Annotated in this window: 106 protein-coding genes and 7 pseudogenes (2 of these 113 only partly in view); 32 read left to right on the forward strand and 81 right to left on the reverse strand. The window is 55.3% G+C overall.

Translation table 11 applies throughout. The annotated features are described in order from the left end of the window. From pdxK to HV355_RS24440, 9 genes and pseudogenes are all read right to left on the reverse strand, one after another. Positions 1-328: the 5' end (the start) of a pyridoxine/pyridoxal/pyridoxamine kinase gene (gene pdxK, locus HV355_RS04800; RefSeq protein WP_182401063.1), read on the reverse strand. Its footprint begins 509 nt before the window's first position; 328 of the gene's 837 nt are visible here — the first part of the coding sequence; it begins with the start codon at positions 326-328; the stop codon falls past the left edge of the window. A gap of 5 nt (positions 329-333) precedes the next feature. Then, positions 334-1,245, reverse strand: a complete 912-nt coding sequence (gene cysM, locus HV355_RS04805) for a cysteine synthase CysM (RefSeq protein WP_182401065.1) — start codon at positions 1,243-1,245, stop codon at positions 334-336. Positions 1,246-1,363: 118 nt separating this feature from the next. Next, positions 1,364-2,458 carry a sulfate/thiosulfate ABC transporter ATP-binding protein CysA gene (gene cysA / locus HV355_RS04810; protein ID WP_042716105.1) on the reverse strand — a complete coding sequence of 365 codons (1,095 nt, stop codon included), beginning with the start codon at positions 2,456-2,458 and terminating at the stop codon, positions 1,364-1,366. Beyond that, positions 2,448-3,323 carry a sulfate/thiosulfate ABC transporter permease CysW gene (gene cysW, locus HV355_RS04815; protein WP_010433766.1) on the reverse strand — a complete coding sequence of 292 codons (876 nt, stop codon included), beginning with the start codon at positions 3,321-3,323 and terminating at the stop codon, positions 2,448-2,450. Before cysW ends, cysA begins: the two co-directional genes overlap by 11 nt. Next, positions 3,323-4,156, reverse strand: a complete 834-nt coding sequence (gene cysT / locus HV355_RS04820) for a sulfate/thiosulfate ABC transporter permease CysT (protein WP_126544309.1) — start codon at positions 4,154-4,156, stop codon at positions 3,323-3,325. Before cysT ends, cysW begins: the two co-directional genes overlap by 1 nt. Then, positions 4,156-5,169, reverse strand: coding sequence for a thiosulfate/sulfate ABC transporter substrate-binding protein CysP (gene cysP, locus HV355_RS04825; RefSeq protein WP_010433770.1), 1,014 nt, complete (start codon positions 5,167-5,169; stop codon positions 4,156-4,158). The genes cysT and cysP overlap by 1 nt, the downstream gene beginning before the upstream one ends. A 167-nt stretch (positions 5,170-5,336) precedes the next feature. Next, positions 5,337-6,125, reverse strand: a pseudogene (ucpA, locus tag HV355_RS04830) (SDR family oxidoreductase UcpA). A 201-nt stretch (positions 6,126-6,326) separates the two neighbouring features. After that, a complete protein-coding gene (locus HV355_RS24110; RefSeq protein ID WP_346010225.1) occupies positions 6,327-6,542 on the reverse strand; it encodes an FCD domain-containing protein in 216 nt (71 codons plus the stop codon). A gap of 105 nt (positions 6,543-6,647) precedes the next feature. Continuing rightward, positions 6,648-6,926, reverse strand: coding sequence for a GntR family transcriptional regulator (locus HV355_RS24440; RefSeq protein ID WP_346010232.1), 279 nt, complete (start codon positions 6,924-6,926; stop codon positions 6,648-6,650). Positions 6,927-7,198: 272 nt separating this feature from the next. Between HV355_RS24440 and HV355_RS24115 the strand changes: the two genes are divergently transcribed. Next, positions 7,199-7,831, forward strand: coding sequence for an anaerobic C4-dicarboxylate transporter family protein (locus HV355_RS24115; RefSeq protein WP_249420818.1), 633 nt, complete (start codon positions 7,199-7,201; stop codon positions 7,829-7,831). A 158-nt stretch (positions 7,832-7,989) separates the two neighbouring features. Further along, complete coding sequence (locus HV355_RS24120; protein WP_346010226.1) at positions 7,990-8,181, forward strand: anaerobic C4-dicarboxylate transporter family protein; 192 nt, start codon at positions 7,990-7,992, stop codon at positions 8,179-8,181. Between the two features lie 384 nt (positions 8,182-8,565). Here HV355_RS24120 and HV355_RS24125 read toward each other — a convergent pair whose 3' ends face one another. The 13 genes from HV355_RS24125 to HV355_RS04870 form a co-directional block, all read right to left on the reverse strand. After that, a complete protein-coding gene (locus HV355_RS24125; protein WP_249420819.1) occupies positions 8,566-8,898 on the reverse strand; it encodes an anaerobic C4-dicarboxylate transporter family protein in 333 nt (110 codons plus the stop codon). Beyond that, positions 8,856-8,987, reverse strand: a complete 132-nt coding sequence (locus tag HV355_RS24130; protein ID WP_346010227.1) for an anaerobic C4-dicarboxylate transporter family protein — start codon at positions 8,985-8,987, stop codon at positions 8,856-8,858. The genes HV355_RS24125 and HV355_RS24130 overlap by 43 nt, the downstream gene beginning before the upstream one ends. Then, positions 8,977-9,231 carry an anaerobic C4-dicarboxylate transporter family protein gene (locus tag HV355_RS24135; RefSeq protein ID WP_249420821.1) on the reverse strand — a complete coding sequence of 85 codons (255 nt, stop codon included), beginning with the start codon at positions 9,229-9,231 and terminating at the stop codon, positions 8,977-8,979. Before HV355_RS24135 ends, HV355_RS24130 begins: the two co-directional genes overlap by 11 nt. A gap of 20 nt (positions 9,232-9,251) precedes the next feature. Beyond that, positions 9,252-9,383, reverse strand: coding sequence for a hypothetical protein (locus HV355_RS24370; RefSeq protein ID WP_275943566.1), 132 nt, complete (start codon positions 9,381-9,383; stop codon positions 9,252-9,254). Then, complete coding sequence (locus tag HV355_RS24140; protein ID WP_249420822.1) at positions 9,343-9,831, reverse strand: anaerobic C4-dicarboxylate transporter family protein; 489 nt, start codon at positions 9,829-9,831, stop codon at positions 9,343-9,345. Before HV355_RS24140 ends, HV355_RS24370 begins: the two co-directional genes overlap by 41 nt. Positions 9,832-9,894: 63 nt before the next feature. After that, positions 9,895-10,227 carry a hypothetical protein gene (locus HV355_RS24145; RefSeq protein ID WP_249420823.1) on the reverse strand — a complete coding sequence of 111 codons (333 nt, stop codon included), beginning with the start codon at positions 10,225-10,227 and terminating at the stop codon, positions 9,895-9,897. A 110-nt stretch (positions 10,228-10,337) separates the two neighbouring features. After that, positions 10,338-10,523, reverse strand: a complete 186-nt coding sequence (locus tag HV355_RS24445) for a lyase family protein (RefSeq protein ID WP_346010228.1) — start codon at positions 10,521-10,523, stop codon at positions 10,338-10,340. 146 nt (positions 10,524-10,669) lie between these two features. Further along, positions 10,670-10,927 (reverse strand): lyase family protein, encoded by a 258-nt coding sequence (locus tag HV355_RS24450; protein WP_346010229.1) that lies wholly within the window; start codon positions 10,925-10,927, stop codon positions 10,670-10,672. After that, positions 10,875-11,126: a lyase family protein gene (locus HV355_RS24150; protein WP_249420824.1), complete on the reverse strand. Its 252-nt coding sequence runs from the start codon at positions 11,124-11,126 to the stop codon at positions 10,875-10,877. The genes HV355_RS24450 and HV355_RS24150 overlap by 53 nt, the downstream gene beginning before the upstream one ends. 572 nt (positions 11,127-11,698) lie before the next feature. Beyond that, positions 11,699-12,598 (reverse strand): Dyp-type peroxidase, encoded by a 900-nt coding sequence (locus HV355_RS04855; RefSeq protein ID WP_120157752.1) that lies wholly within the window; start codon positions 12,596-12,598, stop codon positions 11,699-11,701. A gap of 92 nt (positions 12,599-12,690) precedes the next feature. Next, entirely contained in the window at positions 12,691-13,266 is a 576-nt protein-coding gene (locus HV355_RS04860) for an RpoE-regulated lipoprotein (RefSeq protein ID WP_010433775.1), read from the reverse strand. A gap of 63 nt (positions 13,267-13,329) precedes the next feature. After that, the gene (locus tag HV355_RS04865; protein ID WP_010433777.1) at positions 13,330-13,779 is read right to left on the reverse strand and encodes a DUF2919 domain-containing protein; all 450 of its coding nucleotides are present in this window, start codon (positions 13,777-13,779) and stop codon (positions 13,330-13,332) included. Next, the gene (locus HV355_RS04870; protein WP_003861292.1) at positions 13,766-14,191 is read right to left on the reverse strand and encodes a GNAT family acetyltransferase; all 426 of its coding nucleotides are present in this window, start codon (positions 14,189-14,191) and stop codon (positions 13,766-13,768) included. The genes HV355_RS04865 and HV355_RS04870 overlap by 14 nt, the downstream gene beginning before the upstream one ends. A gap of 212 nt (positions 14,192-14,403) precedes the next feature. Here HV355_RS04870 and amiA point away from each other — a divergent pair, with 212 nt between their 5' ends. Beyond that, a complete protein-coding gene (gene amiA, locus HV355_RS04875) occupies positions 14,404-15,279 on the forward strand; it encodes an N-acetylmuramoyl-L-alanine amidase AmiA (RefSeq protein ID WP_182401066.1) in 876 nt (291 codons plus the stop codon). Then, entirely contained in the window at positions 15,279-16,178 is a 900-nt protein-coding gene (gene hemF / locus HV355_RS04880) for an oxygen-dependent coproporphyrinogen oxidase (protein WP_182401068.1), read from the forward strand. The genes amiA and hemF overlap by 1 nt, the downstream gene beginning before the upstream one ends. 78 nt (positions 16,179-16,256) lie before the next feature. Here the strand turns inward: hemF and maeB are convergent, their stop codons facing one another. After that, a complete protein-coding gene (gene maeB / locus HV355_RS04885) occupies positions 16,257-18,536 on the reverse strand; it encodes an NADP-dependent oxaloacetate-decarboxylating malate dehydrogenase (protein WP_010433785.1) in 2,280 nt (759 codons plus the stop codon). 246 nt (positions 18,537-18,782) lie between these two features. Here maeB and tal point away from each other — a divergent pair, with 246 nt between their 5' ends. Then, on the forward strand, positions 18,783-19,733 hold the full coding sequence (gene tal / locus HV355_RS04890; protein WP_010433786.1) for a transaldolase: 951 nt from the start codon (positions 18,783-18,785) through the stop codon (positions 19,731-19,733). A 19-nt stretch (positions 19,734-19,752) separates the two neighbouring features. Continuing rightward, positions 19,753-21,741 (forward strand): transketolase, encoded by a 1,989-nt coding sequence (gene tkt / locus HV355_RS04895; RefSeq protein WP_182401070.1) that lies wholly within the window; start codon positions 19,753-19,755, stop codon positions 21,739-21,741. A gap of 130 nt (positions 21,742-21,871) precedes the next feature. Here the strand turns inward: tkt and HV355_RS04900 are convergent, their stop codons facing one another. From HV355_RS04900 to aegA, 3 genes are all read right to left on the reverse strand, one after another. Further along, the gene (locus HV355_RS04900; RefSeq protein WP_108416681.1) at positions 21,872-22,915 is read right to left on the reverse strand and encodes a DUF1176 domain-containing protein; all 1,044 of its coding nucleotides are present in this window, start codon (positions 22,913-22,915) and stop codon (positions 21,872-21,874) included. Between the two features lie 109 nt (positions 22,916-23,024). Then, the gene (gene nudK / locus HV355_RS04905; protein WP_174340880.1) at positions 23,025-23,615 is read right to left on the reverse strand and encodes a GDP-mannose pyrophosphatase NudK; all 591 of its coding nucleotides are present in this window, start codon (positions 23,613-23,615) and stop codon (positions 23,025-23,027) included. A gap of 67 nt (positions 23,616-23,682) precedes the next feature. Then, positions 23,683-25,659, reverse strand: coding sequence for a formate-dependent uric acid utilization protein AegA (gene aegA, locus HV355_RS04910; RefSeq protein ID WP_182401072.1), 1,977 nt, complete (start codon positions 25,657-25,659; stop codon positions 23,683-23,685). A 151-nt stretch (positions 25,660-25,810) separates the two neighbouring features. Between aegA and narQ the strand changes: the two genes are divergently transcribed. Beyond that, positions 25,811-27,505: a nitrate/nitrite two-component system sensor histidine kinase NarQ gene (narQ, locus tag HV355_RS04915; protein ID WP_108416685.1), complete on the forward strand. Its 1,695-nt coding sequence runs from the start codon at positions 25,811-25,813 to the stop codon at positions 27,503-27,505. Positions 27,506-27,647: 142 nt separating this feature from the next. Then, a complete protein-coding gene (gene acrD, locus HV355_RS04920) occupies positions 27,648-30,761 on the forward strand; it encodes a multidrug efflux RND transporter permease AcrD (protein ID WP_089597861.1) in 3,114 nt (1,037 codons plus the stop codon). Positions 30,762-30,868: 107 nt separating this feature from the next. Here acrD and ypfM read toward each other — a convergent pair whose 3' ends face one another. After that, positions 30,869-30,928 (reverse strand): protein YpfM, encoded by a 60-nt coding sequence (gene ypfM, locus HV355_RS04925; protein WP_015572204.1) that lies wholly within the window; start codon positions 30,926-30,928, stop codon positions 30,869-30,871. Between the two features lie 388 nt (positions 30,929-31,316). Here ypfM and HV355_RS04930 point away from each other — a divergent pair, with 388 nt between their 5' ends. The 3 genes from HV355_RS04930 to HV355_RS04940 are packed head-to-tail and all read left to right on the forward strand — an operon-like array spanning position 31,317 to position 33,025. Continuing rightward, positions 31,317-31,667, forward strand: a complete 351-nt coding sequence (locus HV355_RS04930; RefSeq protein WP_108416686.1) for an ArsC family reductase — start codon at positions 31,317-31,319, stop codon at positions 31,665-31,667. A gap of 10 nt (positions 31,668-31,677) precedes the next feature. Next, positions 31,678-32,805: a succinyl-diaminopimelate desuccinylase gene (gene dapE / locus HV355_RS04935; RefSeq protein WP_010433812.1), complete on the forward strand. Its 1,128-nt coding sequence runs from the start codon at positions 31,678-31,680 to the stop codon at positions 32,803-32,805. Between the two features lie 22 nt (positions 32,806-32,827). After that, complete coding sequence (locus HV355_RS04940) at positions 32,828-33,025, forward strand: YpfN family protein (RefSeq protein ID WP_000383991.1); 198 nt, start codon at positions 32,828-32,830, stop codon at positions 33,023-33,025. Positions 33,026-33,063: 38 nt separating this feature from the next. On the opposite strand, the gene ypfH is transcribed toward HV355_RS04940, so the two are convergent. The 6 genes from ypfH to dapA all read right to left on the reverse strand — a co-directional run bounded on the left by ypfH (position 33,064) and on the right by dapA (position 39,521). Next, complete coding sequence (gene ypfH, locus HV355_RS04945; RefSeq protein WP_108416687.1) at positions 33,064-33,759, reverse strand: esterase; 696 nt, start codon at positions 33,757-33,759, stop codon at positions 33,064-33,066. Between the two features lie 73 nt (positions 33,760-33,832). Then, the gene (locus HV355_RS04950; RefSeq protein ID WP_182401073.1) at positions 33,833-35,779 is read right to left on the reverse strand and encodes a GNAT family N-acetyltransferase; all 1,947 of its coding nucleotides are present in this window, start codon (positions 35,777-35,779) and stop codon (positions 33,833-33,835) included. After that, complete coding sequence (locus tag HV355_RS04955) at positions 35,779-36,648, reverse strand: neutral zinc metallopeptidase (RefSeq protein WP_029485160.1); 870 nt, start codon at positions 36,646-36,648, stop codon at positions 35,779-35,781. Before HV355_RS04955 ends, HV355_RS04950 begins: the two co-directional genes overlap by 1 nt. A gap of 120 nt (positions 36,649-36,768) precedes the next feature. Continuing rightward, positions 36,769-37,482, reverse strand: coding sequence for a phosphoribosylaminoimidazolesuccinocarboxamide synthase (purC, locus tag HV355_RS04960; RefSeq protein ID WP_182401075.1), 714 nt, complete (start codon positions 37,480-37,482; stop codon positions 36,769-36,771). A gap of 109 nt (positions 37,483-37,591) precedes the next feature. Beyond that, positions 37,592-38,626 carry an outer membrane protein assembly factor BamC gene (bamC, locus tag HV355_RS04965; protein WP_108416690.1) on the reverse strand — a complete coding sequence of 345 codons (1,035 nt, stop codon included), beginning with the start codon at positions 38,624-38,626 and terminating at the stop codon, positions 37,592-37,594. Positions 38,627-38,642: 16 nt separating this feature from the next. Then, entirely contained in the window at positions 38,643-39,521 is an 879-nt protein-coding gene (gene dapA / locus HV355_RS04970; RefSeq protein ID WP_010433831.1) for a 4-hydroxy-tetrahydrodipicolinate synthase, read from the reverse strand. A 145-nt stretch (positions 39,522-39,666) separates the two neighbouring features. Between dapA and HV355_RS04975 the strand changes: the two genes are divergently transcribed. After that, positions 39,667-40,236, forward strand: a complete 570-nt coding sequence (locus tag HV355_RS04975; protein WP_042715787.1) for a glycine cleavage system transcriptional repressor — start codon at positions 39,667-39,669, stop codon at positions 40,234-40,236. Next, complete coding sequence (gene bcp, locus HV355_RS04980; protein ID WP_120157742.1) at positions 40,236-40,706, forward strand: thioredoxin-dependent thiol peroxidase; 471 nt, start codon at positions 40,236-40,238, stop codon at positions 40,704-40,706. The genes HV355_RS04975 and bcp overlap by 1 nt, the downstream gene beginning before the upstream one ends. A 123-nt stretch (positions 40,707-40,829) precedes the next feature. Here the strand turns inward: bcp and iadA are convergent. From iadA to HV355_RS05000, 4 genes and pseudogenes are all read right to left on the reverse strand, one after another. Continuing rightward, positions 40,830-41,980, reverse strand: a pseudogene (gene iadA / locus HV355_RS04985) (beta-aspartyl-peptidase). Between the two features lie 11 nt (positions 41,981-41,991). Then, positions 41,992-42,452, reverse strand: a pseudogene (locus HV355_RS04990) (YjiG family protein). A 1-nt stretch (position 42,453) separates the two neighbouring features. Then, a pseudogene (locus tag HV355_RS04995) lies at positions 42,454-43,026 on the reverse strand (nucleoside recognition domain-containing protein). Between the two features lie 238 nt (positions 43,027-43,264). After that, complete coding sequence (locus HV355_RS05000; RefSeq protein ID WP_182401077.1) at positions 43,265-44,329, reverse strand: AI-2E family transporter; 1,065 nt, start codon at positions 44,327-44,329, stop codon at positions 43,265-43,267. Between the two features lie 220 nt (positions 44,330-44,549). On the opposite strand from HV355_RS05000, the gene bepA reads away from it, so the two are divergent. Together bepA and arsC are read left to right on the forward strand one after the other, a co-directional pair. Then, the gene (gene bepA / locus HV355_RS05005) at positions 44,550-46,013 is read left to right on the forward strand and encodes a beta-barrel assembly-enhancing protease (protein ID WP_010433840.1); all 1,464 of its coding nucleotides are present in this window, start codon (positions 44,550-44,552) and stop codon (positions 46,011-46,013) included. A gap of 16 nt (positions 46,014-46,029) precedes the next feature. After that, positions 46,030-46,386 (forward strand): arsenate reductase (glutaredoxin), encoded by a 357-nt coding sequence (arsC, locus tag HV355_RS05010; RefSeq protein ID WP_108416695.1) that lies wholly within the window; start codon positions 46,030-46,032, stop codon positions 46,384-46,386. Here arsC and HV355_RS05015 read toward each other — a convergent pair. Next, on the reverse strand, positions 46,383-47,207 hold the full coding sequence (locus tag HV355_RS05015; RefSeq protein ID WP_182401079.1) for an XRE family transcriptional regulator: 825 nt from the start codon (positions 47,205-47,207) through the stop codon (positions 46,383-46,385). The two genes, arsC and HV355_RS05015, sit on opposite strands and share 4 nt — an antisense overlap. Before the next feature lie 147 nt (positions 47,208-47,354). Here HV355_RS05015 and celB point away from each other — a divergent pair, with 147 nt between their 5' ends. Genes celB through HV355_RS05030 form a run of 3 tightly spaced genes read left to right on the forward strand, consistent with a single transcriptional unit; the run spans position 47,355 to position 51,088 of the window. Beyond that, positions 47,355-48,674: a PTS cellobiose transporter subunit IIC gene (celB, locus tag HV355_RS05020; RefSeq protein ID WP_126816148.1), complete on the forward strand. Its 1,320-nt coding sequence runs from the start codon at positions 47,355-47,357 to the stop codon at positions 48,672-48,674. A gap of 3 nt (positions 48,675-48,677) precedes the next feature. Continuing rightward, positions 48,678-49,634: a N(4)-(beta-N-acetylglucosaminyl)-L-asparaginase gene (locus HV355_RS05025; protein WP_182401081.1), complete on the forward strand. Its 957-nt coding sequence runs from the start codon at positions 48,678-48,680 to the stop codon at positions 49,632-49,634. Next, positions 49,634-51,088 (forward strand): leucyl aminopeptidase family protein, encoded by a 1,455-nt coding sequence (locus tag HV355_RS05030; RefSeq protein ID WP_182401243.1) that lies wholly within the window; start codon positions 49,634-49,636, stop codon positions 51,086-51,088. The genes HV355_RS05025 and HV355_RS05030 overlap by 1 nt, the downstream gene beginning before the upstream one ends. A 47-nt stretch (positions 51,089-51,135) precedes the next feature. Here HV355_RS05030 and HV355_RS05035 read toward each other — a convergent pair whose 3' ends face one another. The 4 genes from HV355_RS05035 to HV355_RS05050 all read right to left on the reverse strand — a co-directional run bounded on the left by HV355_RS05035 (position 51,136) and on the right by HV355_RS05050 (position 55,537). Further along, positions 51,136-51,837: a DnaA inactivator Hda gene (locus HV355_RS05035; protein WP_211438414.1), complete on the reverse strand. Its 702-nt coding sequence runs from the start codon at positions 51,835-51,837 to the stop codon at positions 51,136-51,138. A gap of 94 nt (positions 51,838-51,931) precedes the next feature. Then, positions 51,932-53,221 (reverse strand): uracil permease, encoded by a 1,290-nt coding sequence (gene uraA, locus HV355_RS05040; RefSeq protein ID WP_089597849.1) that lies wholly within the window; start codon positions 53,219-53,221, stop codon positions 51,932-51,934. Between the two features lie 83 nt (positions 53,222-53,304). Then, the gene (gene upp, locus HV355_RS05045) at positions 53,305-53,931 is read right to left on the reverse strand and encodes a uracil phosphoribosyltransferase (protein ID WP_010433852.1); all 627 of its coding nucleotides are present in this window, start codon (positions 53,929-53,931) and stop codon (positions 53,305-53,307) included. Positions 53,932-54,106: 175 nt separating this feature from the next. Next, positions 54,107-55,537, reverse strand: coding sequence for a 6-phospho-beta-glucosidase (locus tag HV355_RS05050; RefSeq protein WP_108416700.1), 1,431 nt, complete (start codon positions 55,535-55,537; stop codon positions 54,107-54,109). Between the two features lie 266 nt (positions 55,538-55,803). On the opposite strand from HV355_RS05050, the gene purM reads away from it, so the two are divergent. The 4 genes from purM to ppx all read left to right on the forward strand — a co-directional run bounded on the left by purM (position 55,804) and on the right by ppx (position 61,289). Further along, entirely contained in the window at positions 55,804-56,841 is a 1,038-nt protein-coding gene (purM, locus tag HV355_RS05055) for a phosphoribosylformylglycinamidine cyclo-ligase (protein WP_108416701.1), read from the forward strand. Then, positions 56,838-57,479, forward strand: a complete 642-nt coding sequence (purN, locus tag HV355_RS05060) for a phosphoribosylglycinamide formyltransferase (RefSeq protein WP_182401083.1) — start codon at positions 56,838-56,840, stop codon at positions 57,477-57,479. Before purM ends, purN begins: the two co-directional genes overlap by 4 nt. A 207-nt stretch (positions 57,480-57,686) precedes the next feature. Further along, a complete protein-coding gene (gene ppk1 / locus HV355_RS05065; RefSeq protein WP_010433862.1) occupies positions 57,687-59,747 on the forward strand; it encodes a polyphosphate kinase 1 in 2,061 nt (686 codons plus the stop codon). A 3-nt stretch (positions 59,748-59,750) separates the two neighbouring features. Beyond that, positions 59,751-61,289: an exopolyphosphatase gene (gene ppx / locus HV355_RS05070; protein ID WP_089597845.1), complete on the forward strand. Its 1,539-nt coding sequence runs from the start codon at positions 59,751-59,753 to the stop codon at positions 61,287-61,289. A 4-nt stretch (positions 61,290-61,293) separates the two neighbouring features. On the opposite strand, the gene HV355_RS05075 is transcribed toward ppx, so the two are convergent. Continuing rightward, a complete protein-coding gene (locus HV355_RS05075) occupies positions 61,294-63,534 on the reverse strand; it encodes an EAL domain-containing protein (protein WP_126816153.1) in 2,241 nt (746 codons plus the stop codon). Between the two features lie 356 nt (positions 63,535-63,890). On the opposite strand from HV355_RS05075, the gene HV355_RS05080 reads away from it, so the two are divergent. Continuing rightward, the gene (locus HV355_RS05080; RefSeq protein WP_042717858.1) at positions 63,891-64,079 is read left to right on the forward strand and encodes a YfgG family protein; all 189 of its coding nucleotides are present in this window, start codon (positions 63,891-63,893) and stop codon (positions 64,077-64,079) included. On the opposite strand, the gene HV355_RS05085 is transcribed toward HV355_RS05080, so the two are convergent. Continuing rightward, a complete protein-coding gene (locus HV355_RS05085) occupies positions 64,076-64,966 on the reverse strand; it encodes a LysR family transcriptional regulator (RefSeq protein ID WP_100165766.1) in 891 nt (296 codons plus the stop codon). The two genes, HV355_RS05080 and HV355_RS05085, sit on opposite strands and share 4 nt — an antisense overlap. A gap of 97 nt (positions 64,967-65,063) precedes the next feature. Here HV355_RS05085 and HV355_RS05090 point away from each other — a divergent pair, with 97 nt between their 5' ends. Both HV355_RS05090 and HV355_RS05095 read left to right on the forward strand, forming a co-directional pair. Beyond that, positions 65,064-66,293, forward strand: a complete 1,230-nt coding sequence (locus HV355_RS05090; protein WP_182401085.1) for an MFS transporter — start codon at positions 65,064-65,066, stop codon at positions 66,291-66,293. 51 nt (positions 66,294-66,344) lie between these two features. Next, positions 66,345-66,812, forward strand: a complete 468-nt coding sequence (locus HV355_RS05095) for a DUF6130 family protein (protein WP_182401087.1) — start codon at positions 66,345-66,347, stop codon at positions 66,810-66,812. Between the two features lie 127 nt (positions 66,813-66,939). On the opposite strand, the gene iolB is transcribed toward HV355_RS05095, so the two are convergent. The 10 genes from iolB to HV355_RS05145 form a co-directional block, all read right to left on the reverse strand. Beyond that, complete coding sequence (gene iolB / locus HV355_RS05100) at positions 66,940-67,764, reverse strand: 5-deoxy-glucuronate isomerase (protein ID WP_182401089.1); 825 nt, start codon at positions 67,762-67,764, stop codon at positions 66,940-66,942. Positions 67,765-67,773: 9 nt separating this feature from the next. After that, a complete protein-coding gene (gene iolE / locus HV355_RS05105) occupies positions 67,774-68,664 on the reverse strand; it encodes a myo-inosose-2 dehydratase (protein ID WP_182401091.1) in 891 nt (296 codons plus the stop codon). 11 nt (positions 68,665-68,675) lie between these two features. Beyond that, positions 68,676-70,580 (reverse strand): 5-dehydro-2-deoxygluconokinase, encoded by a 1,905-nt coding sequence (gene iolC / locus HV355_RS05110; protein ID WP_182401093.1) that lies wholly within the window; start codon positions 70,578-70,580, stop codon positions 68,676-68,678. A 12-nt stretch (positions 70,581-70,592) separates the two neighbouring features. Beyond that, on the reverse strand, positions 70,593-71,726 hold the full coding sequence (locus HV355_RS05115) for a Gfo/Idh/MocA family oxidoreductase (protein WP_182401245.1): 1,134 nt from the start codon (positions 71,724-71,726) through the stop codon (positions 70,593-70,595). Between the two features lie 8 nt (positions 71,727-71,734). Continuing rightward, the gene (locus HV355_RS05120; RefSeq protein ID WP_028014045.1) at positions 71,735-72,763 is read right to left on the reverse strand and encodes an ABC transporter permease; all 1,029 of its coding nucleotides are present in this window, start codon (positions 72,761-72,763) and stop codon (positions 71,735-71,737) included. A gap of 11 nt (positions 72,764-72,774) precedes the next feature. Then, on the reverse strand, positions 72,775-74,322 hold the full coding sequence (locus HV355_RS05125) for a sugar ABC transporter ATP-binding protein (protein WP_182401095.1): 1,548 nt from the start codon (positions 74,320-74,322) through the stop codon (positions 72,775-72,777). A 48-nt stretch (positions 74,323-74,370) separates the two neighbouring features. Further along, positions 74,371-75,300: a sugar ABC transporter substrate-binding protein gene (locus HV355_RS05130; protein WP_023333011.1), complete on the reverse strand. Its 930-nt coding sequence runs from the start codon at positions 75,298-75,300 to the stop codon at positions 74,371-74,373. A 31-nt stretch (positions 75,301-75,331) separates the two neighbouring features. Then, the gene (gene iolG, locus HV355_RS05135) at positions 75,332-76,318 is read right to left on the reverse strand and encodes an inositol 2-dehydrogenase (RefSeq protein ID WP_148400497.1); all 987 of its coding nucleotides are present in this window, start codon (positions 76,316-76,318) and stop codon (positions 75,332-75,334) included. Positions 76,319-76,618: 300 nt separating this feature from the next. After that, on the reverse strand, positions 76,619-78,544 hold the full coding sequence (gene iolD / locus HV355_RS05140) for a 3D-(3,5/4)-trihydroxycyclohexane-1,2-dione acylhydrolase (decyclizing) (RefSeq protein ID WP_182401097.1): 1,926 nt from the start codon (positions 78,542-78,544) through the stop codon (positions 76,619-76,621). 11 nt (positions 78,545-78,555) lie between these two features. Then, on the reverse strand, positions 78,556-80,061 hold the full coding sequence (locus tag HV355_RS05145; RefSeq protein WP_182401099.1) for a CoA-acylating methylmalonate-semialdehyde dehydrogenase: 1,506 nt from the start codon (positions 80,059-80,061) through the stop codon (positions 78,556-78,558). A gap of 292 nt (positions 80,062-80,353) precedes the next feature. Between HV355_RS05145 and HV355_RS05150 the strand changes: the two genes are divergently transcribed. After that, on the forward strand, positions 80,354-81,187 hold the full coding sequence (locus tag HV355_RS05150; RefSeq protein ID WP_023338648.1) for a MurR/RpiR family transcriptional regulator: 834 nt from the start codon (positions 80,354-80,356) through the stop codon (positions 81,185-81,187). A 72-nt stretch (positions 81,188-81,259) separates the two neighbouring features. Here HV355_RS05150 and HV355_RS05155 read toward each other — a convergent pair whose 3' ends face one another. The 7 genes and pseudogenes from HV355_RS05155 to HV355_RS05185 all read right to left on the reverse strand — a co-directional run bounded on the left by HV355_RS05155 (position 81,260) and on the right by HV355_RS05185 (position 86,062). After that, positions 81,260-81,640 carry a DUF1641 domain-containing protein gene (locus HV355_RS05155; RefSeq protein ID WP_182401101.1) on the reverse strand — a complete coding sequence of 127 codons (381 nt, stop codon included), beginning with the start codon at positions 81,638-81,640 and terminating at the stop codon, positions 81,260-81,262. After that, a pseudogene (locus HV355_RS05160) lies at positions 81,640-82,831 on the reverse strand (FAD/NAD(P)-binding oxidoreductase). The gene HV355_RS05155 and the pseudogene HV355_RS05160 overlap by 1 nt, the downstream one beginning before the upstream one ends. 205 nt (positions 82,832-83,036) lie before the next feature. Beyond that, a complete protein-coding gene (locus HV355_RS05165) occupies positions 83,037-83,399 on the reverse strand; it encodes a YcgJ family protein (protein ID WP_182401103.1) in 363 nt (120 codons plus the stop codon). Positions 83,400-83,764: 365 nt separating this feature from the next. After that, positions 83,765-84,271 (reverse strand): HNH endonuclease, encoded by a 507-nt coding sequence (locus HV355_RS05170; RefSeq protein ID WP_182401105.1) that lies wholly within the window; start codon positions 84,269-84,271, stop codon positions 83,765-83,767. Positions 84,272-84,423: 152 nt separating this feature from the next. Beyond that, entirely contained in the window at positions 84,424-84,864 is a 441-nt protein-coding gene (locus tag HV355_RS05175; RefSeq protein WP_182401107.1) for a DUF6389 family protein, read from the reverse strand. 601 nt (positions 84,865-85,465) lie between these two features. Next, positions 85,466-85,798, reverse strand: a complete 333-nt coding sequence (locus tag HV355_RS05180) for a type II toxin-antitoxin system RelE/ParE family toxin (protein WP_182401109.1) — start codon at positions 85,796-85,798, stop codon at positions 85,466-85,468. 30 nt (positions 85,799-85,828) lie between these two features. Continuing rightward, positions 85,829-86,062: a type II toxin-antitoxin system Phd/YefM family antitoxin gene (locus tag HV355_RS05185; protein WP_182401111.1), complete on the reverse strand. Its 234-nt coding sequence runs from the start codon at positions 86,060-86,062 to the stop codon at positions 85,829-85,831. A 302-nt stretch (positions 86,063-86,364) separates the two neighbouring features. On the opposite strand from HV355_RS05185, the pseudogene HV355_RS05190 reads away from it, so the two are divergent. Together HV355_RS05190 and HV355_RS05195 are read left to right on the forward strand one after the other, a co-directional pair. Continuing rightward, positions 86,365-87,012 (forward strand): annotated as a pseudogene (locus tag HV355_RS05190) (hypothetical protein). A gap of 280 nt (positions 87,013-87,292) precedes the next feature. Further along, entirely contained in the window at positions 87,293-88,303 is a 1,011-nt protein-coding gene (locus tag HV355_RS05195; protein WP_182401113.1) for a hypothetical protein, read from the forward strand. Between the two features lie 317 nt (positions 88,304-88,620). Here HV355_RS05195 and HV355_RS05200 read toward each other — a convergent pair whose 3' ends face one another. Together HV355_RS05200 and HV355_RS05205 are read right to left on the reverse strand one after the other, a co-directional pair. Beyond that, complete coding sequence (locus HV355_RS05200) at positions 88,621-89,319, reverse strand: hypothetical protein (RefSeq protein ID WP_156595579.1); 699 nt, start codon at positions 89,317-89,319, stop codon at positions 88,621-88,623. After that, complete coding sequence (locus tag HV355_RS05205; protein WP_182401115.1) at positions 89,316-90,437, reverse strand: AAA family ATPase; 1,122 nt, start codon at positions 90,435-90,437, stop codon at positions 89,316-89,318. The genes HV355_RS05200 and HV355_RS05205 overlap by 4 nt, the downstream gene beginning before the upstream one ends. A gap of 493 nt (positions 90,438-90,930) precedes the next feature. Here HV355_RS05205 and HV355_RS05210 point away from each other — a divergent pair. After that, positions 90,931-91,074 (forward strand): annotated as a pseudogene (locus tag HV355_RS05210) (AlpA family phage regulatory protein); the annotation flags it as partial. Positions 91,075-91,337: 263 nt separating this feature from the next. Here the strand turns inward: HV355_RS05210 and guaA are convergent. Beyond that, positions 91,338-92,915 (reverse strand): glutamine-hydrolyzing GMP synthase, encoded by a 1,578-nt coding sequence (gene guaA, locus HV355_RS05215; RefSeq protein ID WP_063427885.1) that lies wholly within the window; start codon positions 92,913-92,915, stop codon positions 91,338-91,340. Positions 92,916-92,982: 67 nt separating this feature from the next. Continuing rightward, positions 92,983-94,449 (reverse strand): IMP dehydrogenase, encoded by a 1,467-nt coding sequence (gene guaB / locus HV355_RS05220; protein WP_010433923.1) that lies wholly within the window; start codon positions 94,447-94,449, stop codon positions 92,983-92,985. 159 nt (positions 94,450-94,608) lie between these two features. On the opposite strand from guaB, the gene xseA reads away from it, so the two are divergent. From xseA to HV355_RS05235, 3 genes are read left to right on the forward strand one after another with little or no spacing between them, the layout of a single operon-like run. Next, complete coding sequence (gene xseA, locus HV355_RS05225; RefSeq protein ID WP_182401116.1) at positions 94,609-95,982, forward strand: exodeoxyribonuclease VII large subunit; 1,374 nt, start codon at positions 94,609-94,611, stop codon at positions 95,980-95,982. A 58-nt stretch (positions 95,983-96,040) separates the two neighbouring features. After that, on the forward strand, positions 96,041-97,060 hold the full coding sequence (locus tag HV355_RS05230; protein ID WP_174340903.1) for a M4 family metallopeptidase: 1,020 nt from the start codon (positions 96,041-96,043) through the stop codon (positions 97,058-97,060). Further along, the gene (locus tag HV355_RS05235) at positions 97,061-97,411 is read left to right on the forward strand and encodes a protealysin inhibitor emfourin (protein WP_006811517.1); all 351 of its coding nucleotides are present in this window, start codon (positions 97,061-97,063) and stop codon (positions 97,409-97,411) included. Here the strand turns inward: HV355_RS05235 and HV355_RS05240 are convergent. The 16 genes from HV355_RS05240 to pbpC all read right to left on the reverse strand — a co-directional run. Beyond that, complete coding sequence (locus HV355_RS05240; protein ID WP_174340905.1) at positions 97,408-97,629, reverse strand: zinc ribbon domain-containing protein; 222 nt, start codon at positions 97,627-97,629, stop codon at positions 97,408-97,410. The genes HV355_RS05235 and HV355_RS05240 overlap by 4 nt on opposite strands. A 50-nt stretch (positions 97,630-97,679) precedes the next feature. After that, positions 97,680-98,714, reverse strand: a complete 1,035-nt coding sequence (locus HV355_RS05245) for a Gfo/Idh/MocA family oxidoreductase (protein WP_182401118.1) — start codon at positions 98,712-98,714, stop codon at positions 97,680-97,682. Positions 98,715-98,772: 58 nt separating this feature from the next. Further along, positions 98,773-100,317, reverse strand: coding sequence for a peptide MFS transporter (locus tag HV355_RS05250; protein ID WP_100165750.1), 1,545 nt, complete (start codon positions 100,315-100,317; stop codon positions 98,773-98,775). Positions 100,318-100,616: 299 nt separating this feature from the next. Beyond that, positions 100,617-102,089 (reverse strand): ribosome biogenesis GTPase Der, encoded by a 1,473-nt coding sequence (gene der, locus HV355_RS05255; protein ID WP_108416722.1) that lies wholly within the window; start codon positions 102,087-102,089, stop codon positions 100,617-100,619. Positions 102,090-102,201: 112 nt separating this feature from the next. Then, entirely contained in the window at positions 102,202-103,380 is a 1,179-nt protein-coding gene (gene bamB, locus HV355_RS05260; protein WP_010433943.1) for an outer membrane protein assembly factor BamB, read from the reverse strand. 10 nt (positions 103,381-103,390) lie between these two features. After that, positions 103,391-104,011 (reverse strand): YfgM family protein, encoded by a 621-nt coding sequence (locus HV355_RS05265; protein WP_042718337.1) that lies wholly within the window; start codon positions 104,009-104,011, stop codon positions 103,391-103,393. Positions 104,012-104,024: 13 nt separating this feature from the next. Then, positions 104,025-105,299 (reverse strand): histidine--tRNA ligase, encoded by a 1,275-nt coding sequence (gene hisS / locus HV355_RS05270; RefSeq protein ID WP_182401120.1) that lies wholly within the window; start codon positions 105,297-105,299, stop codon positions 104,025-104,027. An 80-nt stretch (positions 105,300-105,379) separates the two neighbouring features. After that, positions 105,380-106,498 (reverse strand): flavodoxin-dependent (E)-4-hydroxy-3-methylbut-2-enyl-diphosphate synthase, encoded by a 1,119-nt coding sequence (gene ispG / locus HV355_RS05275; protein ID WP_008502138.1) that lies wholly within the window; start codon positions 106,496-106,498, stop codon positions 105,380-105,382. A gap of 26 nt (positions 106,499-106,524) precedes the next feature. Next, the gene (rodZ, locus tag HV355_RS05280; protein ID WP_126816172.1) at positions 106,525-107,523 is read right to left on the reverse strand and encodes a cytoskeleton protein RodZ; all 999 of its coding nucleotides are present in this window, start codon (positions 107,521-107,523) and stop codon (positions 106,525-106,527) included. 293 nt (positions 107,524-107,816) lie between these two features. Continuing rightward, positions 107,817-108,983: a bifunctional tRNA (adenosine(37)-C2)-methyltransferase TrmG/ribosomal RNA large subunit methyltransferase RlmN gene (locus HV355_RS05285; RefSeq protein ID WP_089597809.1), complete on the reverse strand. Its 1,167-nt coding sequence runs from the start codon at positions 108,981-108,983 to the stop codon at positions 107,817-107,819. 147 nt (positions 108,984-109,130) lie between these two features. After that, entirely contained in the window at positions 109,131-109,562 is a 432-nt protein-coding gene (gene ndk, locus HV355_RS05290; RefSeq protein ID WP_010433958.1) for a nucleoside-diphosphate kinase, read from the reverse strand. A gap of 121 nt (positions 109,563-109,683) precedes the next feature. Further along, positions 109,684-110,559 carry a 4Fe-4S binding protein gene (locus HV355_RS05295; protein ID WP_182401122.1) on the reverse strand — a complete coding sequence of 292 codons (876 nt, stop codon included), beginning with the start codon at positions 110,557-110,559 and terminating at the stop codon, positions 109,684-109,686. Next, on the reverse strand, positions 110,559-111,338 hold the full coding sequence (locus HV355_RS05300; RefSeq protein WP_182401124.1) for a DmsC/YnfH family molybdoenzyme membrane anchor subunit: 780 nt from the start codon (positions 111,336-111,338) through the stop codon (positions 110,559-110,561). The genes HV355_RS05295 and HV355_RS05300 overlap by 1 nt, the downstream gene beginning before the upstream one ends. Next, positions 111,331-111,960: a DMSO/selenate family reductase complex B subunit gene (locus tag HV355_RS05305; protein ID WP_182401126.1), complete on the reverse strand. Its 630-nt coding sequence runs from the start codon at positions 111,958-111,960 to the stop codon at positions 111,331-111,333. Before HV355_RS05305 ends, HV355_RS05300 begins: the two co-directional genes overlap by 8 nt. Further along, on the reverse strand, positions 111,957-114,335 hold the full coding sequence (locus HV355_RS05310) for a DMSO/selenate family reductase complex A subunit (protein WP_346010231.1): 2,379 nt from the start codon (positions 114,333-114,335) through the stop codon (positions 111,957-111,959). The genes HV355_RS05305 and HV355_RS05310 overlap by 4 nt, the downstream gene beginning before the upstream one ends. Before the next feature lie 88 nt (positions 114,336-114,423). Then, positions 114,424-115,343, reverse strand: the 3' portion of a protein-coding gene (gene pbpC / locus HV355_RS05315; protein ID WP_182401129.1) for a peptidoglycan glycosyltransferase PbpC. Its footprint extends 1,408 nt past the window's final position; the window shows 920 of its 2,328 coding nt (coding positions 1,409-2,328); its start codon lies beyond the right edge, outside the window — the gene reads right to left on this strand; it ends in the stop codon at positions 114,424-114,426.

A 115,343-nucleotide genomic window follows, 5' to 3' on the forward strand; every position in this document is an offset into this window, starting at 1 on the left:
TGAGCCACCGGGCCAACAGTTTTATCTGGCTGGCACTGCCCATATAGCCGGTGGTGACCGCCTTAAGCTCGCGCAGGATCTCGCGCTCGTTCAGGGCCTTAAGGTAGCCGCTAAACCACTCGTCGGGGATCACCCCACCGTAGAAGGTGTCGTAGTGCGGCGTGTTGCTAAACAGCACCGTCGGCACGGCAGTCACGTTCAGCCGATGGGTACGAATATTTGGCACAGCGATACTGTTGCCCACGCTGCCGTAAACCACCTGCGACTGCACCGCAACAATATCGGTTTGCTGCGCCCGGGTTTTATCCCGGAATAGAATCATCTCCATGACGCTTAAATCCCCGCCCCCTGCGAATAACTCTCTTCACCAAAGACGCCGGTAGAGAGATAACGATCGCCGCGATCGCAAATAATTGCCACCACTACGGCACCCGGGTTTGCCTTTGCCACCCGAATCGCCCCCGCTACCGCGCCGCCCGAACTGACGCCGCAGAAGATGCCTTCGCGCACGGCCAGCTCACGCATGGTATTTTCCGCCTCGCGCTGGTGAAGATCCAGCACCTCATCCACAAGCTGCGCATTAAAGATGCCCGGCATGTATTCCGCCGGCCAGCGGCGAATCCCCGGGATGCTGCTCCCCTCTTCCGGCTGCAGGCCAACAATGGTGACGGCTTTCTCCTGCTCGCGCAGGAAACGCGACACTCCGGTAATAGTGCCGGTTGTCCCCATGCTGGAGACAAAGTGGGTGATGCGCCCGTCCGTTTGTTGCCAGATTTCCGGGCCGGTGGTGGTGTAGTGCGCGTACGGGTTGTCCGGATTGTTGAACTGATCGAGCAGTTTACCTTCACCGCGCTCGGCCATTTCTAACGCTAAGTCGCGTGCGCCTTCCATACCCTGCTCTTTGGTCACCAGAATCAGCTCGGCCCCGTAGGCACGCATCGCGGCGCGGCGCTCCTGGCTCATGTTGTCCGGCATCAGCAGCTTCATGCGGTAGCCTTTCAGCGCGGCGATCATCGCCAGCGCGATACCGGTGTTGCCGCTGGTGGCCTCAATCAGCACGTCGCCCGGCTTGATTTCACCGCGTTTTTCGGCCTGAACAATCATCGACAGAGCGGCACGGTCTTTCACCGACCCCGCCGGGTTATTGCCTTCGAGTTTGACCCAAATTTCGCTGCCGTTGTCTGGCCCCATGCGCTGAAGCTTGACCAGAGGCGTGTTGCCGATGGTGTTTTCGAGTGTATTCACGTTTTTTACTCAATAAAAAAGCCGGGTGGCGCTTCGCTTACCCGGCCTACAAGACGCAGTGATAACTGTAGGCCCGGTAAGCGCAGCGCCACCGGGCGATAAACATCCTAATAACCTATCAGGCTGTCTCTGCCAGAGCAATATCCTCGCGCGTCTCGATGCGCTCCTTCCCATGATAAATACGCGCATGCTGCAGCCCGACAAACAGCCGCTCACCCCGGTGCGGCGGCTCTTCGTCGCGCATCACCACGGTCAGCGGCTCCGTATACCAGCCCAGCGGCTGTACCACCAATTGGGTGTAGTGACCTTTAGGGCTAGCTTCCAGCACCTGTACCGGCAGCGGTGAATCCAGGCTGGTGCGACGGCTGACGTCCACTTCCCACGGGCGCAGGAACAGATCGACCGGCCCCTGATGCGCGGAGGTATAGCCCAGCGGCCAGCGGTGCGCGCCGACGTGGAACTGACCGCCGCGAATGGTCCCCTGTAGACGGTTCACTTCGCCCATAAACTCCAGGACAAAACGGGTCGCCGGTTCACGCCAAAGCTGTTCAGGCTCGTCAACCTGCTCGATGTTCCCCTGGCTCATCACCACCACGCGGTCCGCGACTTCCATCGCTTCTTCCTGATCGTGGGTGACGAAGACGCTGGTGAACTTCAGCTCTTCATGAAGCTGACGCAGCCAGCGACGCAGCTCTTTACGCACCTGCGCGTCCAGCGCGCCGAAGGGTTCATCCAGCAGCAGAATTTGCGGCTCAACGGCTAACGCGCGCGCCAGCGCCACGCGCTGTTTCTGCCCGCCGGACAGCTGGGCAGGGAAACGGTCTGCCAGATGCGCAAGCTGCACCATCTCCAGCAGTTTGGTCACTTTCGCTTTGATAGTTGCCGCATTTGGACGCTCGCGACGCGGCAGCACCGTCAGACCAAACGCGATGTTGTCGAACACCGTCATATGACGGAACAGCGCGTAATGCTGGAACACAAAGCCTACTTTACGATCGCGGGCATGCAGGCGGCTCACGTCGGTGCCGTGAAAGCGGATATGTCCGCTGGTCTGATGCTCAAGCCCGGCGATAATACGCAGCAGCGTGGTTTTACCGGAACCTGACGGCCCCAGCAGCGCGACCATTTGTCCGGAAGGGATATCCAGCGAGATATCATTCAGCACCTGGGTGCGACCAAAAGACTTCTTAATATTGGCAATCTCAATGCTCATGATTTCCCTCCTGATGCAGACGTTTTTCCTGATTCTCTAAACGCCACTGCACCACACTCTTCAAAAACAGGGTCAAAATCGCCATCAGCGTTAGCAACGCTGCGGCAGTAAAGGAGCCGATGGTGTTGTAGTCCTGCTGCAGCAGTTCAATCTGTAACGGCAACGACAGCGTTTCACCGCGGATGGAACCGGATACAACAGAAACGGCCCCGAACTCCCCAATCGCGCGGGCGTTGGTCAGCACCACGCCGTAGAGCAGCGCCCAGCGGATATTCGGCAGCGTCACGCGACGGAACATCTGCCAGCCTGACGCACCCAGCAGCACCGCCGCTTCGTCTTCATTGCTCCCCTGGCTTAACATCACCGGCACCAGTTCACGCACCACAAACGGACAGGTCACAAAGATAGTCACCAGCACCATGCCCGGCCAGGCGAACATAATCTGCAGGTTATGCTCATCCAGCCAGCCGCCCAGCGGGCCGTTAGAGCCGTAAAAGAGCAGGTAAACCAGACCGGCAACAACTGGCGACACGGCAAACGGAATATCCAACAGGGTCAACAGCATCTGACGACCCGGGAAGTTGAAGCGCGTCACCAGCCAGGCCAGCAGCGTACCGAATACCAGGTTGACCGGTACCGTGATCAGCGCAATCAACACGGTCAGCCAGATGGCGTGCAGCATATCCGGGTCCGCCAGATTTTCCAGCGCGGGCATAATCCCTTTACTGAATGCCTGGACAAAGATATAGACCGTTGGCACAACGAGAATAAGTGCGGATACCAGCACGCCCGTCCCAATCAGAAACCATTTTGCCCAGTTGATGCGGGGCGCATCGTAACGCTTCAATTGAGTAACTTCCGCCATCAGTGACCTACCACACGTCGACCAAAGCGACTTTGCAGAGTGTTAATCGAGTACAGCAGCAGCAGCGACGCGGCGAGGATCACCGAAGCAATCGCGCTCGCAGCCGGATAATCAAACTCCTGCAAACGCACAAAAATCATCAGCGAGGTCACTTCCGTTTTCCACGCGATGTTCCCGGCGATGAAGATCACCGCACCAAACTCGCCGAGGCTACGGGTGAAGGAGAGCGCCACGCCCGCCAGCAGCGCCGGAGAAAGCTCTGGCAGCACAACCTTGCGGAAACTCTGCCAGCGCGTCGCCCCCAGCGTTTCCGCCGCTTCTTCATATTCCGGGCCTAAATCTTCCAGTACCGGCTGTACGGTTCGCACCACAAACGGAATGCTGGTGAAGGCCATCGCTACCGCGATACCGAGCCAGGTATAGGTCACTTTGATATCAAACTTCGCCAGCCACTCGCCGTAAAAACCGTTCACCGAGAACAGCGACGCCAGCGTTAAGCCCGCCACCGCCGTCGGCAGTGCAAACGGCAGATCCATCAACGCATCAAGCAGCGTGCGGCCCGGGAAGCGGTAGCGGGTTAAGATCCACGCCATCAGCAGGCCGAACACGCCGTTAAAAATCGACGCCACAAACGCCGACAGCAGCGTTACCTTATAGGCCGCCACCACCTGCGGGTTGGTGATCACCTCCCAGTACTGGGCCCAGCTCATATCAGAGAGCTGCACCACCAGCGCGCTGAGCGGTAACAACAAAATCAGGCAGACGTACAGCAGGCTGGTTCCGAGGCTTAAGGTAAAGCCCGGCAGCACGCGTTTTGTCGATACTGCAAACATTACTTACGCCCCGCCGCCAGCAATTTATCTAACTCACCGCCGCTGACAAAATGCGTTTTCATCACTTCAGGCCATGAGCCGAAATGGTCTTCCACGCGGAACAAATCGGTCTGCGGGAATTTATCTTTCAGCTTGTTCATCACGTCCGGGTTATTCACGCGGTAGTAGTAATCGGTAATGATGGTCTGCGCCTGCGGGCTGTACAGGTAGTTGAGATAGGCTTTTGCCGCTTTCTCGGTACCGTTTGCCTGCACGTTTTTATCCACCCAGGCCACCGGGAACTCGGCCAGAATGTTCGTTTTCGGGATAACCACTTCGAAGCCCTGCGCTTCGTACTGTTTACGGATATTGTTTACTTCGGACTCGAAGCTGATCAGGACATCGCCCAGACCACGCTCCGCGAAGGTTGTGGTCGCGCCGCGGCCGCCGGTATCAAACACTTCGACGTTTTTCAGGAACTGGGTCATGAACTGCTCGGTCTTCGCTTTATCGTTACCGTCAGCTTTATCCGCCGCGCCCCATGCCGCCAGATAGGTATAACGCGCGTTGCCAGAGGTTTTTGGGTTCGGGAAAATCAGTTTTACGTCGGAACGCACCAGGTCGTTCCAGTCGTGGATGTTCTTCGGGTTGCCCTTGCGCACCAGGAAGCCCATGGTGGAATAGAACGGCGAGCTGTTGTTCGGCAGACGGCTCTGCCAGTCCGCCGGGAGCAGCTTGCCTTTATCGTGCAGGATCTGCACGTCAGTCACCTGGTTATAGGTCACCACATCGGCCTTCAGTCCCTGCAGGATGGCCAGCGCCTGTTTGGATGAACCGGCGTGGGACTGCTTGATGGTCAGCTTGTCGCCGTTATTGTCTTTTGCCCACTGCTGTTCAAACGGTGGGTTAAGGGCGGCAAACAGCTCGCGGGAGACATCATACGAACTGTTAAGCAGCTCGGTTGCCTGCGCCTGCGCCACCAGCAGTAAACCTGCCAGTGCCAGCGATCCTTTTTTTAGTACAGTAACGGCCATTGCGCACCCTTATAAATGTGATGACTATCTTATAGTCATAATATTTATAACGAGGTCGAAAGGAGTAACGGTTTTATATACCGTTTGGTGATTTAGAAGCAGAAAAGGGAATAAGGGGTGCGGCCTGATGGCCCTCACCCCAGCGCACGGGAGGAGACCGGCATCAATCAGACGCCGACGCTAACGCTTTCAGGCAGGGTGCTGCCGCCATCAATCACGTTTTTGCGTGCCAGTTAAGTAACTGGACTCATCCGACGCCAGGAATGCCGCCAGTTCACCGACCTCAAGTGGGCAGGCCAAGCGGCGCATCGATCGCTTTTGCCATTTCGACTAATACGGATTCAGGATCCTCCGGATTAGACTGACGAGCGATATTTTCCGCCATCGGCGTACGAACGTAGCCTGGGCAAATAGCATTAACGCGAATGCCGGACTGCGCGTATTCCACCGCCAGAGATTTGGTCAAACCAATGATTGCGGCTTTCGACAGCGCGTAGGCCGTTTCGCCCGGATCGGCAACCATATCGCCGGTCACAGAGGACATCATCACGATGCGCCCGTCTTTGCGCGCAATCATCTCCGGCAGAACGGCTTTCGTCACGTTCCAGACGCCTTTAATGTTGATATCAATGTGGAAACCGCGATCTCATCGCTCATATCAAGGAAGTTGCCGAGGCGACATACGCCCGCATTGTTGACCAGAATATCGATTTTGCCTCAATCTTCTTCGCGCGTTTTACCGCTTCCGTGACCGACGCAAAATCTCTGACGTCAGCGTGAACGGCGGTGCAACGGTGCCCGCGCCCAGCCAACTCATCCGCCAGTTTTTCAATCTCATCGGAGATATCCAGCAGGATTAGGTTCGCGCCATGGCGGGCAAATGTTCTGGCGATCCCTTCGCCAATACCCTGAGATGCGCCCGTAATCAATGCCGTTTTGCCCGTGAGTTTTCCCATTTCAATATTCTCCTTTGAATATGAAGCATTCGCTTCATTCACGCAGAAGACAGCAATAACAAATGGTGCTGAGGAATAGCTCACTAAATCAGGTTAATCTCAGGTAAAAAGTCCCCGGCATTGCGGGGACCCAATAGTAAACATGCTCTGACCAAAGTTAACAGAAGACTTACAGCCGTTTTTCCAGCAAATGTGCTCTCATCAACCTGATGCCATCTGCGCATCCTTTTTAATATGAAGCAGTATTTCCCTCTGTTTTGCCGCCGTATCAAGAAAATACTGACGATCGTTCGCAGGTAACGACTCCCTTGTTTTCTCAAAATAAGTAATGAGGACATCAGAGAAAACCTGCAGCACCCGGTTGCCACTCGCCTGTAGCAAGAGCAAATGAAAATCTCTATCGTGACGATCGGCCACACGGGTTATCCGCATTCTTTTCAATAAGCCTTAGCTCATTTTCAAGTTTGGAGAGCATCGCCGGAAAAATTCTACGCGTTGCCAGAGGGATAATCGCGCACTCAATCAGATCCTTGCCTCTGTAAATTCTGTGATATCAAACCCAGACAAATCAAACTGCATTAACAACTGGTGATTGATGTTGTGCTGTTCCAAATTCTTCAAGACGCTGCCACGACGAGGAGATCGTTCCAACATTCCCATCTGTACCAGTGTGCTAAGCGCCTGACGAACTTTATATCTTGATGTATTAAAACGAACGGCAAGCTCAGTTTCAGTTTCAATGCGACCATCAGCATTACGGTTAGCATCATCAAGCAGATAATTTTTAATACTTTCAAACAGTTCGTTTTGTTATCCATAAACACTCTCGGATTAAAGTGCTGCAAAACTGATGAGTATAAATAATCTAATAAGTTAGATTGCTTAATATACTGTTATGGTAAGATTATAGCCCTATTATTCAAATTATACCAAGCCATTTGTTAATAAAAGGAATTAATTATGGTGTTATTCGTAACTCAGTTTGCGATAGTACTTATATGTATCGGTATAGGTGGGCGTTTGGTGGGATTGGCCTGGGGGCTGCTGGCGGTTAGGACTCGCTATCCTGACTTTTGGTTTTTGGACTCCCTCCCGACTCACCTCCTTTCACTGTTATTTCTATTATCCTTGCGGTTATCACTTGCATCACAATCCTCCAGGCGGCTGGCGGGCTTGATTTATTCGTTACGATGGCAGAACGGATCCTCAGAAAGTGGCCGGGCGCGATCACTTTCCTCGGCCCCGCAGTCGCTTACCTTTTTACTGCTATCTGCGGAACAGGATATGTTGCCTTTTCGGTTTATCCAGTCATTGCTGAAATTGCAGCAGATGCCGTAGTACGGCCAGAGAGGGCCATGTCGATGTCAGTAATCGCTGCCAATTTTGGGCTTATTGCCAGCCCGGTCAGTGCGGTCGTTACAGGGACAATTGCTGTCCTTGCTGGATTACATGTCTCTGCTTTAGATATCTTGTTAGTCACCGTTCCCGGAACGTTCCTTGGCTGCGTTGTCGGCTGCCTGTTCGTCTTTAAAAGAGGTCATGAGCTTAAAAATGATCCGGAATTCCAACGCAGGGTTGCTGAAGGTGAGTTTGAATCAGTAAAAGCTGAAGAGCGAACAGCCAATATAGTGACAAAAGAGGCGAAGAGGATTGCTGATTTTCCTTACCGGTATCATTCTGGTCGTACTTATGGGTTCAATTCCTGAATTACGTCCTGAGTGGAATAACGGTACCGGAATGGAGCGATGAGTATCCCTACCACGCTGCAAATAGTTATGCTTGACAACAGCATGTATTATTATGATGGTATGTCGAATTTCTCCGTCAAAATCTCGATTCAGGTTCTGTTTTTAAAGCTGGTCTTGTGGGTGTTGTCGCCATATTTGGTCTGTCATGGATGATGAACTCCTTTTTTGAGGCATGGCACGAGTTATTTAACACGGCTTTCCACGGTTTTCAGAATCCAGTCTTGTTCGGCATTATTGTTTTTGGTCTTTCAGCCGTAATTTATAGCCCCGCAGCGACTGCTGTAGCGCTACCCCCGCTGGCGTGTTAATGGGATATCCGGCAGAAAACCGGGTCGCCTCTGCTCCCGCTGACTTGTGGATCATTCATTATTCGGGGGGCACAGATTGGCTGTGTGGCGTTTGATCGTACCGGGACAACTCGAATTGGCAAGTATGTGGTTAATCACAGTTACATGCTACCTGGTCTTGTTACCGTTGTAGCATCAACCCTTTTGCTTCCTTTTTCCAAAATGCTGATGTAGTGAGAGAGCAATTTAATTGTGGTAAACCTTTCTTCATGGCATCCCCTGAATGAATTCAGAGAGGATGCCTGTTACTCACTTCTGAATAGCGCCACTGCAATTTTCCCATAGAATGTACTTTACAGAACAACCTGAGCAATGAGATAAGCAAAATTACCTGAGAGATAACCATCACAAAGCCCGGACGAATATAGCTATGGTTGACAACAAAGCGTCCATCTTTGTGGTACCTGTTCGATCAAATGCAACAAAGCCGATTTGATTTGCTCCGAGTATAATAAAGTCACCACAGGTACATGCAAAAATAGCGATAAGAAACGGGGCTGGAATACCTAAGGTAACACCGAGTGGCATGATGGCGGCTACCGTCGCCGCCGGGCTCATAATGACCAGCGAGAACAAGAATACAACCACACCAAATAGCATTGGTGCATCATTGACAATGCCACCAAAAACCTTAATCAGTTCTGGCTGATAGGCATCAAAAACGTCGCCGTCATCCATGAAACACCGAGTATTGCTACCACTCCCATCAAACCTGCACGGAAGACTGAGCCGCTATTCAAGGTACTACTTGGTACTTTACTCGACAATCATAATAAACAACGCGGCTGTCAACATGACCATCTGAATAACCATTGGGGTTGATAGTCTTTTTTCCATCCCGGAAGGGAGTAACTCAGTAAAAGAACCTAAAATAAGTACCAGTACCACACCAATCGCAAAGATAACGACACCTTTTTTAGCGCCAGCTGAAGCAACAAATTCTTTTTTTCTGCTCAGTATGCATGAACTCATATTCACCAGCAGCAACTCTCCTCTGGAATTCCGGATCATCCTCCAGCTCTTTTCCGCGTTTATAAACAGAAAAGCTGGTAACAATAGCTGCCATAAAAGAATGATGGGAGAGCAATCGTCAGTATTTGCCCAAGGCTAATCCCGGCATATTCATGCAGAATAGCCAGCATCCCCGCGGTTGCCGCACTCATCGGACTGGCAGCAACCGCGACACTGGCCGCAATAACCGTTGCGGACAACGCTCGCCCGGACGGACCTTTGCTTCAGCAGCAACTTCAGCGACAACCGGATACAAAGAGAAAGCAACGTAAGTAGTCCCACACAGAATAGCGTAAATATGGAAGTTAATATGGGGGCAACAAAAGTAATTGCCTGTGGTTTTTTACGGAGTAATTTTTCAGCCACGCGCACCAGATAATCAAGCCCACCAGCGGCCTGTAATACGTTGACAGCGCCAATCACACAAATAATAATTAGCATTGCAGTAATAGATGGTGCGGAGGGTTTTAGTCCAAAACCCAGAACTAATATTGCAACACCAAGTCCTCCACCAGCACCCAGCCCCATTCCGCCATAACGTCCGCCTATACCAATACAGGCGAGTACAATAAATAATTGTATAAAAAATAAAGCATCCATTTTTCACCTCAAAGCGTCTCCCGGATATTGCATCCGGGAGATATTACTATGCTCGGGATTAGTTTAAATATGATTTAGCAATTTCGATCTGTTTTTTAACAGCATCAGTCCCTGTGCCACCATAAGACATTCTTGATTTAATACATGCTTCGAGAGATATACTCTCATAAATATCATTTTCGATTTTATCATCAAATGGTGGAATTCATCCAGAGTAAGCTCTTCCAACATTTTTCTATGTTTTATACAGTAATTAACAGCACTGCCAACAATATGGTGAGCTTCTCTAAAAGGAATGCCTTTACGAACCGTAGTCAGCCATATCGGTTGCGTTTGAAAATCCTCTGCCGCTGCGCTGCGAGTATTATCTGAAAGAATAACCATTTTTTCGAGCATCGGCGCGCATAATTTTCAGACTTGGTCTGTAAGGTATCCATGAGTCATAGACCTGCTCTTTATCCTCACTCATATCAGTATTATAAGCCAGAGGATACCTTTCATAATGGTCAACACGCCATTAGATTTCCGTACATACGCCCCCCTTTACCGCGCATTTTCAGCCACGTCGGGTTTTTCTTCTGTGGCATGATGCTGGAACCGGTACAGAAATCATCTGAAAGCTCAATAAATTTAAAATCCTGACTTGAGAATAAACCAGTTCTTCTGACAAACGGGTAAGATGCATAAAGCACATAGCAGCGGCGGCAGTGAATTCAACCATATGGTCACGATCGCTGACAGAATCAATACTGCTTTTCAGTCGGCTTGTCAAAGCCAAGCTCTTTAGCCGTGAAATCACGATCAATGGGGAAAGTAGTACCGGCAAGGGCTGCTGAACCTAAAGGGCATTCCCCATGCGTTGATAAAGGTCTGCAAAACGAGTCCAGTCACGGCGTAACATCCAATAATATGCCATTATCCAGTGCGACAGAAGAATAGGCTGACCGGTCTGTAAATGAGTATAGCCAGGCATGATCGCATTAATGTTATTTTCAGCCTTGCTGACAATAACTTTTTGTAGATGAACGATATCCTGCTGAATTTCACGAATAGTCGATCTCATGTGCATTTTTCGAATCGACAGTCGTCTGGTCATTACGACTGCGGCCAGTATGTAGCTTCCCGCCAACAGGACCAATTATTTCTGTCATACGTCTTTCTATCGCCATATGAATATCTTCATCAACGGTATCAAAAACGAATTGCCCTTCCTCAATCTCTTTATTGACCTGCCTTAACCCGCCAATAATCGCATTCGCTTCATCCTGCGTGATAATCCCCTGACGGCCCAGCATAGTGGCGTGAGCAATACTCCCTGAATATCAAAGGGCAGAGACGTTGTTCCAGCATAATTGTCGCATTATAAGATTCGACCAGTTTATTTGTAGGCATATCAAAACGCCCACCCCATAATTTTGTAGACATAAACCTCCAATGACCCTTTGTTGCAAAATGGTTAAATATAAATTCCGTTATTTTCGGTCATTTTCAGATTACAAGACAGCCATTTTAATTCGTCAACAAATGAAGACATTAAATCAATTTATAGTGAAATTAATTACACTTATTATTTATTTTATTTTCATAAATTGTATTAAAAATCTGATCTTCCTCACATTTAAATTGTGATTTAATTGAGATATATTCAGAATTTTTAAAGTAATAAATTGGCATTAATAGTTTATTAATTTAAATAATTCCATTTAATACCGTTCTCATAACCATAAACTGGCAGGTAAATAATAATGAACGTGGGAGGTGATTTTCAGGATGAGCGTCAACGCGAGTGCATCATCAGCATGGCGGACGTTGGGTGGTTCAAGGGAGCTATATTGTGCCAGATGGCGGCATCAGCGCCATCTGGTCATTACAGCGCCAGCAGGCGCTCAACGGACGGGGCGAAGTAGTAGCCGCCGGTCACCGGTTTCGTGAAGCGCAGCATGGCGTCGCGCTTGCCGTCGGTATCACCAAACATGCTCAGCAGTTGCTGTTCAATGTTATACAGGCGCGCGCAGTAGGCGCAGAAGTAAAGGCCGTGCGTGCCGCTGGCCGTACCGTACGGCAGGCTCTGGCGGACAATCTTCAGCCCTTTTCCGTCTTCTTTGAGGTCAACGCGGGTCAGGTGAGAGGTAACGGGACGGTCATCGCCGTCGATCTCTTCGTTGGCTTCTTTGGTTCGGCCAATCATCATCTCCTGGTCGTGCACGCTCATGCGGTTAAGCTGCTTGAGGTTGTGCTCCCAGCGCTGCACGAACACGTAGCTGCCGCCCGCGTCCACACCGTCTTTGATCACCGCCACGTCGCGACGCGTCTCTTCGCCTGCCGGGTTTTCGGTGCCGTCAACGAAGCCGCTCAGATCGCGCTCCTCCACCCAGCGGAAGCCGTGAACCTCTTCCTGCACCTCGATGCTGTCGCCAAAGGCCTCAACAGCAGACTGGGCTACGGAGAAGTTCACGTCGTGACGCAGGGAAAGAATGTGGATCAGCACGTCGTACTGCGTGGCGGGTGCAAGGCCTTTGCCGTAAGGAATAAAGTCTTTTAACTCTTCCGCCCCTTCGCCACCGCTCAGCTGACGCCAGACGTTATTGCCAAAGGCGACAACGGCACCGAGGTGGGCTTCCGGGAATTTAGCCTGGAAGGTCGCCAGTTTATCAACGAACACTTTACTGGCCGCACGCAGGGCATCCACGTCCCCTTTAACATTGGCTTCAATCCAAATCGCCGCGCGGCAATGTTCTGGCAAAATGCCACTCTGAACCTGAGACATCGCTCCTCCTGAAATAAAGATGCCACGTCAGCGTGGCATTGATGGCGGCTATTATACCCGGATTTCAGCAAGACGGTTTGTTCAGGCGCAAATTACTGCTTCCAGAGTATTTTGCTCACTTTCCAGTTTTTCAGCGTGTCGTCAGATGGCATTAACCCCTCCGGGCCGCTCCACTCTCCGGTGAACAGGTAGCTGATGTGCTGGCTGCCTTCAGCCTTACATTCCACCGCAACCTTGTCGTCAGACGGCACGCTGGTGCAGTTGCCGAACGCCTGTTTATAGAGATCGCTAAACGGGGTCCCCACTTTCACACCGGTTGCGGTTGGAATGTCTTCATCCATCACCGCGATACGGTTTACCGTGCCTTTATCACCATTAATCACCAGCGCCAGCGTGTCACCCTTCAGCGCTTCGAAGTAACGCACGATATTGCCATTTTCGGTTTTCATGCCGCTGCGCAGGCGATAATCACTGCTCAGGGCATCCTGAATGGCATCCTGATCCAGCGCCGTTGACGCGGTAATTTTTCCTACACCCTGCTCGGTCACTTCGGTGGAAGAACCAAACCAGTTCCACGGATACGCAGAAGACCAGTTAATAGAGGAGAGCGTCGAACAGCCGGTCAACGCCAGCGGAAGAGCGCATAAAAGTAAACGCAGCGATTTCATTGAAACGTCCTTTCTAATTAAATCAACGCTTGTTGGAGTGCGACTTCGGCAAAAAGTGCCGAATTAATCATCCTGATGCCTAAAACAGGCGTGAAGGCGTGGATTGGTCAGCAGCCACAGCAGCGCCACGATATCGGCAACGACCAGCGCAATACCGATGCCCGTGAGCGGCTCACCGTACCACCAGAGTACCGGCTGCCAGAAGAGCAGCGCAATTTGGGCAAGGATCAGCAACCAGCGAAGCGCGCCCCAAAAGCGGGGGATCAGATGCCGCCGTCCGCTGACCAAAAACGCCAGTACGGCCGGAATGCCCGGCAGCAATCCGATCCAGAATGCATCGTGATCGGGATAGAAGAGATTCAGCAGCGTGTCGCCCTGCCCGCGCGACGCTCCGGCCATTACAAACAGCACCCAGGTGCGGGCCTGTAGCAGCAGAACGCACCAGAACAGAAAAGGCAGCCTGACACGGCCCTGCGCGTCATAGTCAGCCGGATGGATCTCAGTACTCTTCATCTTCGATCAAACGCTTGCCCAGAGTCAGCACGTCAGCGTGCTCGTAGCCCAGACGCTCATACATGCCCAGCACCACGTCGTTATCTTCTCGCACCATAATCTGAATTTTCGGACAGCCGCGAGCGATGAGTTTCTTTTCCAGGCGATTGAGCAGCGCATTGGCAATGCCGCGCGCCCGGTATTCCGGATGCACGCCCAGATAATAGGCCGAACCGCGGTGGCCGTCGTAACCGCCCATCACCGTACCGACAACCTCACCGTTCACTTCCGCGACCAGAAACAAACTGACGTCGTGATTCACCTTACGTTCGATGTCCATTTCCGGGTCGTTCCACGGACGCAGCAGATCGCAGCGCTCCCAAAGGGTAATCACCTCTTCGAAATCTTCCTGGCGAAAAACGCGTATCTCCATGGTATTAACCGCCTTTTTGGGTTTAAAAACAGTGATTATGGCGTGAACCCTGCGTTTAGCCAATAACCGGGGAAAATCTCGCCAAAATTTGGCATAATGTCACTTTGTCACGTATTGAAATGAAAAGTAAAACAATTATCAATAAGGACTGTCGTAACGGTAATCACGATACGATATAACACCAGGATCGCAATTTTTACTATTCAGGCCGCATGAGCACATTCAAACCATTAAAAGCACTCACATCGCGTCGTCAGGTTCTCAAAGCGGGGCTGGCGGCCTTAACGTTAACGGGCATCGCTAAGCAGGCTCAGGCAAAAGACGAGAGCACGCTTAAAACCAGCAACGGGCACAGTAAACCGAAAGCCAAAAAGCCGGGCGCGAAGCGTCTGGTGATGCTCGATCCGGGCCACGGCGGCATCGATACTGGCGCCATCGGCAAAAACGGGTCGAAAGAAAAACACGTCGTGCTGGCGATTGCAAAAAATGTGCGATCGATTTTACGCAGCAACGGCATTGACGCCCGCCTGACGCGCTCCGGGGACACCTTCATTCCGCTGTACGACCGCGTGGAGATCGCCCACCAGCACGGCGCAGATCTGTTTATGTCGATCCACGCAGACGGCTTTACCAACCCTTCGGCAGCAGGCGCATCGGTGTTTGCGCTTTCCAACCGTGGTGCCAGTAGCGCCATGGCAAAATACCTCTCCGACCGCGAAAACCGGGCGGATGAGGTCGCCGGAAAGAAAGCCACCGATAGAGACCATCTGTTGCAGCAGGTGCTGTTCGACCTCGTGCAGACGGACACCATCAAAAACAGCCTGACGCTCGGCTCGCATATCCTGAAGAAGATTAAGCCGGTGCATCGTCTGCACAGTAAAGGCACCGAGCAGGCGGCGTTTGTGGTGCTGAAATCGCCGTCGATTCCGTCGGTGCTGGTGGAAACCTCCTTTATTACCAACCCGGAAGAAGAGCGGCTGCTCGGCACCACGGCGTTCCGCCAGAAGATCGCCAACGCCATCGCCTCCGGCATTATCAGCTACTTCAACTGGTTCGATAACCAAAAAGCGCACTCCAGGAAACGTTGATGAAACCCAATGTACAGCTGGTCAAAAAATTCCTGCTGCAGCTGCAGGATGATATTTGCCGGAAACTGGCCGCCGTAGACGGCGGTGAATTTCAGGAGGATAACTGGCAGCGCGAAGCGGGCGGCGGCGGGCGCAGCCGGGTGCTGCGTAACGGCGGCATCTTCGAACAGGCGGGCGTCAATTTTTCCCATGTTCACGGCGACGCGATGCCCGCGTCTGCGACGGCGCATCGCCCTGAGCTGGCTGGCCGCAGCTTCGAAGCGATGGGCGTCTCGCTGGTGGTGCACCCGCACAACCCGTTTGTGCCGACCAGCCACGCTAACGTGCGCTTTTTCATTGCGGAAAAACCGGGGGCCGATCCGGTCTGGTGGTTTGGCGGCGGTTTCGATTTAACGCCCTATTACGGCTTCGAAGAGGATGCCGTGCACTGGCACACTACCGCGCGCGATCTCTGTCTACCGTTTGGCGAAGACGTCTACCCGAAATTTAAAAAATGGTGCGATGACTACTTTTACCTGAAGCATCGCGACGAGCAGCGCGGCATCGGCGGGCTGTTCTTTGACGATCTCAACACGCCGGATTTTGATACCGCGTTCAGCTTTATGCGCGCGGTGGGCGAAGGCTATACCGACGCTTATCTGCCCATCGTCGAACGCCGTAAAAACACCGACTACGGCGTGCGCGAGCGTGAGTTCCAGCTTTACCGCCGCGGCCGCTACGTGGAGTTCAACCTGGTGTGGGATCGCGGGACGCTGTTCGGCCTGCAGACCGGCGGGCGCACGGAGTCGATTCTGATGTCGATGCCGCCGCTGGTGCGGTGGGAGTACAGCTACGAACCAAAAGAAGGCAGCCCGGAGGCTGCCTTGCGTGAGTTTATTCAGGTTCGGGACTGGGTGTAACCCCCTCACCCCTGCCCTCTCCCAAAGGGAGAGGGAGTATAAATTCCCTCTCCCTTTGGGAGAGGGTGAGGGTAAAAATTACAGAGGCTGCGTTTGCGCCTCAACCACCGCCAGCGCCACCATATTCACGATACGACGCACAGAGGCAATCGGCGTTAACACATGCACCGGTTTCGCCACGCCCATCAGTACCGGTCCTACGGTCACCCCTTCAGAGCTGGAGACGCGCAGCAGGTTATAGCTGATACGCGCCGCTTCCACGTTTGGCATAATCAGTATGTTGGCCGATCCCTTCAGCGGGCTGTCCGGCATGCGTTCGTTACGGATGCTCTCCACCAGGGCGGCATCGCCGTGCATTTCCCCGTCAATCATCAGCTCCGGCGCACGCTCGCGCACCAGCTCCAGCGTCTGACGCATTTTGCAGGCCGCCGCGGATTTAGACGAACCAAAGTTCGAGTGCGACAGCAGCGCCACCTTCGGCTCGATACCAAAGCGGCGCACGGTCTCCGCAGCCATCACGGTGATCTCCGCCAGCTCGTCTGGGGTCGGATCGTCGTTAACGTAGGTGTCAGCAATAAAGGTGTTGCCGCTTGGCAGCAGCAGCGCGTTCATCGCCCCGGCGGTATGGACGCCGTCGCGATAGCCGAAGATCTCCTGCACCACGCTAAAGTGCTCGTGGTAATCGCCAATGGTGCCGCAGATCAGCGCATCCGCTTCGCCGCGATGCACCATGATCGCGCCGATCACCGTGGTGTTGCTGATGACCGCTTTCTGCGCCTGCTCCTGGGTGATCCCACGGCGCTTCATGATCGCGTAGTATTCGCTCCAGTACTCTTTGAAGCGCGGATCGGATTCGTTATTAACGATCTCGAAGTCGACGCCCGGCTTAATCTGCAGGCCGAGCTTTTGAATGCGCATCTCGATGACGCTCGGACGACCAATCAGGATCGGCTTCGCCAGCCCTAAGGTGATCAGCTCCTGAGTGGCGTGCAGCACGCGCGCCTCTTCCCCTTCCGCCAGCACCACGCGCTTCGCGTCGGCACGCGCCTGAGAGAAGATCGGCTTCATGAACAGGTTAGTTTTGTAGACAAACTCGGTGAGCTTATCGACGTAAGCGTCGAAATCCTGAATCGGTCGCGTCGCCACGCCGGAGTCCATCGCCGCTTTGGCAACGGCTGGCGCAATTTTCACAATCAGACGCGGATCGAACGGTTTTGGAATGATGTAGTCCGGGCCAAAGCTCAGATCCTGATCGCCGTACGCAGACGCGACCACTTCGCTCTGCTCGGCGTGCGCCAGCTCCGCGATGGCATGAACGGCGGCAAGCTTCATCTCTTCGTTGATCGCCGTTGCGCCGACGTCCAGCGCGCCGCGGAAGATGAACGGGAAGCAGAGCACGTTATTCACCTGGTTCGGGTAGTCCGAACGGCCGGTACAAATAATGGCATCTTCACGCACCGCTTTCGCCAGCGGCGGCAGGATTTCCGGCTCCGGGTTCGCCAGGGCCAGGATCATTGGCGCACGCGCCATCTTCTTCACCATCTCCTGGGTCAGCACTTTCGGGCCGGAACAGCCGAGGAAGATATCCGCGCCGTCAATGACGTCCTCAAGCGTGCGTTTGCCGTCGTCTTCCACCGCGTACGCCGCCTTGGTTTCCGCCATGTTCGGCTCGCGGTCTTTATAAATAACGCCCTTGGAGTCGCAGACCACAATATTGTGTTTCTGCATACCCAGCGCCACCAGCAGGTTCATACAGGCAATCGCCGCCGCGCCCGCGCCGGAGACCACCATGCGCACGTCGGAGAGATTTTTCTCGACCACGCGCAGGCCGTTCAGAATGGCGGCGGTGCTGATAATCGCGGTCCCGTGCTGGTCATCATGGAACACGGGAATGTTCATACGCTCGCGCAGCTTCTGCTCGATATAGAAACATTCCGGCGCTTTGATGTCTTCCAGGTTGATCCCGCCGAAGGTCGGCTCCAGCGCGGCCACCACGTTGATGAATTTATCGGGATCGAGTTCGTCCACCTCGATATCGAACACGTCGATACCGGCGAATTTCTTGAACAGAACGCCCTTCCCTTCCATCACCGGCTTACCGGCCAGCGCGCCAATGTTGCCCAGCCCCAGCACCGCTGTACCGTTAGAAATAACGGCGACAAGGTTGCCGCGCGCGGTGTATTTGTAGGCTGCCAGCGGGTCTTTTTCGATTTCCAGGCACGGCGCAGCGACGCCTGGCGAATAGGCCAGCGCCAGATCGCGCTGGGTCGCCAGCGGCTTGGTAGGGGAAACCTGGATTTTGCCCGGGACGGGGAACTCGTGAAAATCGAGGGCACTCTGTTTTAACTGATCGTCCATCTTGTTATTCCTTTTACGTATCGGTCAGATAGTATCGCCGCAGGACAGCGCATAAACTTTGAAGGCTGCCAAACTCTCACCATCACACATTAAAAATTGTTATCAATTTATAACAGCCATGTTACCCGTCTCAAAAGCAATGCTTCCCCCGTCTGCTATGCTTTTTTGTTAAGTCCATCATGATTTTCTCAGAAGTGTGAACTAACGCACTCATCTAACTCTTTTATTTCCAAGGAGTAATGATTTATGAACCAGCTAGACGGCATCAAACAATTCACCACCGTGGTTGCAGACAGCGGCGATATCGAGTCGATTCGCCACTATCAGCCGGAAGATGCGACCACCAACCCTTCGCTGCTGCTCAAAGCGGCCGGGCTTGCCCATTTTAGTCATCTGATTGATGACGCCATTGCCTACGGTAAGCAGCGCGGGAAAACGCAGGAGCAGCAGGTCGCCGAAGCCAGCGACAAGCTGGCGGTTAATTTTGGTGCGGAAATTCTGAAAAGCATTCCGGGGCGCGTGTCGACCGAAGTGGACGCCCGCCTCTCGTTTGATAAAGAAAAAAGCATTAACAAAGCCCGCCGCCTGGTGGAACTCTACCAGGAGCAGGGGATCGATAAATCACGCATCCTGATTAAGCTCGCCTCCACCTGGGAAGGCATCCGCGCGGCAGAGGTGCTGGAAAAAGAGGGCATTCACTGCAACCTGACGCTGCTGTTCTCCTTTGCCCAGGCGCGCGCCTGTGCCGAAGCGGGCGTGTTCCTCGTCTCGCCGTTTGTCGGGCGCATCTACGACTGGTATCAGGCAAAACAGCCGATGGATCCCTACGTGGTGGATGAGGATCCGGGCGTTAAATCGGTCCGTAATATCTACGACTACTACAAACAGCACCGCTACGAAACCATCGTGATGGGGGCCAGCTTCCGCCGTACCGAGCAGATCCTCGCCCTGGCTGGCTGCGACCGTCTGACCATCTCCCCTAACCTGCTCCAGGAGCTTCAGGACAAAGAAGAGACGGTGATCCGCAAGCTGGTGCCGACCTCCACCGTTTTGCCAAAACCGAAAGCCATGACCGAAGCGGAGTTCCGCTGGGAGCACAATCAGGACGCAATGGCCGTCGACAAGCTCGCGGATGGCATCCGCCAGTTCGCCGTCGACCAGCGCAAACTCGAAGATCTTCTTGCCGCCAAACTTTAACCTTGCCACGGAGTGAACTATGTCCCGTAAAGAGCTCGCCAATGCCATTCGCGCCCTCAGCATGGATGCCGTGCAGAAAGCCAATTCCGGCCATCCCGGCGCACCGATGGGCATGGCCGATATTGCCGAAGTGTTGTGGAACGACTTCCTGAAGCACAACCCGAATGACCCCACCTGGTACGATCGCGACCGATTTATTCTTTCCAACGGTCACGCATCGATGCTGCTCTACAGCCTGCTGCATCTTTCCGGCTACGACCTGCCGCTTGAGGAGCTAAAAAACTTCCGCCAGCTGCACTCCAAAACGCCGGGCCACCCGGAGATCGGCTATACGCCGGGCGTGGAAACGACGACCGGGCCGCTCGGTCAGGGGTTAGCCAATGCAGTCGGGCTGGCGATTGCCGAACGCACGCTGGCGGCGCAGTTTAACCAGCCGGACCACGAGATTGTCGACCACTATACCTACGTGTTTATGGGTGACGGCTGCCTGATGGAGGGGATTTCGCACGAGGTCTGCTCGCTGGCGGGCACGCTGGGACTCGGCAAGCTGATCGGGTTTTACGATCACAACGGCATCTCTATTGACGGGGAAACCGACGGCTGGTTTACCGACGACACGGCAAAACGCTTCGAAGCCTACCACTGGCACGTGGTGCATGAGATTGACGGGCACGATCCTGAAGCCGTGAAAAAAGCGATTCAGGAAGCGCAGAGCGTGAAGGACAAACCGTCCCTGATTATCTGCCGTACGGTCATCGGCTTCGGCTCGCCGAACAAGGCGGGCAAAGAGGAGGCGCACGGCGCGGCGCTGGGTGACGAAGAAGTGGCGCTGACCCGGCAGAAGCTGGGCTGGAAATACCCACCATTTGAGATCCCGAAAGAGATCTACAGAGCCTGGGATGCCCGCGAAGACGGTGAGAAAGCCCAGCACGCCTGGAACGAAAAATTTGCCGCCTACAAAAAAGCGCATCCGGAGCTGGCGGCCGAGTTTTCACGCCGCATGAGCGGCGGCCTGCCGGAAGACTGGGACGATAAAACCCAGGCGCTGATTGAAAACCTGCAGTCCAATCCGGCGAAAATTGCCACCCGTAAGGCGTCGCAAAATACGCTGAACGCAATAGGTCCTATTCTGCCCGAACTGCTGGGCGGCTCGGCGGATCTGGCGCCGAGTAACCTGACCATCTGGTCCGGCTCGAAATCGCTCAAAGAGGACATCGCCGGGAACTACATCCACTACGGCGTGCGCGAGTTCGGGATGACGGCCATTGCCAACGGCATCGCCCATCACGGCGGCTTTGTGCCCTACACGGCCACCTTCCTGATGTTTGTCGAGTACGCCCGTAACGCGGCGCGCATGGCGGCGCTGATGAAGGCGCGGCAAATCATGGTTTATACCCACGACTCCATCGGGCTGGGGGAAGATGGGCCCACGCACCAGGCGGTTGAACAGCTGGCGAGCCTGCGCCTGACGCCGAACTTCAGCACCTGGCGCCCGTGCGACCAGGTCGAAGCGGCGGTAGGCTGGAAGCTGGCGGTAGAACGCCACAACGGCCCAACGGCATTAATTCTGTCGCGCCAGAACCTGGCGCAGATTGAGCGTACCCCGGAGCAGGTGAAAAACATCGCTCGCGGCGGCTACATCCTGAAAGACAGCGGCGGCAAGCCGGACGTGATCCTGATTGCCACAGGTTCCGAGGTGGAAATCACGGTGAAAGCCGCGGAGAAACTGACCGCCGAAGGACACGCGGTGCGCGTGGTATCTCTGCCTTCAACGGATATTTTTGATGCACAGGATGAGGCGTACCGGGAATCGGTCCTGCCGTCCAGCGTCGCGGCGCGCGTGGCGGTGGAGGCCGGTATTGCCGACTACTGGTACAAGTATGTTGGGCTCAAAGGGGCGATTGTCGGCATGCGGGGCTACGGTGAGTCCGCCCCTGCCGATAAGCTGTTCCCGTACTTCGGCTTTACCGTTGAGAACGTGGTGGAGAAGGCGCTGAGCGTGCTGTAGTGCGGTCTGCGTTGCCGGGTGGCGCTGTCGCTTACCCGGCCTACGGTTCGAAGTGTTCTAGATCCGGCACATTGTCACATACCGCAGGATTCGTAGGCCGGGTAAGGCGAAGCCGCCACCCGGCAAAAAGCTACCGCGTAATCCACAGCGTGGGCCAGGCGTCTGGCCCGTTCCAGTTATCACAGCTGGGCTCTTCCGCATAGCGGACCAGGCGGAAGCGCTGGCCGTCAAAACGCCAGCGCGTCTGGATCCCGCAGTCCCCAATGCCCCGCCCTAACGCCAGCGTGGTCAGCTCACGCGTTTTCTCATCAAAGCTGGCATTCATCAGCTCCATCTCGCTGCTGTTGCTTGAAGGGGTAAATGGCAGACGCAACCTGATGCTACGGGCAGAAAATGGCTTTTTGCGCGAAACCTGCCATGCCAAATCGACGGTGTTATACGCCCCGGCTTCGCAGCTGACGATCAGCAGCGCTTTGTCATCGGTTAACGCGGTAACGCGGACTTCACGGCGGTTCGGATCAAGTGAGCATTGACTGTTATTCATCCGCCAGGTGCCATAATCCAGCAGGTCGTTCAACTCTTCATGGGTCAGCGGCGTCGGTGTCGGGTTGACGACCGCCACCTCTTTTAATGCGGGTGCGGGCGGCACGCTCAGCGGCGGACTGTTCCCTTTTTTTATCCAGGCGGTTTTGCTGCCGACGCGTTTTTGCTGGGCATCGATAAACAGCAGCGCCGCTTTCAGGCCATCCAGTGAGATAACCTGCTTACCACCCTTCAACGTCAGAGCGTGCCCTTCCTGAATGTTTTTCAAAAAAGCGGTGATGGTGGCGGCATCGTCAGTCTTCAGATGCCAGGGCGTTAATTGCCAGTGCTGAGGCGAAAGCTTAAGCGGTACGTCATCCAGCAGCAGTCGCGGCGCGATATCAGGCTCTTTCACGGCGGGGTCAGAAAGCCCACCGAGATCGATCCGCAGCGTGGCGTCCGTTTTCGCGCCCGCGCTGCGGCTGAGCGTCATGACCAGACCGCGATGTTCACCGGTATTTCGCGCAACGCAAAAATTCTGGTTATTGCAGGTGACCTGCCAGTCAGAGAAGGACTGCTGGGCGGGGGCTGCCCACACCAATGGCGCGGGTAGCACGCAAAACAGGAAGAGAATAAAAACGCAGTAGCGCATGGATGGCACAATCCCAGAAACGAAAACGTCAAACTGGGCAGTATCTTCGTGTCCGAACCGGGCTTGCTCAATCGGATTTATCGGATAGATTTATCTGAAATGTAATCTATCACCGTTCGAAAGAGGGGCTCATGATCCCGGTCGTTTGCAGGTACTGCAATAATATTACGGCTTTACCGTCCCTGATCTCTCCGCTTCTCACCATTGCCAGTGCCTGAGAAAACGGCATTTCCAGCACCTCAATATCTTCATCCTCGACGCCACCGCCCCGGTGAGTGCGCTGCGCATCGTGGTATTCCGCAATGAAGAAGTGGACAATTTCCGTCACGCCGCCTGGCGACATGAACAGTTCGAACACCTTTTTCACCTCACCCACTTCAAAGCCCGTTTCTTCAACGGCCTCTTTGCGGATACAAACCTCAGGCTCATCATCGTCAAGCAGGCCAGCGCAGGTTTCAATTAATCGTCCGTCAGGATTGCCATTCACCCATGTCGCCACCCGGAACTGGCGAATCAATACCACGCTCTGTTTTTCACGGTTGTAGAGCAAAATGGTTGCGCCATTGCCACGGTCGTAGACCTCGCGCTTGTGGCGGATCACTTCACCATTCTTACGCGTTAAATCATAGGTGATGTTACGCAGGACAAAGTAATTTTCGGACAGGATTTTGTCTTTAATAACGTCAATTTTGAGGGTCATACGGGCTCCACGACATAATGAGTGCAGTTATACTACGCCGTGGAGCGCGCTTTGTCGCCGGTCGGATTTAGTGCGCCGTTGGCGCTGTTATCTCAAGCCAGTCGAGAATACCCTGCGCCGCATGGCGCCCCTCAGCCATCGCAGTGACCACTAAATCGGCACCGCGCACAGCGTCACCTCCGGCAAAAATTTGCGGGTTGCTGGTCTGGTAACGATAGTGCCCTTCGACAGAGGCAATGATGCGCCCCCAGTCATCCGTTTCCACGCCCTGGGCCTGCAGCCAGGGCATCGCGTGCGGGTTAAAGCCAAACGCCATGATCACCGCATCGGCAGGCAGGACGAACTCACTGCCTGCAACCGGAACGGGACGACGACGACCCTGCGCATCCGGTTCACCCAGTTCGGTGCGCAGCATCCGGATACCGTTGACCTTCCCGTCCGAAGCAAGCGTCAGCTCGACGGGCTGGACGTTAAATTCAAACGCCGCCCCCTCCTCTTTCGCGTTCTTCACCTCTTTTTTCGACCCCGGCATGTTGGCCTCGTCCCGGCGATAGGCACAGGTCACTTTGGCGGCCCCCTGCCGCAGCGCGGTTCGCACGCAATCCATCGCCGTATCCCCTCCGCCGAGTACCACCACATTCAGCCCCTGCGTGTCGATAAACGGCTCAGAGGCGCTCGACTCAAGCCCCATCACATGGCGGGTGTTCGCCACCAGGAACGGCAACGCGTCATAGACACCCGGCGCATCTTCATGAGGGATACCGGCCTTCATGGAGCGGTAGGTTCCTACGCCAATAAACAGGGCATCATAATCACGCTGCAGCTGCGTCAGAGAGACATCGCGTCCCACTTCGCAGTTGAGTTCGAACCGGATCCCCATCGCGGTAAATATCTCTCTGCGCCGCGCGAGCAGGGATTTATCCAGCTTGAAGGCGGGAATGCCAAACGTCAGCAGTCCGCCGATTTCCGGATGGCGGTCATACACCGTCACGCTCACGCCGCTGCGCACCAGCACGTCGGCGCACGCCAGCCCTGCCGGGCCCGCACCAATAATGGCCACCCGCTTGTCCACCGGGAGGACGCCGCTCATGTCCGGCGTCCAGCCCATCGCCAGCGCCTGGTCTGAGATGTAGCGCTCGATATTACCAATGGTCACGGAACCCGACTCATCGCGCAACGTGCAGGCTCCCTCGCATAAGCGGTCCTGCGGGCAAACGCGGCCCGTAATTTCCGGTAAACAGTTGGTTTGGTGGGAGAGCTCTGCCGCACCGGTGATATCCCCCGCGTTGACGCGCGCAATCCACTGCGGAATGTGGTTGTGCAGCGGGCAGGCCCACTCGCAGATGCTGTGCTCCCCGCAGGTCAGGCAGCGGGACGCCTCACGTCTGGCCTGTTCAGCCCGAAACGGCAGATAGATTTCGTTGAAATGGCAGGCGCGTTCTTGTGCCGTCAGCTTGTCTGGCTCGCCCCGTGGAGGAGTATTGTGCAACTGCTGTAGTTTGGTTTGCGGCTGAACCTGTTGCACCGCCTCGCCGTACCACGGCTGCGCTTCCAGTCGCGCGGTGCGCGTGCGCCGCGCTTTCGACAGGTTATCCAGCACGGCGGGGGTGGCAAGCGTGAGCACGTCAGCCGGGCAGTTTTCAATACAGGCAGGCCCCTGAGACCGCGCCAGGCAGAGATCGCATTTATGTGCCGACGCCTTCACGCTCGCGTTATCCAGCGGCGTAACGATGATGTCCATCGTGCCGAACGGGCAGGCTACCACGCAGGCTTTGCAACCAATGCATTTATGTTGATTCACCTGTACGCTGTCGCTGTGCTTGCTGATAGCCCCGTTCGGGCAGCTGTGCGCGCAGGGGGCATTTTCGCAATGGTGGCAGGTAACGGGACTGTTCTTCCCCTCTGATTTGAGGACCGTAATACGGGGATGAAAATGGCGCTCACTCAGAACATGTTGCTCATCGTTGTGCGCCATCACACACGCGACCTCACAGGCACGACACCCTATGCATTGCTGGCTGTTGGCCATAATAAAACGATTCATAACGACACCTGTTTTTGGTTCAATAACCTTATTCTTTCTATATGTACTGTATTTAGCCACGGTGACGTGTTCAGGCAATGTTCAAATGCCCAGAAAGCCGAACTATCTCCAGTGAACCTGTGGCAGATCAATTTATTCAGGAAGCTGATTTGTGACCGTTAAACGCCCTGTTTCCGGAAGCCTGGCTCGGGCTTTCTTTTCGATGATTGTGTTATCCGTTATGACCAGCGCCATCGCGCTGATGACACTCGCCAGCAGCCAGCGAGACGCTGAGGCGATTAACATTGCGGGTTCGCTGCGTATGCAGAGCTACCGCCTGGGCTACGAGATGCAGCGCGCAAGTCCGTCACTGATGGAACACCGTGAAGCCTGGCAGCAGACGCTGAGCGCCCCTGCGCTGCAGACGTTGAACCGCTGGTATGTGCCGGACGATGTTAAACAGCGCTACCACCAGCTGCATCTTGCCTGGCAGGAGATGAGCCAGCGCATCGCCAGCGGCGACACCGCATGGTATCAGGCCCACATTGAGGATTTCGTCGGCCGTATTGATGCCTTTGTGCTGGCGCTTCAGCACTACACCGAACATAAAATTCAGCTGGTGATCCTGATGTCGCTGGCGGGTGGACTGAGCATTCTGCTGCTGGCGCTGGCGACGCTGCGGCGGATCCGCCGTCAGGTGGTACTGCCGCTGAACAATCTGGTCGCGGCCAGCGAGCGTATCGAACAGGGACAATTTGATACGCCCGCACCGGATACCGCCCTGCCCAACGAGCTGGGCCAGCTTTCCCGCGCGTTTAACCATATGTCAGCGGAACTGCATTCGCTTTATCGCTCGCTTGAGCAATCCGTGGCCGAAAAGACGCAGCACCTGAATGAGGCGCACCAGCAGCTCGAAATGCTGTTCAAATGTTCTCAGGCGCTGAATACCGGACAGATAGACAGCCATTGTTTCAGGCATATTTTGCAGATCGTGCATGAATACACGCAGATAAATTATCTGGCGCTGCGGACCAGTGACGACTGGCAACTGTTCGAAGGCAGCGAAGCCGAAGGCGCGGAACTGCACAGTTTGCCTGTTCTGATGCAGGACACCCTGTATGGCGAACTGCGCTGGCAGAGCGAGACCGGGGGCGTGTCACTCCCGCTGATGAAGAGCGTGGCGACGATGCTGGGGCGCGGGCTTTACTTCAACCAGGCGCAAAAACACTATCAACAGCTGCTGCTGATGGAAGAGCGCGCCACCATCGCCCGCGAACTGCATGATTCGCTGGCGCAGGTGTTATCCTATCTGCGCATTCAGCTTGCCCTGCTCAAACGCGCCGTCCCGGATGAGAATGCCCAGGCGCAGACCATCATCACGGACTTCTCGCGCGAGCTTAACAACGCCTGGCACCAGCTGCGTGAACTGCTCACCACCTTCCGCCTGACGCTCAACCACGCAAACCTGCCCGCCGCGCTGCAGGAGTCTCTCGAGGGATTGCAAACCCAGACGAAGGCGAAGCTGGTTCTCGATTGTCGACTCTCATCCCTGGCCCTGGATGCGCAAAAACAGGTGCATTTGCTGCAGATTGTGCGTGAAGCGGTGCTGAACGCCATCAAACATGCCGACGCGAGCGAGATCACCGTCAGCTGCATTACCGCCGCTGACGGTACGCACAGCGTGGCGGTACGCGATAACGGTATTGGCATTGGCGAGGCGAACGAACCGCCGGGCCACTACGGGCTGAACATCATGCGCGAACGTGCAGAACGGCTCGGCGGAACGCTGCGCTTTTCACAGCCGAAAAACGGCGGAACGGAGGTCACCGTCACTTTCCGTTCACCCGCAGCGCTGGCGGGTAAATAACGGTAAAGGGGAACGCGCAGGGAAAAGCGCATGATAATTTACATTATCTCCTTTATTTCTCCACGTTTGACCTGGGCCTAACCGCTAAAGTTATGCGGGCAATAAACAATAATGACGTGCAGCAAAACGAGGTCACACTTTCATGGCGAATTTCTTCATCGATCGCCCCATTTTTGCCTGGGTACTTGCCATTCTGTTATGTCTGACGGGTGTTCTGGCGATTACTTCACTTCCTGTTGAGCAATACCCCGATCTGGCGCCGCCAAATGTGCGCGTCACGGCAAACTATCCTGGCGCATCAGCCCAGACGCTGGAAAATACCGTCACCCAGGTGATCGAGCAGAACATGACGGGTCTCGATAACCTGATGTACATGTCCTCACAGAGCAGCGCCACCGGTCAGGCTACGGTGACACTGAGTTTTACGGCGGGAACCGACCCGGACGAAGCGGTGCAGCAGGTGCAAAACCAGCTGCAGTCGGCCCTGCGTAAGCTACCGCAGGCGGTGCAGAACCAGGGCGTGACCGTACGTAAAACCGGTGACACCAATATTTTAACCATCGCGTTTGTCTCCACCGATGGTTCGATGGATAAGCAGGATATCGCTGACTACGTGGCGAGTAATATCCAGGATCCGCTCAGCCGTATTAACGGCGTGGGGGATATCGACGCCTACGGCTCGCAGTATTCCATGCGCATCTGGCTGGATCCCAACAAGCTGAACAGCGTGCAGATGACGGCCAAGGACGTGACTGACGCCATCGAATCGCAGAACGCTCAGATCGCCGTCGGTCAGCTGGGCGGTACACCCTCTGTCGATAACCAGGCGCTAAACGCGACCATTAACTCTCAGTCCCTGCTCCAGACGCCCGATCAGTTCCGTAATATCACCCTGCGGGTCAATCAGGACGGCTCTGAAGTACGGCTGGGCGATGTCGCGACCGTGGAAATGGGCGCGGAAAAGTATGATTATCTGAGCCGCTTTAACGGCAACCAGGCATCCGGCTTAGGGGTGAAACTGGCCTCCGGCGCGAACGAAATGGCAACCGCCGAACGGGTGCTAAATCGCCTTGACGAACTGTCGCACTATTTCCCGCACGGGCTGGAATACAAAGTCGCCTACGAAACCACCTCCTTCGTTAAAGCCTCTATTGAAGACGTGGTGAAAACCCTGCTGGAAGCGATCGGGCTGGTGTTCCTGGTCATGTACCTGTTCCTGCAAAACTTCCGCGCCACGCTTATTCCCACCATTGCGGTTCCGGTGGTGCTGCTCGGCACCTTCGCCGTGCTGTATGCCTTTGGTTACAGTATCAATACCTTAACCATGTTCGCGATGGTGCTGGCGATTGGCCTGCTGGTGGATGACGCCATCGTGGTGGTGGAAAACGTCGAACGCATCATGAGCGAAGAAGGACTCTCGCCGCGCGAAGCCACGCGAAAATCGATGGGGCAAATACAGGGCGCGCTTGTTGGTATTGCGATGGTGCTCTCAGCGGTGTTTATCCCGATGGCGTTCTTTGGCGGCACCACCGGTGCGATTTACCGCCAGTTTTCCATCACGATTGTCTCCGCGATGGTGCTCTCGGTGCTGGTGGCGATGATCCTCACCCCTGCCCTCTGCGCCACCCTCCTCAAGCCGTTACATAAAGGCGAGCATCACGGGCAAAAAGGCTTTTTCGGCTGGTTTAACCGCATGTTCAACCGCAACGCGGCGCGCTATGAGGCGGGCGTGGGTAAGATCCTGCATCGCAGCGTGCGCTGGATGGCGATTTATGTCCTGCTATTAGGCGGAATGGTGTTCCTGTTCCTGCGTCTGCCAACCTCCTTCCTGCCGCTGGAAGATCGCGGCATGTTTATCACCTCCGTTCAACTGCCAAGCGGTTCTACGCAGCAACAAACGTTGAAGGTGGTGCAGAAGGTTGAGAACTATTTCCACACCAAAGAGAAAGATAACGTTGTTTCCGTCTTCTCCACCGTCGGCTCGGGCCCGGGCGGGAACGGGCAGAACGTCGCACGCATGTTCGTGCGCCTGAAAGACTGGGATCAGCGCGACAGCGACACAGGCTCCTCGTTCGCCATTATTGAACGCGCGACGAAAGCCTTCAGTCATATCAAAGAAGCGCGCGTATTTGCCAGCAGCCCTCCGGCCATCAGCGGTCTGGGGAGTTCCGCCGGGTTTGATATGGAGCTGCAGGATCACGCGGGAGCCGGACATGACGCGTTAATGGCTGCGCGCGATAAATTGCTCGATCTGGCCAGCAAGGATCCACAGCTGACCCGCGTCCGTCACAACGGTCTGGATGACAGCCCGCAACTCCAGGTCGATATCGACCAGCGTAAAGCGCAGGCGCTCGGCGTATCCATTGATGACATCAACGACACGCTGCAAACGGCCTGGGGCTCAAGCTACGTCAACGACTTTATGGATCGCGGCCGCGTGAAAAAGGTCTACGTTCAGTCTGCCGCCAAATACCGTATGCTGCCGGACGATATTAACCGCTGGTATGTGCGTAATAACGCAGGGGGCATGGTGCCGTTCTCCGCCTTCGCCACGTCGCGTTGGGAAACCGGCTCACCGCGCCTAGAACGCTACAACGGCTACTCGGCGCTGGAGATCGTAGGTGAAGCCGCGCCGGGCGTCAGTACCGGTACCGCGATGGATATTATGGAAAAACTGGTGCAGCAGTTGCCAACCGGGTTTGGCCTGGAGTGGACGGCGATGTCGTATCAGGAGCGGCTCTCCGGTGCACAGGCCCCTGCGCTGTACGCCCTGTCGCTGCTGGTAGTTTTCCTCTGCCTTGCCGCACTGTATGAGAGCTGGTCAGTACCGTTCTCGGTAATGCTGGTGGTGCCGTTAGGCGTCATCGGTGCGCTGCTGGCAACCTGGATGCGCGGCCTGGAGAACGATGTTTACTTCCAGGTGGGGCTGCTGACCGTGATTGGCCTGTCGGCCAAAAACGCCATTCTGATCGTGGAATTTGCCAATGAGATGAATGCGAAAGGCCAGGACCTGCTAGCCGCAACGCTGTACGCTTGCCGCCAGCGTTTACGCCCGATTCTGATGACCTCTCTGGCGTTTGTCTTCGGGGTGCTGCCGATGGCGACCAGTTCGGGTGCCGGTTCCAGCAGCCAGCATGCGGTCGGTACCGGGGTGATGGGGGGAATGATTTCAGCCACGATTCTGGCTATTTATTTCGTGCCGCTGTTCTTTGTGCTGGTGCGACGTCGCTTCCCGCTGAAGGAAAAGCCTGAGTAACCAATGAAATAAAAAAGGCGGCTTTCGAAGCCGCCTTTTTATTGTGTGATTCATTCACACTATGGTTATTTTACTTATTTAAGTGCGCTTGCAATTCTTACTGAATGTCATTTACGAAGCATGCCTTCGATAAAATCTTTCCAGTTCCCCAGTTCACGTTCAATCATAACAACCTCTCTTATTATTATGCGCATTCTACGGAAACGTATCATCATTGTGAAGACTATTTAACCAATTGCAGTGATTGTACCCCGCTATCCCCGGTGGATTTATGATAAATATGAACGCACGCCCTTAAATTTTGTGTGACCGCCAGCAATATTTTGAAATAACCCTACGAGCAGATGAGAAGATATTTAACCACTGACTTTATTAGAGATTTAAACCTGATAGACATCTATGCTTAAATGATGAAAGAATATTCAGCTTACAGGTGTGAGGTGAATTAAGGAGAATTGTAAATCAAGAGAATTCCTGAATGTGTTATATTCCACTTAAGGATATATCTTCGAATTTATTGAACATTCTTTCTGCATAAGAACAAAAGGATTCACTATGGTTGTGATGTACGGCATTAAAAATTGCGACACTATCAAAAAAGCCCGCCGCTGGCTTGAAGCAAACAACGTAGAGTACCGCTTTCACGATTACCGTGCTGACGGTCTGGATGCAGAATTTCTGCATACCGCGATCGGTGAACTGGGCTGGGAAGCGCTGCTCAATACCCGGGGGACCACCTGGCGTAAACTGGATGAATCCATCCGCGCCGGTATCACCGATGCGGACAGCGCGGCAGAACTGATGCTTAGAATGCCAGCAATTATCAAACGCCCATTGCTCTGCAAGCCAGGTCAGCCTATGCTGCTGGGTTTCAGTGAAACCCTTTATTCTGACTTTTTTCGTTGAGGTGTAGTCTATGTCATGCCCGGTCATTGAGCTGACTCAGCAGCTTATCCGCCGTCCTTCCCTTAGCCCGGACGATGCAGGTTGTCAGGCATTAATGATTGAGCGTCTGCGTGCCATCGGTTTTACCGTTGAGCGCATGGATTTTGGCGATACGCAGAACTTCTGGGCCTGGCGCGGTCAGGGGGAAACGCTGGCGTTTGCCGGGCATACGGATGTGGTTCCCGCGGGTGATGCAGACCGCTGGATCAATCCCCCGTTCGAACCCACCATCCGCGACGGTATGCTGTTTGGCCGCGGTGCGGCAGACATGAAAGGCTCACTGGCGGCCATGGTCGTGGCCGCAGAGCGTTTCGTTGCCCAGCATCCTAATCATAAAAATCGTCTCGCGTTTTTGATCACCTCCGACGAAGAAGCCAGCGCGCATAACGGTACCGTGAAAGTCGTTGACGCGCTGATGGCGCGTAACGAACGTCTCGACTACTGCCTGGTGGGTGAGCCATCCAGCACCGAAGTGGTGGGCGATGTCGTGAAAAACGGTCGTCGCGGGTCCATGACCTGTAATCTGACCATTCACGGTGTGCAGGGGCACGTGGCCTATCCTCACCTGGCCGACAACCCGGTGCACCGTGCCGCGCCGATGCTGAACGAACTGGTGGGGATAGAGTGGGACAAAGGCAACGAATTCTTCCCACCAACCAGCATGCAGATTGCCAACGTCAAGGCCGGAACCGGCAGCAACAACGTCATCCCTGGGGATTGCTTTGTACAGTTCAACTTCCGCTTCAGCACGGAACTGACCGACGAGATGATCAAAGCCCGCGTGATCGCACTGCTGGAAAAACACCAGCTGCGCTATACCGTGGAGTGGTGGGTGTCCGGCCAACCGTTCCTGACGCAGCGTGGAAAGCTGGTAGATGCGGTAGTGAACGCCATCGCACACTATAATGAAATTAAGCCACAGCTGCTGACGACTGGCGGCACCTCTGACGGACGCTTTATCGCCCGTATGGGTGCACAGGTTGTCGAACTGGGTCCAGTAAACGCGACCATTCACAAAATCAATGAATGCGTCAACGCGGCTGATTTACAACTGCTGGCCCGTATGTATCAACGTATTATGGAGCAGCTCGTCGCCTGACGACTGCTTAGAGGATTAGCGAATGGACTGGCTTTCAAAGTACTGGTGGATTCTGGTGTTGGTGTTTCTGGTAGGCGTGCTGCTGAACGTGATTAAAGATCTGAAGCGCGTTGACCATAAGAAGTTCCTCGCCAACAAACCGGATCTTCCGCCACATCGTGATTTTAACGACAAGTGGGACGATGAAGACGACTGGCCGAAAAAGGACCAGAAGAAGTAATCGATCTGTTCCCCCTCTCCCTGGGAGAGGGGGAAACCTCACATAAACTCTACAATATCATCATCATTCGGCTTACCACCGCTGAGCGCTTCGTCGAAGTAGTGCTTCGGCACGGTATAACGCAAACGATCGAGCGCAAACTGCATGCTGCGGTCGTCAATCGCGTGCCCCAGATCGTCAACGATATCCAGCGTGACGTCCCCGCCAGCGCGGATAAGCGATTCCTGCGCGGCAACCGCATGCGAAAGCTCAATCACCCGATCTTCACCACCGTGGATCAAATGAATGGTAGTCTGCGTCGTCACGCTGCCGGGCAGAGTGGCGAAACGACCGTTAAAGGCAATCACGCGGGATACCAGCCCCGGCTGCGCTTTCACGCTCTCCAGCGACATAATTGACCCCTGTGAAAAACCAATCAGCGCCGTTGCGTCAGCGCCCACGCCGCTCTGCTGCTGCCAGTAGCGTACGGTATTGATGAAGGTCGGCATGATGGCATCGATGCGCGCCTGACGGTTCTCTTCCGTTACACCCTGCACCGAAAACCACTGGCGACCTTCAGGGCCGCAAGGCTCTACGCCGCCGATGCTGACAATCAGTGCATCCGGGAAAACCGGCGCAAACCAGCTGCCAATCTGCCCCATATTGACGGCGTTATCGCCAACGCCATGAAACAGCAGCAGTAACTGTTTAGCCGGTTTTTCAGGGCTTTGAACAACAAAATGGTCGTGTTTCATGGCGATCTCCTTAAGTGATGAGCAGGATTCTACGCCTCTGTGGGGTAATGACCATGCCACTTTACTGATGAAGTCATTGAAAAAATTGCCATTGCAAAATGTCGCCTTTCAACTTCTGACAGCGTGTTTCATCAAGACTTTCAAGCGCTTGTGCTGTTTCTTTACGCAGGTTCACCAGCATGGATTTTCGCCCGGCGTTATCCGTTTCCCCCGCCAGTTTACTGCGCAAAAGCGGGAGCGGCATGTCCACGTTTAACAGCAAGCGGGTTAACGCGGCAACGGAGGTCGAGAACGCCCGATGGGCAAAGGCAAACCCCGCCAGCTCCTGCCAGTCGTCATTATTAAGGGTAGCTTCCCAGCCATCTGACACCGGGATCTTTTCGCCATTCCAGGCCGAGAGGACCCGGGCGTCACGCCGCAGACGCTGATGTGCCTGCGCGCACAGCTGATGCCCCGCCTCGCTGAGCGGCAGCAACGCCATCGCGGTGAAGCAGCCGCTGCTCGCTTCGCGGTGGCTACCTATCCGCACCAGCACAAAGCCGCACTGCTGCCAGAAGCACCACAGCTCGTCGGTATAGCCAAAACTCACGGAGAGATAATCCTCCCCGCTGGCGCTACGGATAAGCCGACGACCAATACCTTCCCGTTGACGATGGGGATGAACGGCAATACGCGTGATCCGTCGGCCCTTAAGCGTCGCCGCCAGTGGCGAGCCGCCGTGGGCAGCCAGAGACTGCGCCACCAGATTCCCTCGAGGCCGACGAAATCCCGCCCACACCGCGCGACTAAGCTCTGGGGATAAGCCGCCCTCCTCCACCAGCCAGAGAGCACCAGCGAGGGTTGAGTCGGTTTCAGCAACGGTAAAATGCTGTCCCGGCGCGTCCATCATCCGGCGTAAATCAAGCGGAGACGTGCGGTAATGCGCGGCACATAACAGCTCATAAACGCCCGCCACACGCGCCGGATTGCTTTCCCACATCTGCGGCTCCAGCGACGTTAAACGTACGTCACCTTCCGGTTTCTGGTCGATGAGCGCATCGTCAAACAGCAAAATGTCAGACACCACCCGCTCGAGGGGGCACCCGGCGGCCCAGCGAACCGGCGTTGATAAGGTGAAAGACTGCAACCCGCTGAACCGGGCGCAAAACTTCAGCAGAAAACCCCGGCCTGTTCCTTCATAACCCTGAACCGTGGTGGTCAACAGAGCGCGGGGGAAACGCTCAACCAGCTTTTCAAGAAGCGGTCCCGGAATGGCGGCCGCCTCATCGACAATCAGCCAGTCGGCCTGCCGCGTCGACGCGAGCAGCGCGTCCGGCGCCATAAAGTGAAAATGCTCTCCCGCAAAACGGGCGATGACATCCGTTGCCCCTTTCGCAGGTGCAGTCACTACCGCAGTGCCCTGAATACGCTTTAGCAACATTCCTGCAAGCGCTGACTTTCCGCGTCCACGAGGTGCCGTGACCGCCACGACGCCAGTGTTCATGGCCATGAGCGTACGCAGGATGTCAGCCTGCTCACGCTGCGGGTCGCCGCTGGCTGGCTGCCAGTCAGGGGTATCAGGAAACGGAGGAAGCGCTAGCGGTTGGTTTTGACACCACAGGATGGTGTCAGGATCAGCGGCGATGGTGCGCTGGAAATGGTGCACAAAATGCGGTGTGGCGATAGGCTCGGCGCTGTCGCTCCAGCGAACGGAGTCGCTGTCCGGTGTTTCCGCCCAGACGGAGAAAGGCGGAACCAGCAGCACCAGCAGACTCCCGGCGCGCAGCGTCCCGCTGAGGGCGGCAAACGCCGAGACGTCGAATCCCGCGCGAGCATCAAAAACCGCGTGCTGAAACTCACGCCCCAGCAGCCCGCTGATAGCTTTCGACGGGTGTTCATCCAGCCACAGCCAGTCTCCGGGCTGGGCATCGCGCAGGGCCACCGCCTGCGTCAATGTCCAATGCGCATCGCCGCTGAGTACAACCAAACGACGATGACCTTTACGCCTGAGCTGGCTGATCAGATGTTCAAACGGCAACATTACATCGCTTTGCCGAAGGTATTACATTGCGCAGGGTCACCGCTGTCGAAGCCACGTTTAAACCAGCTGTAACGCTGCTCCGAAGTACCGTGAGTGAAACTGTCTGGTACCACTCTCCCCTGGCTTTGCTGCTGGAGACGGTCATCGCCGATGGCCTGCGCGGCGTTCAGCGCCTCTTCAAGGTCGCCCGTTTCCAGAACGCCCTGCTGTTTCATGCTATTGCCCCAGACGCCGGCGAAGCAGTCCGCCTGCAGCTCCATTTTGACAGAAAGACGGTTCACTTCAGCCTGAGACGCATTCTGCTGAAGCTGACGCACTTTAGGCTCGATGCCGAGCAATTTTTGCACGTGGTGGCCGACCTCATGCGCGATCACATAGCCCTGGGCAAAATCGCCGTCGGCACCCAGTTTGCTTTTCATGTCATCATAAAATGAGAGATCGATATAGACAGTGCTGTCCGCCGGGCAGTAGAACGGCCCCATCACGGACTGTCCGGTACCGCATCCGGTGCGCGTCGCACCGCGGTACATCACCAGCTTCGGCTGCTGATAGGTACGCCCCATTTTCTCGAACTGCTGGCCCCAGGTTTCTTCTGTGGTCGCAAGAATAACGGAGGTAAATTTGGCCGCTTCATCTTCGTTCGGGCTGATGGAGCGCTGAGAGTATTGTTGTTGCTGGAGCGGCTCCCCGGTCATCAAACCGGTGAGATCCACACCGTAATACCCTGCGACCAGCACCACAATCAGCAGGATGATACCGCCCTTTCCACTGGGCAACCGGAAGCCGGGACCGCCCATTGAAGGGCCGCCGCCGCCACTGCTGCGCCTGTCTTCTACATTGTCACTTTCACGACGCCCTTGCCAGCGCATAACCACCTCGAACTATTCCATTAATAATAGCTATGATCGTAGGCGGTTAATGACAAGATTACCATAGTAAACAAGGGTAAGACGCCAAAGGATATGAATATCCTTTGGCAATTGAGGAGATTAGTCGAGCTTAACGCCTAAACGGTGAGCAACCGCTTCGTACGCTTCAATCAGGCCACCCAGGCTCTGACGGAAACGGTCTTTGTCCATTTTATCCAGGGTTTCTTTATCCCACAGGCGGCTGCCGTCCGGGGAGAACTCATCGCCCAGCACCACTTCGCCTTTGAACAGACCGAACTCCAGCTTGAAGTCGACGAGGATCAGTCCTGCGTCATCAAACAGTTTTTTCAGCACGTCGTTCGCTTTGTAGGTCAGCTCCTGCATACGCGCCAGATTCTCTTTGCTCGCCCAGCCGAAGGTTTCGCAGTAAGATTCGTTGACCATCGGGTCGTGCATGGCGTCGTTTTTCAGGAACAGGTCAAACAGCGGTGGATTCAGTTCGATACCTTCTTCAATGCCGAGACGCTTCACCAGGGAGCCAGCGGCACGGTTACGAATGACGCACTCAACCGGAACCATGTCCAGTTTTTTCACCAGACATTCCGTATCGGACAATAACGCTTCCATCTGGGTCGGGATACCCGCTTCGGCCAGTTTGCTCATAATGAAGTGGTTGAACTTGTTGTTCACCATGCCTTTACGATCGAACTGTTCAATGCGTGCGCCATCCCCTGCTGACGTATCATTGCGGAACTCGAGCACCAACAGATCCGGGTTTTCCGTGCTGTATACGGTCTTCGCTTTGCCACGATACAACTCAGCTTGCTTCTGCATCTTCATTACTCCTGGTGTGATGATTTGTGTTCAAAACTGGGGATATTATGCCACGCACACGTTTGCGTGGCACGAAAATAAAAAGGGCTGGATTCACCAGCCCTTGTATTTATTTGCTGAATGCCGCCTGGAAGACGGCGACCAGCGCATCATTCTGCGCCTGGGTCAGCGTGTGACCTTTCGGATCGATAAACTGCAGGCTACTGCGGTTATCGAGGTCACCTACCTGAATTTTGTAGTCACCGGAGGCAAGCTGAGGATCTTTCGCGCCCAGTTCCTGCCATGCGCTGTCAGACAGCGGCTTGTAGGTTGCCGTCATGCTACCGGTTGAACGCGTGCTGTCGGTCACTTTCATGCCCACTTTTTCCAGCGTCGCTGGCAGACGCTGCCAGGTCTGGTTAAACGGTGCACGCACCACCAGCATTGGCAGACCGGTATCATCCGCCGCGCTCTGCACGTCGTAGGAAGAACCACTGCGGTTCTGCGCTGCGTTAGCGGCGTCAGTCGCGTTCTTATCCAGACCCGCTGCAATGACGTTCAGCATTTCGGTGCTGTAACGCTGCATGGACGCAGCATCAGCAACCGGTTTACCCGCCTGCTCCAGGTTTAACAGCTTAACGGTAACCGCCTGCTGATAACCCTGCGGTTTAACGGAGACTTGATAACGACCACGGTACTGCTGATCTTCATCCAGGCGGTTCCACTCGATCCAATCCGTTGTTAACGTCTGGCTGGCATCATCGCGTTTATCAATCGTGTAGTTCTTCGACTGAATAACGCTGACAACCTGCGGCCACAGCGTGCTGTTGCGGCTGTTTTCAACCATCAGGGATGCCGTATCACCGGTAAACTGGGTACGCGCGCCGCTCACCAGCGCCAGAGGCTGAGCAGGTGGACGAATATCAAGCGCTTTACCGACAAGACCACTGCCGTTAGTGACGGGGATATTATAATCGCCGTTTTGAATCGGCAGGATCATACCAGCCGGTGCATGAAGTTCAGCAAGCGGCGCCGCATCCAGATAGGATTCATCACCGCTCACCTGGCGCTTGTAGCGCGAGTCCGAACTACAGGCAGCGAGCAGCATAACAAGCGAAACACTCGCAACCTTCGCCAGGCGCGACTTCTGTACTGAATAAGCCATCAAATCTCCCTAAACTTTACAGCAAACCGGCATGCTTCAGCGCGCCAGCGACAATTTCACGACCGTGGTCGGTAATCGGTGTCATTGGCAGACGCAGCGTGTCGGATGCTACAAGTCCCAATTCCTTACACGCCCATTTCACTGGGATCGGATTGGGTTCGACAAATAATTTATTGTGCAATGGCATCAGACGCTGATTAATCACGCGAGCTTCATCAAAATGACCGGCCGCGGCCAGTTTGCACATTTCCGCCATATCGCGGGCCGCAACGTTAGCCGTTACGGAGATCACGCCATGACCACCGAGCTGCATAAAGTCCAGCGCGGTCGCATCGTCGCCGCTCAACAGGATAAAGTCATCTGAAACCAGCTCTTTGATCTGATGAACGCGGCTTAAGTTCCCTGTCGCCTCTTTAATCCCGATAATATTTTTTACTTTCGAGAGACGGCCAACGGTTTCCGGCAGCATATCGCAACCGGTACGGGACGGCACATTATACAGAATTTGTGGCAAGTCAGTATGTTCTGCGATGGCTTTGAAATGCTGGAACAAACCTTCCTGAGTTGGACGGTTGTAGTAAGGCGTGACGGTCAGACAGCCAACAATGCCGCTGTCGTTAAAACGTTGAGTCAGGCTGATAGCTTCTGCGGTTGCGTTAGCCCCTGTTCCTGCGATGACCGGGATACGTCCATCAGCCAGCTCCAGGGTCAGCATAACCACATCGCCGTGCTCTTCGTGGCTCAGCGTGGCAGATTCACCGGTAGTCCCTACCGAAACGATCGCCGAGGTTCCATTGGCGACATGGTAATCAATGAGCTTCTTCATGCTTGACCGGCAGACATTACCTTTTTCATCCATCGGTGTAACAAGCGCGACAATACTTCCCGTGAACATGAGCCATCCTCTGTGCGAACAAGAGTCTCAATGTTACGTTTGGAACTGTAATAAAAGCAAGCGACCTGAGGCGCTCAGGCGGTTGTATGCATGTTTTTTTTATGCTTTCCTTAGGAAGACTTAACCAAGCAAAGGAAGAACAGGTTTGACAACCTCATCACAACATTACCTGGTTATCACTGCGCTGGGTGCTGACAGGCCGGGTATCGTGAACACCATCACCCGCCACGTAAGCAGCTGCGGCTGTAATATCGAAGACAGCCGTCTCGCTATGCTTGGCGATGAGTTCACGTTTATTATGCTGCTTTCCGGCACTTGGAACGCCATTACGTTGATTGAATCAACCCTGCCGCTGAAGGGTGCCGAGCTGGATTTGCTGATAGTGATGAAGCGCACCACCGCGCGTCCGCGTCCGGCACTGCCTTCCACCGTCTGGGTGCAGGTTGAAGTGCCTGATTCACCGCATTTGATTGAGCGTTTTACGGCGCTTTTTGACAGCCATCAGATGAACATTGCCGAACTGGTTTCCCGTACGCAGCCAAGCGATGACCATGCTCTTCCGGTGCTGTTTATTCAAATTACCGCGCACAGCCCTGCATCACAGGATGCGTCAAATATCGAGCAAGCGTTCAAAGCCCTCTGTACAGAATTAAACGCGCAGGGCAGTATAAGCGTCGTAAATTATTCGCAGCACGAACAGGATGGAGTTGAGTAATGAATCCACTGAAAGCCGGTGACATCGCACCGAAATTTAGCTTGCCGGATCAAGACGGCGAGCAAGTAAATTTGACCGACTTCCAGGGACAGCGTGTTCTGGTCTATTTCTACCCGAAAGCCATGACGCCGGGCTGTACCGTACAGGCCTGCGGCTTGCGCGACAACATGGATGAGTTGAAAAAAGTCGGTGTAGAAGTGTTGGGCATCAGCACTGACAAGCCAGAAAAGCTGTCACGATTTGCGGAAAAAGAGATCCTGAACTTCACGCTACTTTCCGATGAAGACCACCAGGTTTGCGAGCAGTTCGGCGTCTGGGGTGAGAAAACGTTTATGGGTAAAACCTACGACGGTATTCACCGCATCAGCTTCCTGATTGACGCTGACGGTAAAGTTGAGCATGTGTTTGACGACTTCAAAACCAGCAACCACCACGACGTGGTGTTGAACTGGCTGAAAGCAAGTGCCTGATAAACAGCAAAACGGCAACCCAGGTTGCCGTTTTTAGTGTTTTCCCCCTCTCCCCGTGGGCCACCATCCATTAATCCGTAGCCGGATAAGGCGCTTTACGCCGCCATCCGGCATCAACGTCGTTTATTCAAACGTCCCTTTTACACAGGCTTTTTCTCTCTGACGACGGCTTTGCCCTTCGCCCACAGGTGATGAACTTCAAGCGCATCATTGAGCACCAGAATGTCGGCATCGCATCCCACCGCCAGACGTCCTTTATGTTCCAGTCCCAAAATTCTGCGACCGTTCGCGTCAGCGGACACAGCGCCAGTTCCAGCAGTATGGCGAACCTTCACCAACTGGCGCACTGTTTCAGCCAGTGATTCAAACCTGCGACACCGATGCCGGTAAGATTACCGTAGTCATCAAATTCCGGCTGGCTACCGTTGCCATCCGAACTCAAGGTAATACGCGACAGCGGCACGTTCTGGCGTAGCGCTGTGGCGATAGCCGTAGCCGGGTCGACGGGTTCATCAATGCTGCTGGTAATGTCGATATAACCGCCTTTGCGGGCATACCCAGCGCCGACTGAAACAACGGTTCCGCACGATTGACGTGTGTGGGCAGCAGCTTGGTAATCGGTACATCGCAACTGTCGGATCTGATACAACGGCTCCAGCATGCGCGGGCTGTCGCCCATATGGAAGACGCTAATCCCCGGCTTGCGCCCTAACAATCCGCCAACGCGCGACTGCGCCGCCATGTTTGCCAGCGCCGAGGTGTCCGGGGGCTGAAGAACGATGGTCCGAAACAGCACATTTCACGCCAATGATTTTATCGATCAGCGCCACATCGCGATCGATACTGCCGGTGATGGTCGGGAAGGCAGAGAATACGCCCGGTCAGCATCCATGCGCTGATGCCTTCAAATTCCAGCGCGCGGTTTTCGCCAGCAGCGATTCAGGGTGACGGGTATACCATCTGTCCCCAGCAATCCCACCACCGAGGTGACGCCAGCTTCAACCAGCCGCGGCAAGCGCTTCCGGCGTGCGGGTGTGCGGCCCCGCTTCTCCGCCGCCGCCAATCAGATGGACGTGTTGATCGATAAATCCACGGGCACACAATCGCGCCGTCAAGATTGATACACTCGCAGCAGGAAAAATCGTCAGGGAAATCGACGGTGCGATGGCAACAATTTTGCTGCCAGACACCAGTATATCCCGGCGCCCTAAGTCTTCCGGCGCGTACACGTGTCCCTGCTGGAACAACGTCAAATTAAGAATGGAACAGTTCATAACCTTCCTTGTCAGGCAATAACCTGCATAACCCAAATAGAGAGCAGCGCGGTAGTACGCATACCGCAATAATAAGCGGGTAATAACGGGGATGGACCCCCGCGGTACCCAGACAGCGTCCCACATTTGCACCGGATTGCCCATCAGGTAGATAGCCGGTAACAGCACCGTAGCATCATGTCCCGAAAGGTACGGCGACAACCGGGCTGGCGCAAACACCGACGCCGCCTCCCATACTCATCACCGCCGCCAGCAGTACGGTAGCAGATTCCCCCGGCGATCCCCACAGCGCCATTACCGGCTCACATACCCGCCCGACAATCTCGAGCAGTCCCGTCACCTTCAGCGCCTGAATAATCACGAAACGCCATTACCACGTTAGGCAACAGGCTGGTTGTTGCAATAGTGGAATCCCGCGCCGTGCGCCATCGATAAACATATCCATGACGTTTTTACGTACTTGCGTTGTCATCTCACGCCTCCTGCTGCGTACGGCGATTTTCCAGCTGCGCAATCCACAAACGCAGCAGGTTCGCGCCCACAATTTGAAGACAAGGATCACCGCCAGCGGCGTAATCACGGAACGGTAACCATCGTAAACAACGCGGCACCCGAGGAAAAATAGTTGGTAATACACGCACTGCCGCTGGTTTGCCAGCGGGCAAAAATGGCACGTTCCTGTTCAGTGATAATGCCCTCTTTCCGCCATTTCTTTAGTCATCCCTGCCGCAGCATCGGTATTTTGCAAATTCGCAATCAGCGCCAGCGAGCAAATACGGAATACCGAGTAACGGGCGCAGGACTGGCGTCATCAGTTGCTGTGCCGCACGCAACCCTCCCAGCCCTTCGGTGACGGAAATTATCCCGAGTGAAAGAATGACGGAAGGCGCCAGCTCAAGCGCGAATAAGAAGCCGTCTTTTGCGCCCATACCGCCCGTGCCGCGAAAAGAGACCGCCGTGTCCCCCGCCGCATTAATCTGCCCAAACGCACCGTTGAGAACGGTGAAATCAAGAGCTACGCCACTATTCGGTACTTTTCCAAACATGCCGGAAAAAAGAATAATCGTAATAAAAGCGAGATAACCGCCCCATCCCACCTTCTGCTGCGTGTGTGTTGTGACCCATTTTGTTCTCCTGTTGGCCTTATTCCTTGCGTGACTTAAAGACATCACGATGGGTCAAGTTAAAGACAAACGCAGAGAAAACGACACCAGAGGAGATTATTCAGAATGTGTGGATAGAGGTCAGACAAGTTCGGGGTGAGGACAACAGGCCGCACAAAACCTACTTCTCTTCCATCGCTGGCACATCCGGCCACGCGTGAACCACGGCTTTAATCAGCGTCGCCAGCGGAATGGCAAAGAACACGCCCCAGAATCCCCACAGCCCGCCGAAAATCACCACTGACAGAATAATCACCAGTGGATGCAGGTTTACCGCTTCCGAGAACAGCACCGGCACCAGCAGGTTACCGTCCAGTCCCTGAATAATCAGGTACACCGCGAAGCAGCTCCAGAACTCCGTACCCAGACCAAACTGGAACAGCGCGACGCCCACCACCGGGATGGTCACCACGAAGGCACCGATATACGGGATCAGCACCGACAGCCCCACCAGCACCGCCAGCAGCAGCGAGTAGTTCAGGCCGAAAATCAGGAAGCCAATCCAGGTCGCGACACCCACCACAATCATCTCCAGCACCTTGCCGCGAATGTAGTTGGTGATTTGCTGATTCATCTCCTGCCAGACCTGCCCTGCCAGACCACGGTTACGCGGCAGTATGCGCCTGACGGCGTTCAGCATCTGTTCTTTATCTTTTACCAGGAAGAAGACCATTAACGGCACGAGCACAAGGTAAACCGCCAGCGTCAGCAGGCCGACCAGCGAGGCCAGAGAGTATTTCACCACCGAGTCGCCCATCGTCATGATGCGGGCGCGCATGTTTTCGGCCATCGCGTCAATAATCCCGGCATCCATCAGCGCCGGATAACGACGCGGCAGCGTGGCGGCGAAATCAGAGAGCTTATTCAACATGCCGGGCATATCACGGATCAGGTAGATCCCCTGCTGCCAGGCAACCGGCATGACCACAAATGCCATCAGTAACAATATGCCGACAAACAGTACCAGCACGATGCTGGTCGCCCAGCGGCGGGAACAGCCGATATTTTCCAGACGCGCCGTTGGCCACTCCAGCAGATACGCCAGCACAATCGCCACCAGCAGCGGCGCAAGCAGGCCGCTAAAGAAGAACAGAATACCGAACCCGGCAACCAGAATAACCAGCAAAGCAATGGCTTCCGGGTCGCTAAACCGACGCCGATACCACTGCATTAACATTTCGAGCATACAACCCTTCCCTGAATCGAATGGCGGGAGTGAGAGCTGAATTGTATCTAACTGTCACAAAAAAGACTTTCGCTTTTTGTATCACTGTAACGATTCGCAAAACCCTGATGAATGGGATTTTCTTCATGTCGCAACACGGCTACACTCGCAGGTCAGTGGAGATGAACGATATGCCGGTTCATCGGTCAAATTGACACATCCAAAATACAGGACAGTGGTTATGTTCAGGCAGTTGAGAAAAACACTGGTTGCGACACTTATCGCCGCACTGACTGTCGGTCAGGCTGCACCCGCCTTCGCTGATTCGGCCGACTCGTTGCCGGACATGGGTACCACAGCAGGAAGCACGCTCTCCATCGGTCAGGAGATGCAGATGGGTGATTACTACGTTCGCCAGCTGCGCGGCAGCGCGCCGCTGATCAATGACCCGCTGTTGGTGCAGTACATCAATGGTCTGGGCATGCGGCTGGTCGCGCACGCCGACTCGGTAAAAACCCCTTTCCACTTCTATTTAATTAATAACGACGAAATCAACGCCTTCGCCTTTTTTGGCGGCAACGTGGTGCTGCATTCGGCGTTATTCCGCTATTCCGATAACGAAAGCCAGCTGGCATCCGTCATGGCGCACGAAATTTCGCACGTTACCCAGCGTCATCTGGCGCGTGCGATGGAAGACCAGAAACGTAACGCCCCGCTGACCTGGGTTGGTGCGCTGGGCTCTATTCTGCTGGCGATGGCCAGCCCGCAGGCCGGGATGGCGGCACTGACCGGGACGCTGGCGGGCACCCGCCAGGGGATGATCAGCTTTACCCAGCAAAACGAACAGGAAGCGGACCGCATCGGGATTCAGGTGCTGCAGCGTTCAGGCTTTGACCCGCAGGCCATGCCGAGCTTCCTCGAAAAACTGCTCGATCAGGCGCGTTACTCCTCACGTCCACCGGAAATCCTGCTGACGCACCCGTTACCTGAAAGCCGACTGTCGGACGCCCGTAACCGAGCTAACCAGATGCGTCCGGTTGTCGTGCAGTCCTCACAAGATTTCTACATGGCAAAGGTGAGAACCCTGGGGATGTACAATTCCGGGCGTAACCAGCTCACCAGCGATCTGCTGGACGCGCTCTCCAAAGGCAACGTGCGGGAGAAAAACGCGGCTCAATACGGTCAGGCGCTGCAGGCGATGGAGGCCAGTAAATATGACGAGGCGCGTAAAGCGTTGCAGCCGCTGCTGGCCGCCGAGCCAAACAACCCGTGGTATCTCGACCTCTCAACCGATATCGATCTGGGACAGAAAAAAGCCACCGACGCCATCAACCGCCTGAAAGGGGCAAAAGACGTTCGCACCAACCCGGTGTTGCAGCTTAACCTGGCGAACGCTTACTTACAGGGCGGTCAGCCTGCCGAAGCGGCGACCATTCTGAACCGCTACACCTTTAACAATAAAGACGATCAAAACGGTTGGGATCTGCTCGCGCAGGTTGAAGCCCAGCTCGGTAACCGCGATCAGGAGCTGGCGGCACGTGCCGAAGGCTTTGCGCTGGTCGGTCGTCTCGATCAAGCCATTTCTATGCTGAGCAGCGCCAGCTCGCAGGTCAAACTCGGCAGCCTGCAGCAGGCCCGCTACGATGCGCGCATCGATCAGCTGCGCGCTCTGCAGCAGCGCTTCAAGCCGTACGAAAAGATGTAATAAGGAAGAAAAAAACATGACAGACGCGGTAAAAATCTACCATAACCCTCGCTGCTCCAAGAGCCGGGATACTCTCAGCCTGTTGAAATCTAACGGGGTTGAACCCGAGGTGGTGCTGTATCTCGAAACGCCGCCGGATGCACAAACCCTTCGTCAGCTGCTGCGCATGCTGGAAATGGGCAGCGCCAGAGAGCTGATGCGCCAGAAAGAAGACCTGTATAAGTCGCTCAATCTGGACGACTCACGTTTGTCAGAGGACCAGCTGGTGCAGGCAATGGTTGAGAATCCAAAGCTGATAGAACGCCCGATTGTGGTGGCGAACGGCAAGGCGCGCATTGGACGTCCGCCGGAAGACGTGCTCGAGATCCTCTAGCCCTTATGCCGCAGCGCTTCCAGAAAGGCCTGCGGCGTACTTTCCCCCAGCTTTTTCTGCGTTTTTCCCCGGTTGTAAAACTCGCACAGCGCGATCAGCACTTCTCCTGCGGGTTCATCATTCACGCGTGGAATAATATCGCGTAACGGCACCGCCACCTGAAGCGCATTGTGTTTATGTGGATGCGTTTTAACAGCCACGTTCTGCACCGTTAGCGTCACCTCAAAGCCAAAAGTCTCAATAGATTGTATATCAGCCGGGCAGGCATCAAGCAGCGCCTGCGTCCAGGTGTTAAAGAGCTGAGGCGAGAGTCCCGCATAAAGCCGGGCATAGCACCAGCCGCTCACCGGCTCACGCGCCCAGAGCAGGTGTTGCTCCCCGCCATCGTCCATGTGAAGCGACAAAGGCAGATGATGCAGCGTCAGCGCGTGCGGCATAATGCCTGCCTTCAGCGCCTTTTTCCCCTGCAACGGCGCCCCTTTTTGTTTCGCAGAGGCCGGTTTGAGATAGCGATTCAATGTCGCCCGGGAAACGGGGATCCCCAGCACGCCGTTGACCATCTGCAGCAGTTCATCTAACGGCGCGCCCGAGACGTCACGCAGGGCATTCACCAGTGCAACCTGCTCTTGTCTCATCGCTTTGTGTATCACTTTCGGTGTCGTCTGGTTATCCGAAACCTGCTCGCGGTTACGCCAGCGCCTGACGGTCGTGACCGAGATCCCAAGCTCAACGGCCAGCTCTCTGTCGCTTTTGTCTGACTGCTGAAGATAGCGACGGATGCGCGGCGTGGTGGTGGCATTAGCGTGCAGTTTAATTTCCATCCCGATAATTCCATTAACTAATCATATGAGATTTATATAACACCAGCGAACGCTTTGTGACCGATTTCACCTTTCGCTCGCCGCGCTTCACTGATAATCCACAGACATAACATAAACAACGCCACTCAATCTTGTACGGAGTTCACAATGAACAATGTTCTGGGATTTCTTGAAGCAAAACTGATGCCGCTGGCGGCCAAAACGGCGCAGCAGCGTCATCTCGGGGCCATTCGCGGTGCCTACGTGTCATTCATGCCGTTTATCATCGTCGGCTCTATTCTGCTGGTGATTTCCTCTTTCCCGAATCAAACCTATCAGCAGTTTATGTCTCAGGCCTTTGGTGAGAGCTGGAGCGCCATTATTGAAATCCCGTTCAACGCGGTGTTCTCCACCATGTCGCTGTTCATCAGCTTCCTGGTGGCGTTCCGCCTGGCGGAGCATTACGGGGAAGACCGCATCTCCTGCGGCATTCTTTCGCTGGTCGCCTTTCTGATCCTCACGCCGTTTATTAAGGTGGCGGAAAACGGCGGTATTACCGTCATTCCGGTGGAGTGGATTGGCAGCAAAGGGCTGTTTGTGGCAATGATTGGTTCCCTGCTGTGGACGGAGCTGTTCTGCTGGCTGAAGCGCAAAAAACTGGTGATCAACATGCCGGACGGCGTACCTCCGGCGGTGCAGGAGTCGTTCGCCGCGCTGATCCCGGCTCTGCTGGTGATGATTCTGGTGCTGGGTATCCGCATCGTCTTTGAAAACACCCACTACAGCACCATCCACCAGTTTATTTACGACGTGGTTGCCACCCCGGTGCGCCACTACGGCACCTCTTATTTCGGGGCGCTGATGACGGTATTCAGCATCACCATTCTGTGGTCCGTAGGCATTAACTCCGGCTCAATGATTAACGGCATCATTCGTCCGCTGTGGATGGAGAACCAGACCGACAACATCGCGGCGATTCAGGCAGGCACAACGCCGCCGCACATTATCACCGAACAGTTTTTTGACATGATCTGGATGGGCGGTGCGGGGGCCACGCTGTCGCTGGTGATTGCGATGCTGATTTTCGCCCGCAGTAAAAACATGCGCGAAGTGGCGCGCCTCGGCGCGGGCGCGTCGGTGTTCAACATCAACGAACCGATTCTGTTTGGCCTGCCGGTGATCATGAACCCGATCATGCTTATCCCGTTCAACCTGGTGCCGCTGGTGCTGGTTACCGTTCAGTATGCGGCGATGAAAATTGGCGCGGTTGCCGTCACCACCGGGGTGTTCATTCCGTGGACGCTGCCGCCGGTGATCAGCGGCTTTATCGTCACCGGGCACCTGAGCGGCAGCGTCATGCAGCTTCTCAACCTGCTGATTGGCGCCATGCTGTACCTGCCTTTCATGCGTATCCTGGATAAACAGTACCGCGCGGCGGAAATGGCCAGCGTTACGCAAACCGACACCACCCTTGCAAAACAGGAGTAAAGCATGTGGGGAATTATCGCAACCTGGCGAATGGCGCTTGAAGGCGTCACGGAGTCTGCATCTGCGCTGGCTGCGGGCAAACCTGTCGCTCCGGCGGTGGTGGATGCCGTCGCCGCCGTCGAGGACTTTCCGTTTTATAAATCCGTCGGCTACGGCGGACTACCCACCGAAAACGGCGAGGTGGAGCTGGACGCCGCCTATATGGACGGCGACACGCTGGCCTTTGGCGCCGTGGGCAATCTGGTGGATATCGCCAACCCGGTGCGCGTGGCGCACGCGCTCAGCCGCCAGCGCTACAACAGCCTGCTGGTCGGCCTGGGCGCGCGGGAATGGGCGCTGAGCCAGGGCTTTGCCGATAAACCCATGCTCACTGACCGCGCCATGCAGCACTACCGCAAACGCTGCCGCGAAACGCTGGATAAAGGCTTAAGCCCTTACGACGGGCATGACACCGTCGGCATTATCGGCCTTGATAAGCAGGGCTCGATGAGCGTCGCCACCTCCACAAGCGGCCTGTTTATGAAAAAGCGCGGCCGCATTGGTGATTCGCCCATTATTGGCTCCGGCTTTTACTGCGACAGCGAAACCGGCGCCGCCACCGCCACGGGCGTCGGTGAAGATCTGATGAAAGGCTGCACCAGCTACGAAATCGTCCGCAGGATGGCGCAGGGTATGACGCCGCAGCAGGCGGCAGATTCCGTGGTGTTCGAACTGGAGGACAAGCTGATGTCGCGCTTCGGCCGCGTGGGCGATCTCTCCGTGGTGTGCATGAATAACAGGGGCGAGTTCGGCGCGGCAACCAACATCAAAACCTTCTCGTTCGTGGTCGCAACGGCCCACCAGCCTCTCACCGTTTATCGTACCGAGCGCCTGCGGGAAAAGACGCACTTTCACGCCGTGGACGAGGAGTGGATGCAGGCCTACGCCGCTCGGATCCGCGCGCCGATTGAGGAGTCATGATGATTACGTATCAGTTTATCACCGCGCTTTCTGACGCAAAGCCGCAGAGCCACTTGATTGCCCGCGCGGGCAGTCACCTTCTGCCGCAAAATGCACTTGTCGCAGAAATGCGCGAGTCAGACGGCATCGCAGATACCCGCTTTGGCTGTGCCCCGTTTGCCCGAATCACCCTGCTACCGAATGCGCTCTGGCAGGACAGCCTGACCGAAGGATTACTGACGGCGCTGCGCCCGCTGCTGGCCTCGCCCGTCAGCCCCGAGCTGATACTGGACGTGACTAATATCGACGATGTGGTGCTTGCGCAGGTGCTGCGCTTTCTGTTTAACCAGGCGCACAGGCTGAGTGATTTGCAGTTGAAGAAAACCAGTGACAAGGTCCGTCTTGAACATATCACCGCGCTCTGCTTACCCGAACAGCAGGACCGACTGGCGGTTATTTTCCGCCGGCAGCAGGCCATCGCCCACGGCATGGTCGCGGCGCGACGTCTGGCCGATACGCCGTCGGATCGCTGCACGCCGCAGTTTGTGGTGGAAGAGGCGCAAAAACTGTGTGCCGCCTTCCCTGCCCTGCGGTGTGAAGCGCTGGATGAAAAGCAAATCGTTGAGCAAGGTCTGGGGCTGCTGCACGCCGTCGGCAAAGGGGCGACCTGTCCGCCTCGCCTGCTGGCTATTCATTATGACGGTGCCAGCGATGGCCCGGTGCGCTGCTATGTCGGCAAAGGCATTACCTTCGATACCGGCGGCCTTTGGCTGAAGGACGGCGCGGGCATGTACACCATGAAATACGACATGTGCGGCGCGGCCAACGTGCTGGGGCTGATGCTGGCCGTTGCCGAGCTGGCGCTGCCCGTACGCATCATGGGCGTGCTGGCGCTGGCGGAAAATGCCGTCGGGCCGGACGCCATGCAGCCCGGCACGGTGGCAACGGCCTGTAACGGCACCACGGTGGAAATCAACAACACCGATGCCGAAGGCCGACTGGTGCTGGCGGACGCCATCGCCTGGGCCAGCCAGCGGCACCCACAGGCTCAATATATTATTGATATAGCAACGCTAACCGGTGCAGTGGTTAAAGCTCTGGGGTATGAATTCAGTGGTTTAATGACGCAAAATGAGTTGATGCGCGATTTTCTTACCCGAGCCGGGAAAAGAAGCGGTGACGAAGTGTGGTCTTTACCCTTGGATGCCCGCTTGAAAAAGCAGACCGAGAGTACCATCGCCGATCTGTGCAACACGCCGACCAATAATGCAGCAATCAGTGCTTCGGCGGCTTGGTTGCTGCACCACTTTTGCCCGCCGACAATCCCGTGGGCGCATCTGGACATCAGCGGTACGGCGCTATGGCGTGAAAACGGACGGAGCGTGGCATCGGGAAGACCGATTCCACTTCTGGTTGAGCATTTACAATACGATATTTTGATAATGGAGGAGATGATCAATAAGTACGGAAAATAACGGTTTTCGTAGGCCCGGTAAGGCGTAGCCGCCACCGGGCAAAAAACTCAAAGCTTGAGAATATCTTTCACAAACGGAATGGTCAGCTTGCGCTGGGCGGTAATAGAGGCGCGATCGAGCTGATCGAGCGTGTCAAAAAGCGTGCGCATTTCGCGATCAAGCCGTTTAAGCAGGAAGCGTCCCACGTCTTCCGGCAACTCAAATCCTCGCTGCTTAGCGCGCAGCTGAAGCGCCTGCAGCTTATCTTCATCCGACAGCGGCTGGAGCTTATAGATTTGCCCCCAGTCCAGACGAGAGGCCAGGTCCGGCAGCCCCAGATTCAGCTGACGCGGCGGACGATCGCCGGTGATCAGCAGCCGGGTTTTACCCGATTCCAGGATGCGGTTGTAGAGGTTAAAGATCGCCATTTCCCACGGCTCATCACCCGCCACGCATTCGATATTATCGATGCAGACCAGCGAGAGGTGTTCCATTCCCTCAAGCACCTCAGGCACGAACCAGGTACGTTTATCCAGCGGCACATAACCTACCGCATCACCGCGCGCTGAAAGCTCCGCGCAGGCGGCATGCAGCAGGTGGCTGCGCCCCGCGCCTTCGCGTGACCAGATATAGATGTATCCGCTGTGATCCTGGCGCAGCACGTTTTGCAGTGCAGCCAGTAAAGAGGGGTTATCACCCGGCCAGAAACTCGCGAAAGTTTCGTCGTCAGGGAGATAAAGTGGCAGAGAGAGCTGTGCCGGTCCGTTCAGAAGTACCTCAACCAGATCTTACATAAAATCGGAACGGAGTTTAACACGGAACCCGCGAGGAGAGAACCGGGCGATCCCTCGCCCGACTTTTCGATCAATGGGGTGCTTTTTCGCTGTCGTCCGCATCCAGAATTTCTTCTTCAGGACGCAGAACGGAAATCAGCTTAAAGATCAGGCTCAGGCCTACACCCACAATGGTCGCGAGCGCCATGCCCTTCAGCTCAGCCGCACCGATGTGCACCTTCGCGCCGCTCACGCCGATAATCAGGATAACGGAGGTCAGGATCAGGTTCTGCGCCTTGCTGTAATCCACTTTGGATTCAATCAGCACGCGAATACCGGAAGCACCGATCACCCCGTACAGCAGCAGAGAAACGCCGCCCATCACCGGCACCGGAATGATCTGAATCGCTGCCGCCAGCTTGCCCACGCAGGAGAGCAGAATGGCGATGATTGCCGCCCCGCCGATAACCCAGGTACTGTAGACGCGGGTAATCGCCATCACGCCAATGTTCTCGCCGTAGGTGGTATTTGGCGTGGAGCCGAAGAAACCGGAGATAATGGTCGAGAAGCCGTTCGCAAACATGGAGCGGTGCAGGCCCGGATCGCGGATTAAATCGCGCTTAACGATGTTCGCCGTCACCACCAGGTGGCCGACGTGCTCCGCAATCACCACCAGCGCGGCTGGCAGAATGGTGAAGATAGCGAACCACTCAAAGCGCGGGGTGTAGAAGGTTGGCAGCGCGAACCAGTGCGCCTGAGCAATCGGGGTCGTATCCACTACGCCCATTGCGAAGGAGAGCGCATAGCCCGCGAGCACGCCGATCAGGATCGGGATAATCGCCATGAAACCGCGGAACAGCACGGAGCCAAACACCGTCACGCCCAGCGTCACCAGCGAGATGATAATGGTTTTGGAATCCGGTGACTGGCCGTCAGCAGGCAGCAGACCGGCCATATTCGCCGCAACGCCCGCCAGCTCCAGGCCGATAACGGCAACGATTGCGCCCATCGCCGCTGGGGGGAACATCACGTCCAGCCAGCCGGTACCCGCTTTCTTCACGATGAAGGAGACCAGGCAGAAGAGCACCCCACACATGATAAAGCCGCCGAGCGCAACCTCGTAACCCAGCGGCAGCAACAATAGCACCGGCGAAATAAAGGCAAAGCTCGACCCCAGATACGCCGGGATTTTGCCTTTACAGATAAAGAGGTACAGCAGCGTCCCAACGCCGTTGAACAGCAGAACGGTAGCCGGGTTAATGTGGAACAGGATTGGCACCAGCACGGTTGCACCAAACATGGCAAACAGGTGCTGCAAACTAAGCGGGATAGTCTGTAAAAGCGGCGGTCTTTCACTCACCCCGATAGCACGGCGCGTCATAGTGTTTTCCTCTGTGTAGTATTGTTGGTGTTTTATTCAAAAAAAAGCCGACTATCAAAGTCGGCTTATTTATCGTTATTCGATTATTTCGTACCAAAGATCTTATCGCCGGCATCACCGAGCCCCGGGATGATGTACCCGTGCTCGTTCAGTCCCTGATCGACAGAGGCGGTATACAGCTCAACGTCCGGGTGCGCTTTCTCCAGCGCCGCGATCCCTTCCGGCGCCGCGACCAGCACCAGCACCTTAATGCTGTTACAGCCCGCATTTTTCAGCAGGTCGATGGTGGCGATCATAGAACCGCCGGTTGCCAGCATTGGGTCAACCACCAGCGCCATACGCTCGTCGATGTTAGACACCAGCTTCTGGAAGTAAGGAACCGGCTCAAGGGTTTCTTCGTTACGGTAGATCCCCACCACGCTGATACGCGCGCTTGGCACGTGCTCCAGCACGCCTTCCATCATGCCGAGACCGGCACGCAGGATTGGCACCACGGTAATTTTCTTACCTTTGATCTGCTCAACCTGTACCGGGCCGTTCCAGCCTTCGATGGTCACTTTTTCCGTTTCCAGATCGGAGGTCGCTTCGTAGGTCAGCAGGCTGCCCACTTCAGAAGCCAGTTCGCGAAAACGCTTCGTGCTGATGTCATGCTCACGCATCAGGCCCAACTTGTGTTTAACGAGTGGGTGTTTCACTTCCACAATCTTCATTCTCTTTCTCCTCTGAGGCGGCATCCGCAAAAAAATCGCGGGATTATACCGCTTTTTTCGGATTGCGCCATACCCATCTTGCTTGATGTACATCAATCAAAAACAAAAAAACCGGAGGCTGGGCTCCGGCTTGGGTGCGGGGTTCTGCCGGGTGGCGCTAACGCTTACCGGGCAATTATAGCTGCTCGCCGTTGCTCGCAATCACCTGCTTATACCAGTCGAACGACTTTTTCTTACTGCGGTTCAGCGTGCCGTTCCCTTCGTTATCTTTATCGACAAAGATAAAGCCGTAGCGTTTTTTCATTTCGCCCGTTCCGGCAGACACCAGGTCAATGCAGCCCCACGGGGTGTAGCCCATCAGATCCACGCCGTCTTCCACCACCGCTTTTTTCATCTCGCTAATATGCGCGGCGAGGTAATCAATACGGTACTGATCGTTTACGGTGCCGTCGCTCTCCTGCACGTCGATCGCGCCAAAACCGTTTTCAACGATAAACAGCGGCAGCTGATAGTGATCCCAGAACCAGTTCAGGGAGTAGCGCAGCCCCACCGGGTCAATCTGCCAGCCCCAGTCGGATTTCTGCACGTACGGGTTAGAGACCAGGCTTTTGCTCTCGTCGTAGTCCAGCTGCGGGTTGTCCGCCGTCGCCTTGGTGGCGAAGGACATGTAGTAGCTGAACCCGATGTAGTCCACGCAGCCCTGCGTCAGCGCCGCTTTATCTTCTTCGGTGATATCCAACGCGAAGCCGCGACGCTCGAAGTAGTTGAGCAGATGCTGCGGGTACCTGCCGCGCACGTGCACGTCGGTGAACCAGTAGCGGCGGTGCATGGCGTTCATCGCCATCATCATGTCGTCCGGCGCGCAGGTCAGCGGATAGATAGGACACATGGCAATCATGCAGCCGATCTGCAGCGACGGGTTAATCTCGCGTCCCGCCTTCACCGCCAGGGCGCTGGCCACCAGCTCATAGTGCGCGGCCTGGAACATCACCGGCTCGCGGTCTTCGCCCGGCGCATACTTCAGCCCGGAGTTGGTAAACGGCGCAAAGTCTTCGTGGAAGTTAGCCTGGTTGTTGATCTCGTTAAAGGTCATCCAGTACTTCACTTTATGCTGGTAGCGCTGGAAAACCACTTTTGCAAAACGAACGAAGAAATCGATCAGCTTACGGTTGCGCCAGCCGCCGTATTCGGTGACCAGATGGAAAGGCATCTCGAAGTGAGAAAGCGTGATCACCGGTTCGATGCCGTACTTCAGGCACTCGTCGAACAAATCGTCATAGAATTTCAGGCCAGCCTCGTTAGGCTCAAGCTCGTCCCCTTTCGGGAAGATCCGCGTCCAGGCGATAGAGGTGCGGAAGCACTTGAACCCCATCTCGGCAAAGAGTTTGATGTCTTCTTTATAGCGATGGTAGAAATCGATGGCTTCATGGTTAGGGTAATTTTTCCCGTCCAGCACGCCGTTGGTGATTTCACGCGGCACGCCGTGCGCGCCTGCGGTCATCACATCGGCCACGCTCACGCCCTTGCCGCCCTCTTTCCAGCCGCCTTCGAGCTGGTGCGCCGCTACGGCCCCACCCCACAGAAAACCTGCTTTAAATCCTGACATTTGCTTTCCCTCATTCTGCGTTATTTTCTGCAAAAACAGTTACAGAAACCGGTTTCAGTTCGATGATGTGCAAAGGGAATACCCGTTGCAAGCAGTTCTCAGAAACCGGTTTCATTTTCGTGAACAGAGTCAAGTTTGGCTGCATCCACGGGACAGACAGAAAAAAAGATCCCCACGTCCAGAATAGGCTCGCAAACGTTTGCCTGGACTGTTAGAATTGCGCCGATTTTTCTTACTAGCTATGCAATCGCGTGGGGATTTAAGCCGTGACCAACAAAACTTCTCTCAGCTACAAAGATGCCGGTGTTGATATTGACGCAGGTAATGCGCTGGTTGACCGAATCAAAGGTGTGGTGAAGAAAACCCGCCGCCCGGAAGTGATGGGTGGCCTGGGTGGCTTCGGCGCGCTGTGCGCACTGCCGCAAAAATATCGTGAACCTGTTCTGGTCTCGGGTACTGACGGCGTAGGCACCAAACTGCGCCTGGCGATGGATTTAAAACGTCACGACACGATCGGTATCGATCTGGTCGCGATGTGCGTGAACGATCTGGTGGTACAGGGCGCAGAGCCGCTGTTCTTCCTCGATTACTACGCGACCGGCAAACTGGATGTGGACACCGCAGCCAGCGTGATTAGCGGTATCGCCGAAGGCTGCCTGCAGTCCGGCTGTGCGCTGGTCGGCGGCGAAACCGCGGAAATGCCGGGCATGTACCACGGTGAAGATTATGACGTCGCAGGCTTCTGCGTCGGCGTAGTAGAAAAATCAGAAATTATCGACGGCAGCAAAGTGGCCGACGGCGATGTGCTGATCGCGCTGGCCTCCAGCGGTCCGCACTCAAACGGTTATTCCCTGGTACGTAAAATCCTCGAAGTGAGCGGCTGCGACCCGCTGACCACCGAGCTGGACGGTAAACCGCTGGCTGACCATCTGCTGGCACCGACCCGCATCTATGTGAAAAACGTGCTGGAACTGATCGAGAGCGTCGACGTTCACGCCATTGCTCACCTGACCGGCGGCGGCTTCTGGGAAAACATCCCGCGCGTTCTGCCGGACAACACCCAGGCGGTGATCGACGAATCCTCATGGCAGTGGCCAGCCGTCTTCAACTGGCTGCAGACCGCAGGCAACGTGAGCTCTCACGAAATGTACCGCACCTTTAACTGCGGCGTGGGTATGGTTATCGCCCTGCCAGCAAGCGAAGCGGATAAAGCCGTTAAGCTGCTGACTGAAAAAGGTGAAAACGCGTGGAAAATCGGTACGATTAAAGCTTCCGATTCCGAACAGCGTGTGGTCATTGAATGAAAAACATCGTGGTGCTCATTTCCGGCAACGGAAGCAATTTGCAGGCAATCATAGACGCCTGCAAACAGAAGAAAATCAATGGCACCATTCGGGCAGTCTTCAGCAACAAGGCCGACGCGTTCGGCCTTGAGCGCGCGCGGGAAGCGAACATTCCCGCGCACGCGCTGGAAGCCAGCCAGTTCGCCGGGCGTGAGGCCTTTGACCGCGAACTGGTGCAGGAGATCGATGCCTACGCGCCGGACGTGGTGGTGCTGGCGGGTTACATGCGTATCCTGAGCCCGGCATTTGTCGAACACTTCGCCGGACGTCTGCTGAATATTCACCCTTCTCTTCTGCCGAAATATCCCGGCCTGCACACCCATCGTCAGGTGCTGGAAAACGGTGACGAGGAGCACGGCACCTCTGTCCATTTCGTGACCGACGAACTGGACGGCGGCCCGGTGATCCTGCAGGCAAAAGTGCCGGTCTTTGACGGCGACAGCGAAGACGACGTGACCGAACGCGTACAGACCCAGGAACATGCCATTTATCCGCTGGTGGTAAGCTGGTTTGTTGAGGGGCGTCTGGAGATGCGCGACGGCGCAGCCTGGCTGGACGGCGTGAAGTTACCCCCGCAGGGTTATGCGGCCGAAGAGTAGTTTGTTATGTCGGGTGGCGCTGCTGTGCTTACCCGACCTGTACATTGCATTACCCGATATTCCCTTCTCCAACCCTCTAAATTCCCCAACAAAAAAAATAACTGTCATACTTTTCTGGCACTGTTGGACATATCGTGGAAATGCTCGCCATAATAAGGACGAGACGGATTTACCACGTCCTGTGATTGAACTGGAGTGTGAGCTGTAATGGGTCAGGAAAAGTTATATATCGAGAAAGAGCTAAGCTGGTTAGCATTCAACGAGCGTGTACTCCAGGAAGCGGCAGACAAAAGTAACCCGCTGATCGAGCGTATGCGTTTTTTGGGCATTTATTCCAACAACCTGGATGAGTTCTACAAGGTTCGCTTTGCCGAACTGAAGCGGCGGATCATCATCAGCGAAGAGCAGGGGTTAAATTCCCACTCGCGCCATCTGCTTGGAAAAATCCAGTCTCGCGTTATGAAAGCCGATCAGGAATTTGATGGCCTCTACAACGAGCTGCTGCTGGAAATGGCGCGCAACCAAATCTTCCTGATTAACGAACGCCAGCTCTCCGCCAACCAACAGACCTGGCTGCGCCACTACTTTAAACACTATCTGCGCCAGCACATCACCCCTATTCTGATTAACCGCGAAACCGATCTGGTCCAGTTCCTGAAGGACGATTACACCTATCTGGCGGTCGAAATTATTCGCGGTGAGAATATCAGCTACGCGCTGCTGGAGATCCCGTCCGATAAGGTCCCGCGCTTTGTGAACCTGCCGCCGGAAACCCCGCGCCGTCGCAAGCCGATGATCCTGCTGGATAACATCCTGCGCTACTGCCTGGACGACATCTTCAAAGGTTTCTTCGATTACGATGCGTTAAATGCCTATTCCATGAAGATGACCCGCGACGCCGAATATGACCTGGTGCACGAGATGGAAGCCAGCCTGATGGAGCTGATGTCCTCGAGCCTCAAGCAACGTCTGACGGCCGAGCCGGTCCGCTTCGTCTATCAGCGCGACATGCCGGACGCGATGGTCGAAATGCTGCGCGAGAAGCTGACCATCTCCCGCTACGACTCGATCATTCCCGGCGGGCGCTACCACAACTTTAAAGACTTTATTGGCTTCCCGAACGTCGGCAAAGCCAATCTGGTGAACAAACCACTGCCGCGCCTGCGCCACCTTTGGTTCGATAAATTCCGTAACGGATTCGACGCCATCCGCGAGCGCGATGTCCTGCTTTACTATCCGTACCACACCTTTGAACACGTGCTGGAACTGCTGCGTCAGGCGTCGTTCGACCCGAACGTGCTGGCGATCAAAATCAACATTTACCGCGTAGCAAAAGATTCCCGCATCATCGACGCGATGATCCACGCGGCGCACAACGGCAAGAAAGTGACGGTCGTGGTCGAGCTGCAGGCACGATTTGACGAAGAGGCGAACATCCACTGGGCGCGTCGTCTGACGGAAGCGGGCGTGCACGTTATCTTCTCCGCGCCGGGGCTGAAAATTCACGCCAAGCTGTTCCTGATCTCCCGTAAAGAAGGTGACGACGTGGTGCGTTACGCCCACATCGGTACCGGGAACTTTAACGAGAAAACCGCGCGTATTTACACCGACTACTCGCTCTTAACCGCCGACGCGCGCATCACCAACGAAGTGCGTCGGGTATTCAACTTTATCGAGAACCCGTACCGCCCGGTCAACTTCGACTATCTGCTGGTGTCACCGCAGAACTCGCGCCGCCTGCTGTACGATATGATCGACAAAGAGATCGCCAACGCGCAGAACGGCTTGTCGTCGGGCATCACGCTGAAGCTCAACAACCTCGTTGATAAAGGACTGGTGGACAGGCTGTATGCGGCATCCAGCTCCGGCGTTCCGGTTAATCTGTTGATTCGCGGTATGTGTTCGTTGATCCCGGAACTGGAAGGCATCAGCGACAATATTCGCGTGATCAGCATCGTTGACCGCTATCTGGAACATGACCGGATCTACATTTTCGATAATGCAGGCGACAAGCGGGTTTATCTTTCTTCTGCAGACTGGATGACGCGCAATATTGATTACAGAATTGAAGTCGCGGCTCCGCTGCTGGACCCGCGCCTGAAACAGCAGATCCTCGATATTATCGAGATTTTGTTTAGCGATACGGTGAAAGCACGTTATATCGACAAAGAACTCAGTAATCGCTACGTACCGCGCGGCAATCGCCGAAAAGTGCGGTCGCAGCTGGCGATTTACGATTACATCAAATCACTCGAGCAACCCGATTAACCTATGCCGATAAATGATAATACGCCACGACCGCAGGAGTTTGCCGCGGTCGATCTTGGTTCAAACAGTTTCCACATGGTCATCGCCCGTGAGGTAGATGGTGCGTTACAGATCATCGGTCGTCTGAAGCAGCGCGTGCATCTGGCCGATGGCCTGGACGCGCGCAGCATGCTCAGCGAAGAGGCGATGGAGCGCGGCTTAAACTGCCTGTCGCTGTTTGCGGAACGCCTGCAGGGTTTTTCACCCTCCAGCGTTTGCATCGTGGGAACGCATACGCTGCGTCAGGCGCTGAATGCGCCGGAGTTTCTCAAGCGCGCGGAGAAGGTTATCCCCTACCCGATTGAGATTATTTCCGGTAACGAAGAAGCGCGTCTGATTTTTATGGGCGTGGAGCATACGCAGCCGGAGAAAGGCCGCAAGCTGGTGATCGACATCGGCGGCGGCTCAACGGAGCTGGTGATTGGTGAAGACTTCGAGCCGCGTCTGGTGGAAAGCCGCCGCATGGGCTGCGTCAGCTTCGCGCAGATGTATTTCCCGGGCGGCACTATTACCCGCGAAAACTTCCAGCGCGCGCGCATGGCCGCCATCCAGAAGCTGGAAAACCTGGCGTGGCAGTATCGCATTCAGGGCTGGAACGTGGCGCTGGGCGCATCCGGCTCGATTAAAGCCGCCCATGAAGTGCTGCTGGCGATGGGTGAAAAAGACGGAATTATTACCCCTGAGCGTCTGGTTCTGCTCACCGAAGAAGTGCTGAAGCATAAAAGCTTCGATGCCCTGAGCCTGCCGGGCCTGTCCGATGAGCGGAAATCGGTCTTCGTACCGGGGCTTGCGATCCTGTGCGGCGTGTTCGATGCGCTGGCGATTAAGGAGCTGCGTCTTTCTGACGGCGCGCTGCGTGAAGGCGTGCTGTACGAGATGGAGGGCCGCTTCCGCCATCAGGACATTCGCAGCCGCACCGCGCAGAGCCTGGCGAACCAGTACAACATCGACCGCGAACAGGCGAAGCGCGTACTGGAAACCACGGAGCAGATTTACGATCAGTGGCAGGAGCAGAATCCGAAGCTGGCACATCCGCAGCTTGCCGCCCTGCTGAAATGGGCCGCGATGCTGCACGAAGTGGGGCTGAACATCAACCACAGCGGGATGCATCGCCATTCGGCCTATATTCTGCAAAACAGCGATCTGCCCGGCTTCAACCAGGAGCAGCAGACCATGATGGCCACCCTGGTGCGTTACCACCGTAAAGCCATCAAGCTCGACGATCTGCCACGCTTCACGCTGTTCAAGAAAAAGCAGTTCCTGCCGCTTATTCAGCTGCTGCGTCTGGGCGTGCTGCTCAATAACCAGCGTCAGGCGACGACGACGCCCCCAACGTTAAAACTGAAAACAGACGACCACCACTGGACGCTGAGCTTCCCGCACGACTGGTTTAGCCAGAACGCGCTGGTACTGCTGGATCTGGAAAAAGAGCAGCAATACTGGGAAGCGGTCACCGGCTGGCTGCTCAAAATTGAAGAAGAGAGCGCCGACGTCGCGGCGTAATGTCTCAGGCGTCTGCCTGAGACGCCTCTTCTTCAGACAAGGATTCAAGTGCAACCGGCTTGCCGATCAGATAGCCCTGTACATAATCGATACCTAGCGCGTGCACCGCGCTACGTATCTCTTCAGTTTCCACATACTCCGCCACCACCAGCATGTTCTTCATTCGCGCCAGATGGCAAATCGACGCCACTATCTGATAATCCAGACTGTTGTTGACGATGTTGCGAATGAAGCTGCCGTCGATTTTGAGAATATCGGCGTCCACGCTTTTCAGCCGCGCATAGCTCGCGTAGCCGGTACCAAAATCATCAATTGCAATGCGCACCCCCATTTTTTGCAGCTGTCTGAGGGTCTGTTCCGCCTGCTGCGCGCTGCCGAAAGTGCTGCACTCTGTCACTTCAACGATCAGTTGCCACGCCTCCACGGCGTATTGTGTCAGCAGGCGGCTCACCTCGAGCGGAAACTGCGCCCTGCACACGGTTGGAGGGGCCAGATTAATGGCAAAGCGTTGACCGGGCAGCCTGTCACGATGCTCTGCCAGGAAGCGTAGCGTATGTTCCAGTACCCACAGGTCGACGCGTGATGACAGCCCAAACTCCTGCGCGACGGGCAGGAACCGATCGGGAGAAATTAATTCCCCGTTCTCGTCTGGCATCCTGAGCAGCACTTCATGATAGCAATCGCCACGCAGGCCGCGAACGGGCTGAACCATCAGAGTGAACGCGTTTTTATCGAGCGCACTTTGCAGGCGGCTCATCATCGCGACTTTATCTTTCAGGCTGCGCTGTAAATGTACGGCACCACGCTGCTGGAGATTCTCAGGGTGGTTGGTCGAGAGCGACAGATCGGCAACAACGCCCAATTCCCCCAGAACCAGATAAAGATGGTTAACCGGAGAGCGGACATAGCAGTAGCTGACACCCACCTGAGGCTGCAAGGGCATGCCGTCCCAGAGAAAGCGGAACTGCTTGATATGTTCATCCAGCGTATCAATACGCTGCTGATGCGACTCGGCGTTGAGCCTCACCGCCAGGTCGCAACCGGTCAGATGATAGACCCGCTCATTGTGCTGAAGCGTGCCATTAATCCAGTGCGCCAGCTGCTGCTTGTACTGAATGCGCAGCAGCACACCGTAGTTGCGCCCCAGCACTTCCAGTTCCGGGATGCGCAGTAAGCACAGCGCCGACCAGGGGTTTTTAGCAAGCTCGCGCGACAACGCGCGCAGGTTGGGCATGTGCACCACCGGGTCGAGCAGCGCCAGCCTGCGGGATCGTGTATTCACGGCACGCTGGCGTGTCGCCAGCATCGACATATAAATCACCACAAACGAAAAGACCAGATAGCTGGATGAGGTGATGGCCAGCTGAATGTCATAGGCCTGGTGCAGCGGAATGTAGCGGTAGAAAAAGTGAATCGACACCAGCAGCACCGGCGTCCAGATTATCGACATCAGCTTATAGCCAAAACGCATTGCTCCCCAGAGCATCACCGGCATCAGTAGCGATAAGGTGTAGTTGGTGCTGAAAATTGAGCTGTTTTCATTCATCGGCTGCAGCAGCAGCGAAAGCAGTCCAGCCAGTGCTATAGCCCAAATCACCAGCTCAACGGTCGTCACTTTTTTGTCTATCTGGGCGCGGATTTGGGACATCAGCCCGTGAATGTAGCGAGGATGGCGTATCAGACGAATGAGCAGATAGCTCAGCGGAACGCCGGTCAGTCCGCTGACCAGCAGCGCCTGATAGTTAATGAGCGTTCGTATGTTAAGGGGATTTAATCCCGCAAGACTCTGACGGCTCTCATAGATGCCAAGGTAAACCGCAAACTGAAACAGCAGCAAAAACAGTGTTGCGGGGCAGAAAGCCTGCCAGAAAATGCGCTGCGCCATCAGCCGTATATCCCCATAGGCCGTCATATTGCGTCGTGGGGCAAACACGCGGTAACCGCCCCAGCTGAGCACTAAAGGGATGATAAAATGGAAAATCCCGGCGACCGTTTCAAACATCCCAACAGACGCGTAGTAACGGAAAAACAGCGCTAACACGATCCCGGGAAGGGCTTCCAGACCAAAAAACATCATCAGTGAAAGCAGGAAAAAGAGAGGTAAATAGTAGAGCGTCACAATACCGTCGCCCAGTTGCGCGAAGGTATTTACCACACTAAGAACAGGCAACAGCGCGATGGGTAATATAAACGGCAGAGCCCACCAGCGATCTTTATTTTTTTTCAGGATAGAGAGAATGTTCATAGATGCCCGTTTAAAACCCTTTCGTTCCAGAGGGTATAAGAAGACAGACAGGCATCCAACCTGACATACTCGTCGTCCGGCAATGTACGGAACGGACGCAGTGGAGGAGGGATTTTAATTATCGGCGCAGGGAAACCGTTGACATAAATCAAACTAATTTATTCAAATAAACCTTTCTTATGATTTTTTAGGCTCTTTTTCCGGAACTTATCAATACGATAAATAGATATATTATTTTTAATAACATGAATTAATGTAAACATTGACGGTTATTTACACATCGCAGAATTGACCCTTTCTTCCCGCTGTGCCTTAATATCCGCATCGCCCGGAAGGGTATACCCAGGAAAAACACAGTGAGTCAGGCCACGCGTATGCACAAACGACACCGATTTAACACCCGGATGACCCGCATCATACTGCTCATCAGCTTCCTGTTTTTCTTTGGCCGCTTTGTTTACTCCTCCATCGGCGCCTGGTATCACCACCAGGACAAAATCCAGTCGCAGCAAACCAGCCTGACCGTCGAAACGCCCGAACGCTAGCGTTCCGGATGCTGTTGCAGGATCCGAATAATGCCTGAAATCCCTTTGCTTAGGATCTTATCCTGACGCATCACCACAGCCAGCTGCCGTTGCAGTACGGGCGAGAGAGAACTGACGCATAATCCTTCACGGTCTGCCTTCTGCTCCACCGCCATTTTCGGCACGATGCTGTAGCCAAGCCCCGAACGCACCATCCGTTTGATAGCCTCAATGCTGCCGAGCTGCATAGCCGGTGCAATCGTTAAGCCGCTTGCCTCAAACCAGCCGTCAATCAATGCCCGGGTTCCGCTGCCCGACTCAAAGGCAATCAGCGGTAGCGTATGGAGTGCATCAGGCCTTAAGTCTGTAAACATCGCCTGCTGCGCCTGCGACGCGATAAACACGAATTCTTCGTCCATCACCGGCATCACGTCCAGCGCTCTCCCGCTGACGGGCAGCGTCACCAGTCCCATATCGAGTCGATTTTCTTCAATAGCGCGAACAATATCGAGCGTATTGCCCGTCGTCACGCCTACGCGTAAAAGCGGATAGTCACTGCGCAGTTGCTGCAGCAATGGCGGCAGAAGATGAATACAGGCGGTCGCGCCCGTGCCAAGCGTAATGGTGCCGCTGACGTCGTGATTAAACGCCCTAACGGAACGAAGGGTTTCATCGACTGCCTGTTCAATGCGCTCACCGTGTACCAGCAATGCCTGCCCGGCAGCCGTTGCTTTAATCCCCCGCCCCGTACGCTCCACCAGACGCGTTTGCAGAAACTGCTCCAGCTGGCGTATTTGCAGACTGACGGCGGGCTGGGAAATGCCCAGCACATCCGCCGCCGCTGAAAAGCTGCCGCGCTGGATCACCAGACGGAACGTGGCGAGATAGCCCAGATTAAGCGTCGTCATTCAAAGTTTCTCTTATACCGCGCATAAGGTTGCTGACCTGCCAGCACAATACCGCGCTCGCTATGCTCTGGACAACTGCATAACGGAATGAAAGACAATGGAAACACCTGCCCTGCCTCGCCACCTTGCCCTCGCTGCCGGGTGCAATCAACTCATCAACTGGGGGATCTCGTTTTATATGCCCGGCACTTTAGCGCTGGCGATTTCAGCCGACCGGGGCTGGTCGTCACCGCAGATTTACCTTGGCCTGACGCTGGCGATGCTGGTGATGGCGGCGGTTTCGCCGTTTGTAGCCCCCCTGCTGGCGCGCTTTGGCGGTCAGAAGGTGGTCATGAGCGGCACGCTGCTGATTGCCGCTAGCTGCGCGGGTATGGCGTATACCCATACGCTGTCTGGCTGGTACTGCGCCTGGCTACTGTGCGGCGTCGGGATGCGCCTGTCGCTGTACGATGCGCTATTCGCCGCGCTGGTGAATCTCTACGGACAGCAGGCGCGAAGAACAATCTCACGCGTGACGCTGGCGGGCGGGCTGGCCTCCGCCGTCTTCTGGCCGCTGGGCGATGGTCTTCTTCAGGTGATGAGCTGGCAGGAAGCGCTACACGTCTATGCTCTCTTCGGCCTGCTGAGCGCGACGCTGATTCTCTCGCTTCCCCACCAGCGGTTGACGGTAACCGCGAAAACCACCGCGCCGCTTCAGAGCAATGAACGACGCAACGGCTGGCTTTATGCCGCCTTCATTGCCCTTATCACCTTTGTCTCTAACGGCACCTCTACCCATCTGCCGGAGTTTATCACCCACTTCGGCCTGCCGGTCGCCATCGGCATGCTATGGGGGATAGGCCAGACGGCTGCTCGCTCGCTGGAAGTGCTGGCGGGTGCCCGCTTAACCCCCTTCAAACTCACGCTTTTCACCGCGCTCGCCATGCCACTCTGCTTTCTGGTTGGGCTAAGCAGTTCCCAGTTTGTCTGGTGCGCAGCCGGGTTTGTGCTGGGTTACGGTGCCATCAACGGGTTGGTCACCATCGTGAAAGCCACGCTGCCGCTGGAACTGTTTAGCACCGAAAGCTATGCCCGCCGTACCGGCATGCTGCTTATCCCCGGCCAGCTGATGGCGGCAGCCTCACCGTTTGCCTATGCGTGGCTGAATAAAACGCTGGAGATCGCGGGTGCAATGTGGGTTTCAACGGGGCTGACGCTGGTGATTGCCGGGCTGGCGATAGCGATTGTGCGCTGTCCACGCAGGCATAGTGTATCGCACTGTATCCAGAACCCTGCGCTGACAAACGGGTACAAAACGCCGCCTCCGGCAAATATCTCCGATACATAAAAATGGTTTTCTTTCCCTGTCGCCATTCAGAACCGATGAGGAGAGAACCTGATGATTCGTCGCTATGCACTTATCCCCCTGCTTGTCCTGGCATCTGTAGCACATGCCCGGGCCACACCGCTGGACAACCTGAGCGCCGCGGACGTTAACGGCCCCGCCGCCGTTGCCCCGCTTGCACAGCCGCAACCGCCCGCAAAACTGATCGTCGATCCGCCCCTTGCCGGGCCGCTAAGCAAAGGCGCGGTGTTTATTCAGTACCGCGCCGAAAACCTGCGCATCGAGCCGGTATTCGGCCCCGAAGCGCTCAAGGTCACCCCGCGCATCGGGCACATTCACGTGGTGGTGGACGGCGCGTCGTGGCACTGGGCTGACGCCAGCGGAGAGCCGGTGATCCTGGTGGGGCTGCCTGCCGGTAAGCACAAGGTGACGATTATTTTGGCCGACCCGACGCATAAGCCGCTCGACCACAAAACCGTTGAATTCACCGTCCCGCCCCACGCGGCGGTCCACCATTTTTAATAACCCGTCAGTTGAGCAGGCGAGGCGGATCCTGTGAGCACAATTTTGCCCGGCGGCGCTGCGCTTGCGCGGGCCTACGATTTCGTAGGTCGGGTAAGCGCAGCGCCACCCGACAAGAAAGGCCGCCTCAGCCGCCCCTCTCCGCGGGATAATCCCGATTAATCCACGCGTGGTCCTCCTCCCAGGTGAACATCCATTTGCGCACCGGCCCGGCCATCACGTTGAGGTAGTAGCTGTCATACCCGGCCATCGTCGCCACCGGGTGGTAGCCCTTCGGCACCATCACCACATCGCGGTTGTAGACCGCCATGCACTCATCCAGCGTTCTGTCGTCGGTGTAAACGCGCTGCATGCAGAACCCCTGCTCCGGGTTGAGGCGATGGTAGTAGGTCTCTTCCAGGTAGGTCTCCTGCGGCGGATTATCCGTGTCGTGCTTATGGCTCGGGTACGAACTGGTGCAGCCCTCATTGGTCCACACCTCCACCACCAGCAGGCTGTCGGCGGGCCTGTCTTCCGGCAGAATGTTGTGCACGTAGCGCTGGTTGTGCCCCTTGCCGCGCGCCTCGCCGTCGATATCCTGCGGGGCAATCAGCCGCGTCGGATACGTGCCTTTGCCCGGCGCGGCGCAGACCGCCAGCTCCAGCTTCGTCAGCGCCTTCACCTGCACCGTCTCTTGCGGGGTGACGTAAACCGCCCACGGCTTGATGCGCTCGAACGGGCTCATACGCTCGCCGATGTCGTTAAACTGCGCGGAAGGCGTGCTGAAGGAGGCGCGCCCGGCGACCAGCACCAGGCAGCGCTCTTCGCTGACGGCGGGCAGCGTCAGCTGCTGCCCCTCCTGCAGCTCATACGCCTCAAAGCCAACATATCCCCAGCCGGCGCGTTCCGGCGTGACGGACTGGGTGCGCCCCTCCGCGTTCGGCTGTTGCCAGCGTGATAACAGACGTGACATGTTCCCTCCTCAAATCAGTCCGGCATCGCGGGCCAGGCGGCTCAGGTTGCTGTACCCCAGACGGGCGTAGGTCAGCGGATGGGCAATCGCCGGATCCTGCTCGGCCTCCACCACCAGCCAGCCGTGATAGTCCTGCACCTTCAACAGCCGCATAATCGGCGGGTAATCCACAGAGCCGTCGCCCGGCACGGTAAACACGCCGCTCAGCACCGCATCGAGGAAGCTGGTTTTGCGGTTTTTCACGTCCGCCAGCACGTCGGCGCGCACGTCTTTGCAGTGAACGTGGTTGATGCGCGACGCCCAGCGCTGCGCCACCGCCAGCGGATCGGCCCCGGCAAAGGTCAGATGACCTGTATCCAGCAGCAATCCAACCGCCTCCCCGGTGTGAGTCATCAGGTTGTCCACGTCCTCGGCGGACTCAATCACCGTGCCCATATGGTGATGGTAGGCAATCTGCACGCCCTGCTGCTGGGTATAGCGGGCAAACTCGGTGAGCTTCTCGCCATACTCCTTCCAGCGCGCCTGCGGGAAGCGCGGGCGCAGATGCACCGGGGTCTGCTGCTCGCCGTGAATGCAGCCGCTCACTTCCGCAAAGACCAGCACCTTCGCCCCCAGTTCGCGCAGCAGCGTCAGATGCGGCTGCACGGCGGCGATCTCCTCCTCCACGCTGCGCTCCAGCAGGCGGCCGGAGTACCAGCCGGAGACCAGCTGCAGGTCGTGGCGCTGCAAAATCGGGCCAAGCAGGCGCGCTTCTCGCGGGAACTTATTACCCAGCTCGAAACCGGCGAAACCGGCCTCTTTCCCTTCGCTCAGACAGGTCTCCAGCGACGTCTCCGCGCCGAGAGAAGGCAGATCGTCGTTCGTCCACGTCAGCGGGTTAATGCCTAATTGCACACTCATTGTCGTCTCCATTATGCGTGTCCGCGCTCGCGCCACCAGGCGATGAGCTGCAGGTAGTTGTCCCGGATGCGCGCCACCAGCTGCGCATCGTCAATATCGTGTTTCAGCCACGCGCGGGAGGCATCGCCAAACAGCGTGCGCCCCACGGCGAAGCCTTTTACTACCGTCTGCCCCGCTGCGGCTTTAAAGTCGGCGCGCAGCTGTTCCGCCGGAGCGTCCAGGCCGAGGATCACCACCCCGCGGCAGTGCGGATCCCGGCGTTCGATAATCTCGCTCAGCGCCGTCCAGCCGTCGGCGGAGAGCGGCGGCAGCTTCCACCAGTCCGGGTAAATGCCGAGGTTGTAGAAGCGGGAGATGGCGCGCAGGTAGAGCTCGTCGCTGCGCGGCATGCTGGCGGGCAGGATCACCTCCAGCAGCAGCTCGTGCCCGGACCGGCAGCAGGCGTGGTACACCTCGGCGATTTTCTGCTCCTGCTCCAGGCGCAGGCCGTGGGCGTCTTCCGGATGGAAAAAGACCAGGCACTTCACCACGTGCTCCTGCGGCCAGCTGATAAGCTGGGTGCCGATGTTACCGTGCTCCATCTCCAGAGGCCGGGAGCCCGGCAGCTCAATGGGGCGGCCAATCCACCACCCTTCCCCGGTGATCGTGTTCAGCGCGTCCTGACCAAAGGTGCCGTCGCACAGCAGACCGGCTTTACCCTCCAGCCCGTCACGGCTCGCCGCCTCGCGGCTGGCCTGCAGGATCAGCTGCTTCAGCGCCGGAATGCGCTTAAGCGACGCGCCGCACTGCATCGCCATATCCTCAAGCTGGCTGCGGTGGTCGAAGGCCATCACGCACAGCTCCGGCCATTCGCGGCGGCGGGTGGTCACCCGGTGGAGATGGTTAAGGCGCGGGTCGAGATCCGGGCGCGGCACATCCGCAGCGCGGGAGAGATAGTCATCCAGCTCGATTTTGCTCGGCATCGCCGGGGCGCAGCCGTGGCGCGAGACCACCAGCGCGCCGCAGGCGTTAGCGTAGCGGCACGCCTGCTCCCAGCCCTCGTCGTTCAGGTAGCCGCGCAGCAGGCCGGACATAAACGCGTCCCCCGCCCCGAGGACGTTCAGCACCTCCACGCGCACGCCGGTCACCGTCAGGCCGTCGTCCAGCCGGGGCGGAATGGCGTCTGTGTAGACCGAGCAGCCGAGCGCCCCGCGTTTGCAGACCAGCGTGGCCTGACTCACGGCGCGCACCTGCCCCAGCGCCTGCAGGGTATCCGTGCTGCCGCCCGCAATGTGAAACTCCTCTTCGGTGCCGACAATGACGTCGAAGAGGTGCAGTACCTCCTGCAGCTCGCGGGTGACCTCATCGGCGGCGATAAAGCGCGTTTCGCCGTCGCCTAAGGCGGTCAACCCCCACAGCACCGGACGGTAGTCGATGTCCAGCACCGTGCGCACGCCGTGACGGCGGGCATAGCCCAGCGCCGTCAGCACCGCCTCGCGGGTCTGCGGATGAGAAAGATGCGTCCCGGTGATGGCAAGACAACGTGCGGAGGCAATGTAGCGTTCGTCCACATCGCTGGCGGTAATCGCCATATCCGCGCAGTTATCGCGATAAAAAATCAGTGGAAAGGTGTCCCGGTCTTTAATGCCGAGTAGCACCAGCCCCGTGAGGCGGTCTTTATCGGTAATCAGATGGCTGGTATCGCAACCCACCTGGTTGAGCTCTTCCCGCAGGAAGCGGCCCATATGTTCATCGCCGACGCGCGCCAGCATCGACGAACGTAAACCCTGACGCGCGGTGCCGTACGCCACGTTGCCCGACGACCCGCCGAGATATTTGGCGAAGCTCGACGCGTCCTCCAGACGGGCACCAATCTGCTGACTGTAGAGGTCTACCGCCACGCGGCCCATGCATATCACATCAAACTGCTTTTCCACGTTGATACCTCATCAGACAATGTCGTTCACGTTCAGCCAGCGGCCTTCCCGGTGCGAGAGCGCGATCGCGTCCAGCACGCGCGACACCTTCCAGCCCTCTTCGAAGTCCGGCCACATCGGCGCGTCGGCGGCAATCCCGTCCACCAGGTCGCGCACCTCCACCGTTTTTTGATCGTTAAAGCCAATCCCGTGGCCCGCGCCCATGCAGAACGCGGCGTAGTCCGGGTGTGATGGGCCAACGAGCAGCGTGCGGAACCCCTGACGGTTCACCGGATCGTCATGCAGATAGAGCTTCAGCTCGGCCATGCGCTCCTGGGTAAAACTGATGGCGCCCTTCGTTCCGGTAATGACGTACGACAGCCCCATCTTGCGGCCGCAGGCAACGCGGGAGGTTTCAATCACGCCCTGCGCCCCGCCCGCGAAGCGCACCATCGCGTGGGCCTGATCCTCGTTTTCGACGGCGATCATCACTGACGATCCGGCCTTCGCCGGGCGCACCGGGACCACGATCTTCAGATCGCCGCAGACCTGCTCGATATCCCCCACCAGGTACTGGGCCATATTGACGATGTGCGCCGCGAGGTCGCCCAGCGCGCCCAGCCCGGCGGTCTCCTTGAAGCAGTGCCAGTGAATGGGCGACAGCGGGTCGGCCATGTAGTCTTCGTTGTGGGTGCCGTAGAAGTGGATCACCTCGCCAATCTCGCCGCGGGCGATAATCTCCTTCGCCAGCTGCGCCGTCGGGTTCTTCATGTAGTTGAACCCCACCAGCGTTTTCACTCCGGCCCGCTTCGCGGCCTCGACCATTTCGCGCGCGTCGTGGGCGTTCAGCGCCAGCGGCTTCTCCGAGTAGACGTGCTTGCCGTGGCGGATCGCCTCCAGCGCCATCTCCTTATGCAGGTGGTTGGGTGAGCAAATATCCACCACGTCAATGGCCGGGTCGGCCACCAGCGCCCGCCAGTCGCCCGTTGAACGGTTGAAGCCAAACGCCTGCGCGCGCGCTGCCGCCAGCTCCGGCGTGACTTCCGCCACCATCTCGCGCACCAGCCTGCCGCGCAGGTTGAACACCGTCGGGGCCTGGGCATAGGCGATGGCATGTGCCTTGCCGATATACCCGGTGCCAATCAATCCAATACGAACCTCTTTCATCGTGATCCTCACAGTGCGCCGCGACGGCTTTTGGCATAGGTATCGAATGCCACCGCCAGAACGATAATTAATCCGGTGATAATCTGCTGGTAGTAGGCCGAGACGTTCATCAGCACCAGGCCGTTAATCAGAATGCCCATGATGATGGAGCCGATAATGGTGCCGCCGATGCGCCCGTAGCCGCCCATCAGCGAGGTGCCGCCAATCACCACCGAGGCGATGACGCGCAGCTCAAAGGAGATCCCGGCGACCGCCTCGGCGCTCCCCAGACGCGCGCTCAGGATGAAGCCTGCCAGCCCCGCCAGACAGCCAATCAGCACGTAGACGCTGACCAGCACACGCTTGACGTTCACCCCCGCCAGGCGCGCCGCCTCCGGGTTGCCGCCGATGGCGTAGACGAAGCGGCCCCAGCGGGTTTTATGCAGCGCCAGATAACCGCCAACGGCGACGATGGCGAAGATCCAGATCGGAATAGAGATGCCGAGCAGCTCCCCGCGTCCCCACCAGCGGTAGCCAGGGTCGAAACCGGCGATCGGCGCACCGTCGTTAATCACCAGCGTCAGGCCGCGCCAGATGGTCATCCCACCGAGGGTGACGATAAACGGCGGCAGGCGCAGGCGGGTGACGCCCAGACCGTGCAGGAAGCCAATCGCCGTGCCCATAGCCAGACAAATCCCCAGCCCGATCAGCCAGCTCATGCCGCCCCAGGCGTTCGGGTCGACGGTGGTGAAGTTGTCGCCCTTGATTACGTATGCCGCGGTCATGGCGCACACCGCCAGAATGGAGCCTACGGAGAGGTCGATCCCGGCGGTCAGAATGACGAAGGTCATCCCCACGGCCATGATCCCGTAGATGGACACTTCGGTCAGGATGTTGAAAATATTGCGTTCAGAGAAAAAGTTGCTGTTCTGCGACTGGAAGAAGATCAGCAGCAGGATCATGAAAATCAGCACCCCGAAGCGCTCGAAGAAGGCGATGGGATCGATGCGTCCGGCGCGTTTGACCGGGGCCTGCGTTTTAGAAATCATCTGCGTCATGAGAAACTCCGTTATGCCGCGTTCAGGGCGTTGTGGTTGATGGCCATCATCGTCATCAGCCGTTCTTCGTTAGCGTCGTCACCGTGGATCACGCCGGTCACCCGGCCTTCGCTGAGGGTGATGATCCGGTCAGACACCGCCATCACTTCAGGCAGATCGGAGGAGATCACGATCACCGCTACGCCCTTTTTCGCCATGTCAAACAGCACCTGGTGCACTTCCGATTTGGTCCCCACGTCGATGCCGCGCGTCGGTTCATCGACGATCAGCACCCGCGGGTTGAGCGCCATGCAGCGCGCGAGGATCACTTTTTGCTGGTTGCCGCCGGAGAGCTTGCGCACCTCCTGCGCGCTGTTGACCATTTTGATCTGCAGCGCCTGGCGGTAGGACTCAATCAGATCGTCCTCTTTGCGGGTGTTCACAAACCAGCGCCACTGCAGCAGCGAGGAGAGGCAGGAGAGCGACAGGTTGTCGCGAATCGACAGCCCCAGCACCGCCCCCTCTTTTTTACGATCTTCCGGCACCAGCGCCACACCGTGGTCGAGGGCATACAGCGGATCGCGCGGCTGGTACGGCACGCCGTCCAGCTCAAAACTCCCCGAGGTAAACGCATCAGCGCCAAACAGGCAGCGCGCCACCTCGGTACGTCCCGCGCCCACCAGCCCGGCAATGCCTAAGACTTCCCCGGCGTGAACGTGGAAGCTGATGTCGTGCAGGGCGATGCCGTGCGGATCCAGCGGCGGCTTTTCGCGGCTCAGCCCCTTCACCGCCAGGCGGACGGGTTTGTCTTCATGATGCGTTTCGCTGGCGGGGCGACGGTTAAAGGCCACGTCGCGTCCGACCATCAGGCGGATCAGCTGTTCGACGTTGGTCTCCGCCACCGCGCCGGTGCCGGTGAAACGGCCGTCCTGGAAAACGGTGAACCGATCGCAGAGCTGGAAAACTTCGTGCAGACGGTGGGTAACGTAAATAATGCTCACGCCGCGGTTTTTAAGCTCGCGCACCACGCGGTGCAGGCTTTCCACCTCGCTGTCGCTCAGCGCGGCGGACGGTTCGTCCATAATGATTAACCGGGCGTTGAGAGTCAGCGCCCGGGCGATCTCCACCATCTGCTGCTGGGCGACGCTCAGGCGGGCGACAGGCGTGGTCGGCGCAACGTTCAGCTGCAGGTAATCGAGAATGACCTGCGCCTCCTGGTTTACCGCCCTTTCGTCGACGATCAGGTTACGTTTACGCGGCTCGCGCCCGAGAAACATGTTTTCCGCAACGGTCATGTTGGGCAGCAGGTTGAATTCCTGATAGATGGTGATAATGCCCTTGTTCTGGCGCGCCACCGGGGAGTCGTCCACCGGCAGCGTTTCGCCGTTGAACCAGATATCCCCGCGCGTTTGCGGCTGCGCGCCCGCGAGCGCCTTCAGCAGCGTGGATTTCCCCGCCCCGTTTTCCCCCAGCAGGGCGTGAATTTCGCCGCTGCCGACGGTCAGCTGAGCGCTGCTCAGCGCCCAGACGCCGGAAAAGCTTTTTGCCAGGTCGGTCACTTTCAGTAAGGGTTGCGACATCGGTCTGCTCCTCCTCATGATGAGCCGCCAAAGGCGGCTCGGGACATATCAGTTACCGGCCTCACCGATACGCTCAGCCTGCTGCAGGTTCTCTTTGGTGATCAGCGTCGGCGGGTAGTCGGCCCCGGTGATGGCTTTCTTCTCGCGCACGTTGGCCACCAGCTGGCTCATCGCCGTCTGCACCGCAAAGCCCGGACGCTGGTCCGCCGTTACCGCCAGCCAGCCGTCGCGCACGCGGGCCAGCGCTTCCGGCACTGCATCAAACCCGGTCACGAGGATTTCACCCGGCTTCACGCCCTGGCTCTGCAGCGCTTCAATCGCGCCCAGCGCCATATCGTCGTTGGCGGAGAGGATCACCTGCGGGCGCTTCGGCAGCGAAGGCAGCACGCTTTCAACAATGCGCATCCCTTCCGAACGCATCCAGTTCCCGGTCTGATCGGCGACGATCTTGTATTTATCCCCGCCCGCCTTCAGGCTGTCGCGGATCCCTTTGGTGCGTTCAATATTGGAAGAGGAGCCCGGCTGACCGGTAAGGAGAATGATGTCCGCGCCGTTGGGGAATTTGGTTTTAACGAAGTCGCCAACCGCCTGGCCGCCCTTGTAGTTGTTGGCGCCGAAGTGCGGCACTTTCTTCTGGCTATCGACGGAGCGGTCGAGGGTGACGATCGGCAGTTTCGCATCCTGAATTTCATCCACCGCGCTGGAGACGGCGTTCACGTCGTTCGGGGAGACGATAAAGCCCTGCGCCCCGCGGGTGATAGCGTTTTCCAGGTCAGCCACCTGCTTCGGCGAGCTGCCCTGCCCGTCCAGCACCTGAAGCTTCACGCCCATCTCTTTTGCGGCTTTCACCGCCGTGCGCTGCATGTGAACTTCAAACGGCATGGCCAGGTTTGGCGTACTGAAAACAATTTGCTCGTTTTCGGCGAGGGCGGCCCCGGACGTCATGGCGATGAGGGCGGCTACGATCAGTTTTTTCATTATTATGTCTCTCTGTGTAGGGTTGTTGTGTTTAGAGGACGATCTCGCGCTGGCTGCGCAGCGACTCCAGCGCTTTATCCGCAAGGTACAGCGCACGTTCACCATCATCGCCGCTACAGTCAGGTACCGCTTCGCCGCGCAGGACCGCAACAAAGTGTTCCCATTCCGCGGCGTAAGCGGATTTGTAGCGCTGCAGGAAGAAGTGTTCCGGCAGCGCGCTGGTGCAGCCCTGTTTGCCGTAGTGCTGCACCTGGTTTTCAAGAATATTGCCCGCGCACAGCAGCCCTTCGGAGCCATGCAGCTCCAGGCGCTGGTCGTAGCCGTAAGATGAACGGCGGCTGTTGACGATGGTCGCCATCGCGCCGGAGGCGTATTTCAGAACGATAAACGCGGTATCGATATCCCCCGCCTCGCCAATCGCCGGATCCACCAGGTTGCTGCCCTGGGCATACACCGACACCGGCTCTTCGCCCATGATGAAGCGCGCCATGTCAAAGTCATGAATGGTCATATCGCGGAACATGCCGCCGGAAACGCGTACGTACTCAGCAGGCGGCGGGGACGGGTCGCGGGAGATGATCAGCAGCGATTCCGGTTTGCCGATGCGCCCGGCCTGCGCGTCAGTTTTCACGCGGCGAAACTGCGGGTCAAAGCGGCGGTTAAAGCCGATAAACAGCGGCACGTCGTACTCTTTAACCACTTTCAGGCAGTCGCGCACGCGGGCGAGGTCGAGGTGTACCGGCTTTTCACAGAAGATGGCCTTGCCGTGGCGGGCGGCCATTTCAATGAGGTCCGCGTGGGTGTCGGTCGCGGAGGCGATCAGCACGGCGTGAACGTTAGGGTCAGTCATCACCTCATCCAGGCTCTGCTGACGGGCCTGATACTGCGCGGCGAGACGGGTGGCAAATTCCTGATTCGGGTCAACCACGGACCAGAGCGTGGTCGCACCGTGGCTGGCGATGTTAGCTGCATGTACCTGGCCAATTCGGCCAGCGCCCAGTAAAGCAATGTTAAACATAACGGCTCCCGGTGTTGGTGAATGCTGTGAACTAACGACCCTATAAATAAAACATTTATTTCATTTTTATAAATAGTGAAAATTATGTTTTTGAGTGCGGGTTAACACTTTTGAGATGAATGAGATAAATTTTGTTATCAATCTCACAACATGGGAGGAAGTACAGAAGCGCCCCTCACCCCGGCCCTCTCCCCAAAGGGGCGAGGGAGAAAAGGCCGCACCTAACCATCCCCTCTCCCCTTTGGGGAGAGGGTTAGGGTGAGGGGAAATGAAATGAAAATTTCGTTACGGAAGGAAAACTCAATACTGGCGGGCTTTTTTCACCTGCGCCTGGGTTTGCTCAGCGGCCTCACGCACGGCAGACGACGCCGCCACCTGCGCATCACCGGTTCGCCACCAAGAGGCGTAATCGTGGGTCATGGTCTTCGGCAGCACCTTGATGTCCAGCAGCGTCGGGCCCGGATGCGCGCGTGACGCCTCCAGCGCCGCCAGCAGGCTTTGCTCATCGTTCACCCGCCACGCGCGGCAGCCGTAGCTTTGTGCGTTTTGCGCAAAGTCGACCTTCACCAGCGGCCCGTCAAGCCGCCCGGTTTCCGGGTTGCGCCGACGGTTTTCCGTACCAAAGCTGCCCATGCCGTGCCCCATCTGCAGGTTGTTAATGCAGCCGAAGCTTGCGTTATCAAACAGCAGAACGGTGACCTTAATCCCCTCCTGAACGGCGGTTTGCAGCTCGGAGTGCAGCATCATGTAGGAGCCATCCCCCACCATGGCGTACACCGGCTGTTCGGGTCTGGCGAGCTTCGCGCCGATGGCCGCCGCAATCTCGTAGCCCATGCAGGAGTAGCCGTACTCCAGGTGATAGCTGTCCGGCGTTTTGACCTGCCATAGACGCTGTAAATCGCCCGGCAGCGAACCGGCCGCGCCCACCACGATGGCGTTATCTTCAATATGCTGGTTGATCAGCCCCAGTACCCGCGTCTGGGTCAGGCGGGTGTTGAGCGTCTCGCCGTATTCCGCCAGCTGCGCATCCAGGTGCCCCGCCACCTCGGGCGCGTCGTCAGGACGCCACTGGCGATCCCACAGGCGACGGCACTCGTCGCGCCAGGCGGACTTCGCCCCGGCGATCGCCTCTCCCCAGCCGCTGCGGTAATCCCCGAGCGCGTGGGTTAATGCCTGAAGCCCGGTTTGGGCATCGGCAATCAGCGCGGTCGCGTCCAGCTTCAGGGCGTCAAACTCGGCCACGTTCAGCAGCAGAAATTCGACGTCCGGGTGGGAAAAGAGCGCCTTGGAGCCGGTGGTAAAATCGGTAAGACGCGTGCCGATGCCAATCACTAAATCCGCCTGTGGCGCGAGCTGGTTGGCGGCCATTCCCCCCGTCACTCCTACGCCGCCCAGGTTAAGTGGGTGGTCACTTACCAGCGCCCCCTTTCCGGCCTGGGTTTCGGCAAACGGCAGCCGCAGCGTCTCGACAAATTCGCGAAATGCCTCATGCGCGCCGGAATAGCGCACGCCGCCGCCGCACACCACCAGCGGACGACGCTTGCGAGCGATCAGCGCCCGCGCCTGCGCCAGACGCTGCGGATCGGGGGGACGGCGCTCGATGTGGTGCACGCGACGCGCGAAGAAGCTCAGCGGGTAATCCCAGGCTTCTCCCTGCACGTCCTGCGGCAGGCAAATGGTCACCGCGCCGGTATTCGCGGGGTCAGTAAGCGTTCGCATCGCGCTTAGCATCGCGCTCATCAGCTGTTCCGGCCGGTTGATGCGGTCCCAGTAGCGGGAGACCGGGCGGAAGCAGTCATTGGTGCTGATGCTGAGATCGTGATACTGCTCGATCTGCTGCAGCACCGGGTCCGGCTGGCGGCTGGCATAGATATCGCCCGGCAGCAGCAGCAGCGGGATACGGTTCGCCGTGGCGGTGGCCGCGGCGGTTACCATATTGGCGGCACCCGGCCCGACGGAGGAGGTGACGGCAAAAATGCGCTGACGGCGGTGCTGTTTGGCGAATCCCGTCGCCATATGGGCGATACCCTGCTCGTTGCAGCCCTGCATCACCTGCAGATGGCCCGGATCCTGCTCCAGCGCCTGGCCGATACCCAGCACGTTACCGTGCCCAAAGATGGTGGCGACGCCCTCCACGAAGGGCGTTTCGTTGCCGTCCACGCTGACGTACTGTTGATTCAGGAACCGGACCAGCGCCTGGGCCATGGTCATACGTTCGGTTTGCATAAAACCTCCTGTCAGCCCAGCGTCGGCATGGAGAACGCAGCGCCTGTCTCCTGCTGCATTTCCGGCCAGCGCGCGGTGATGGTTTTCATTCGGGTGTAGAAGCGCACGCCGTCGCTGCCGTGGACGTTGAGCGCGCCAAAGATGGAACGCTTCCAGCCGCCGAAGCTGTGGAACGCCATCGGCACCGGGATCGGCACGTTGACCCCCACCATGCCCGCCTGCACCTCTTCGCAGAAGCGGCGCGCGCAGCCGCCGTCGCGGGTGAAGATCGCCGAGCCATTACCATATTCATGGCGGTTAATCAGATCCACCGCGCTGGCGTAATCTGCTACGCGCACCACAGAAAGCACCGGGCCGAAAATTTCTTCTTTATAGATGGTCATCTCCGGGGTGACGTTATCGAACAGCGTCGGCCCAACGAAGTAGCCCTGCTCGTGGCCCTTCACGCTGAAGCCGCGACCGTCCACGCACAGTTTCGCCCCCTGCGCTTCCCCACTGTCGATGTAGCCCAGCACCTTGCTGCGGTGCACGGAGGAGATAAGCGGCCCCATTTCGTTTTCCGGCGACTGGTCCAGGCCCGGCCCGACGCGCAGCGCGGCAATCTGTTTTTCCAGCCGGGCGCAGAGGTCATCGGCGGTTTTATCCCCTACCGCCAGCACCACCGAGAGCGCCATGCAGCGTTCCCCCGCCGCGCCGTAGGCCGCGCCCATGATGGCGTTGGTCGCCATCTCCATATCGGCGTCCGGCATGAGAATGCAGTGGTTTTTCGCACCGCCCAGCGCCTGACAGCGCTTACCGTGGGCGGACGCGGTCTGGTAAATGTATTCCGCAATTGGCGTGGAGCCGACAAAGCTCACCGCCTGCACGCGCGGGTCGGTCAGGAGCACGTCAACGGACTCCTTATCGCCCTGCACCACGTTGAACACGCCGTCCGGCAGGCCGGCCTCTTTCAGCAGCTGCGCGAGCGCCAGTGCCAGCGAAGGGTCTTTTTCCGACGGTTTCAGCACGAAGGTGTTGCCGGTCGCCAGCGCAATCGGGAACATCCACATCGGCACCATCGCCGGGAAGTTAAACGGCGTGATCCCGGCGCAAACGCCGAGCGGCTGCATCAGCGAGTGGCTGTCGACGCCGGTACCGACGTTCGCCGAGTGTTCGCCCTTTTGCAGGTGCGGGATGCCGCAGGCAAACTCCACCACTTCCAGGCCGCGCGTCAGTTCGCCCACCGCGTCGGAGAAGACCTTGCCGTGCTCTTCGCTGATGATGCGGGCCAGGCGATCCATATTCTCTTCCAGCAGCGCCTTGAAGCGGAACATCACACGCGCGCGCTTAAGCGGAGCATGGCGCGCCCACGCCGGAAACGCCTGCTGCGCGGCGGCAATCGCCTGTTCGGTTTCCTGCGCCGTACTCATCACCACCTGGCGGATCTGCTCGCCGGTAGCCGGGTTGAAGATCGCCTGAACGCGCTGGCCTGAACCGGTGACACATTCGCCGTGAATAAAATTCGCTACCGTCTCCATCCTTAACCTCTCGCTGTTGATACGTGACTGTTACCTGAACACCGTGTACTGAACACTATATATGAAACAAATATTCCATTTTAAGTTGAAATAAAATAAATGATGATTATTGTGATCAAGGATGGATTTTTATGTTAACAGCCAACAACACTGACGCAGCGTGCGCTATTAAGGAATTTCGGGCGAGGAAATGACTGAAGTTTCTGTTTCATTTTTGCTGCCAGATGGATGGCCGACATTTAAAAGACGCGGTTTTGCGTTTAGAATCATAAGACTGTATTTGGGGGATAAGATGACGACAGCAACCAGCCTGAACGAACTGCAGCAGCAAATCCGCGATCGCTACGATAGCCTGAGCAAGAGGCTGCAGCAGGTCTCCCGCTACGTGCTGGATAACACCAACAGCGTGGCCTTTGATACGGTTGCCGTCATTGCCGAGCGTGCCGACGTGCCGCCCTCGACGCTGATCCGCTTTGCCAACGCCTTTGACTTCACCGGCTTCAACGAAATGAAACAGCTGTTTCGCATGAACCTGGTAGAAGAGACAGCCAGCTACAGCGACCGCGCCCGGCTGTTCCGCGAAATGGAGAGCGAGGCCGTGCCGGAGACACCGCTCGATATCCTGCAGGAATTCGCCCGTTCAAACGCGCAGGCGCTGCAGCAGCTGGCCGCCCGCGCCGAACCGGAGATGCTGGAGCGCGCGGTACAGCTGCTGGCCGACGCCGACACCATCTACATCGCCGGGCTGCGCCGCTCCTTTAGCGTTGCCGCGTATCTGACCTACGCGCTGAGCCACCTCGAGTGTCGCCCTATCCTGCTCGACGGCATGGGCGGGATGCTGCGCGAGCAGATCAGCCGCATTAAGGCGCGCGACATCGTGGTGTCGATCAGCTTCTCGCCGTACGCGGAAGAGACAGTGATGGTGAGCGAAACCGCCGCCAGCGTCGGCGCGCGGCAGATCGTGATTACGGACAGCCAGATAAGCCCCCTGGCGACGTTCAGCGATCTCTGCTTTGTGGTGAAAGAGGCGCAGGTGGATGCGTTTCGGTCTCAGTCGGCAACGCTGTGCCTGGTGCAGTCGCTGGTGGTGGCGCTGGCGTATCGGTTGGGTGGCGGGGAGAAATAGCCCCCAATGCCGCTTGGTGGGCCGGGTAAGGTATAGCCGATACCCGGCCGCCTGAAGAGCATCAGCCAGACATTAACGGCTCCTTATCTCGGGGCAATCAGAATAACTGACGGAAGAGAGGGAATTCAGACGTTGCCCCGTAATCTGTAACACCCGCAGTAGAAGCATGATGCCGCGGCGGGTATCAGGATCGTTGAGCATGGCAAACACCTGCCGAAGCGAAATATCCCCTTCCCGGTTAATTTGCTCTCCCCACGCCATGCGTAGCGCGGTTCCCCCTTCCCAACCGACGGTTACCACATCTTCAAACACGCCAGCCAGTTTTTCGACCATCGCGCTGTCGGTCATTTCCAGCATGTCTGCTGCTAAGGCCAGCAGATCAACCAGATTATTCAGGCGATTGCCTGCCATCAGCGGGGCAAGGCTTGTAAGTAACTGTTCCTGTTCACTCATCAGAACATCCCCCTCACGACACCCCAATAGAGACCACGGTTAAAACCGTTTCGCAGCATGCCGCCAAGTTTAGTCGCAGGCATGGGCGTCACGTCATTGTGATAGTCATACACCAACGGCATACCGGCCCAGAGCCCCATCTGCGCAATGGCCTGAACCCGTCCATCATAATGGTTACCGCTTCCGGGCGGTCTGCCGTACAGCTCCGCCACAATGTTATCGGCAACGATCGGCGCCTGGTTGTGGCACGATCCCCCAGCTTTACTGATCGGGAGATCAACGGTATCGCCGATCACATACACCCCTTTCAGGCCGTAGACGCCCAGCGTTTGGTGATCCGTCGGCAGCCAGCCTTCACCGTTATGAACTTCACTGAGGCCCGTATTACGCACCGCTTCTACTGCCCTGATGGGAGGCGTTGCCATCAGGATGTCGAAGTTCTGTGAATCGCCCTCGGCGGAATAGGCAATTTTGCTGTCAGGATCGACATGGCTTAACGTAAAGCCGCGCTGGTGCTGTATTCCTTTCGCAGCAAAAATATCGCCCAGCGCCTCTCCAACCGGACGCTGCAGGAACAAACAGTTTCGCAGCAGCTGCGCGACGGTCGGATAGGTATAAACAATCTCAACCTGATTACGTACGCCGCGCTGGCGCAGATAGTCGTCAACCATCAGCGTGGTTTCAATGGGGGCGATGCCGCACTGATGGGGAACATTCGGTGTTTCCGGGAAAGAGACGGTAATAAATATTCGCCCCTTTTTAAGGGTGGAGAGTTTATGCGCTAATTGTCTTGCCGCCGCATATTGATAAAAATGGTCGCCCGCTTCGGCAAGGCCAGGGATTTTTTGGGGAAAAGGCGTGCAGCCGGTTGCGATAACCAGCAGGTCCCAGTCGTAATATTGCTTACTAGCACCGTACAGTCGACGCTGTTTAAAATCGAACGACTCAATCTTATCGGTAATAAATCGAATTTCCGGACTCAGTAATTGCCGTTCAGGCCGTGCCAGTTCATGGTGGTGGAAGAGGTTAAACGCGACATACATAAACGCCGGTTTGTAGTAATGCACCGCCGGAGATCAGCATCAACTCCACCTGACCGGCAGCAATTTCACGCCGTAATTTTCTGGCCAGCAGGTTGGCGACAATCGTCCCTCCCGTGCCGCCACCGACAATAATTATGCGGTTTTTCATTCCTTTATTCGCTCATAGTAGTGAATGGGAATTCACGTAACCAGACCGCTTCACTGTTACGCTCAGCTAAAGGGTAGTAATAGAGTAATATTCCTCAACACAACCTTTAACGAGAAATTTAATTTTTGATAACCACATCATCATTTATAATATATACTGCAAAATATAATTTATATTTCTATAACGTAGTCTCTTTTCATCACCATTATTCGCCAAAGAGCAGCTTTGTGTACTTTTTAGATATAGCCCCGGAGCGCTGTCCGTTCGCGCCATAATAGCGATCTTCACGGCACAGTCGTTCCTTCACATCGCAGAAAATGCCGTTGGCAAAGGTGAATTCGGTCAGATCGACATTGCTCGACGTGAACACCTCGTTTGCAGCAGCCTTCTTACCGAGATACGTCTCTGTCAACTCGCGGGATAATCCCTTGTCATTGGCGCATACATATCGGTCGCAGAGCACGCCCGATACTGGCGACTTGAGCCTGGCGGGAGTCCTGGCCTGGGCGGACGTGGCGGACGCGGCCAGCAGCGCGGCCACAGAGCATGCGAGTATTAACTTGTTCAAGATGATAATCTCCGTTGGTTAATGAGTGCCAGCTATGCACCGGGCGCGGTGGAACCATTCATAAGGGGTGTAATATCCTGGATGGTTCTGAGTTTCAGCAGGAAACGCCCCGTTTAGCTTTTTGGTGACCTAACAGTTGTCGAAAGTTCGGCTCGGAGGCAATTGTAAGGGCCCTATCCAGGTGAGTCATGCGATTTTAGAGACCGAACGACTATGCTCTAAACAGAGTGAGCTTGTGGGGCGGGTTAGGTCTGGTGTGAGCGAGAAGCGGACATATCCTTAAAAGAAAATTTAAATCTAATGTAAAATAAAATTTAACATTTAATGGACTGGTTAACCTGGATAACTGTAAGTAATTTAATTCATCAAATAGTCTTAATAAATATTTTTTTCAAAGCTTCCCTAATAATATACACCTTGGTTGCATCAGAATATCTACCACCATGTGGTCTTGCCTTTTTGAACAACTCACTGAAAATTTCTTTGATAAAAATTTCATTAACTGTCATTTGAGTTTCTTTATTATATTTATCCATTTCCTGCTGGATTAGTCTTAACAAGCTTTCCATTTCAGAAGGTTGCTCATTCATCCATTCAATAAGCGCAGATTCATTAGCAATATCAGGGCTTTCTCTATGACATTTACTGCATAGCAGAATATAATTTGAGACATCATTACTTCCGCCTAGTGAGTGAGGGATAATATGCGCCCTCTCCAATTTTGAGGATTCGCGGCCACAGCATACACATACATTAAAATCACACGCATTATCATAGCGCGTATCATCCAAACCTCTTTGAATTCCATTGTCAATCCAGTACTGCCAGATCATTTTTTTACTTGGTGCATTTTGTCTAGGAACTACTGCCATATTACTGCTCCTCAAGAATTCAAACAGTTGATGAGAGATAAGCTGACCTGCGCCCTATAGATTAACACACTACGCTGTTAGTAACGTCCACTTCTGACACAAAGCGGAAGCTAACCGAATCGTAGGTCTGCTTTGAGCGAGGAGCGGACAATTCATTTGCTCAATGGTATAAGATCTGTTGAAGAACATTCGTCTCCAAATACATATCCTGGAATTTTCAGACCTCCAGACAAATTCCATATTATCTTGACCCAATCAATACTAACTTCAACAATCAAGTCATTGATCGAAAATAAAGCTTCGTCAGGATCTAATATGGGTACATTTGGATGTAATTTGCCCTCGATTACTTTTACATCAAAAAGTAATCGATAATCTGCTATAGCTTTGTTGAGAACATACGGGTCTGGGCCACAAAGATGAACCATGACAGAAAACATTCCGTCCTCATCCTGATTAGGGTGAATACCGACTTCGACTGACTTAGCTTTCTCTGGAAGGTTAGTCTTGATCTTAAAGATCATATTGACTGCACTTTGTGTGTAGCTTTTTAAAGTGCATTGCAACATTTCTCTATATTCAGTCTTCGTCAAACCTTACGTCTCCCTAATTTTTGCCAGTCAAGCTGATACATAAGTGGCTAAGGTTTTTAACTTTTCCCTAATCGTAATCAGCCCTAAATAATTTAGCATATTTCGTCACAACAACTTCCCCTCCTGGCACTAACCTGACAACGCCATAGCAAGAAGTGACAGGTCAGCGGTAATGATAACACCAATAAACAAAATGGTTATTTTCTTTATAACGCTAATCTTTCGTTTTGAATTGGCGCAGCATGGGATCCGGTGTAATCCATAGTTTTACCGATAAATCATCCCTCTCAAACTACCACGTTTAAACCACGCATGGTGTTGCCAGCCATGGCCCAAAAACAAGCCCGCAATCCGCGGGCTTAGAGATAATTTAGAACCTGTTAGTAGTAGACGTTTCCGGTTGGGAAATCATTCCCACTCAATGGTTTAGGAACCATCCAACATCTTGTTATCACGGAATTTTATGATAACCATTTCCAGACGATACTGTAATAAATACCGTCAAAATGATGAAATTTGTGATATTAATCATGTTGTTATGATAGTTTACAAACACGCTCTTTAAATTCGTATTATTGCCGTACAACACGCATTAGGGCTATCAGGCCATGATCAGATGCTTAAACAGCAGCTGCTGCACGTCCTGCCGATGTGCCAGGATCGCATGCGCGGTCACTAAGGTTCCGTCTACGGAATACAAAACCCGATAGCCTTCAGCGTGGTTAAACTCCCGATACTTGGCGCAGCCAATTTTCAGCAGTTCAGGGCAAATCTGGCATCCCACCGGGAACTGCCCCACTTTACTCTCAAACTGGGTGAGAATATCTGCGATAACCGGGCGCGGCTCAACACCAACACGCTTCAGGAAACCTGCTATTGTGTCGATACAGTGCTTTACCGTAAGCGTGTACTCAAAGGTCACCTGCTGTCCCATGGAAATCCCTTAATGTTGAGCGCGCTGCGTTTAATCCGCAAGGCCATCCAGCAACTGGTCTTTCGAGAACACGCGCCCTTCCACTTTATCTTTCTCTGACAGGGTAAGCAGCTTCAGTAAAGCAATGGCGTTCTCTCGTTCCTGCTGCTGGTCATAGGACTCTATAACATAAGCAGGCACACCATTTTGTGTGACCAGGATGGGTTCTGACAGATCAAGCGTTGCTGCGTTCTTTTTAACGTAGCTGATTGTCTCTACTTTCATGATTGGTCCGCCTAATGGTCATGTCTCGGTTTTAATATAGACTATATTTAGACCACCAACAAGGTCTCATGCCCCCCTGCTCTTCTGAGAAATAGGTCCAGATTAAGTACAGAGATCAATTTGTTCCTGCCGGAAGCTGATTTCCTTTATGCACTCCACAGATCCTACATGTCAGAACAAAACTACCAACACTCTGGTGATAATCTGCCTTTTGTTTATTTAATGAGCAATGGCAGAGTAAAACCCTATCCGCCAGAACCGGTGTGAAAGTGGGAAGAGAGCCATTGAGGTAGGAGAATAATGTGACCAGTCCCATTCGTCAGAATCTGTTTGAACGGGAATGTGATATGCCGCTGCTCGAAGCGCGGCATCTCGCCCTTCTGCTTCTCGGCCTCGATGCTTCCCAACCTGCAAACGCCCTACCGGAAGAACATCAGGAGAATTAACGTGTCCAGCACGATGCCATCAGCCGCACTATCAAAGCCACAGGCATGGTCAGCGCCCCTGCAAACAAACGTATGTTCTATGCCGATGAGATGCTCGCGCTGGCCTGGCGGCTTATTGATGACGAACTCACGCCGCCAGAAATTAAGGCCCGCAGCCTGAAGGCGGTGATGAAACTGTCGCGTAACAGCCGTGGCCGCAAGTGGCTGAAGACGCTCGGTGACGACGCGCTGCCGGATCTCACTGCTTCCACACAACCTTCCCAGCGTGGGATGCATAAACGCGACAAGGCTCGGGAGAATACTGCCCGACTCTGCTGGCTACTGGTTCAGCTTCTGGTTGAGGAGACTGACGGGCGTTATGGGACGTCTGATAAACCGACATCTGACCAGATACTTCGAAAGCTGAAGGCTCTGGCTCAGGAATAGGAGTTGCCGTTGGATGGGCTTGGGCGAGGAACCTTTTATGAAGTGCTGAAGATGGGAAGAAAAGGGGAGCGTAAGTAGTTGTTGCCTGGTTCCTATGTAGCGAACCGATTGAGCTCTGAAGCTTCCAAGTGTATTGTCGACTTGATTCCAGAAGTAAACATGAGAGTCTAGGAGACTCCGCTACATCAAGTAATCTTTACCAAAATACTTGGTTTCACGCAGCATCAAACTGTATAATCGATTAAAATTTTAAGAATAACTATTCCCTATAGTTAAGTGTAATTTAAGCAATGAGATTTTTATCTTAAATAAAATCTCAAAGGATCGATTTATAAATATTTCATAAGGTGATGTGGGGATGATTTGGCTTATTGTATACGGGATATCAATTTTTTCAATTGCACTAATTTATTATTTCATGGGTTGGTATAAATTAACTTATAATTCTCTAACATCTCAAGGGTTGTTTTGGGGAGCTATTTTCGTTCCATTTTTATCATTTCTATATTTTGGCTTTTTTGCGTGGAAAGGTCATTCGGTTGATATGTCATCGGAAGGGTTAAATACTTTCATTATGATAAGCAAACTTCCTTTGGGGTTACTGTCATTATCAATACCATTCGTTGCCATTATAACGAGTTTACATAGATCAATTCAAACAGCTACACAAATATCATCTACCAATACTCAAATTGAATTAATAAAAAAGAAAAACTCCTTAGATGAATTATTTTCAAGAGAGAAAAATTTTGTCGATAAATGTGTCTATATTGAAAAGCAGGTTGGAGATATCGACATTAAACTCAAAGATACTGTTAGTACTTTTAAGTTTAGCATTTCTGCGCCACATGTTTTATTTCATAAGATATACAATACAACCCCTAATAATGGTGATATTACATATGAGTTAACTGGTTTCGTCAATGGTAGCTTTCTTGTAGAGTTTTCAACTATAGAAGAAAATCTAAGACTCCATTATGAATGCATTGAAAAAAAAGATGGTATGGGTATTGATGATGAACTATCTCGTTTGTTTGTAATAGTCAGAGCATTATGTAGAACATTAGATTTATTATCAGTCCCTACCTGTCAAGTTCCTTATTTTTATATAAAAGGTAAAGATAACAACTTTCAGATTTGCATAAGCACAGAAGAAGAGTTAAAAATGTGGCTGAGAAAATATATAATCCTCTCAGAATCTTTATTCAGCGCTATCAATCTTTCAGGGAAATATTCTTTATTTAATATGAAAAAATACACATTTCAAGGGTTTAAACTATTCCTTTCATTTAGTCAAGGAAATATTATAAACAATTATTCAGGAGTTAACTGGGATAGTTCAGTTAATGTGTTTAAAAATCAGAATTAGTTATTCTCACCTATTTAAATATTGATGGGATATCATAATAAAATATCCCATCCAGCAGTTGCGCTTCAATATAAACATGTCACTCCAAAACAAAAAACATCTTGATAGAAAAGCCCCCTTTTGGATATATTCCAGCTCCCACCCGAGAAAACATGTGCGCTCATCGTTCACAGCAAGCTTCTTGAACACCATGTCTGGTTCACTCAGTGCCAGAAGCGGACCCTGCTTTCATTTATTTCAATTAATGAAAGCAGGTCTCTTCGGTATCTGAAACGTAACTAGTTTTATGGGTTCTAAATAAAATTATTATAGTTAGTTCAGTAGTTGTGCCATTGCTCCTCCTGATACCGTATCGATTCCTCAAGTAATCGATTAGAAAGTGCATAACGCTGACTTTTGTTAGCTTTATGAGCTAAGACGGTTAGTCGTAGAATCCTTTTCTTGATGTCCTCACTATACGCCTCAATAGTCTGGACCTCATCTAGCTTACACTCATTAATCATGCGATCAGCTTGCATTGCTGCTGGAGCGTTCGGTCGGAGTGAATAGGTCCATCCCTTACCTACTATCAAATTAGCATGGTAGTCATCGAAATAAGGATGTAGCCAGCTATAAATGCCAACTCCTGCGGGGTAACTCGCAGAGTTCCGATGATCTTGAGTTCCAAGATCTCTGTTACTTTTTTGAATGTTACAAGCATGGCACGCGAGCGAGAGATTTATATAGGTAAAAGCCCATCGTCTATAATAATCCTTTGATTTATCTAAAAAGTGCTCGATATCTTCGTAGACATTGCGTCGTTCGTTCAAAATAAGTCTCCGGCAGTAAATACAGCGCCCATCCTGTTGAACGCGCAAATTCAAGCGCAGCTTTTTTTTAAGGATTGATAGTGAAGAATGATTCCACTGAATTTCTCCATCAAAGAATTTTTTTAATTGGAGATAATACTCTTTCCTACGAAGTATCATACGGTTGATGTTATTTTTAATGGGGAGATGAGAAGGTCCGAGCATCATACAAGAGCCTCCCTTGCTTCCTTAATACTTTCTATAGTTAGGAACAATGGATCGTCCCGATCAAGCTGCACGTTAGTAGCAAGAAGTTCATCAGCTGCATCACGAAAAGGCTGTGGATTAGTTTGCATTTCGATCATAGCCTTGAGGCATTTTCGTACGAGAGATAAGAAGGATATGGAGCGTGGCGAGATCAGGCCAAATTGTTCCTTCAAGATCGTGTCACTTGTATTGCCAAACAATTCCGATTGAGACCATATTGAGTTTGAGCCAAGGTCAAAAATATACGTTAAGCGGTTCTTAGCACCTGCCACTATAAGTGGAGAATGAGTAGCAATAATCAATTTTGAGCCGCTTGAAACCTTAGACATTGCTATCCACATGTCCCTAATGACAGTCTGCTGCCATTTTGGATGAAGTGAGTTTTCTGGCTCATCAAAAATCACGACTGAATGATCTATTACGCTGAATGCTACCGCAAGAATGGACAGCGCGTAGCTACGTTCGCCAGAGCTTAGATCTGCAATATCGTATTTTCGTTCACCTTTGGTAAACGAAACGCCACTAACATGCACCTTGTTCTCTTTAAGTTGCTTCAATCTTGTTTTGTAACTTCGTTGCTTATGGATCGGTTGACTTAGATCAATAGTAATATCCAAATTCGGAGAAATTGCTTGAGACACAATGTCCTTAGTGTTGCGTCCTCGCCGAAATTTAAAATGGATTACGTGACCAAGTGATATCGATTCAAGGAGGCTTTTGGCTAAGGTTGCTCGTTTTTCCCAGTCAGCACAGTCACTCATAATATATTCAACGAGGCGTCTATATGGGGCAACTTCTGAGAACATATTCGAATTGGTACGTCGACCGAAGTACGCATAGGATGCATGATCGTGTCGTGGGAATTTATCAAGAACAGTACCGGACAAGCAGATGAGTCGGCTAATTTCATCAGAGCTACAACGAATATTCTCTAAATAATTATCTGTCATTAGTGCCAACGCACGTGTTTTACCGGAACCGTTTGGGCCAGTAAAAATGAAAATCTGGCCATCATTAGGCAATTGTAATGAGTGTGTTGAGTCCAAAGTTTTTCCTTTATCAGATGCTAAATTTTCCAATGACTTTCTGCGCAATCATAAAAAAGAGATTGTTTAGCATAGCCATCCCACTCAATAACTGTCGTCTTTATCCGTAATAACTTTTATAGCAAATCTTTATTAACGGTGTATGGACTTGATGTCCTTGAGCATTTTCTACATTAGTTAATACATCATGATTTTTCTAATATCAATACCCTCATTAGTTGCTATAACGGCAGTGACCTCCGCTTCGCTCAGAGCTAACAGTGAGATAGCGATAGCTATTGTGAAGTGTTTGTAGTCGTGCGTTGCCATTCGTTAACCTCAGCTTGTAGAATTCTGATTGGGCAAGAGAAATATAAAATTTTTCATTTTCAATTAATTATTGAAAAATCATCATTTCTGGTAGCAAAAACTTATTCCCGGACTCATTACTTTCTACCCGGACTCCACTTTTTCATCCGGACCTATACCTCCCCTCCCGGTTCCGCGCTATAACCGCTCCGACACTCTGTTCCCGTGAGGTGCAATCATGAAAACCCGTGCTGACAGTAACGATGCTTTTCCCGAAAGCGGTAACGTGCGTATGCGGCAGGTGGTCCAGTTTCTGGCGATGAGCGAATCGTCGGTTTACCGCCTGATTAAAAACACCGACTTTCCCCGCCCCGTCCATTTGTAGATTTTTTCCTGCGGTTTAAGTCTTTTAAGCTGGATATCGGCAAGCATACGCCCTCCGGAAATACCGTCAGAATTGACTAATTACTATACGTATTGACTAAAGAGGACTGTCTACTTTTTCGACGATTACGTCAAATTTACCGTCAGGAACTGTGCGCTACATAGAAAATTCATGAATGCACACAAATAAAAACCCCCTGTAAAAACAGAGGGTTGATTGAAGTTTTACCTGTTCATGAAAGCTCAGGAAGGGTTATCGGCTTATTCCCACTCAATCGTAGCCGGTGGCTTGCCGCTGATGTCATACACCACGCGGGAAATACCGTTCACTTCGTTGATAATGCGGTTAGACACGCGGCCTAAGAAGTCATACGGCAGGTGCGCCCAGTGCGCGGTCATGAAGTCGATGGTTTCCACCGCACGCAGGGAAACAACCCAGTCGTACTTACGGCCATCGCCCATCACGCCGACGGAGCGAACCGGCAGGAACACGGTGAACGCCTGGCTCACTTTGTTGTACAGGTCAGCTTTGTGCAGCTCTTCGATGAAGATAGCGTCCGCGCGACGCAGCAGGTCGCAGTACTCTTTCTTCACTTCGCCCAGCACGCGCACGCCCAGACCCGGACCCGGGAACGGATGACGGTAGAGCATGTCGTACGGCAGACCCAGTTCCAGACCGATCTTACGCACTTCGTCTTTGAACAGCTCGCGCAGCGGTTCAACCAGGCCCATCTTCATCTCTTTCGGCAGGCCGCCCACGTTGTGGTGAGATTTGATGACGTGTGCTTTACCGGTGGCGGAGGCCGCAGACTCGATCACGTCAGGGTAGATGGTGCCCTGCGCCAGCCATTTCACATCTTCCAGCTTCAGCGCTTCTTCGTCGAACACTTCTACGAACACGCGGCCGATGATTTTACGCTTGGCTTCTGGATCGTTCTCGCCTTTCAGCGCGTCCAGGAAGCGCTGCTCGCCTTCCACGTGAACGATGTTCAGACCGAAGTGGTCGCCGAACATGTCCATGACCTGCTGGGCTTCATTCAGACGCAGCAGACCGTTGTCCACGAAGACGCAGGTCAGGTTTTTGCCGATGGCGCGGTGCAGCAGCATCGCGGTTACGGAGGAGTCCACGCCGCCGGAGAGGCCGAGGATCACTTTGTCATTGCCAACCTGCTGGCGGATACGCTCAACGGCGTCGTCGATGATTTTTGCCGGGGTCCACAGGGCTTCACACTGGCAGATGTCACGCACGAAGCGCTCCAGCATGCGCATACCTTGACGGGTGTGGGTCACTTCCGGGTGGAACTGCACGCCGTAGAAGCGTTTTTCTTCGTTCGCCATGATGGCGAACGGGCAGCTTTCGGTGCTGGCAACGGTCACGAAGTCAGACGGGATGGCGGTGACTTTGTCGCCGTGGCTCATCCACACGTCCAGCAGCGGTTTGCCGTCTGCGGTCAGGGAGTCTTCGATACCGCGCACCAGCGCGCTGTCGGTGACCACTTCTACCTGCGCGTAGCCAAACTCGCGCTCGTTAGAGCCTTCTACGTGGCCGCCCAGCTGCATTGCCATGGTCTGCATACCGTAGCAGACGCCGAATACCGGCACGCCAGCTTCGAACACGTACTGCGGCGCGCGCGGGCTGTTCTCTTCGGTAGTGCTTTCCGGGCCGCCGGACAGGATGATGCCGCTTGGATTGAATTCGCGAATCTGTGCTTCCGTGACATCCCATGCCCACAGCTCACAGTAAACTCCCAGTTCACGTACGCGACGCGCCACCAGCTGAGTGTACTGAGAACCGAAGTCCAGGATGAGAATGCGATGTTTATGAATGTTTTCCGTCATTGACGCTAATTCCGAGGCAAGTGAAACAAAAACAGAGCGCCCGGCAGAAGCCGGGCGCGGAAACTTATCAGGAGCCCAGACGGTAGTTCGGGGACTCTTTGGTGATCGTCACGTCGTGAACGTGGCTCTCCTGGATACCCGCACCGCTGATGCGTACGAATTCCGCTTTGGTACGCAGCAGGTCAATGGTACCACAGCCGGTCAGACCCATACAGGAGCGCAGGCCGCCCATCTGCTGGTGAATGATCTCTTTAAGACGGCCTTTATAGGCAACTCGACCTTCGATACCTTCCGGCACCAGTTTGTCAGCGGCGTTATCGGTCTGGAAGTAACGGTCAGAGGAACCTTTGGACATCGCGCCCAGAGAGCCCATGCCGCGGTAAGACTTGTAAGAACGGCCCTGGAAGAGTTCGATTTCGCCCGGGGATTCTTCGGTACCGGCCAGCATGGAGCCAACCATTACGGCAGCGGCGCCCGCGGCGATCGCTTTGGCGATGTCGCCAGAGAAGCGGATACCGCCGTCAGCGATAACCGGAATACCGGTGCCTTCCAGCGCTTCAACCGCGTCAGACACGGCGGTGATCTGCGGAACACCCACGCCGGTCACGATACGCGTAGTACAGATGGAGCCAGGGCCGATACCCACTTTCACCGCGCTGCAGCCAGCGTCAGCCAGCGCGCGAGCGCCTGCGCCAGTGGCCACGTTACCGCCGATGATCTGCAGGTCAGGGTATTTGGCACGGGTATCACGAATACGTTGCAGAACGCCTTCAGAGTGGCCGTGAGAGGAGTCAATCAGCAGGACGTCAACGCCCGCAGCAACCAGCGCGTCAACGCGCTCTTCGTTACCGGCACCTGCGCCAACCGCAGCGCCGACGCGCAGACGGCCATGCTCGTCTTTACAGGCGTTAGGCTTACGTTCTGCTTTCTGGAAATCTTTAACGGTGATCATGCCGCGCAGGTGGAAACTGCTGTCGACGACCAGCGCTTTTTCAACGCGTTTTTCGTGCATTTTTGCCAGCACCACGTCGCGAGTTTCACCTTCGCGAACGGTAACCAGACGCTCTTTCGGCGTCATGTAGACGCTGACAGGCTGATTAAGGTCAGTCACGAAACGCACGTCACGGCCGGTGATGATACCAACCAGTTCGTTTTCTTCGGTCACAACCGGGTAACCGGCGAAGCCGTTACGTTCGGTCAGGGCCTTCACTTCGTGCAGCGTGGTGGTTGGCAGAACGGTCTGTGGGTCAGACACGATGCCGGATTCATGTTTCTTCACGCGGCGAACTTCTTCCGCCTGACGTTCGATTGACATGTTTTTGTGAATAAAGCCAATGCCACCTTCCTGTGCCAGGGCGATAGCCAGGCGCGCTTCAGTCACGGTGTCCATTGCCGCAGAGAGCATAGGAATGTTCAGGCGAATGGTTTTCGTCAACTGCGTGCTGAGATCGGCAGTATTCGGCAGAACGGTGGAATGAGCGGGAACGAGGAGGACGTCGTCAAACGTCAGTGCTTCTTTAGCGATACGTAGCATGGGCAATATCTCTGACCTGGGTGGTTAAATATTGCCGTGGCATTATACAGAGCGTAACCGATTGCATCTACACTTTTTTGAAAAAAATGCTTGCGATCGCCCCTCAGCAGGTTACTATCGACTGAATAACTTGCTGATTTAGAATTTGATCCCGCTCACATGTTATCCTCTCAATCCCCCTCAATTTATACTGTCAGCCGCCTTAATCAGACGGTGCGTTTGCTGCTTGAGCAGGAAATGGGGCAGGTCTGGATCAGCGGTGAGATCTCTAACTTCACGCAGCCCTCCTCCGGACACTGGTACTTTACCTTAAAAGACGACACCGCCCAGGTACGCTGCGCGATGTTCCGCAACAGCAACCGCCGCGTGACGTTCCGCCCTCAGCACGGCCAGCAGGTTCTGGTTCGCGCCAATATCACCCTGTACGAGCCGCGCGGCGATTATCAAATCATCGTCGAAAGCATGCAGCCTGCGGGTGAAGGTTTGCTGCAGCAAAAATACGAACAGCTTAAAGCCAAACTCTCTGCCGAGGGACTGTTCGATCAGCAGTTCAAGAAACCGCTGCCCTCTCCTGCCCACTGCGTTGGGGTGATCACCTCGAAAACCGGTGCAGCGCTGCACGATATTTTGCACGTGCTGAAGCGTCGTGACCCTTCCCTGCCCGTCATCATCTATCCGACCGCCGTTCAGGGTGACGATGCTCCGGGCCAGATTGTGCGCGCCATTGAACTGGCGAACGCGCGCCGGGAGTGCGACGTGTTAATTGTCGGGCGAGGCGGCGGCTCGCTGGAAGATCTGTGGAGCTTTAACGACGAGCGCGTGGCGCGGGCAATCTTTGCAAGCCTTATCCCCGTAGTGAGCGCCGTCGGCCACGAAACGGACGTAACGATAGCGGATTTTGTCGCGGATCTGCGCGCGCCTACGCCGTCCGCGGCAGCGGAAGTGGTCAGCCGCAACCAGCTGGAGCTGCTGCGTCAGATTCAGAACGGCCAGCAGCGTCTTGAGATGGCGATGGACTACTTCCTTGCCAACCGTACCCGCCGCTTTACCCAGCTTCATCATCGACTTCAGCAGCAGCATCCTCAGCTGCGTCTGGCGCGCCAGCAGACCGTGCTGGATCGTCTGCGTCAGCGCATGAGCGTTGCGGTGGACGCGCAGCTTAAGCGCACGGTATCGCGCCAGCAGCGCGTGACGCAGCGCCTGAACCAGCAGAACCCGCAGCCGAAAATTTATCGCGCGCAAACGCGGATTCAGCAGCTCGAGTATCGTCTGGCAGAGACTGTCCGCGCCCGATTGAGCACCACCCGCGAACGTTTTGGCAATGCCGTAACCCATCTTGAAGCGGTCAGCCCCCTCTCCACGCTGGCGCGCGGCTATAGCGTGACGACGGCGACGGACGGCAAAGTGCTGAAGCAAACCAAACAGGTGAAAGCCGGCGATGTGCTGACGACGCGTCTTTCAGACGGCTGGGTAGAAAGCGAAGTGAAATCAATTAAACCGGTGAAAAAGACGCGTCAGCGTAAAACCGGATAATTCTTCGCCGGTTACTTACTATACTGCTGCTATTCCCTTTTTTAATAAGGAGAGCAGCATGCCCCATCTTCATAGCGTTATTCCCCCTTATATTCTTCGTCGTATTATCGAAAGCGGTTCCGAGCCGCAGCAGCGCTGTGCCCGTCAGACCTTAACCCACGTCCAGACGCTGATGGCCCACATGCCCGGCAAACCCGCCGCGCCGCACGTGAATAAAGCCGGACAGCTGGAGCGCGATATTTACGACGCGAAGCAGACCCAGGAGCTGCCGGGTACGCAGGTGCGTTACGAAGGCCAGCCGTCGAACGGCGATGTGGCGGTGGATGAAGCCTACGATTATTTGGGTATTACCCATGATTTCTTCTGGAAAGAATATCAGCGTGATTCGCTCGATAATAAAGGGCTTATTTTGACCGGCACCGTACATTACGGCCGGGAATATCAGAACGCCTTCTGGAACGGTCAGCAGATGGTATTCGGCGACGGGGACGGGGAAATATTTAACCGCTTTACCATCGCCATCGACGTGGTGGCGCACGAGCTGAGCCACGGTGTGACTGAGACCGAAGCCGGGCTTATCTATTTTGAACAGTCGGGCGCGCTGAACGAGTCTCTGTCAGACGTGTTTGGCGCGCTGGTCAAACAGTACCATCTGAAGCAAACCGCCGATAACGCTGACTGGCTGATTGGCGAAGGGCTGCTGGCGAAAGGGATCAACGGCAAAGGGCTGCGCTCAATGTCTGAACCCGGCACCGCCTATGACGATCCTCTGCTCGGCAAAGACCCGCAGCCTGCGCACATGAAAGATTTCATTAAAACACGCGAGGATAACGGCGGCGTGCACCTGAACTCCGGCATCCCCAACCGGGCATTTTATCTGGCTGCGACGGCGATCGGCGGCTACGCCTGGGAAAAAGCGGGTTATGCCTGGTACGACACGGTTTGCGATCGCAATCTGGCGCAGGATGCAGATTTTGAGGCCTTCGCAAAACTGACGATCGCGCACGGAGAGAAACGCTCCGGCGGCGACACTGGTGCGGCCATTAAGCAAGCTTGGGAACAGGTGGGAGTGTTGTAAATGCAGGTTCCGGAACTGACGGATGACGCCGTGGTTGAGCTGGCCCGGGAAGGCGGCGTCGCTTTTATTCCCAAACTGAGCGGGCAGCGCACCATCGCGCTCTCCTCGCTCAATGAGGCCCAGCGCCAGCGCCTGGTGAGCATCCTGGAGCAGGCTTTTCCACGCGGCCAGCCGCCAGGGCAAGCCTCTTCACCCGGCAGCGGCGACCAGCGCTATTTCCGCATCCAGATTATCTGGACCGGGCAAAATCAGGCACATTACGCCGATATCATCGTGCTGGTGCCCGAGCAGGAAGCGCCCGAGTCGCTGGTCGAACTGTGGCAGAAAGGCGAAGGCTGCGTGTGCGATTAACCTTCAGCCCGAACAAACTCCACACGTTTTTTAGAGATAAGACCGTGGCCGTTCTGGCAGAAATAGTCCACCGCGCCGCAGGCTTTTAATACCTGGAGTGGCTGATGGCACTCCGGGCAGCGGGCTTCAAGCGCAATATCCTTATTACAGCTTTCGCAGTGCGCCACGCCGTTCTGTGGCTCCAGCGGTGTCTGGCATTCCGGGCAGGTAATCGTCATGATGGCTCCTTTAAAGCGTTCAGGTCTGCAATAATTTTACCACGTTACGTTCAGTGCGGGCCACGCAGCTGCTGCTGTAACGCCAGCAGCAGCGTCACTTCCTCGATCCTGCGGCGCGTCGTGCGGCTCACCTCGTGCTGATCCCGTTCAAAAAGGCTGTTGGCGCCCAGAATATGCTCTGCAAGACAGTGCTCATAGATCGTGCCGGGAATGTTCCAGCGTTGAAGCGTGTCGCCGTTTATCAGCTCAAGCACATCTTCTGCGCCGTGCCGGTCGTAACTGATGGTCCGCCCGTCGCGCAACCAGATCCGTAAGCCTTTTTGCCCGCCCGCGGGTCCAGCGTATTTGTTAAGCCAGATATCCACCGGCACGCCGCTGATTTTCCCCTGAAGGTGCGCTTCGCCTTCCGCCGTGGTCAGGTCGCCTTTCGCGATATCGCGCCCCAGGCGGTCTTTAGCCGTGACCACCTGCAACGTCATCTCATCATTCCCGCCCAGATAGCGCACCGTTTCGCGCAGCATCGCCAGCACGTGCGTACCGATATCCAGAATCACGCCATCAGGGTGGCGAAGCGTACGCGCGTCCGGCTCACCCGTGGCAAAGTTAAGCGCGATGGGCTCCCCTGCGGCGTTATATCCGCTCGGCTCCTGCAAAAAACCGTCGATTTTGATGATGTCAGAGACATTGCCAACCAGCGACCGCTTCACCGTTTCGATGCGCGCCATCCAGTGATCGAGCGCCAGCACGCGGGAGGCGGCGTCGGTGCTCGCCAGCAGCGCGTTGAGTTTTTCTGTTTGGGGAAGCGTGGCGACAATCGGTTTTTCAACCACGATGCGGGAAACCGATGAGGCGAGAGCCTGTTCAAGCACCTCAAGATGGTGCAGCGACGAGGTGGTAATAAACAGGGTATCAAGCGGCTGGGAGAGAAGTTCAGACAGCGTGGCGCAGCGCGTTAGATCCGCCGGCTGTTTTACGGTCTGGATATCAAAGCCTAAACAGTGAGGGGGAGTATCAAAAAGTTTTCGTATTGCGGGCAGGTAAGCTGTTTCAACGACTGCGCCAAGACCAACAAACCCTAACAGCATGCTCTTACCTCGTTGAGTGAATTGCCGGGGCATAACGCCGCCCCGGCAAGATCGAGGTTTAAGAGGCGTTAGCTGCCGGTTTAGTCTGCGCATTTTCCAGCATGCGGCGGACCGGAACAATGAGGACGATCAGTACCGCGGCACAAATCAGCAGCGCGACGGAACAGCGCGCAAAGAGATCCGGCAGCATATCCAACTGGTCGGCCTTCACGTGTCCGCCAATCAGGCCTGCAGCCAGGTTACCCAGCGCGCTGGCGCAGAACCACAGCCCCATCATCTGGCCACGCATTCTTTCCGGCGCAAGCAGCGTCATGGTCGCCAGACCAATCGGGCTCAGGCACAGCTCGCCAAGGGTGAGCATCAGAATGCTGCCCACCAGCCAGAACGGCGACACGCCCGCCCCACCGTTGCTCAGCACGTTCTGTGCCGCCAGCATCATCAGGCCAAAGCCTGCCGCCGCGCACAGAATACCAATAACAAACTTGGTGATGCTGCTCGGGCGAATGTTTTTGCTCGCGAGCTTTGGCCATGCCCAGCTGAACACCGGGGCCAGCAGGATAATAAACAGGGCGTTGATCGACTGGAACCACACCGCCGGGATTTCAAAATCACCGATCATGCGGTTAGTGTAGTCGTTGGCAAACAGGTTGAACGACGTTGGCTTTTGCTCAAACGCAGACCAGAAGAACGCGGCGGAGACCAGCAGGATAAAGCAGACCAGCAGCCTGGCGCGCTCTTTGCGATTCAGACCCGCGAAAAGGAACAGGTAGATAAAGTACAGCGCAACGGACGCGGCAATCACGTAGACCAGCACGCTGGCAACAGCCACCGGGTTAATCACAATCACGCCCTGAGCAATCAGCGTCACGATAACTGCCACGCCGACGGCCAGCGCCAGCAGCCATGCGCCCACGCCGTTGCGCTTCACCACCGGGCTGTTCCAGGTGGAGTCGAGACCGACTTCGCTGTCATAGCGTTTCATTGCCGGAACGGCAAACACGCGGAAGATAATCAGCGCCACCAGCATCCCGATACCGCCGATACCAAAGCCCCAGTGCCAGCCGTGAGTTTTAATCAGCCAGCCGGAAATCAGCGGTGCGATAAACGAGCCCATGTTGATGCCCATATAAAACAGCGAGAAACCGCCGTCACGACGCGCATCGCCTTTTTTATACAGGGTGCCGACCATTACCGAAATACAGGTCTTGAACAGGCCAGAACCGAGCACAATGAACATCAGGCCGATAAAGAACAGGTTGTCACCCATGATTGCAGAGAGCGCAATCGACAGGTGACCGAGCGCAATCAGGATCGAACCGTACCAGACGGCTCTCTGCTGACCGAGCCAGTTATCGGCCAGCCAGCCGCCCGGCAGCGCGGCCAGGTACATGGTGCCGGCAAAGATACCGACAATCGCCGAGGCGTTTTCACGCGCCAACCCCATGCCGCCGTCATAAACGGTCGCAGCCATAAACAGGATCAGTAGCGGGCGAATGCCGTAAAACGAGAAACGTTCCCACATCTCGGTGAAGAACAGTGAACCGAGTGGATACGGATGGCCGAAGAACGTTCGGCTCTCTTTTGGATTAACAGAGGATTGCATAATTCTCCCGAAAGGTATGTGTCGTGCTTGTAAACACCAGCATGTACGCCGGTCAGTTACGTATCCGACCGATTTTTTACATGTGGCGAAAAATTAGTTAACCATTTGATAACCAGACGCTAGTTTTGTCCAGTACTGAACCCTGGACTTTAAGACGAAAATTCGATGATTGTCTACTTTTCTGGATTTAAAGATGGTTGGGAGTGAATAGTGATTGACTTCACACAGGGTTAGCAATCGCTGTGAAAGCGCGAAAAAAAACCCGCGACAGAGGCGGGTTTTCATGAGATCGGCAATATTTATTTGCTTTTCTTAATGTGCTTAATCAAACGCTTACGCTTACGCATCTGGTTTGGCGTCAGGGTGTTACGCTTGTTCGCGAACGGGTTTTCCCCTTCCTTGAACTGGATACGGATCGGCGTACCCATCACGTCCAGCGATTTGCGGAAGTAGTTCATCAGATAGCGTTTGTAGGAATCCGGCAGGTCTTTCACCTGGTTGCCGTGGATCACCACGATTGGCGGGTTATAACCACCGGCGTGAGCATATTTCAGCTTCACGCGACGACCGCGCACCAGCGGCGGCTGATGGTCTTCTGCTGCCATATTCATGATGCGCGTCAGCATCGCGGTGCTCTGACGACGGGTGGAGCTGTCGTAGGCTTCACGAACGGATTCGAACAGGTTACCCACGCCGCTGCCGTGCAGCGCAGAAATAAAGTGCACGCGCGCAAAGTCGATAAAGCCCAGACGGAAGTCGAGGGTCTCTTTCACCTGCTCGCGCACTTCGTTGCTCAGGCCATCCCACTTGTTAACCACGATCACCAGTGAGCGCCCACTATTCAGAATAAAGCCGAGCAGAGAGAGATCCTGGTCGGAGATACCTTCACGCGCGTCGATGACCAGCAGCACCACGTTGGCGTCTTCAATCGCCTGCAGCGTTTTGATAACGGAGAATTTTTCCACCACGTCGGTGATTTTCCCACGCTTACGCACGCCCGCGGTGTCGATGAGGACAAACTCACGTTCATCGCGCTGCATCGGGATGTAGATACTGTCACGGGTGGTGCCCGGCATGTCGTAAACCACGACGCGCTCTTCACCCAGAATACGGTTAGTAAGCGTAGACTTACCTACGTTTGGACGACCGACGATGGCCAGCTTGATCGGCAGGTCCTGCGGGTTGAAGGTGTCTTCAGGCTCTTCTTCGCCCTCTTCACTCTCTTCGAACTGCGCCCAATATTCAGCGTCTTCGTCCACTTCTTCCGGCGGGTTTACTTCGTCAACCCACGGCAGCAGCACGGTTTCCAGCAGGCTGGTGACGCCACGGCCATGCGATGCCGCAATCGGGTAGATTTCACCCAGGCCCAGAGACCAGAAATCCGCGACGGCCTGATCGGCATCAATACCGTCAGTTTTGTTCGCCACCAGGAAAGTCGGCTTTTCGCGTGAACGCAGGTGTTTGGCAATAGCGGAGTCTGCAGGCATCAGGCCAGCGCGCGCATCCACCATAAACAGCACCACGTCTGCTTCTTCAATCGCCAGCAGAGACTGTTCCGCCATGCGGGTTTCAACGCCGTCTTCTGTGCCGTCGATACCGCCGGTATCGATACAGATGAACTCGCGTCCTTCCACCTCTGCACGACCGTACTTACGGTCACGCGTCAGCCCCGGGAAATCCGCAACCAGCGCATCACGGGTGCGTGTTAAACGGTTAAAAAGAGTGGATTTTCCAACGTTAGGGCGCCCGACAAGCGCGACCACAGGTACCATGTTTGAAGCCTCATAAAATTCAAATAAACGTCGCTTTTGCGGCGTTTTTAAAAATGTCAAAACGGCTCCTGAGTGAACAGGAGCCGTTTAGTATACTACAACCGCCGGGTAATTAACGCGTGATCGCGTACAGCGTGCCGTCTTTTGCCTGAATCAGCAGTTTACCGTCAGCGACTACCGGATCGGTCAGGAAACCAGAACCGTCAACTTTTTGCTGTGCAACAAAGCGACCGTTTTCTGGATCGATCCAGTGCATATACCCTTCGCTGTCACCGACCACCAGGCTGCCGTTGTACAGGGCTGGCGCGGTCAGCAGGCGGTGCAGCAGATCGCTCTGCGTCCACAGCGTTACGCCGCCTTCAGTGCTCAGCGCCAGCAGGCGATCGTTCTGGTCAACCATATAGATGCGGTTACCGTCAACGATGAAGTCATTCACGGAGCCCAGTTCACGTTTCCACATGATCTGGCCGCTGCGCAGATCCAGCGCGGTCAGGTTGCCGTTATACGCCAGCGTATAAACAACACCGTCAACAATGACCGGGGTGGTGTCCACGTCGCTCAGACGGTCAATTTCTGTTGAACCGGTCGCCTGGGAGATACGCTGCTGCCAAATCATCTGGCCCTGTTGCATCAGTACCGCGCTCACACGACCGTTATCACCGCCAACAATCGCAGCACCGAAAGCCGTTGCCGGGGCGGATTCGCCACGCAGAGACAGCGCTGGCATATCCAGGTTAACGGTCCATTTCACCAGGCCGTCCGCTTCGTTCAGCGCCTGCAGCTGGCCGTTGCTGGTATGGATCAGCACCAGACCATCACTCACCACAGGACGAGACAGAGACTCACCGGCAACGGTCGTTTGCCATGCAACAGAACCGTCACTGGTGTTCAGCGCATAAACCTGCGCTTTTTCGCTTCCCACGTAAACGTGACCGCCAGCGACGGTCAGGCCGCCGGAAAGCAGCGCAGGTTTACGGGAGAACCAACCGTCTTTTTCCGCCAGGTTAACGGACCAGACTTCTTTCCCGTCATCGGCGTTCACCGCTTTCACGGTACCTTTACGGTCAGCGGCATAGACCACGCTGTCCGCATACGCAGGATGCAGGTTGGAGTAGAAATCGCCAATCCCACTGCCCACGGAGACGTCCCACGCGGTGGATGGGGTAAACTGGTTTTCAACCGTTGGCAGCGGGGACATTTTTACAACATCTTCTTCGCCACTGAACAGTGAACAACCACTCAATAACGTAACAGAAAGCAGTCCTGGCAGAAGTAATTTACGCAATTGCATCGGGTCCCTCTCAGACGGACAAATTATTTATTTTCATCTGCATCATTTCGCTCAGCGCAGGTGAAGCTTTGCTATCTACGCCAGCTTGCCACGCTTTACGCGCGCCCGCTTTGTCACCTTTGCTCAGCAGTGCTTCACCGCGCAAATCAGCAACGATGGCAGCAAAACCGTCGCCTTTGATGGTATCGAGCGTTTTCAGCGCGTCATCGACTTTTTTCTGCTGAACCTGGATACGTGCCAGACGCAGGTTGATCACTGCTTTCAGGTTTTCATCGCTTGCAGCAGCAAGACCCTGTGACAGTTGTGCAGCGGCTTTATCCAGTTCGTTTTTATCAACGTACTGCTGAGCCACTTCCAGCGCGGCCAGCGCGCCGTAAGTGTTTTTGTTGTCAGCCGCAAATTTCTCCGCTGCCGTCAGCGTTTGCGGCTGGTCGGCACGAATGGCGCTAACGGTGTTTTCGTAGCTTAAAGACGAACCGCGAGCGGCATCAGCCTGATGGTTGTTCCAGTAGCGCCAGCCTACCAGCGCACCTACACCCAAAATAACCCCAACAACCAATGCTTTGCCGTTTTCAGCAAAGAAGCGTTTAATCGCGTCGACCTGGTCGTGTTCGTTCTCGTACATTTCCACGCAGTCTTTCTCCTTAGCCCAATAGAGTGCGCAAGTGCGCCGCAACGCCGTCCTGCGTTATCGTTGTTTGCTCACCAGAGCGCAGGTCTTTCACTACCACTTCGCCGTTAGCCACTTCGGACTCGCCCAGCACCAGTGCAATACTTGCGCCCCACTTATCGGCACGAGCAAACTGTTTTTTGAAGTTGCCGCCGCCATGGTTGGTCATCAGCTTAACGCCCGGCAGCGCATCGCGCACGCGTTCGGCAAGCTGCATCGCCGCAGACTGCGTATCCGCACCTGAGGCCACCAGGTATATATCGACAACGGAATCTGCTTTAAATTCCGGATTAACTGCCTGAACCAGCAAAACAAGTCGCTCAAGACCCATTGCGAAGCCAACAGCAGGTGCCGCACGACCACCCAGTTGCTCAACCAGGCCATCATAACGGCCGCCCGCACATACGGTGCCCTGCGAACCAAGGCTGGTCGTTACCCACTCAAACACGGTGCGGTTGTAGTAGTCCAGACCGCGCACCAGGCGCTGGTTCACGGTATAGGCGATGCCTGCTGCTTCAAGCAGCTTGCACAGGCCCGCGAAGTGTTCGCGAGATTCTTCATCCAGGTAGTCACCCAGCGCAGGCGCATCGTTCAGCAGTGCCTGAACATCCGCGTTTTTGGAATCCAGAACGCGCAGCGGGTTGCTGTACATGCGACGTTTGCAGTCTTCGTCCAGCTTCTCTTTATGCTGTTCCAGGAACGCCACCAGCGCATCGCGGTAGTTAGCGCGAGCTTCCAGAGAACCGATAGAGTTCAGCTCAAGGGAAACGTGATCGGCGATACCGAGGGCGCGCCACCAGCGGGCGGTCAGCATAATCAGTTCAGCGTCAATGTCCGGGCCCTGCAGACCAAAGACTTCCACACCCAACTGATTAAACTGGCGATAACGACCTTTCTGCGGACGTTCGTGGCGGAACATCGGGCCGATATACCACAGGCGCTGCTCCTGATTGTACAGAAGACCATGTTCGATGCCGGCGCGTACGCAGCCCGCCGTACCTTCCGGACGCAGGGTCAGACTGTCACCGTTGCGGTCCTCAAAGGTATACATCTCTTTTTCAACCACGTCGGTGACTTCGCCGATCGCGCGTTTGAATAACGGGGTCTGCTCTACAATCGGCAAACGGATTTCGCTGTAACCGTAGCTGCCGAGCACCTGTTTCAGTGTGCCTTCAATGCGCTGCCAGATGGCGGTTTCGCCAGGCAGATAATCGTTCATGCCGCGGATGGCTTGAATGTTTTTTGCCACGTTTATTCTCTTTCTATATACAAAAAAAACCCAAAGAATGGGTTCAATCATACATGGGAAGCGGCACGCTTCCCATCACGTTATTTTTCAACCTGCTGAACGTTGATGCGCTGCGTCTCGTCCATCATTGCGGCTTTGGCACGAATGCGTGCTTCGAGCTGATCGATCATGTCACTATTATCCAGACGATCTTTACGAACGCCATCTTCATAGAGACCACTTTTCTTGTTACCGCCGGTCACGCCCAGTGTTGACACCAGCGCTTCACCCGGACCGTTCACCACGCAGCCGATGATGGAAACGTCCATCGGGGTAATGATGTCTTCCAGGCGCTGCTCCAGCGCATTCACCGTACCAATCACGTCGAACTCCTGACGTGAGCAGGTTGGGCAGGCAATGAAGTTGATCCCACGGGCGCGGATGCGCAGTGACTTCAGGATATCGAAACCGACTTTGATCTCTTCCACCGGATCGGCCGCCAGCGAGACGCGCAGCGTATCGCCGATCCCTTCAGAGAGCAGCAGGCCCAGACCGATCGCAGACTTCACAGAACCGCTGCGCAGGCCGCCCGCTTCGGTGATCCCGAGGTGCAGAGGCTGGTCAATCTGCTTTGCCAGCAGGCGATAAGACTCTACCGCAAGGAACACGTCGGACGCTTTTACGCTAACTTTGAACTGATCGAAGTTAAGACGATCCAGATGATCGACGTGACGCATAGCGGATTCGAGCAGCGCCTGCGGCGTTGGCTCACCGTATTTTTCCTGCAGGTCTTTTTCCAGAGAACCGGCATTCACACCGATACGGATAGGAATATTTTTATCGCGGGCGCAGTCCACGACCATGCGGATGCGCTCTTCGTTACCGATGTTGCCCGGGTTAATACGCAGGCAGTCGACGCCATATTCAGCGACTTTCAGTGCAATGCGGTAGTCGAAGTGAATATCAGCCACCAGCGGAACGCTGACCTGCTGCTTGATGAGTTTGAACGCTTCGGCGGCATCCATCGTTGGGACGGAGACGCGAACAATGTCCGCGCCTACGCGTTCTAATGCTTTGATCTGATTGACCGTTGCTTCCACATCCGTGGTGCGCGTATTGGTCATCGACTGGACGGCGATGGGTGCCCCGTCCCCGATTGGCACATTCCCAACGTAAATCCGTTTCGATTTTCTACGTTGAATCGGAGCCTGGTTATGCATGAAAAATCTCCCGCGTTGCCCGTCTGTTACTGTGCTGCTGATTGTTCGGCATTAACGGTAAGACGCGCAACCTGGTTAGTTCTGATAAAGCGGCTCAGGTCGACAGGTTTTCCTTGATACTGGATCTGTACCGCTGCCGGAGCGCCGATTTTAAGTTTGTAAGGTGCCTGACCCGTTAGGTTTAACGTGCCATCTTTACGCTGCAGGCCGCTGAACAGCTTTTTGCCTGTTGCGTCAGTCACTTCCAGCCAGCAATCTGCGGTGAAGTTCATCACCAGCGCGTTAGGATCGACTGCTGGTGTCGCAGTGGCTGCCGGGTCGGTAGGCAGTGGTGCCGCAGCCGTATTATCCGCTGAAGCCGTCGCCGCAGGGGCAGTGTCCACATTAGCCTGTGAAGGAGAAACAACCGCGTTCTGATCCTGCGGCTGCGTGGCTGGCGCGGCGTCAGGCGTGGTGGCCGGAGCCTGAGCGGTATCGGTCGCAGCTGTTTGCGGTTCACTGGACGGTGCCGCGCTGTCCGTGTTCAACGGCACGCTCTGCGCGTTGTCATTACCGGATTGATTAAGCTCGGCAGAAGACTGATCGGCCATCGTAGTGATCTCTTCCTGCTGCGCCTTGTGGTTTTGCCACCACCATGCGCCCGTCAGGCCAATCACCACAAACAGCACCAGCCAGGTAAAGCTCATCAGCCAGCCGTCACGTTTTTTACGGCGTTTCCCCAGGGAGAAGGTCTGCATCGGCGCAACTTTTGCTGCACGGACCGGTGCCTGCTTCTCCATCATTGGCAGTAATTCTTCTTCGGGGATATGCACCAGTTTTGCGTAAGAGCGGATATAGCCGCGCAAAAATGTTGAAGCCAGATCGGCAGGTGCCTTATCTTCTTCAATATCGCGAACCGTGGAAACCTTCAGGCACAAGCGTTCTGCAACGGCTTGCTGGCTGAGTCCGAGTTGTTCACGGGCGTTGCGAAGACGAACGCCAGTGGAGAGTGCTTCATTTTGGTCGTGAGTGGCTTCAGTATTCATTCGCTACAACTACTGGTACGTGAAAAATAAGGGTTCAGGTGCCGGTGAGTCACAATGCCACCCGCACCGCGAAACTTCTGGTCAGTTAACCTTGAACAGACAGTATAAGACTGTCAGCCGGTAGATGACAGTGCAGCTCTGCCCGCCTGGCTAAACTGTTGTTACGTCGTTACATACTGCCCGAAAGTCATATGAAACGCACCGTAATTATTAATCAAACATCACGAATCTGACTGATTATTCAGTAAGATTATGCTTCACGGCGCAGATCATGCGCCGTGACTGCATAATAATCAAACAGCTTTGACCGCGATTGTCTCACCCTGCATGCGTTTACGCAGCGTACGTTTGGTACGGTCAATCACATCACCCGCCAGCTGTCCGCATGCGGCATCGATATCATCACCACGCGTTTTACGCACGATAGTGGTGAATCCATACTCCATCAGCACTTTCGAGAAACGATCGATACGGCTGTTCGAGCTACGGCCATAAGGCGCGCCCGGGAACGGGTTCCATGGGATCAGGTTAATCTTGCACGGCGTATCTTTCAGCAATTCTGCCAGCTCATGCGCATGCTCGGTACCGTCGTTGACGTGATCAAGCATCACATACTCGATGGTGACGCGGCCCTGGTTGGCATTGGATTTCTCCAGATAGCGGCGCACGCCAGCCAGGAAGGTTTCGATATTGTACTTTTTGTTGATCGGCACAATTTCGTCACGGATCGCATCGTTTGGCGCGTGCAGGGAGATCGCCAGCGCAACGTCAATCATATCGCCCAGCTTGTCCAGCGCAGGCACTACGCCTGAAGTAGACAGCGTGACGCGGCGTTTAGACAGACCAAAACCGAAGTCGTCGAGCATGATTTCCATCGCCGGAACCACGTTGGTCAGGTTCAGCAGTGGCTCACCCATCCCCATCATCACTACGTTGGTGATTGGGCGGGTACCGGTCACTTTCGCTGCACCCACGATTTTTGCCGCACGCCACACCTGGCCGATAATTTCAGACACGCGCAGGTTACGGTTAAAGCCTTGCTGCGCGGTAGAACAGAATTTGCACTCCAGCGCACATCCTACCTGAGAAGAGACGCACAGCGTGGCGCGGTCATCTTCAGGAATATAGACAGTCTCAACGCGCTGATCGCCGACAGCAATGGCCCATTTGATGGTGCCGTCAGACGAGCGCTGCTCTTCCACCACTTCCGGTGCGCGGATTTCAGCCACTTCTTTGAGCTTGTTGCGCAGGACCTTGTTGATGTCTGTCATGTCATCAAAGTTGTCGCTGCAATAGTGGTACATCCATTTCATCACCTGGTCGGCACGAAACGGTTTCTCACCCATATCTTTGAAGAACTCGCGCATCTGCTGACGGTTCAGATCCAGCAGGTTGATTTTTCCATTTTTATTTGGAACCGCAGGAATGGCGACTTCGGAGGTATTCACTAATTCAGACATAATTTTATCCGGCCTCGTTGTTACACGTTATGGCCCGTGGAGGGTTGAAAAGAAACGCCCCGGAAAGCGGTCTGCTCGTCCGGGGCGTTGCATTGTACAAAGTCTGACGCAGGGATGCCACGTTTGCACGCGGCATTTACGAAAATATTAACGAGTGCGAGCGCACACTTCGCCTTCTGCGAAGAAGAATGCGATTTCACGCGCGGCAGATTCAACGGAATCAGAACCGTGGGTGCCGTTCTCGGTGAAGCTGTCTGCGTAATCAGCGCGCAGCGTACCCGCCAGCGCGTTGTCCGGGTTGGTTGCACCCAGCAGATCGCGGTGACGCTGAACTGCGTTTTCGCCTTCCAGTACGGATACCACGATTGGGCCGGAGGTCATGAACTCTACCAGGCCGTCAAAGAATGGGCGACCTTCGTGCTCAGCGTAGAAACCGCGAGCCTGTTCAACGGTCAGGTGCAGCATTTTGGTGCCAACGATCTTAAACCCTGCTGATTCAAAGCGAGCGAAGATGCTGCCAATAACGTTTTTTGCCACCGCGTTTGGCTTGATGATGGAAAAAGTACGTTCAATAGCCATGATAACCTCTGTCAATGTTCTGTTGTTTTGCATACCTGAGTATGGTGTGGCGCGGATTATAAAGAGCAATAGCGCCATTGCCTATGGTTCTGCATAACATTTTTTTAAAATGAGACGAAGATTAGCAACAGGTCGAATTTCGCATACCGTAATGATGGTGTAAACAGAGCGGGCAATGCTTTTCATCAGACGTAAATGACCAGAAATGACGGTGACACGTCTGGCAAACTGCCTCAAATGCTGGAGTGGCGATGCTTTTCGCTATCCCCTCCATATGCGTCACGTTTATCGCGTCATGTTGGCATACCGCTTCGCACCCTTCACAGCCGGTACAGCGCCCGGTTTCCACGACCAGTTCAGCGTTCTCAAACCGAATCGCGTTTTCCGTACAGCTTCGCCAGCACGCGCCGCACAGTACGCAGGTTTCGGCATCGAGAGTTATCTCTGCCTCGCTAAACGCAGAAAACGCCCTGCGCAGTTCATGCTGACCGGGCACGACGCTACAGGCCCGGACATCCTCACGGGGAACGTGCATCAGCGCACGCCGGGCGGTATTAATCTCGTTGACGGGTATATGTTTAAACGCCCACGCAGCTTCACCGCGTCGACGAAGCGCCAGATTCAGCCGGGCAATCGCCAGCAACCAGTCAGGATTCTGCTCCGCGTCGATACTGATAAAACGAACGCGGTGCTGCGCGTGCAACAGCAGAAGCTCATTCATCCCTGGCGCACGGTCAGTAAACGTCCCAACAAGCGTATCGCCACACAGAAAGCGTTTTCGCGGCGTGATGCCGGTGATGGCCTCAGCGGGGCAGACGAACAGGCAGTCACCGCATTCAATACAGCGGCTGTCATCAACCGAGACGCCTGAGTCGGTAAAAGAAAAAGCCTGCACAGGACAGACGTCCGCGCAGGCGAGGCAGGAAGAGTGGCGAAAACGGCGACGGACGCACGCATGCGTCACGTCCATCGCCGGGGCAAAGGTCAATCCGCCCATCAGCCAATACTGAAGAAAACGAAGCGCAGCATCAGCTCACCGACAATCAGCAATGCGCTTCCCAGCAGCATGGGAGATCGCGTCGCTTTCAGACCGCCCGCAGCAAAGCACAGCATACCCGCAACGGATACGCACCAGCTCAGCAGATGCACGGTTCGAAGTTGCTCCAGCATCTGTAGCGGTGCGTGAGGGAACGTCACTACGGTGTTGTCCAAAGCCGTAATATCTGCCAGCCAGACGGGCTGCATCACCAGACGCACAAGCACCAGCAGCGTGATAATGACAACCGCCGCACGCACGGTAGTCTGGGAACGCGTCCCAACGGCCATGCAGGCTGAACCGATAATCCCCACCGAACCGATAAACAGCACCAGAGTGTTAACGTGCTGCCATGTCACCACGGATGCATGCATGTAGATCTGCGCCATGCAGAACACATCGACTAAACCAACCAGACCTGCCACAACCAACAGCGGCTTCCAGCCTGGCTTTTTGACAAACATCAACAGCGTTGCGAGACCAAGTGCCGCAAGATAAAGACTGGCAAAAATAATCTCACGGCTCAGCCAGGAGCTGGATACGTGGCGCAGCGCATTAAGAGCATTAAGCGGATAGCCCATGTGCAGCGCGGAGGCAAGCAGCCCCAGGCTCGCCAGCACAAACGCTCCGGCTGCTGGCAGCAGCGCGCTGCATTGCGTGCTTCCGAACGCCAGCCACAGCGTAACGCCAACCGATCCTTGCAGGAACAGCGTAAAAATCAGCAGCGGTAACTCATGCATGACGGTTCCCCTCTTTCTCTGCGCCCTGATGCGCTTTGATCACCAGGTTTGGTTTGGTGATGGAGGAATCAGGCAGGCCTTTCACATCACAGACCGCACCATACTTCGCCCGCAGTTCATCAATCGGCCCGAATTTAATCGCTTCGAGTGGACAGGTTGCCACACAGACGGGCTGCTCTCCCTTCGCCTGGAGATCCACGCAGAAATCACATTTGGACATCTGCCCGGTCTGCTCGTTGAGCTGTGGCGCGCCGTAAGGGCAAGACCATGCGCAGTAGCCGCAGCCGACGCACTTATCAGTATCAACGCGCACAATGCCGTCCCCCGGACGCTTATGCATCGCGGTGGTTGGACAGTTTTTGGTGCAGATAGGGTCTGCGCAGTGGTTACAGGAAATAGAGAGCGTGTAGGCAAAAACGTTGTTGCTGACGCTGCCCTGCCCGGTCGGGATAAAACTCCCGCCGTTGACTTCATAAACGCGACGGAAACGACGTCCGACCTCAAGGTTGTTTTTATCTTTGCACGCCACCTGGCATGCCTTGCAGCCCGAGCAGCGGGAAGAGTCGATATAAAAACCCAGCTGTTTGTCGCTCACCGACGCGTAATGTTTAAACTGACTCATGCTTTAGCTACCTCCACCAGCATGGTTTGATGGGAATTCCCTTTCGCAAGCGCGGTAATACGGGCGGAACTGAGCACGTTCGCGCAGCCGCCTTTATCGATACCCTGCTCGTCCGGCTGCCACCAGGCGCCTGCCTGCATGGCCACCACGCCTGGAATGATGCGCGGCGTGACCTCCGCCGGGATCTCGCAAATGCCGCGTGCGTTATGAATACGCACGGTATCCCCCTGCGCAATGCCGCGCTTTTGCGCATCCTGCGGGTTGATCCACAGCTTTTGCTGCTGCGCCTCAATTAACCACGGGTTGGCGTACTGGGTGGAGTTAGCGCGGTTTTTCCCTTTCCAGGTGATCAGCTGGAGCGGGAAGGTTTTGACCAGCTCGTCTTCCGGCCCTTCATGGGCAGGCACGTAGTGCGACAGCGCCGGAATTTCCGGGTGATGCATGTCGTACAGACGCTTTGAGAAGATCTCAATTTTTCCGGACGGCGTCGGGAACGGATGATTCTGCGGATCGCGAATGTTGTCTTCAAAGGCAACGTACGGCGCGCTTTTGAAAAGATGCTGACGCGTCTTCTGTAGCGTCGCAAAGTCCGGCAGGTTTTCATCCGGCATGGACAGCCGCGTCTGCTCCCAGATGTGCTCAATCCACGCTTTTTCGTCACGGCCCTCGCTGAACGCTGGCTCGACGCCAAGCTTAGCAGCGACCTCCCGCAGCCAGTCGTAGTCTGAACGGCATTCAAATTCAGGCTCAATCAGCTTTTCTGACAGGATCAGATAGCTTGCCGTGCCCCAGGTTTCGCCGATATTCCAGCGTTCCATGAAGCTGGTTTCCGGCAAAAGCAGGTCGGCGTATCTGGCGCTCGGCGTCATAAACAGATCGCTTGCGACGATAAACTCGATTTTCGACTCGTCTTCCAGGACACGGGTTGCCTGATGAAGATCCGGGTTCTGGTTAGCCAGATAATTGCCCGCCAGCGAAAACAGGATGCGGATATTGCTGTCCAGCTTCTCAGCATCTTTCAGGCCATCTTCCGCGGTCACCATAGAAGCATCATCCGCGGCCTGGACCCAGTTCATGACCGAAATTTTGGCTTTGACCGGGTTGTCCGGCATCTCTGGCCCGGCCGCAAATTTGCGGTTTGCGCAACCGCCATAGCCTGCCGCCCAGCCGCCTTTCACCCCGACGTTACCCGTTAGCGTGGCCAGTATCGTCGAGCCGCGCGCGGTGCGCTCGCCGCAGTTATGACGCTGCGGTCCCCAGCCCTGGATCAGCGCGGCGGGTTTTGTGGTTGCGTAGTCGCGCGCCAGCTGACGAATAGTTTGTGCAGGCACGTGGGTGATTTTCTCTGCCCACTCGGGCGTTTTCGCCACGCCATCCTTTGCACCGCTCAGGTAAGCCATCAGGGATTCATTGGCCGGAACGCCCTCTGGCATAGCGTCTTCGTCAAAGCCCAGGGTGTAGCGCTGAATAAAGTCGCGATCGTGCAGATTCTCCATGACGATCACATACATCATCGCGTCCATCAGGGCGTTGTCCGTGGCAGGAAGCAATGGGATCCACTGATCGGCAAGGGAGGAAACCGTATCGGAATAGCGTGGGTCGACAACAATGAAGCGCGTGCCGTTTTGCTTCATCTTCTGGTAGAAGTGGTTGCTGTGCCCGAAGATGGTTTCCGTCGGGTTATGCCCCCAGAGAATGACCAGTTTGGTATCCAGCAGCGTGTCCAGAGAGCTGCCGCTGGCGGCGGTGCCATAGGTATACGGCGTTGCCGCCGCCGTGTTACCCATACTGACCGAGTGATAGCTTTCGAGATAGCCGCCGGTTAAGTTGAGCAGACGACGAACCATTTTATCACCGGAAAAGGTCCCGCCGGACACCGCGGTGCCCACATGAACATAGCGTGACGCAGCACCGTATTTTTGCGTAATAGTTTTTAATTGATTCGCAATAAGGGTAGTGGCTTCATCCCAGGTAATACGCTCAAATTTTCCTTCGCCACGTTTACCTACACGTTTCATTGGATATTTCAGTCGATCGGGGTGATAAACAAATTTCCGATAAGCCCGACCACGAACGCAGGCGCGCATCACTGGCATCTGAGGATCCAGCGCGTTATCCGGACGCGTTGAAATTCGGGTCACAACGCCATCACTGACGTGAGCACGAATATCACACTTGCCGCCGCAGTCAAACGTACTACAGGTTTGCACCACTTTTTCTTCAGGCGTAGAGTCTGATACCACCGTGCCCTGTGCCTGTACTTTGTCAGTTTTGAAGACAAACGGCAGGGCGGCGAGCGCCGAGCCTGCCTGAATAAACTGACGCCGGGATATGGCGGGAATAAGCCCCACTCCCTGATGTTTATTTTTTTTCATTGCTCGTTCCTTCAAATAAAAACGCATTCTCGTTTTTTTTCAGGAACGAATATTGATAATTATCAAGCTAACTCTTGAGGGGTAATACTTAGCGATCTAATTCAAAATTCACCGTCGCCATTTGTCCTGTTTCATCTAATACAATTAATTGATATTTACCTGGCAAATATAATTGCACTGAATAATTTTTCTGATGCCCGTCCAGCGGTTCGCCATTCAAAAACCACCATCGTTGTCCCTCCCCGCCGCTGGTTGAAACGTTGAGGGTCATATTTTTCTCACCTGGAAGACGTTTAATTACCGCCCCTTCTCTGACGCCTGACAACATCAGCGGCGCCGCATTATGGTTATCCAGCGGAGGGCAAACCGCTGAACGGGCGGGGAGACGAGCAGCCCGTTTTTCGGCAGCAGGCAGCCAGGGCTCCAGCGGCAGCGGCCAGACATCCAGGACTTTTTCAGTTGCATCAGGGCAATCTGCTGCTACACGTTTACCCGTTTTATCCAGCCAGACCGGGAAGCGAATGCCGCGTATGCCTTCCTGTTCGGGCAGGAGCAGCGTGGGCGGTTCACTCCCTTCCAGCAGCCAGGTCGAAAGACGACGTCGGCAGTTTTCACTGCCTTCTGGCAGCGACTGACCGCCCGGCCAGCAGGTGACCCCGCGCCCCACGCTTGTCGGGCGAGGGTCACGCGGCAGACGGGCTTCGTCTACCGTTGAGCGTGACTGAAGCAGGTTATTTACCTGGTTTAATAGCGGAACCGCGCTGGCAAAACCAAACTGCCCCGCCACCGGCGTACCGTCCGGCCGTCCGGTCCAGATGCCAATCACGTAACGGGCATTCAGGCCGATAGCCCAGGCATCACGGTAGCCGTAGCTGGTGCCGGTTTTCCACGCCAGCGGCGCGATTTGCGGTAACGCATTATCCGGCAGCGGCTGCGCCTCGTTCGCCAGAATACGGCGAATGATCCACGCCGAACCTTGTGACAATAGCGGACGTTCAGTCAGCGGAT

Origin of the sequence: Enterobacter sp. RHBSTW-01064, from assembly GCF_014103035.1 — a bacterium.
In the GTDB taxonomy this organism is placed as follows: domain Bacteria; phylum Pseudomonadota; class Gammaproteobacteria; order Enterobacterales; family Enterobacteriaceae; genus Enterobacter; species Enterobacter mori.

Excerpts from the sequence above, each read along its gene's own strand:
- HV355_RS24145 (WP_249420823.1), bottom strand. The coding sequence starts at position 10,227 with ATGCTCGAAAAAATGGTTATTCTTTCAGATAATACTCGCAGCGCAGCG.
- iolE (WP_182401091.1), bottom strand. The coding sequence starts at position 68,664 with ATGAGTGTGCAATTAGGCATTAACCCGCTGACGTGGACGAACGACGAT.
- HV355_RS05185 (WP_182401111.1), bottom strand. The coding sequence starts at position 86,062 with ATGAAAGTAGAGACAATCAGCTACGTTAAAAAGAACGCAGCAACGCTT.
- xseA (WP_182401116.1), top strand. The coding sequence starts at position 94,609 with ATGTTATCCTCTCAATCCCCCTCAATTTATACTGTCAGCCGCCTTAAT.
- guaB (WP_010433923.1), bottom strand. The coding sequence starts at position 94,449 with ATGCTACGTATCGCTAAAGAAGCACTGACGTTTGACGACGTCCTCCTC.
- HV355_RS05130 (WP_023333011.1), bottom strand. The coding sequence starts at position 75,300 with ATGAAAAAACTGATCGTAGCCGCCCTCATCGCCATGACGTCCGGGGCC.
- HV355_RS05230 (WP_174340903.1), top strand. The coding sequence starts at position 96,041 with ATGCCCCATCTTCATAGCGTTATTCCCCCTTATATTCTTCGTCGTATT.
- HV355_RS05305 (WP_182401126.1), bottom strand. The coding sequence starts at position 111,960 with ATGAGTCAGTTTAAACATTACGCGTCGGTGAGCGACAAACAGCTGGGT.
- iolB (WP_182401089.1), bottom strand. The coding sequence starts at position 67,764 with ATGTCACGTCTGTTATCACGCTGGCAACAGCCGAACGCGGAGGGGCGC.
- arsC (WP_108416695.1), top strand. The coding sequence starts at position 46,030 with ATGACAGACGCGGTAAAAATCTACCATAACCCTCGCTGCTCCAAGAGC.
- ppk1 (WP_010433862.1), top strand. The coding sequence starts at position 57,687 with ATGGGTCAGGAAAAGTTATATATCGAGAAAGAGCTAAGCTGGTTAGCA.
- ypfH (WP_108416687.1), bottom strand. The coding sequence starts at position 33,759 with ATGAAACACGACCATTTTGTTGTTCAAAGCCCTGAAAAACCGGCTAAA.
- amiA (WP_182401066.1), top strand. The coding sequence starts at position 14,404 with ATGAGCACATTCAAACCATTAAAAGCACTCACATCGCGTCGTCAGGTT.
- HV355_RS05155 (WP_182401101.1), bottom strand. The coding sequence starts at position 81,640 with ATGAGTGAACAGGAACAGTTACTTACAAGCCTTGCCCCGCTGATGGCA.
- HV355_RS05085 (WP_100165766.1), bottom strand. The coding sequence starts at position 64,966 with ATGACGACGCTTAATCTGGGCTATCTCGCCACGTTCCGTCTGGTGATC.
- HV355_RS24140 (WP_249420822.1), bottom strand. The coding sequence starts at position 9,831 with ATGGATGCTTTATTTTTTATACAATTATTTATTGTACTCGCCTGTATT.
- HV355_RS04870 (WP_003861292.1), bottom strand. The coding sequence starts at position 14,191 with ATGGAGATACGCGTTTTTCGCCAGGAAGATTTCGAAGAGGTGATTACC.
- maeB (WP_010433785.1), bottom strand. The coding sequence starts at position 18,536 with ATGGACGATCAGTTAAAACAGAGTGCCCTCGATTTTCACGAGTTCCCC.
- HV355_RS05150 (WP_023338648.1), top strand. The coding sequence starts at position 80,354 with ATGACGACAGCAACCAGCCTGAACGAACTGCAGCAGCAAATCCGCGAT.
- tal (WP_010433786.1), top strand. The coding sequence starts at position 18,783 with ATGAACCAGCTAGACGGCATCAAACAATTCACCACCGTGGTTGCAGAC.
- HV355_RS24125 (WP_249420819.1), bottom strand. The coding sequence starts at position 8,898 with ATGGATGACGGCGACGTTTTTGATGCCTATCAGCCAGAACTGATTAAG.
- HV355_RS24370 (WP_275943566.1), bottom strand. The coding sequence starts at position 9,383 with ATGAGTGCGGCAACCGCGGGGATGCTGGCTATTCTGCATGAATATGCC.
- rodZ (WP_126816172.1), bottom strand. The coding sequence starts at position 107,523 with ATGAATACTGAAGCCACTCACGACCAAAATGAAGCACTCTCCACTGGC.
- acrD (WP_089597861.1), top strand. The coding sequence starts at position 27,648 with ATGGCGAATTTCTTCATCGATCGCCCCATTTTTGCCTGGGTACTTGCC.
- uraA (WP_089597849.1), bottom strand. The coding sequence starts at position 53,221 with ATGACGCGCCGTGCTATCGGGGTGAGTGAAAGACCGCCGCTTTTACAG.
- HV355_RS05240 (WP_174340905.1), bottom strand. The coding sequence starts at position 97,629 with ATGACGATTACCTGCCCGGAATGCCAGACACCGCTGGAGCCACAGAAC.
- HV355_RS05310 (WP_346010231.1), bottom strand. The coding sequence starts at position 114,335 with ATGAAAAAAAATAAACATCAGGGAGTGGGGCTTATTCCCGCCATATCC.
- dapA (WP_010433831.1), bottom strand. The coding sequence starts at position 39,521 with ATGTTCACGGGAAGTATTGTCGCGCTTGTTACACCGATGGATGAAAAA.
- HV355_RS05250 (WP_100165750.1), bottom strand. The coding sequence starts at position 100,317 with ATGCAATCCTCTGTTAATCCAAAAGAGAGCCGAACGTTCTTCGGCCAT.
- HV355_RS04930 (WP_108416686.1), top strand. The coding sequence starts at position 31,317 with ATGGTTGTGATGTACGGCATTAAAAATTGCGACACTATCAAAAAAGCC.
- HV355_RS04940 (WP_000383991.1), top strand. The coding sequence starts at position 32,828 with ATGGACTGGCTTTCAAAGTACTGGTGGATTCTGGTGTTGGTGTTTCTG.
- HV355_RS05120 (WP_028014045.1), bottom strand. The coding sequence starts at position 72,763 with ATGACGCAGATGATTTCTAAAACGCAGGCCCCGGTCAAACGCGCCGGA.
- dapE (WP_010433812.1), top strand. The coding sequence starts at position 31,678 with ATGTCATGCCCGGTCATTGAGCTGACTCAGCAGCTTATCCGCCGTCCT.
- HV355_RS05180 (WP_182401109.1), bottom strand. The coding sequence starts at position 85,798 with ATGGGACAGCAGGTGACCTTTGAGTACACGCTTACGGTAAAGCACTGT.
- HV355_RS05015 (WP_182401079.1), bottom strand. The coding sequence starts at position 47,207 with ATGGAAATTAAACTGCACGCTAATGCCACCACCACGCCGCGCATCCGT.
- HV355_RS05145 (WP_182401099.1), bottom strand. The coding sequence starts at position 80,061 with ATGGAGACGGTAGCGAATTTTATTCACGGCGAATGTGTCACCGGTTCA.
- HV355_RS05050 (WP_108416700.1), bottom strand. The coding sequence starts at position 55,537 with ATGTCAGGATTTAAAGCAGGTTTTCTGTGGGGTGGGGCCGTAGCGGCG.
- HV355_RS24150 (WP_249420824.1), bottom strand. The coding sequence starts at position 11,126 with ATGCTGGGCCGTCAGGGGATTATCACGCAGGATGAAGCGAATGCGATT.
- HV355_RS05285 (WP_089597809.1), bottom strand. The coding sequence starts at position 108,983 with ATGTCTGAATTAGTGAATACCTCCGAAGTCGCCATTCCTGCGGTTCCA.
- HV355_RS05300 (WP_182401124.1), bottom strand. The coding sequence starts at position 111,338 with ATGCATGAGTTACCGCTGCTGATTTTTACGCTGTTCCTGCAAGGATCG.
- HV355_RS04900 (WP_108416681.1), bottom strand. The coding sequence starts at position 22,915 with ATGCGCTACTGCGTTTTTATTCTCTTCCTGTTTTGCGTGCTACCCGCG.
- HV355_RS05025 (WP_182401081.1), top strand. The coding sequence starts at position 48,678 with ATGTGGGGAATTATCGCAACCTGGCGAATGGCGCTTGAAGGCGTCACG.
- tkt (WP_182401070.1), top strand. The coding sequence starts at position 19,753 with ATGTCCCGTAAAGAGCTCGCCAATGCCATTCGCGCCCTCAGCATGGAT.
- cysT (WP_126544309.1), bottom strand. The coding sequence starts at position 4,156 with ATGTTTGCAGTATCGACAAAACGCGTGCTGCCGGGCTTTACCTTAAGC.
- HV355_RS05235 (WP_006811517.1), top strand. The coding sequence starts at position 97,061 with ATGCAGGTTCCGGAACTGACGGATGACGCCGTGGTTGAGCTGGCCCGG.
- upp (WP_010433852.1), bottom strand. The coding sequence starts at position 53,931 with ATGAAGATTGTGGAAGTGAAACACCCACTCGTTAAACACAAGTTGGGC.
- HV355_RS05115 (WP_182401245.1), bottom strand. The coding sequence starts at position 71,726 with ATGAAAGAGGTTCGTATTGGATTGATTGGCACCGGGTATATCGGCAAG.
- HV355_RS05195 (WP_182401113.1), top strand. The coding sequence starts at position 87,293 with ATGATTTGGCTTATTGTATACGGGATATCAATTTTTTCAATTGCACTA.
- bamB (WP_010433943.1), bottom strand. The coding sequence starts at position 103,380 with ATGCAATTGCGTAAATTACTTCTGCCAGGACTGCTTTCTGTTACGTTA.
- bepA (WP_010433840.1), top strand. The coding sequence starts at position 44,550 with ATGTTCAGGCAGTTGAGAAAAACACTGGTTGCGACACTTATCGCCGCA.
- HV355_RS05090 (WP_182401085.1), top strand. The coding sequence starts at position 65,064 with ATGGAAACACCTGCCCTGCCTCGCCACCTTGCCCTCGCTGCCGGGTGC.
- HV355_RS24450 (WP_346010229.1), bottom strand. The coding sequence starts at position 10,927 with ATGACCAGACGACTGTCGATTCGAAAAATGCACATGAGATCGACTATT.
- HV355_RS05095 (WP_182401087.1), top strand. The coding sequence starts at position 66,345 with ATGATTCGTCGCTATGCACTTATCCCCCTGCTTGTCCTGGCATCTGTA.
- celB (WP_126816148.1), top strand. The coding sequence starts at position 47,355 with ATGAACAATGTTCTGGGATTTCTTGAAGCAAAACTGATGCCGCTGGCG.
- HV355_RS04860 (WP_010433775.1), bottom strand. The coding sequence starts at position 13,266 with ATGAAATCGCTGCGTTTACTTTTATGCGCTCTTCCGCTGGCGTTGACC.
- cysP (WP_010433770.1), bottom strand. The coding sequence starts at position 5,169 with ATGGCCGTTACTGTACTAAAAAAAGGATCGCTGGCACTGGCAGGTTTA.
- HV355_RS05245 (WP_182401118.1), bottom strand. The coding sequence starts at position 98,714 with ATGCTGTTAGGGTTTGTTGGTCTTGGCGCAGTCGTTGAAACAGCTTAC.
- ndk (WP_010433958.1), bottom strand. The coding sequence starts at position 109,562 with ATGGCTATTGAACGTACTTTTTCCATCATCAAGCCAAACGCGGTGGCA.
- iolD (WP_182401097.1), bottom strand. The coding sequence starts at position 78,544 with ATGCAAACCGAACGTATGACCATGGCCCAGGCGCTGGTCCGGTTCCTG.
- aegA (WP_182401072.1), bottom strand. The coding sequence starts at position 25,659 with ATGAATCGTTTTATTATGGCCAACAGCCAGCAATGCATAGGGTGTCGT.
- HV355_RS05125 (WP_182401095.1), bottom strand. The coding sequence starts at position 74,322 with ATGTCGCAACCCTTACTGAAAGTGACCGACCTGGCAAAAAGCTTTTCC.
- bcp (WP_120157742.1), top strand. The coding sequence starts at position 40,236 with ATGAATCCACTGAAAGCCGGTGACATCGCACCGAAATTTAGCTTGCCG.
- HV355_RS05000 (WP_182401077.1), bottom strand. The coding sequence starts at position 44,329 with ATGCTCGAAATGTTAATGCAGTGGTATCGGCGTCGGTTTAGCGACCCG.
- hemF (WP_182401068.1), top strand. The coding sequence starts at position 15,279 with ATGAAACCCAATGTACAGCTGGTCAAAAAATTCCTGCTGCAGCTGCAG.
- ppx (WP_089597845.1), top strand. The coding sequence starts at position 59,751 with ATGCCGATAAATGATAATACGCCACGACCGCAGGAGTTTGCCGCGGTC.
- HV355_RS05295 (WP_182401122.1), bottom strand. The coding sequence starts at position 110,559 with ATGGGCGGATTGACCTTTGCCCCGGCGATGGACGTGACGCATGCGTGC.
- purC (WP_182401075.1), bottom strand. The coding sequence starts at position 37,482 with ATGCAGAAGCAAGCTGAGTTGTATCGTGGCAAAGCGAAGACCGTATAC.
- HV355_RS04955 (WP_029485160.1), bottom strand. The coding sequence starts at position 36,648 with ATGCGCTGGCAAGGGCGTCGTGAAAGTGACAATGTAGAAGACAGGCGC.
- der (WP_108416722.1), bottom strand. The coding sequence starts at position 102,089 with ATGGTACCTGTGGTCGCGCTTGTCGGGCGCCCTAACGTTGGAAAATCC.
- cysA (WP_042716105.1), bottom strand. The coding sequence starts at position 2,458 with ATGAGCATTGAGATTGCCAATATTAAGAAGTCTTTTGGTCGCACCCAG.
- HV355_RS24135 (WP_249420821.1), bottom strand. The coding sequence starts at position 9,231 with ATGATCCGGAATTCCAGAGGAGAGTTGCTGCTGGTGAATATGAGTTCA.
- HV355_RS04865 (WP_010433777.1), bottom strand. The coding sequence starts at position 13,779 with ATGAAGAGTACTGAGATCCATCCGGCTGACTATGACGCGCAGGGCCGT.
- iolG (WP_148400497.1), bottom strand. The coding sequence starts at position 76,318 with ATGTTTAACATTGCTTTACTGGGCGCTGGCCGAATTGGCCAGGTACAT.
- HV355_RS04950 (WP_182401073.1), bottom strand. The coding sequence starts at position 35,779 with ATGTTGCCGTTTGAACATCTGATCAGCCAGCTCAGGCGTAAAGGTCAT.
- HV355_RS05170 (WP_182401105.1), bottom strand. The coding sequence starts at position 84,271 with ATGGCAGTAGTTCCTAGACAAAATGCACCAAGTAAAAAAATGATCTGG.
- cysW (WP_010433766.1), bottom strand. The coding sequence starts at position 3,323 with ATGGCGGAAGTTACTCAATTGAAGCGTTACGATGCGCCCCGCATCAAC.
- bamC (WP_108416690.1), bottom strand. The coding sequence starts at position 38,626 with ATGGCTTATTCAGTACAGAAGTCGCGCCTGGCGAAGGTTGCGAGTGTT.
- HV355_RS05200 (WP_156595579.1), bottom strand. The coding sequence starts at position 89,319 with ATGATGCTCGGACCTTCTCATCTCCCCATTAAAAATAACATCAACCGT.
- ispG (WP_008502138.1), bottom strand. The coding sequence starts at position 106,498 with ATGCATAACCAGGCTCCGATTCAACGTAGAAAATCGAAACGGATTTAC.
- guaA (WP_063427885.1), bottom strand. The coding sequence starts at position 92,915 with ATGACGGAAAACATTCATAAACATCGCATTCTCATCCTGGACTTCGGT.
- HV355_RS04855 (WP_120157752.1), bottom strand. The coding sequence starts at position 12,598 with ATGTCTCAGGTTCAGAGTGGCATTTTGCCAGAACATTGCCGCGCGGCG.
- nudK (WP_174340880.1), bottom strand. The coding sequence starts at position 23,615 with ATGACCCTCAAAATTGACGTTATTAAAGACAAAATCCTGTCCGAAAAT.
- purN (WP_182401083.1), top strand. The coding sequence starts at position 56,838 with ATGAAAAACATCGTGGTGCTCATTTCCGGCAACGGAAGCAATTTGCAG.
- HV355_RS05075 (WP_126816153.1), bottom strand. The coding sequence starts at position 63,534 with ATGAACATTCTCTCTATCCTGAAAAAAAATAAAGATCGCTGGTGGGCT.
- HV355_RS05030 (WP_182401243.1), top strand. The coding sequence starts at position 49,634 with ATGATTACGTATCAGTTTATCACCGCGCTTTCTGACGCAAAGCCGCAG.